The sequence below is a fragment of the Escherichia sp. WS3227_2 genome (assembly GCF_046486495.1).
GTDB lineage: Bacteria > Pseudomonadota > Gammaproteobacteria > Enterobacterales > Enterobacteriaceae > Escherichia > Escherichia coli.
In genome coordinates, this window is the sequence record NZ_JBJQLG010000007.1 from 1 (window position 1) to 115343 (window position 115343).

A 115343-nucleotide genomic window follows, 5' to 3' on the forward strand; every position below is an offset into this window, starting at 1 on the left:
GCAGGAACGGCTTGTCAATCGCACGCTCTGGTTCCGGAATGTAAGAATCCAGGAAGCCAGCCAGTTCCAGGATTTTCGCTTCCCACTCTGCGTCGCCTTCCAGCGCTTTCAGAGCAGAACCACGAACGATCGGAGTGTCGTCGCCCGGGAAGTCGTACTGAGACAGAAGTTCACGAACTTCCATTTCAACCAGTTCCAGCAGCTCTTCGTCATCAACCATGTCGCATTTGTTCAGGAACACGATGATGTACGGAACGCCTACCTGACGACCCAGCAGGATGTGCTCACGAGTCTGCGGCATCGGGCCGTCAGTCGCAGCAACTACCAGGATCGCGCCGTCCATCTGAGCAGCACCGGTGATCATGTTTTTAACATAGTCGGCGTGCCCCGGGCAGTCTACGTGTGCGTAGTGACGGGTCGGGGTGTCATATTCAACGTGAGAAGTGTTGATGGTGATACCACGAGCTTTTTCTTCCGGCGCGTTATCGATCTGGTCGAATGCACGAGCAGCACCGCCGTAGGTTTTAGCCAGTACGGTGGTGATTGCAGCGGTCAGAGTAGTTTTACCGTGGTCAACGTGGCCGATAGTACCAACGTTAACGTGCGGTTTTGTACGTTCAAATTTTTCTTTAGACACGGCTATATTCCTTACTATAGTGCTCTCCCCTTCAGGAGAGAGCACGGGACTTTGGTATTAACCCTTAGGCTTATTTACCACGGGCTTCAATTACGGCCTGAGCAACGTTACTCGGCGCTTCATCATACTTCAGGAATTCCATGGTGTATGATGCACGACCTTTGGTCAGAGAACGCAGCTGAGTTGCATATCCGAACATTTCAGACAGCGGTACTTCAGCGTGGATCTTAACGCCAGTAACTTCAGATTCCTGACCTTTGAGCATACCACGACGACGGCTCAAGTCACCGATAACGTCACCGGTGTTCTCTTCCGGAGTTTCTACTTCAACCTTCATGATCGGCTCAAGCAGAACTGGTTTCGCTTTCTTAAAGCCTTCTTTAAAGGCGATAGAAGCAGCCAGTTTAAACGCCAGTTCAGAGGAGTCAACGTCATGGTAAGAACCGAAGTGCAGACGAATACCCATGTCTACTACCGGGTAGCCTGCCAGCGGACCTGCTTTCAGCTGTTCCTGGATACCTTTATCAACGGCCGGGATGTATTCGCCAGGGATTACACCACCTTTAATGTCGTTGATGAACTCGTAGCCTTTCGGGTTTGAACCCGGCTCCAGCGGGTACATGTCGATAACAACATGACCATACTGACCACGACCACCAGACTGTTTCGCGTGTTTACCTTCAACATCGGTAACTTTCTGGCGGATAGTTTCACGGTAAGCAACCTGCGGTTTACCTACGTTCGCTTCAACGTTGAATTCACGCTTCATACGGTCAACGATGATGTCGAGGTGCAGTTCGCCCATACCCGCAATGATGGTCTGGTTAGATTCTTCGTCAGTCCATACACGGAAAGACGGGTCTTCTTTAGCCAGACGGCCCAGAGCCAGACCCATTTTTTCCTGGTCAGCTTTGGTTTTCGGTTCAACTGCGATGGAGATTACCGGCTCAGGGAATTCCATACGTTCCAGAATGATCGGCGCATCCGGGTCACACAGGGTGTCACCAGTGGTTACGTCTTTCAGACCGATAGCAGCAGCGATGTCGCCCGCGCGAACTTCTTTGATCTCTTCACGTTTGTTAGCGTGCATCTGAACGATACGACCGAAACGCTCACGTGCAGCTTTCACGGAGTTCAGTACGGTATCACCAGAGTTAACCACACCGGAGTAAACACGGAAGAAGGTCAGGTTACCAACAAACGGGTCGGTAGCGATTTTGAACGCCAGTGCAGAGAACGGCTCGTCATCACTTGCGTGACGTTCAGCCGGAGTGTCTTTACCGTCGTCCAGGATACCGTTGATCGCAGGTACGTCAACCGGGGATGGCAGGTAATCGATTACCGCATCCAGCATCGCCTGAACACCTTTGTTCTTGAACGCAGAACCACAGGTTACCAGGATGATTTCGTTGTTCAGAACGCGCTGACGCAGAGCACCTTTGATTTCTGCTTCAGTCAGTTCTTCACCACCCAAGTATTTTTCCATCAGCTCTTCAGAAGCTTCAGCTGCGGATTCGATCAGGTTCTGGTGCCATTCGTTAGCCAGTTCAACCATGTCTGCCGGGATATCTTCGTATTCGAAGGTTACGCCCTGGTCAGCGTCGTTCCAGTTGATAGCTTTCATTTTCACCAGGTCAACAACACCGGTGAAATGTTCTTCAGCACCAATCGCCAGCTGCAGCGGAACCGGGTTCGCGCCCAGACGGGTTTTGATCTGGTTAACAACTTTCAGGAAGTTCGCACCCATGCGGTCCATTTTGTTAACGAACGCAATGCGCGGAACTTTATATTTGTTTGCCTGACGCCATACGGTTTCAGACTGCGGCTGAACACCACCAACTGCGCAGTAAACCATTACCGCACCATCGAGAACACGCATGGAACGTTCTACTTCGATTGTGAAGTCAACGTGCCCCGGGGTGTCGATGATGTTGATGCGATGCGGCTCATACTGCTTAGCCATACCAGACCAGAATGCAGTAGTCGCAGCGGAAGTGATGGTAATACCACGTTCCTGCTCCTGCTCCATCCAGTCCATGGTTGCAGCGCCGTCATGAACTTCACCGATTTTATGGTTTACACCGGTGTAGAACAGAATACGTTCGGTAGTAGTGGTTTTACCGGCGTCGATGTGCGCACTGATACCGATGTTACGGTAGCGTGCGATGGGTGTTGTACGAGCCATTTGTTTCCTCGTTTATCTTTTAGGCGTTCAATTTAAGTAGCCCAAAGCGGGCTGCTTACTGGAAGCGCCCGCCTGGTGACTAAAACTCCGAAGGGATTACCAACGGTAGTGTGCGAACGCCTTGTTGGCTTCGGCCATACGGTGAACGTCTTCACGTTTCTTAACTGCAGTACCTTTGTTTTCTGCAGCATCAGAAAGTTCGTTCGCCAGGCGCAGAGCCATGGATTTATCACCGCGTTTACGAGCAGCTTCAACGATCCAACGCATTGCCAGAGCATTACGACGAACCGGACGGACTTCAACTGGTACCTGATAAGTAGAACCACCAACGCGGCGAGACTTAACTTCTACAGTCGGGCGCACGTTTTCGAGAGCTACTTCGAATGCTTCCAGTTCAGATTTACCAGAGCGCTGAGCCAGGGTCTCCAGCGCGCTGTATACGATAGATTCGGCAGTAGATTTTTTACCATCTACCATCAGGATATTTACAAATTTAGCCAGCAGTTCTGATCCGAACTTCGGATCCGGCAGAATTTTACGCTGACCAATGACGCGACGACGTGGCATGGAAATACTCCGTTGTTAATTCAGGATTGTCCAAAACTCTACGAGTTTAGTTTGACATTTAAGTTAAAACGTTTGGCCTTACTTAACGGAGAACCATTAAGCCTTAGGACGCTTCACGCCATACTTGGAACGAGCCTGCTTACGGTCTTTAACGCCGGAGCAGTCAAGCGCACCACGTACGGTGTGGTAACGAACACCCGGGAGGTCTTTAACACGACCGCCACGGATCAGGATCACGGAGTGCTCCTGCAGGTTGTGACCTTCACCACCGATGTAGGAAGTCACTTCGAAACCGTTAGTCAGACGAACACGGCATACTTTACGCAGCGCGGAGTTCGGTTTTTTAGGAGTGGTAGTATATACACGAGTACATACGCCACGTTTTTGCGGGCATGCTTCCAGCGCAGGCACGTTGCTTTTCGCAACTTTGCGAGCACGTGGTTTGCGTACCAGCTGGTTAACTGTTGCCATTAAATAGCTCCTGGTTTTAGCTTTTGCTTCGTAAACACGTAATAAAACGTCCTCACACAATATGAGGACGCCGAATTTTAGGGCGATGCCGAAAAGGTGTCAAGAAATATACAACGATCCCGCCATCACCAGGCCATCTGGCTGGAGTGCTTAACCGTAAGTCTGACGAAATCAGTATAGTCAATGGGAATGATGTCGTTCGAAATTTGACCAGTCAAACCGCGGGCAATAAGGTCTTCGTTCAGGGCATAGACCTTAATGGGGGCATTACGCAGACTTTCAAGGTAGCGGTTACCGTCAACTGCGGCAGTTACACCATCTTGCAATAATAGCAGTTCGTCGCCTTCACTGAGTAGACGCAACAGCGCAGCAAAATCCGTCAGCCAGGGTGAACGATGTAATGTGTGCAGCATAAACGCCTCAAAACCTCAAAATAACATCGTAGTTGGCGAGTTCGCGGCGTAAGGCATCTGCTTCGAGCGGCGTGGCTTCGACAACAAAGGGTGTCTGCGGATCTAACCCGCGTTCGCGCAGTGAAGCCGCACAAACCCAGCACTGTTCAATGTCGTACAGACCCAACAATTTAAAAGTGGCAATGTAATCACGCGCCAGCACTGCATCGGGCTTTTGTCCTGGCAGCAGCTGAAAAACGCCATCAGCAATAAAGAAGACGGCCAGATCGTCAGTTAATGCGGAAGTTGCCAGTAAAGCATCTAAACCTTCCCGACCAGCAGCTGTACCATGAGGTGCAGTAGAAAAAACAAACGCAATTCGTTTCATCAGAACTGTACCACCCTGTCACAGGTCAGCGAGGCTTCCGCCAGCGCGCCAAGTCCGCTTAAGGTAAATCCCGACTGAAGATTTGACGAAGCCAGCCCCAGCCTTCCTGCTTCAGTTTCATCGACGATACCGCGGCGTAACGCTGCCGCTACGCAGATATTCAGCGCCACACCATGTTGCGCATTCAACTGTTGCCAGCCGCGCACAAGGTCAAATTCGTCACTTGCCGGTGAGGTCAATTGGTTAGCGTTATAGACCCCTTCCCGATAGAAAAAGACGCTGCTTAACTCATGGCCTTCTACTATCAGCGCCTGCGCAAACTGAAAAGCACTACTCGCCTGTTGCGTACCGTATGCTGGCCCGGTCACCACGATGGCAAAACGCATTACTTATCTTGTCCCTGGAAATCACCGCTTTTGAACTGGCGGATGTAGAGATAGACAGTGTGTTTGGAGATGTTCAGGCGGTCAGCAACCTGGTTGATCGCATCTTTAATATCGAAGATCCCTTTCTCGTAGAGATTTAGCACGATCTGACGATTTTTGGCGTTATTAGAAACATTGCGATCGGCATTCACTTCTTCGATGGTGAACTCCAGCGTTTGGGTAACCAGATCTTCAACAGAAGAGGCAAAGTTGACGCTTGAACCGACATCCGGAGTTTCTGGCGGCACAAAGGTGCTCATAATCTGCGAGAAGGGAACATCAAGATTCATATTGATGCACAGCAGACCAATTACACGCTGTTCGCGGTTACGAATCGCGATAGTCAGGGACTTCATTAATACGCCGCTTTTGGCGCGAGTAAAGTAGCATTTAGAAACGCTGCTATCCGCTCCCGTCATATCGTGCAGCATACGTAGCGCCAGGTCGGTAATTGGCGAACCAATCTTCCGGCCTGTATGTTCACCGTTAGCAATGCGAATGGCTGAACATTTTAGATCCTGCAAAGAGTGCAAAACGATTTCACAGTGGGAGCCAATAAGCATCGCTAACCCGTCCACCACCGCTTCGTAGGATTTCAGAATATCAAAATCGGTCTGGTCGAAAGGACGTTGATCCAGTAAATCCAACTCACTGGTTTCGTTGGTTAAAAGCGACCTGGACATGAAAAAAAACACTCCTTTTCAGGAGCCTGTCGTTAACTTTTCAGGGCAGGCTCATTAATGATGCGGGTAACTAAATTAATACAGCGGAGGTTCCGCTTTCCAGCACTAATTATATCCGGCCTGTAATAAAAAAACCGCCGCCTGGTCAGGCGGCGGTTCTTAATGCTTATTTTTTAGCAGAATCTGCGGCTTTCGCATCAGCTTCCGGCTTTGCATCAGCCTTCGGCGCTGGTTTCACATCCAGCAGCTCTACGTCAAACACCAGGGTAGAATTCGGTGGGATCCCCGGAACACCCGCTTTGCCGTAAGCCAGTTCTGGTGGAATAACCAGTTTGATCTTACCGCCTTTCTTGATGTTCTTCAGACCTTCTGTCCAACCCGGAATAACACCGTCCAGACGGAAAGAGAGCGGTTCACCACGGGTGTAAGAGTTGTCGAACTCTTTACCGTCGATCAGCGTACCTTTGTAGTTCACGACAACAGTATCGCTGTCTTTCGGTGCTTCGCCTTTACCGGCTTCGACTACCTGATAAACCAGACCAGTTGAAGAGGTTTTCACACCTTTCTCTTTGGCAAATTTCTCGCGGTACTCTTTACCTTTCACTTCGTTATCTGCCGCGTCTTTTTCCATCTTCGCCTGAGCAGAAGACTTCACGCGAGCTTCGAATGCTTGCAGTGTCTGTTCGATCTCTTGGTCGGAGAGTTTGCTCTTATCAGCAAATGCATCCTGAACACCAGCGATCAGCTGATCTTTATCCAGTTTGATGCCCAGTTTTTCTTGTTCTTTAAGAGAATTTTCCATGTAACGACCCAGCGAAGCACCCAGTGCATAAGCTGATTTCTGATCGTCATTTTTGAACGCTGCTTTGCTGTCAGCAGTTGTAGCAGGTTTTGCAGCTTCAGCAGCAAAAGTGATCGGTGCATGCAGGGCAACGGCCATTGTGGTCGCCAGCAGCGTTACTTTAAACAGTGATTTCATCCATATCTCCAGGATCGGGGCATCTCACCCCAGGGTTAACTATTATCAGAAGGGTACTATAAAGCGTTGTCGAACAAATCTACATACAGACACGCCCTATTATCATCTATTTTCAGACTCTTTTTGTTTAAATTAGTTTCGATGACCGCGAAATGAGTGCTGTCTCGGGCAGCAAAGTTAAGTAGAATCCGCGGCGACCATTCGACAAAAGAGGTGAATCATGCAGGATTTATCATTTGAAGCACGCCTGGCAGAGCTGGAGAGCCGACTGGCTTTTCAGGAAATCACCATTGAAGAACTGAACGTCACGGTGACCGCTCATGAAATGGAGATGGCGAAACTGCGCGATCATCTGCGTCTGCTGACCGAGAAGCTAAAAGCCAGCCAGCCGTCGAACATCGCGTCGCAGGCTGAAGAAACGCCACCGCCACATTATTGAGGCGTAAAAAAAGCGGGGATTCCCCGCTTTTTTGTCACTTTTTCGGTATTAGTGGCAACCGCAACCGCCGTTACCTTTACCGCCGCAGCAGCCTTCGCCACCGTGTTCATGACCGTGATCGTGGCCATGACCACCGCAGCAACCGTCGTGGTCGTGATCGTGGTGATGATCGTGCGCACCGTGAACGTGGCCATGAGCCAGTTCTTCTTCAGTCGCTTCGCGAATCGCCACAACTTCAACGTTGAATTTCAGGTTCTGACCGGCCAGCATGTGGTTACCATCAACCACGACGTGATCGTCTTCAACCGCAGTGATTTCAACCGGTACCGGACCCTGGTCAGTTTCAGCCAGGAAACGCATACCTACCTGCAGTTCATCAACGCCCATAAATACGTCTTTAGGAACGCGTTGCACCAGGTTTTCGTCGTACTGACCGTAAGCGTCGTTCGCGCCAACAGCGACATCAAATTTGTCGCCAACTTCGTGACCTTCCAGCGCCGTTTCCAGGCCAGAGATCAGGGAACCGTGACCATGCAGGTAGTCCAGCGGCGCACTCACCGGAGACTCATCAACCAACACACCGTCTTCTGTACGTACCTGATAGGCCAGGCTGACCACCAGGTCTTTTGCTACTTTCATGATATCTCCTGAGCATGGGAAGAATAGTGGCGCAGATTGTAGCGGAATTCTGCAGCCGTGTACTCACTAGCTTAAAAAAACTCGGCGCATATCGCTAGTCCGGATGAAAAATCCCGATCACTTGCTCATCTTTGCGAACGTGATCGCGGGCTTCTTTGTCCGCTTCTCGCATCTGATGTCCGCACTTAACACATTCAACAATATCAATATTATTTTCGCGCCACATCGCCATTGAATCCTGCGCCTGACAGGCCGGGCATTTTGCCCCCGCAATAAAACGTTTTCGGATTGCCATCTTTACCCTCTACTCAAATTCATCCCAGCCGTCCAGCTGGCGTCGTTCTTGTTGCATTTCACGCTGGAAAATCTCTTCCAGTTCGCGTCGGGCTTCCCTGGCGCGAGAAATTTGTACGGTGTCGGCATGCATTGGGATGAGCTCCCGCAACATCCGCATATCCAGGCGGCGAAAATGCAGTTGCGCCCGCTGCGCCTGATGTGGATGCATGCCTAGCGTGACCAGCGTCTTGCGCCCCAGCTCTAACGCACTGGAGAATGTCTCACGAGAAAACTGCGTCACCCCTGCCTGTAATAACTCATGCGCCTCCACACGTCCGCGCGCTCGCGCAAGAATATGTAAATGCGGAAAGTGCTGCTGGCATATTTCCACCAGTTTCATGGTGTCTTCCGGCTCATTACAGGTAATGACGATAGACTCAGCGGCCTCTGCACCCGCAGAACGTAAAAGATCTACCTGCGTGGCGTCGCCGTAATAAACTTTGTAGCCATATTTGCGCATCAGGTTAACGGCACTGATATCCCGCTCCAGCACAGTAATGCGCATTTTATTTGCCATCAGCAAACGACCAATCACCTGACCAAAACGTCCAAAGCCCACGACAATGACCTGCGGTTTATCATCGTTGACCCACGGTTTTTCATCCTCTTCTTCCGGTCCGTTAAACTGGCGGGATAGCCATTTATCTACCAGCTTCATCAGCAGCGGCGTGGTCATCATGGAAAGCGTCACCGTCACCAGCAACAGCGCCATCTGGTCACCCTGGAATAAGCGTTGTGAAGAAGCGGTAGAAAAGAGCACAAAGGCAAACTCACCGCCCTGACTCAACACGCCAGCAAACTGCATCCGCTCTGAGCTACGCACGCCATACAGTCGCGCCAGCAGATACAGCACGAGAATTTTCACCGCCACCAGCACAACCACAGCTATCACTACCCACAACAGATGGGTATAAAGCACCCCGAGGTTGAGCGACATGCCGACAGAGATAAAGAACAAACCGAGCAGCAACCCCTTAAACGGATCGATAGCCGTTTCCAGTTCATGGCGATATTCACTTTCCGCCAGCAGCACGCCTGCAATAAACGTACCGAGCGCCATCGACAGCCCCAGCGCATCCATAAACAATGCGGAACCCAACACCAGCAGCAACGTCGCGGCGGTGAACACTTCCCGCACGCCAGAAGCTGCAATAAAGCGGAATACCGGACGCAGTAAATAGCGCCCGCCAATCAGCATGCCGACAAACGCCAGCACCTTCATGCCGATCTTCATCCAGTCGAAATGTTCGTCTGCCGAACCCGCCAACAACGGCACTAACGCCAGTGCCGGGATCACTGCCAGATCCTGAAACAGCAGAACCGAAAACCCGAGCTGCCCGGATTCGCTGCGATTCATCCCTTTATCACGCATCAGTTGCAACGCCATTGCGGTTGAGGACATCGCAAGGCCAATACCACCGACCACCGCCGCCTGCCAGGCGAAATCCGTCAGCATCAATAATCCCGCCAGCAACGCCGCGCTTAACAGCACCTGTGCCGCACCTACGCCAAAAATCGAACGCCGCAATTGCCAAAGCTTGGAGGGATTCAACTCCAGGCCGATGATAAACATCAGGAACACCACGCCGAGTTCCGAAAAGTGGAGGATCTCATCGACGTCGCTAATAAAACCCAGCCCCCACGGGCCAATTGCAATCCCTGCCAGCAAATATCCCAACACAGCGCCAATACCCAGCCGCGATGCCAGCGGCACCGCAGCCACCGCCGCGAAGAGAAACAACACTCCTGCGAGTAAAAAATCGGAACCTTCCATCAGCGGCCTCCTGGAGACAGCGGATTTGCCAGCCAGTCACCGTAGGCTCTGGCGTGACTCGCCAGCTCCTGTGCGCTTTGCCGTCTCGCCCAGTAAATAATGATGGGACTCAACCAATGCATCCGGCACATGCCCGCCGCTAGTTCAAAGGGGCGCAGAACATCGCTCATCGGGTAGCGATTCAAGGCGTCATAACGGTAAGCACTTTCCGGCTCGCCGGTGGTAATCACGCTACGCCAGTACTTTCCCGCCAGTTGGTTTCCTCCCGGCCCGCTGGCAAAACCACGGCTTAATACCCGGTCCAGCCACTCTTTCAGTAGCGCCGGGCAGCTATAGGTATAAAGAGGATGCTGAAAGACAATCACCTCGTGCTCGCGCAGTAATGCCTGCTCACGGGGGATATCAATAAAAAAATCGGGATAGTGCGCGTAAAGGTCGTGCACGGTAACATTGCTGAGCTGCGTGGCCGGTTTAAGCAGTACCCGGTTTGCCACCGAGTCCTGAGATTCCGGATGGGCATACAGCAGCAAAACTTTCGCTGGCTGAGACATCATCCCCCTCCCGGTATGGTTTTTGTGTATAGTCGCTGTTTTGGGCTACCATTGCGCCCGGTGCGGCAGCTCGCCCATACATTACATTATCATAATGATAAGTTAACATAGTCTGAACATACGGCACCTTATGATTGTTTTCTCCTCGTTACAAATTCGTCGCGGCGTGCGCGTCCTGCTGGATAATGCCACCGCCACCATCAACCCCGGGCAGAAAGTCGGCCTGGTGGGTAAAAACGGCTGTGGTAAATCTACCCTGCTGGCATTGCTGAAAAATGAACTCAGCGCCGACGGCGGCAGCTACACCTTTCCGGGAAGCTGGCAACTGGCGTGGGTGAATCAGGAAACGCCGGCGTTACCGCAAGCAGCGCTGGAATATGTCATTGACGGCGACCGTGAATATCGCCAACTGGAAGCGCAGCTACGCGACGCCAACGAACGTAACGACGGGCACGCCATTGCGACCATTCATGGCAAGCTGGATGCTATTGACGCATGGAGTATTCGCTCCCGCGCCGCAAGTCTGTTGCACGGCCTCGGTTTCAGCAATGAACAACTCGAGCGTCCGGTAAGTGATTTCTCCGGTGGCTGGCGTATGCGTCTTAACCTTGCCCAGGCGCTGATTTGCCGTTCAGACTTGCTGCTGCTCGACGAACCGACTAACCACCTCGATCTCGATGCCGTTATCTGGCTGGAAAAATGGCTGAAGAGCTATCAGGGCACGCTGATCCTGATCTCTCACGACCGCGATTTCCTCGATCCGATCGTCGATAAAATTATTCATATCGAACAACAAAGCATGTTCGAGTACACCGGCAACTACAGTTCGTTTGAAGTACAGCGCGCCACCCGTCTGGCGCAGCAACAAGCGATGTACGAAAGCCAGCAGGAACGCGTGGCGCATCTGCAAAGTTATATCGACCGTTTCCGTGCCAAAGCCACCAAAGCGAAGCAGGCCCAGAGCCGTATTAAGATGCTGGAGCGTATGGAGCTGATTGCCCCCGCGCACGTCGACAACCCGTTTCGTTTTAGCTTCCGCGCGCCGGAAAGCCTGCCTAATCCGTTATTAAAGATGGAAAAAGTCAGCGCAGGCTATGGTGATCGCATTATTCTCGACTCGATTAAACTGAATCTGGTGCCCGGCTCGCGCATTGGTCTGTTAGGCCGCAACGGCGCGGGTAAATCGACATTAATCAAACTGTTAGCTGGCGAACTTGCGCCAGTCAGCGGTGAAATTGGTCTGGCGAAAGGGATCAAGCTCGGCTACTTCGCCCAGCATCAACTGGAATACCTGCGCGCCGACGAATCGCCTATTCAACATCTGGCACGTTTAGCGCCGCAGGAACTGGAACAAAAACTGCGTGACTACCTCGGCGGCTTTGGTTTCCAGGGCGATAAAGTGACGGAAGAAACGCGCCGCTTTTCCGGTGGGGAAAAAGCCCGCCTGGTGCTGGCATTAATCGTCTGGCAGCGTCCGAATCTGCTGCTGCTCGACGAACCGACCAACCACCTTGACCTCGACATGCGTCAGGCACTCACCGAAGCATTAATCGAGTTCGAAGGCGCGCTGGTTGTCGTCTCGCACGACCGTCATTTGCTGCGTTCCACCACTGACGATCTCTACCTGGTTCACGATCGTAAAGTCGAACCGTTCGACGGCGATCTGGAAGATTATCAACAGTGGTTGAGCGACGTACAAAAGCAGGAAAACCAGACCGACGAAGCGCCAAAAGAGAACGCAAACAGCGCCCAGGCACGTAAAGATCAGAAGCGTCGGGAAGCGGAGCTGCGTGCGCAAACCCAACCGCTGCGTAAAGAGATCGCCCGTCTGGAAAAAGAGATGGAAAAGCTGAACGCACAGCTGGCGCAGGCGGAAGAGAAACTCGGCGACAGCGAACTGTACGATCAAAGCCGTAAAGCAGAACTGACCGCCTGCCTGCAACAGCAAGCCAGCGCCAAATCCGGCCTGGAAGAGTGCGAAATGGCGTGGCTGGAAGCCCAGGAGCAGCTTGAGCAGATGCTGCTGGAAGGCCAAAGCAACTGATGGCGCAGATAACGACGACCGATGCCAATGAATTCAGCAGCAGTGCTGAATTCACCCCTATGCGCGGCTTTAGCAATTGTCATCTACAAACCATGCTGCCGCGTCTGTTTCGTCGCAAGGTGAAATTCACCCCGCACTGGCAGCGACTGGAGTTGCCCGACGGCGATTTTGTCGATCTCGCGTGGAGTGAAGATCCTGCACAGGCGCGGCATAAACCGCGTTTAGTCGTGTTTCACGGGCTCGAAGGCAGTCTCAATAGCCCTTACGCCCACGGTCTGGTTGAGGCGGCGCAAAAGCGTGGCTGGCTGGGCGTGGTGATGCATTTTCGCGGATGCAGCGGTGAACCAAACCGTATGCACCGCATTTACCATTCGGGCGAAACCGAAGACGCCAGTTGGTTTTTACGCTGGCTGCAACGCGAATTTGGTCATGCGCCAACGGCTGCCGTCGGCTATTCGCTCGGCGGAAATATGCTGGCCTGTTTGCTGGCAAAAGAAGGTAATAACCTCCCGATTGATGCAGCGGTAATTGTCTCCGCGCCATTTATGCTGGAGGCCTGTAGTTACCATATGGAAAAGGGCTTTTCCCGCGTTTATCAGCGTTACTTGCTGAACCTGTTAAAAGCCAATGCCGCGCGCAAGCTGGCAGCCTACCCCGGAACGCTGCCGATTAATCTCGCGCAGTTAAAATCGGTACGTCGCATCCGTGAATTTGACGATCTCATCACCGCCAGAATTCACGGCTACGCTGACGCTATCGACTATTATCGTCAGTGTAGCGCCATGCCGATGCTCAATCGGATAGCCAAACCGACGCTGATTATTCACGCCAAAGACGATCCGTTTATGGATCATCAGGTGATCCCGAAACCGGAAAGTCTCCCCCCGCAGGTGGAGTATCAGCTGACTGAACATGGCGGTCATGTTGGCTTTATTGGCGGTACATTACTTCATCCACAAATGTGGCTGGAGTCACGCATTCCTGACTGGTTAACAACGTATCTGGAGGCGAAATCATGTTGATTCCGTGGCAAGACCTCTCCCCCGAAACGCTGGAAAATTTAATTGAAAGCTTTGTGTTACGTGAAGGCACCGATTATGGTGAACATGAGCGTACACTTGAACAGAAAGTCGCCGACGTCAAACGCCAGCTACAGTGCGGAGAAGCGGTGCTGGTATGGTCGGAGCTGCACGAAACGGTCAATATCATGCCGCGCAGTCAGTTTCGCGAATAACCTGCAACCGTCGGCGGACGAGATAATAATGATAGCTAAGTCATGGAGTTACTATGTCTGCCAAACATCCGGTCATTGCGGTAACAGGATCTAGCGGCGCGGGGACCACCACCACCAGCCTCGCGTTTCGTAAAATATTCGCGCAGTTAAATCTGCATGCAGCCGAGGTGGAAGGCGACAGTTTTCACCGTTACACCCGCCCGGAAATGGACATGGCGATCCGCAAAGCGCGCGACGCCGGGCGGCATATCAGCTACTTCGGCCCCGAAGCGAACGACTTTGGCCTGCTGGAACAAACCTTCATTGAATATGGTCAGAGCGGCAAAGGGAAATCTCGCAAATATCTGCATACCTACGATGAAGCCGTACCGTGGAATCAGGTACCGGGGACATTCACCCCCTGGCAACCTTTACCGGAACCCACTGATGTACTGTTTTATGAAGGTTTACACGGCGGCGTAGTCACGCCACAGCATAACGTTGCGCAGCATGTGGACTTACTGGTCGGCGTGGTGCCTATCGTTAACCTTGAGTGGATTCAAAAACTGATCCGCGACACCAGCGAGCGCGGGCACTCACGAGAAGCAGTGATGGACTCGGTAGTGCGCTCAATGGAAGACTATATCAACTACATCACACCGCAGTTTTCCCGCACCCATCTTAACTTCCAGCGCGTTCCCACCGTCGACACTTCAAACCCGTTCGCGGCAAAAGCTATCCCGTCGCTGGATGAAAGCTTTGTGGTGATCCATTTTCGTAATCTGGAAGGGATCGATTTCCCCTGGCTGCTGGCGATGTTGCAAGGCTCATTCATTTCCCACATCAATACGTTAGTGGTACCGGGCGGCAAAATGGGTCTGGCAATGGAATTAATTATGCTGCCGCTGGTGCAACGATTGATGGAAGGAAAGAAAATCGAGTAACTTTGCTATTACGCCGGATAAAATACTATCCGGCTTCACAATGGGATAGTTAAATCACGCGGCAACCACTTCATACGAGTGAGTAATATTCACCGCTTTTTCCAGCATCAACGCCACTGAACAATATTTCTCGGCAGAGAGATCTACCGCACGCGCAACCGCTGCGTCTTTCAGGTCGCGACCGGTGACGATAAAATGCAGATTAATGTGCGTAAACAGGCGTGGTGCCTCTTCGCGGCGTTCAGAGGTCAATTTTACTTCACAATCGACCACATCCTGACGCCCTTTTTGCAGAATAGAAACCACATCGATGGCACTGCAACCACCCGCCGCCATCAACACCATTTCCATCGGACTTGGTGCTTTATCACCAGAGTTACCGTCCATTAAAATCTGGTGACCAGAGGCGGATTCGCCCAGAAAAGTTAACCCTTCGACCCACTTCACTCGCGCTTGCATTTTTGCCACTCCACTGCATCAAATTTATTCACAGCGTACGCGTACTGAGCAAATCGCGCAACAGAAGGCGACCTGAGTCAAGCTGAAGCGAGACACCAGGAGACACACGGCGAAAGCTATGCTAAAACAGTCAAGATGCTACAGTAATACATTGATGTACTGCATGTGTGTAACGGACTTCACATAACAGATGCAGTACGTATTTGACAGCCTCTTCCCAGATAGCGGGAAGCACATTTCGGCAATCCAGAGACAGCGGCGTTTTCTGGCTCTGGAGAAAGCTTATAACAGAGGATAACCGCGCATGGTGCTTGGCAAACCGCAAACAGACCCGACTCTCGAATGGTTCTTGTCTCATTGCCACATTCATAAGTACCCATCCAAGAGCACGCTTATTCACCAGGGTGAAAAAGCGGAAACGCTGTACTACATCGTTAAAGGCTCTGTGGCAGTGCTGATCAAAGACGAAGAGGGTAAAGAAATGATCCTCTCCTATCTGAATCAGGGTGATTTTATTGGCGAACTGGGCCTGTTTGAAGAGGGCCAGGAACGTAGCGCATGGGTACGTGCGAAAACCGCCTGTGAAGTGGCTGAAATTTCGTACAAAAAATTTCGCCAATTGATTCAGGTAAACCCGGACATTCTGATGCGTCTGTCTGCACAGATGGCGCGTCGCCTGCAAGTCACTTCAGAGAAAGTGGGCAACCTGGCGTTCCTCGACGTGACGGGCCGCATTGCACAGACTCTGCTGAACCTGGCAAAACAACCGGATGCTATGACTCACCCGGACGGTATGCAAATCAAAATTACCCGTCAGGAAATCGGTCAGATTGTCGGCTGTTCTCGTGAAACCGTGGGACGCATTCTGAAGATGCTGGAAGATCAGAACCTGATCTCCGCACACGGTAAAACCATCGTCGTTTACGGCACTCGTTAATCCCGTCGGAGTGGCGCGTTACTGAGTAGCGCGCCATTTTGTTTCCCCAGATGTGGCGCAGGCTGATTTATCACCCCGATATCAACTATGCACTTCGACAAACGCTGGTGCTATGTTTGCCCGTGGCCGTTGGGTTAATGCTTGGCGAATTACGATTCGGTCTGCTCTTCTCCCTCGTTCCTGCCTGTTGCAATATTGCGGGCCTTGATACGCCTCATAAACGTTTTTTCAAACGCTTAATCATTGGTGCGTCGCTGTTTGCCACCTGTAGCTTGCTGACACAGCTGTTACTGGCAAAAGATGTTCCCCTGCCCTTTTTGCTGACCGGATTAACGCTGGTACTTGGCGTCACTGCTGAGCTGGGGCCATTGCACGCAAAATTGCTTCCCGCATCGCTGCTCGCCGCCATTTTTACCCTCAGTCTGGCGGGATACATGCCGGTCTGGGAACCGTTGCTCATCTATGCGTTGGGCACTCTCTGGTACGGATTGTTTAACTGGTTTTGGTTCTGGATCTGGCGCGAACAACCGCTGCGCGAGTCACTAAGTCTGCTGTACCGTGAACTGGCAGATTATTGTGAAGCCAAATACAGCCTGCTTACCCAGCACACCGACCCTGAAAAAGCGCTGCCGCCGCTGCTGGTGCGCCAGCAAAAAGCGGTCGATTTAATTACCCAGTGCTATCAGCAAATGCATATGCTTTCCGCGCAAAATAATACCGATTACAAGCGGATGCTGCGTATTTTCCAGGAGGCGCTGGATTTGCAGGAACATATTTCGGTCAGTTTGCATCAGCCGGAAGAGGTGCAAAAGCTGGTCGAGCGTAGCCATGCGGAGGAAGTTATTCGCTGGAATGCGCAAACCGTCGCCGCTCGCCTGCGCGTGCTGGCTGATGACATTCTTTACCATCGCCTGCCGACGCGTTTTACGATGGAAAAGCAAATTGGCGCACTGGAAAAAATCGCCCGCCAGCATCCGGATAATCCGGTTGGGCAATTCTGCTATTGGCATTTCAGCCGCATCGCCCGCGTGCTGCGCACCCAAAAACCGCTCTATGCCCGTGACTTACTGGCCGATAAACAGCGGCGAATGCCGTTACTTCCGGCGCTGAAAAGTTATCTGTCACTAAAGTCTCCGGCGCTACGCAATGCCGGACGACTCAGTGTGATGTTAAGCGTTGCCAGCCTGATGGGCACCGCGCTGCATCTGCCGAAGTCGTACTGGATCCTGATGACGGTATTGCTGGTGACGCAAAATGGCTATGGCGCAACCCGTCTGAGGATTGTGAATCGCTCCGTGGGAACCGTGGTCGGGTTAATCATTGCGGGCGTTGCCCTGCACTTTAAAATTCCCGAAGGTTACACCCTGACCTTGATGCTGATTACCACCCTCGCCAGCTACCTGATATTGCGCAAAAACTACGGCTGGGCGACGGTCGGCTTTACCATTACCGCAGTGTATACCCTGCAACTATTGTGGTTGAACGGCGAGCAATACATCCTTCCGCGTCTTATCGATACTATTATTGGTTGTTTAATTGCTTTCGGTGGTACCGTCTGGCTGTGGCCGCAGTGGCAGAGCGGGTTATTGCGTAAGAACGCCCATGACGCTTTAGAAGCCTATCAGGAAGCGATTCGTTTGATTCTGAGCGAGGATCCGCAACCTACGCCACTGGCCTGGCAGCGAATGCGGGTGAATCAGGCGCATAACACTCTGTATAACTCATTGAATCAGGCGATGCAGGAACCGGCATTCAACAGCCATTATCTGGCAGATATGAAACTGTGGGTAACGCACAGTCAGTTTATTGTTGAGCATATCAATGCCATGACCACGCTGGCACGGGAACACCGGGCATTGCCACCTGAACTGGCGCAAGAATATTTGCAGTCTTGTGAAATCGCCATTCAGCGTTGTCAGCAGCGGCTGGAGTATGACGAACCGGGTAGTTCCGGCGATGCCAATATCATGGATGCGCCGGAGATGCAGCCGCACGAAGGCGCGGCAGGTACGCTGGAGCAGCATTTACAGCGGGTTATTGGTCATCTGAACACCATGCACACCATTTCGTCGATGGCATGGCGTCAGCGACCGCATCACGGGATTTGGCTGAGTCGCAAGTTGCGGGATTCGAAGGCGTAATACAGGCTACCTTCGGATACAGCGTTCACGCCGCATCCGACATCTTTTGCCTGATGCGTCTTATTTACGCCCCAACCACCTTCGCCACCGCGTGGGCGAAACGTTGCATCCCTTCATCGATATCCGCATCTTCCACCACCAGCGACGGCGCAAAACGCATCACATCCGGTCCGGCGTTCAGCACCATTACGCCTTCCTCTGCACCCGCATACAGGAAATCACGCGCCCGACCTTTGTACTGTGGTTTCAGCTCCGCACCAATCAACAGCCCCATACCGCGAATATCGCTAAACACATCGTACTGCTGATCGATCTTCTGCAAATGGCCAACAAAACGCTGGCGTTTCGCCTGAATGCCTTCCAGCACTTCAGGGGTATTGATGATATCAAACGCCGCCCCCGCTACTGCACAGGCCAGAGGATTACCGCCGTAGGTGGAACCGTGAGAACCAGGATGAAATGCAGAAGCTATTTCTGCCGTGGTCAGCATGGCGCTAACCGGGAAGCCGCCGCCTAGCGCTTTCGCAGAGGTCAGAATATCCGGCGTCACGCCGTAGTGCATGTAAGCAAACAGATCGCCGATCCGCCCCATCCCGCACTGCACTTCATCAAACACCAATAATGCCTGATGTTGATCGCACAGCTCGCGCAAGCCCTGCAAAAACTCTGGCGTCGCTGCCGTCACGCCGCCCTCACCCTGGATCGGCTCAACCACCACCGCACAGGTGTGATCATCCATCACCGCTTTCACTGCGTGGAGATCGTTAAAGGGAACGTGGATGATGTCTGCCGGTTTTGGCCCAAAGCCATCGGAATATTTTGGTTGCCCGCCCACCGAGACGGTAAACAGCGAGCGACCATGAAAAGCGTTATGGAAGGCGATAATTTTGGTTTTGAACGGGCTATGACGCACACAGGCGTAATGGCGTGCCAGTTTAAAGGCTGTTTCGTTAGCTTCCGTGCCGGAGTTCATAAACACCACGCGTTCGGCAAACGTTGCCTCAATCAGTTTACGACCAAGACGCAGCGCCGGTTCATTGGTGAAAACGTTACTGATATGCCACAGAGTTTCGCCCTGGGTTTTTAACGCGTTCACCAGCGCAGGATGGCAATGGCCCAACGCCGTAACTGCAATGCCACCCGCAAAATCGACATACTCCTTGCCTTGCTGATCCCAGATTCGGCTCCCCTGACCTTTTACCGGAATAAACTCTGCCGGAGCATAAATCGGCAGGATCACTTCATCGAAAGTCGCGCGTGTAATTGCTGTTTGTTCAATTGCCATCTCATGATCACCCTGTTACGCATAAACCAATGTGAAATTATAATCACAAAATATGCATAAAAAATCACTGAATGGCAATCAGAAATCAGCGATGCAGGAAATTAGCCAGCAGTTGATGTCCTTGTTCGCTGAGAATACTTTCCGGGTGGAACTGCACACCTTCCAGATCCCACTGGCGATGGCGAATCCCCATAATCTCGCGGGTTTCGCTCCAGGCCGTCACTTCAAAGCACGCTGGTAATGAGTCAGGTTCCACCACCAGCGAATGGTAGCGTGTCACGGTAAGTGGATTTGCCAGCCCCCGAAATACGCCCTCACCGCTATGTGTAATCGGCGAGGTTTTGCCGTGCATGACCTTTGCGGCGCGCACAACTTTGCCGCCAAATGCCTGTGCCATTGCCTGATGACCGAGGCAGACACCAAGAATCGGCAAGCGTCCGGCATAGTGGCGAATAACGTCAAGGGAGATCCCGGCTTCATCTGGCGTACAGGGGCCGGGTGAGATGACAATTTTTTGTGGTTTAAGGGCGTCGATATCCGCCAACGTCAACGCATCGTTGCGCTTAACCAGCACATCCGCCCCCAGTTCACAAAAGTACTGGTAGAGGTTCCAGGTAAAAGAATCGTAGTTATCAATAAGCAGGATCATGGCGGCTCCGGTACGAAAGAACCGCGCTATTTTACTCAGATTCCCCGGCTTCGCTTACCACTTTGCTAAATATCATCTGCAGCGCGGTGAGATCCCCCATTGCCCCACTCTGATTTGCCTGATTCCAGGCCTCTTTTTCGATACCCTGCCAGCTCAGTTGGTAGCCCGCATGAATCGCCAGTTGCTCGAAGAAGATCCGCTGTGCCAGACCACTTCCCACCCGAAAGGGATGCAGCACGTTGATTTCACAATAGTAATGTGCCAGCCGCTCGACGAACTTCCCTTTCTCCAGGCCAACCAGATAACCTTCTTCCTCCAGATCCTGCATCAGGGCATTGCCCTCTTTTTCGATATAGGCAAAGTGGCAGAACGGCGTATCGCCCTGATAAATATCAACTTCACGCAGTTGCCCCGCCCAGTCGAAAATATCCTGATACAGCTGGCGATGGATAGTGCGCAAATGCGGTAAACCGCGCACCAGCGGACCAAGCTCAATGGTCGCAGCACGCAGCGCCGTCATTTCGTAAGCGGCCTGTTCCAGCCGCTGCTGCTGGTGGATGTTCAGCCGGTTACGCATGATATCAAGGCCAGGATAAAGATACGGATCGCGCCCTTCGCCGAATTTATCGCTCATAGTGCCTCCTCAGCTCTTCAAGGCGCGCTAAAGCCTCTGCGGCAGTAAGAGTGACTAAAGGCATCTCGACGCCTTCAAGACGGCGACTGGCCTGGAAATTACGATTACGCTGAAGCTCCCAGAGACGGGACTTTTGCTTATCGGTGAGTTTCTTCACTTGATGCCTCCCTGAACGTGTCCATTTGCCACAAGTATAAGCGGCAAATCCGGGTTACGCCGGGAGAGCAGAAGCGCGGGCAAGATTGCCCGCGCGAGAAATCATTACGGCAGGACTTTAGCGGAGAGGATAACTACCGGTTTTGACGGCACATTCTGGTACGGACCAACGTCATGAGTCGGCACCTGGGAAATCTTATCGGCAACGTCCATGCCTTTCACCACTTTACCAAATACCGCGTAACCGAAATCACGCTGACCATGGTCAAGGAAGGCGTTATCGGCAACGTTGATAAAGAACTGGCTGGTGGCGCTGTCTTTGTCAGCGGTACGCGCCATCGCGATGGTGCCACGCGTGTTGCGCAGGCCGTTATCGGCTTCATTTTTGATTGGCGGGTTTGGTTTTTTCTGCTGCATCTGCTCGGTGAAACCGCCGCCCTGAATCATAAAGCCAGGAATGACGCGGTGAAAGGTAGTGTTGTTATAAAAACCGCTGTTCACATAATCGACAAAGTTTTGCACAGATACTGGCGCTTTTTGTTTATCCAGCTCCAGTTCGATGTTACCAGCTGAGGTTGTCAACAATACGTGCGGGTCCCCTTTCGCTGCCATTGCTGCGGGAGAAAGAGCAGAAAGAGCGAAAACAGCAGCCATCGCCGCCAGGGTCGATTTGAACATGAGATTTCCTTAACAAACAGAGCAGAAAAAAAGCAAGTGAAGAGATTCTAAATAGCCTTCAAGAACAAGGCCATCCCTTTACCTAATTTTACGTATCTGAAATATATGTAACCTGACGATCACTTTTTATTCTGTGATCAAAATCACCTCTTAAAATGCAATTTAGCAACCGATTGCAATAAAACATTTAATCAGATCACAAAATCACCTAAAATCGCCCGCTCGCGGCATAGCCCGCTATGCCATTTTATTTTTGAACGCAGGCCAATCATGACTAACAGCAATCGCATCAAGCTCACATGGATTAGCTTTCTCTCCTACGCACTGACCGGTGCGTTGGTTATTGTCACCGGGATGGTGATGGGAAATATCGCCGATTATTTCAATCTGCCTGTTTCCAGTATGAGTAACACCTTCACCTTCCTCAACGCCGGCATTTTAATCTCTATCTTCCTCAACGCCTGGCTGATGGAAATCGTCCCGTTGAAAACGCAGTTACGTTTTGGCTTTCTCCTGATGGTGCTGGCGGTTGCCGGTTTGATGTTCAGCCACAGCCTGGCGCTGTTCTCGGCGGCGATGTTCATTCTCGGGGTGGTCAGCGGCATCACCATGTCGATTGGTACATTCCTGATAACACAAATGTATGAAGGGCGTCAGCGCGGTTCCCGCCTGTTATTTACCGACTCCTTCTTCAGTATGGCCGGGATGATTTTCCCAATGATCGCCGCGTTTCTACTGGCGCGCAGCATTGAGTGGTACTGGGTTTATGCCTGCATCGGGCTGGTGTATGTCGCTATTTTTATTCTGACCTTCGGTTGTGAGTTCCCGGCACTGGGCAAACATGCACCAAAAACGGATGCTCCGGTAGTGAAAGAAAAATGGGGGATCGGCGTGCTGTTTCTCTCTGTTGCGGCGCTGTGCTACATCCTCGGTCAGTTAGGTTTTATCTCCTGGGTGCCGGAGTATGCCAAAGGCCTGGGCATGAGCCTGAACGACGCTGGCACGCTGGTGAGTAACTTCTGGATGTCATATATGGTCGGCATGTGGGCGTTCAGCTTTATTCTTCGCTTCTTTGATTTGCAACGTATCCTGACCGTACTGGCGGGTCTGGCTGCGATTCTGATGTACGTCTTTAACACCGGAACACCGGCACATATGGCGTGGTCAATTCTCGCCCTGGGCTTCTTCTCCAGCGCGATCTATACCACCATCATCACCCTGGGTTCACAGCAGACCAAAGTACCGTCACCAAAACTGGTTAACTTTGTCCTGACCTGCGGGACCATCGGTACTATGTTGACCTTTGTGGTTACCGGCCCGATTGTTGAACATAGCGGTCCGCAGGCGGCACTGCTTACAGCAAACGGTCTGTACGCTGTCGTCTTTGTGATGTGCTTCCTGTTAGGTTTCGTCAGCCGTCAGCCGTCACCGTCAGCATAACACCCTGACCTCTCATTAATTGCTCATGCCGGGCGGCGCTATCGTCGTCCGGCCTTTTCCTCTCTTACCCTGCTACGTACATCTATTTCTATAAACCCGTTCATTTTGTCTGTTTTTTGCACAAACATGAAATGTCAGACAATTCCGTGACTTAAGAAAATTTATACAAATCAGCAATATACCCCTTAAGGAGTATATAAAGGTGAATTTGATTTACATCAATAAGCGGGGTTGCTGAATCGTTAAGGTAGGCGGTAATAGAAAAGAAATCGAGGCAAAAATGAGCAAAGTCAGACTCGCAATTATCGGTAACGGTATGGTCGGCCATCGCTTTATCGAAGATCTTCTTGATAAATCTGATGCGGCCAACTTTGATATTACCGTTTTCTGTGAAGAACCGCGCATCGCTTATGACCGCGTACACCTCTCGTCTTACTTCTCTCACCACACCGCCGAAGAGCTGTCGCTGGTGCGCGAAGGCTTCTACGAGAAACACGGCATCAAAGTTCTGGTCGGCGAACGCGCTATCACCATCAACCGTCAGGAGAAGGTGATTCACTCCAGCGCCGGGCGCACCGTTTTTTATGACAAGCTGATCATGGCGACCGGTTCCTACCCGTGGATCCCGCCAATCAAAGGTTCTGATACCCAGGACTGCTTTGTCTATCGCACCATTGAAGACCTCAACGCCATTGAATCCTGCGCCCGTCGCAGCAAACGCGGTGCCGTTGTTGGCGGCGGCCTGTTAGGTCTGGAAGCCGCTGGCGCGCTGAAAAACTTAGGTATTGAAACCCACGTTATCGAATTTGCCCCTATGCTGATGGCGGAACAGCTTGATCAGATGGGCGGCGAGCAGCTGCGTCGCAAAATCGAAAGTATGGGCGTGCGCGTTCACACCAGCAAAAACACCCTTGAGATTGTGCAGGAAGGTGTTGAAGCGCGTAAAACCATGCGTTTTGCCGACGGCAGCGAACTGGAAGTCGACTTTATCGTCTTCTCTACCGGTATCCGTCCGCGCGATAAGCTGGCAACCCAGTGTGGTCTGGACGTTGCTCCGCGTGGGGGTATCGTCATAAATGATTCCTGCCAGACTTCCGATCCGGATATCTACGCCATCGGTGAATGCGCAAGCTGGAACAACCGTGTATTTGGTCTGGTAGCACCTGGCTACAAAATGGCGCAGGTCGCCGTTGACCATATTCTTGGTAGCGAAAACGCCTTTGAAGGTGCTGACCTTAGCGCCAAGTTGAAACTGCTGGGCGTAGACGTAGGCGGTATTGGTGATGCGCACGGTCGCACGCCTGGCGCACGTAGCTACGTTTACCTCGACGAAAGCAAAGAGATCTACAAACGCCTGATTGTCAGCGAAGACAACAAAACCCTGCTCGGTGCGGTACTGGTGGGCGATACCAGCGACTACGGTAACCTGCTGCAACTGGTGCTGAACGCGATCGAGCTGCCGGAAAACCCGGATTCTCTGATTCTGCCGGCGCACTCTGGTAGCGGTAAGCCGTCTATCGGTGTTGATAAACTGCCGGACAGCGCGCAAATCTGCTCCTGCTTCGACGTCACCAAAGGCGATCTGATTGCTGCCATCAACAAAGGCTGCCACACCGTTGCGGCGCTGAAAGCTGAAACCAAAGCGGGTACTGGCTGCGGTGGCTGTATCCCGCTGGTCACTCAGGTACTGAACGCAGAACTGGCGAAACAGGGCATCGAAGTTAACAACAACCTGTGCGAACACTTTGCTTATTCGCGTCAGGAACTGTTCCATTTAATCCGCGTTGAAGGCATTAAAACCTTCGAAGAACTGCTGGCGAAACACGGCAAAGGCTACGGTTGTGAAGTTTGTAAACCGACCGTAGGTTCGCTGCTGGCCTCCTGCTGGAACGAATACATTCTGAAGCCGGAACATACTCCGCTGCAGGATTCAAACGACAACTTCCTCGCTAACATCCAGAAAGACGGCACCTACTCGGTGATCCCGCGTTCTCCGGGCGGTGAAATCACCCCGGAAGGGCTGATGGCAGTAGGTCGTATCGCGCGTGAATTTAATCTCTACACCAAAATCACCGGCTCCCAGCGCCTGGCGATGTTTGGCGCACAGAAAGACGATCTGCCGGAGATCTGGCGTCAGCTGATTGAAGCCGGCTTCGAAACCGGTCATGCCTATGCGAAAGCACTGCGTATGGCGAAAACCTGCGTGGGTAGCACCTGGTGCCGCTACGGTGTTGGCGACAGCGTCGGCCTCGGCGTGGAACTGGAAAACCGCTACAAAGGCATCCGTACGCCGCACAAAATGAAGTTCGGTGTCTCCGGCTGTACCCGTGAATGTTCAGAAGCTCAGGGTAAAGACGTGGGTATTATCGCCACTGAAAAAGGCTGGAACCTGTATGTTTGCGGTAACGGCGGCATGAAACCGCGTCATGCGGATCTGCTGGCAGCGGATATCGATCGCGAAACGCTGATCAAATATCTCGACCGCTTCATGATGTTCTACATCCGTACCGCCGACAAACTGACGCGTACCGCGCCGTGGTTAGAAAACCTTGAAGGCGGCATCGATTACCTGAAAGCGGTGATCATTGACGACAAACTGGGGCTGAACGCACATCTGGAAGAAGAGATGGCGCGCCTGCGTGAAGCGGTAGTATGTGAGTGGACTGAAACGGTCAATACGCCGTCTGCGCAGACTCGCTTCAAACACTTCATCAACAGCGACAAGCGTGACCCGAACGTGCAGATGGTGCCAGAGCGCGAACAGCACCGTCCGGCAACGCCGTATGAACGTATCCCGGTAACTCTGGTGGAGGACAACGCATGAGCCAGTGGAAAGACATCTGCAAAATCGATGACATCCTGCCTGAAACCGGCGTCTGCGCGCTGTTAGGTGACGAGCAGGTAGCAATTTTCCGCCCGTATCACAGCGACCAGGTGTTTGCGATCAGCAACATCGACCCGTTCTTCGAGTCCAGCGTGCTGTCACGCGGGCTGATTGCGGAACATCAGGGCGAGCTGTGGGTCGCCAGCCCGCTGAAAAAACAACGTTTTCGCTTAAGCGACGGCTTGTGCATGGAAGACGAACAGTTTTCCGTCAAGCACTACGAAGCACGTGTGAAAGACGGCGTGGTACAGCTGCGCGGTTAATATTTTAACGGGAGGCGCAATGCCTCCCCTTTTTGCATGGTCCTGTAATAACCTTCGGTATATTGCAGGACATTTTTTAAACTTTTTGTTTTATTTTTTGTTTTTATTTTTTAAAGGATAATCAAATGTTTACAGACACTATTAATAAGTGTGCGGCTAACGCTGCGCGCATTGCACGCCTGTCGGCAAATAACCCGCTCGGCTTCTGGGTCAGCTCCGCAATGGCGGGCGCGTATGTGGGTCTTGGGATCATCCTGATTTTCACGCTCGGTAATTTGCTCGATCCGTCCATACGTCCGCTGGTGATGGGCGCGACCTTTGGTATCGCCTTAACGCTGGTGATTATCGCCGGTTCTGAACTGTTCACCGGACACACCATGTTCCTCACCTTTGGGGTGAAAGCGGGCACTATCAGCCACGGGCAAATGTGGGCAATCCTGCCGCAAACCTGGCTGGGTAACCTGGTCGGTTCCGTCTTCGTTGCCATGCTCTATAGCTGGGGCGGCGGTAGCCTGCTGCCGGTAGATACCAGCATCGTTCACTCCGTCGCGCTGGCAAAAACCACTGCACCGGCAATGGTACTGTTCTTCAAAGGTGCATTGTGTAACTGGCTGGTTTGCCTGGCAATCTGGATGGCGCTGCGCACTGAAGGGGCGGCGAAATTTATCGCTATCTGGTGGTGTCTGCTGGCATTTATCGCGTCCGGCTACGAGCACTCCATCGCTAACATGACGCTGTTCGCCCTCTCCTGGTTTGGCAACCACAGCGAAGCCTACACGCTGGCGGGTATTGGTCATAACCTGCTGTGGGTGACGCTGGGTAATACTTTATCAGGTGCCGTATTCATGGGATTGGGTTATTGGTATGCTACGCCGAAAGCGAATCGTCCGGTTGCGGACAAATTTAATCAAACTGAAACAGCTGCCGGTTAATTACTAAGGGGTTTTTACGTGGATCATTTGCCTATATTTTGCCAATTACGCGATCGCGACTGTCTGATTGTCGGCGGTGGTGATGTCGCGGAACGCAAAGCAAGGTTGCTGTTAGACGCAGGCGCTCGCTTAACGGTGAATGCATTAGCGTTTATTCCACAGTTCACCGCATGGGCAGATGCAGGCATGTTAACCCTCGTCGAAGGGCCATTTGATGAAAGCCTTCTCGACACCTGCTGGCTGGCGATTGCTGCGACGGATGATGACGCGCTTAACCAGCGCGTCAGTGAAGCCGCTGAAGCTCGTCGCATCTTCTGTAACGTGGTCGATGCGCCGAAAGCCGCCAGCTTTATTATGCCGTCAATTATTGACCGCTCACCGCTAATGGTAGCGGTCTCCTCTGGCGGCACCTCACCGGTTCTGGCGCGCCTGTTGCGCGAAAAACTCGAATCACTGCTGCCGCTGCATCTGGGTCAGGTGGCGAAATATGCCGGGCAGTTACGTAGTCGGGTAAAACAGCAGTTCGCTACAATGGGTGAACGTCGCCGTTTCTGGGAAAAACTGTTCGTTAATGACCGTCTGGCGCAGTCGCTGGCAAACAACGATCAGAAAGCCATTACCGAAACGACCGAACAGTTAATCAATGAACCGCTCGATCATCGCGGTGAAGTGGTACTGGTTGGTGCAGGTCCAGGCGATGCAGGACTACTGACGCTGAAAGGTCTGCAACAAATTCAGCAGGCAGATGTGGTGGTCTACGACCGTCTGGTTTCTGACGATATTATGAATCTGGTACGCCGCGATGCGGATCGCGTTTTCGTCGGCAAACGCGCGGGATACCACTGCGTACCGCAAGAAGAGATTAACCAGATCCTGCTGCGGGAAGCGCAAAAAGGCAAACGCGTGGTGCGGCTGAAAGGCGGCGATCCGTTTATTTTTGGTCGTGGTGGCGAAGAGCTGGAAACACTGTGCAATGCAGGCATTCCGTTCTCGGTGGTTCCGGGTATTACCGCAGCTTCTGGCTGCTCTGCCTATTCGGGTATTCCGCTCACGCATCGCGATTATGCCCAGAGCGTACGCTTAATTACCGGACACTTAAAAACCGGTGGCGAACTGGACTGGGAAAACCTGGCGGCAGAAAAACAGACGCTGGTGTTCTATATGGGGTTGAATCAGGCCGCGACTATTCAGCAAAAGCTGATTGAACACGGTATGCCTGGCGAAATGCCGGTGGCAATTGTCGAAAACGGAACGGCAGTCACGCAGCGCGTGATTGACGGTACACTCTCGCAGCTGGGCGAACTGGCGCAGCAAATGAACAGCCCATCATTAATTATTATTGGTCGGGTCGTTGGCCTGCGCGATAAATTGAACTGGTTCTCCAACCATTAATTTAACCAGGGCCAGAGAATTCTGGCCTTTTTGTTTACAAGTCTCTTTATATATTCAGCAGATAAAAATATAACTCATTAACAAACATCATTTGTTTTTGACTCGTTATATTCAACGTTACAGCGACTTACAAAATTAAGTCATTCACTCACTGACGCCGATTAAATATTCCTATATCGTTCTTAATGAGCAGTCTGCTTATATTCATATAATCAATGAATATTAATCAATATATAATACATAGGGAATGTAAATGAACAAATTTATTAAAGTTGCACTGGTAGGTGCAGTACTGGCTACGTTAACTGCATGTACTGGTCATATTGAAAACCGTGATAAGAACTGCTCTTACGACTACCTGCTGCACCCGGCAATTTCTATTTCTAAAATCATTGGCGGTTGCGGTCCTACTGCACAGTAAGTCTCTGACAGAAATCGGCTAACGCCGGTTTAATTGCCCGACGCCCTCTGGATTTTCCGAGGGCGTATTTGTTTCTACGTCCTTCTTGCTCCCACCCGTAAAAATATTTTCACTTTAATTTCAATTGGATAACTACACCCATTAGCCACAGCGCGATCCTGTGCGAAATTTTGTGATCTTCCTCCACATTACATAACATCATATGTTGTTATATTCATCATGCATTGTCATGTTACCTTTTAAATGACTGCAAACTCTCCCCTACAACGTGTTGGACAAGAAAAAGGTATCGCTATGGGAAGCCAGGAACTCCAACGCAAGCTCGGATTTTGGGCCGTTCTTGCAATCGCCGTCGGGACAACCGTCGGCTCCGGTATTTTTGTATCTGTGGGTGAAGTGGCAAAAGCGGCGGGCACGCCGTGGCTGACGGTGCTCGCGTTTGTCATCGGCGGATTAATTGTGATCCCGCAAATGTGCGTCTATGCGGAGCTATCAACCGCTTATCCGGAAAATGGCGCAGATTATGTTTATCTGAAAAATGCCGGAAGCCGACCGCTGGCTTTCCTCTCCGGCTGGGCCAGCTTCTGGGCCAACGATGCGCCTTCGCTGTCAATTATGGCGCTGGCGATTGTCAGCAATCTTGGCTTTTTAACGCCTATCGATCCTCTGCTCGGTAAATTTATCGCCGCCGGATTAATTATCGCCTTTATGCTGCTGCACCTGCGCTCCGTCGAAGGCGGCGCAGCGTTTCAGACGCTGATCACCATCGCCAAAATTATCCCGTTCACTATCGTCATTGGCCTTGGGATCTTCTGGTTTAAAGCGGAGAATTTTGCCGCGCCTACCACCACTGCGATTGGCGCAACGGGCAGCTTTATGGCGCTGCTGGCGGGGATCTCTGCCACCAGTTGGTCGTATACCGGCATGGCCTCCATCTGTTATATGACCGGCGAAATCAAAAACCCCGGCAAAACCATGCCGCGAGCGCTGATTGGTTCCTGTCTGCTGGTTCTGGTGCTCTACACCCTGCTGGCGCTGGTAATTTCCGGCCTGATGCCCTTCGACAAACTCGCCAACTCTGAAACGCCGATTTCCGACGCCCTGACCTGGATCCCCGCACTCGGCAGCACCGCCGGGATCTTCGTGGCTATCACGGCGATGATCGTCATTCTTGGCTCACTTTCCAGCTGCGTGATGTACCAGCCGCGGCTGGAATATGCGATGGCAAAAGACAATCTGTTCTTCAAATGCTTCGGCCATGTGCACCCGAAATACAACACGCCGGATGTCTCCATCATCCTGCAAGGGGCGCTGGGGATCTTCTTCATCTTCGTTTCCGATCTCACCAGCCTGCTGGGTTATTTCACCCTGGTGATGTGTTTCAAAAATACCCTCACCTTCGGCTCCATCATCTGGTGTCGTAAACGCGACGATTACAAACCGCTGTGGCGGACTCCGGCTTTCGGGCTGATGACCACCCTCGCCATTGCATCAAGCCTCATTCTGGTCGCCTCGACCTTTGTCTGGGCACCGATTCCCGGCCTTATCTGCGCCGTCATCGTTATTGCCACTGGTCTGCCTGCTTACGCCTTCTGGGCGAAGCGTAGCCGCCAGCTCAACGCTTTGTCGTAATGTTATCTGGAGAAAATAAAATGTTGGATATTGATAAAAGCACCGTGGACTTTCTGGTCACCGAAAATATGGTTCAGGAAGTGGAAAAAGTTCTCAGCCATGACGTTCCGCTGGTGCATGCCATCGTGGAAGAGATGGTGAAGCGCGACATTGATCGTATTTATTTCGTTGCCTGCGGATCGCCACTCAACGCGGCGCAAACGGCGAAACATCTGGCGGATCGCTTTTCCGATCTTCAGGTCTACGCCATTTCCGGCTGGGAGTTCTGCGATAACACCCCGTATCGCCTCGACGATCGTTGCGCAGTAATTGGCGTTTCTGACTACGGTAAAACAGAAGAGGTAATCAAAGCGCTGGAGCTGGGCCGGGCCTGCGGCGCGCTCACTGCGGCATTCACCAAACGCGCGGACAGCCCGATTACCTCGGCGGCGGAATTTAGCATTGATTATCAGGCCGACTGTATCTGGGAAATTCATCTGCTGCTCTGCTACAGCGTGGTGCTGGAGATGATCACCCGCCTCGCGCCGAACGCGGAAATCGGCAAGATCAAAAACGATCTCAAACAGCTGCCGAATGCGCTCGGCCATCTGGTACGCACCTGGGAAGAAAAAGGCCGCCAGCTTGGTGAACAGGCCAGCCAGTGGCCGATGATTTATACGGTTGCTGCAGGTCCGCTGCGCCCGCTGGGTTACAAAGAAGGCATTGTAACGCTAATGGAATTTACCTGGACGCACGGCTGCGTGATCGAAAGCGGAGAGTTCCGCCACGGCCCACTGGAAATTGTCGAGCCGGGCGTTCCGTTCCTGTTCCTGCTCGGCATTGACGAAAGTCGCCACACCACCGAACGCGCCATTAACTTTGTTAAACAGCGTACTGACAACGTAATCGTCATTGATTACGCCGAAATTTCGCAAGGGCTGCACCCGTGGCTGGCACCGTTCCTGATGTTTGTGCCGATGGAGTGGCTCTGCTACTACCTGTCTATTTACAAAGATCACAACCCGGATGAACGCCGCTATTACGGTGGTCTGGTGGAATATTAATCCCTCTCCCGGCCCGGCAACGGGCCGGATTTACGCAAGGAGTTACCCGATGAAAACAGGTATGTTTACCTGCGGCCACCAGCGGCTGCCTATTGAACACGCATTTCGTGATGCAAGCGAGCTGGGTTACGACGGCATCGAAATTTGGGGCGGTCGCCCGCACGCGTTCGCGCCGGACTTAAAAGCGGGCGGTATCAAACACATTAAGGCGCTGGCGCAGACGTATCAGATGCCGATTATCGGCTATACGCCAGAAACCAACGGCTATCCGTATAACATGATGCTGGGCGATGAACATATGCGTCGCGAAAGCCTGGACATGATCAAGCTGGCGATGGATATGGCAAAAGAGATGAACGCGGGTTATACGCTGATTTCCGCGGCCCACGCGGGTTATCTCACGCCGCCTAACGTTATCTGGGGGCGGCTGGCAGAGAACCTAAGCGAACTGTGTGAGTACGCGGAAAACATCGGCATGGATCTGATCCTCGAACCGTTAACGCCGTATGAATCGAACGTCGTGTGTAATGCCAATGATGTGCTCCATGCGCTGGCGCTGGTGCCTTCGCCGCGTCTGTTCAGCATGGTCGACATTTGTGCGCCGTATGTCCAGGCAGAGCCGGTGATGAGTTATTTCGACAAACTGGGCGATAAATTGCGTCATTTGCATATTGTCGACAGCGACGGGGCCAGCGACACACATTACATTCCCGGCGAAGGCAAAATGCCGCTGCGGGAGTTGATGCGCGATATTATCGACCGGGGTTATGAGGGGTACTGCACAGTGGAACTGGTAACGATGTATATGAACGAACCCAGACTCTACGCTCGCCAGGCGCTGGAACGCTTTCGCGCGCTGCTGCCGGAGGATGCGAGATGAAAACCCTGGCGACAATCGGCGATAACTGCGTCGATATCTACCCGCAACTGAATAAAGCGTTTTCTGGCGGTAATGCGGTGAACGTGGCGGTGTACTGCACTCGCTACGGCATAAAGCCGGGATGCATTACCTGGGTGGGAGATGATGACTACGGCACAAAGCTGAAGCAGGATCTTGCCCGCATGGACGTCGATATCAGCCATGTCCATACGAAACACGGCGTTACCGCACAAACTCAGGTGGAACTGCACGACAATGATCGCGTTTTTGGCGACTACACCGAAGGCGTGATGGCCGACTTTGCCCTGAGCGAAGAGGATTACGCCTGGCTGGCGCAGTATGACATTGTGCACGCGGCAATCTGGGGACATGCGGAGGACGCATTCCCGCACCTGCACGCAGCGGGCAAACTTACCGCTTTCGACTTCTCCGACAAGTGGGACAGCCCGCTCTGGCAGACACTGGTGCCGCATCTCGATTTTGCCTTTGCCTCCGCGTCGCAAGAAGACGAAGCTCTACGTCTGAAGATGAAGGCGATTGTTGCCCGTGGCGCGGGCGTGGTGATTGTCACGCTGGGTGAAAACGGCAGTATTGCCTGGGATGGCGCGCAGTTCTGGCGTCAGGCTCCTGAACCGGTGACGGTTATCGACACCATGGGTGCCGGAGATTCGTTCATTGCCGGATTCCTTTGCGGCTGGTCTGCGGGGATGACATTACCGCAGGCGATGGCGCAGGGAACGGCGTGCGCGGCACAAACTATTCAGTACCACGGTGCCTGGTAGGCATAACGTTGGCGTGAGCATCTTCACGCCAACCTGCTGTTACTTGCCGGAAAACGACCCTATAATCCGTGTAATTCATTCTTTATTTCAGGGTCGATTATGTCAGCTACGGACCGCTACTCTCATCAACTCCTCTACGCTACCGTCCGCCAGCGGTTGCTGGATGATATCGCGCAGGGGGTTTACCAGGCCGGGCAACAGATCCCTACCGAAAACGAGCTTTGTACGCAATATAACGTCAGCCGCATTACCATTCGCAAAGCCATCAGCGACTTAGTGGCAGACGGCGTACTGATCCGCTGGCAGGGCAAAGGCACCTTTGTACAAAGCCAGAAAGTTGAAAACGCCCTGCTTACTGTCAGTGGTTTTACCGATTTTGGCGTCTCACAAGGCAAGGCGACGAAAGAGAAAGTGATCGAACAGGAACGGGTCAGCGCCGCGCCGTTTTGCGAAAAGCTGAACATCCCCGGTAACAGCGAAGTGTTCCATCTTTGCCGGGTGATGTATCTCGATAAAGAGCCGCTGTTTATTGATAGTTCATGGATCCCGCTGTCGCGTTATCCTGACTTTGATGAGATTTACGTCGAAGGAAGCTCCACCTATCAGTTATTTCAGGAGCGTTTTGACACGCGAGTGGTCAGCGATAAAAAGACTATCGATATTTTTGCCGCCACCCGCCCGCAGGCAAAATGGCTGAAATGCGAACTGGGCGAACCGCTGTTTCGCATCAGCAAAATCGCCTTTGATCAGAATGACAAACCGGTGCACGTATCCGAACTCTTCTGCCGCGCCAACCGCATCACCTTAACGATTGATAATAAAAGACATTAACCGTAGGCCGGATAAGATGCGCCAGCATCGCATCCGGCGATGCTGGCGCGTTGAGGGGACCGTCCGGCGCTGAATTTAGCTTGATTGCCGAACGGGGCTATCCAGCATTAAACGCTGGCAATACTCTCACACAAAATCCGCAGCACCGTCTCTTCACCGCTGCGATTTGGGTTAATGCGAATCGCGCAATGTTCGAGTTGCGGATTCGCCTGGCGAAACGTTCCGGAAAGACGGTAAAAGAGCGGCGGGATCTCATATTTCGACTCTGCACCGACCGGGTAAGGCAAGGCACCGCGCTTTTGCGCCTCTTCCAGCACTCTGGCGGCAATCGGCTGATGAAACTCGACAATCAACACCTTCGACTGTGCATTGGCAATCACCGCGCTTTTCACTTCCGCCACTGCACCACCGTTAAGTAAAGCCAGCAACCGTTCAGATACCCCCGCCTGCACCGCGTGCATCACTGGCGCAAACACCAGACCACGCAATACTTCCAGCGCCTGTGAGCCCTGGATCTGGCTGCCGCCGGAGTAAAGCGTGGCGCGAATACGATTGATAACATCAGCATCGCCTACCACCGCGCCAACACCCTCTGGCCCAAATAGCTTGAAGCAGGAAAATGTCGAGACATTCGCCCCGCATTCGCAGCCGATTCGCGCTACCTTCATCACCGCATAGTTGTCATCGGTTAAGGCTGGAACACCTGCCGCGCGCAACGTTGCCAGCACATCTGCCAGTACATAGCTGTCCTGCGGCTGCTGGCGCGTATGCTGCACCAGCGCGGCATCTGGTTGTTGCTCGTCGACAACCTGCTTCAGTGCCGACAGGTCATTGAAATCAGCAGTAATAAGCGTCAGCCCCATCTGTTCAATGATGACGCGTGTCGTCGGATAAACGGGCGCGTCATGCACCAGAAGACGCTGCCCCGGTTTGAGCAAAGCCGCCAACGCCGCACGAATCGCGCCAGTACCCGCGCCCTGCACCAGCGCCGCCGCTGGCGCATGAAACGCATCAGCCAGCACCTGCTCCACACGCTGAGTAATGCGCGGTTGATTCAGTCCCGGCGTTAAGCCCAAATCACCGCTGGTAAGAAACTCCGCGCCGGGAAAGTGACGGCAAATGCTATCCACCAGCGTAAACTGCTTTTGCTGCGCCTCAATAATCGTCAGGCTTTGCAGAGGAAACGTCTTCATAGGTGCCTTCCTTAAGCCGGAACGAACAGGCCAAGCCAGTAAAGAACATTCAGCAGAATACCGGTGATCATTACGGCTACGACCGGTGCCGCCATTTTCTGTACCGGACGGCCCAGGGATTCGTTGAGGAAGTAAATGGCAACCGCGATAGAGAATCCGGTATAACCCGCCATTTTAATTGCTGCGAAAATCGAACCGACCAGCAACGCCACTTCCATCAGCATATTCATGGCGTTACGGATGTTATCCGACGCATTACGCACCGACGGGTAGCGCCCCAGCCATTTGCCGATCGAACGAAGCAGCAAGACTTCCGCCGAAATAACCACTGCACCTAATACCGCTGCAACCATCGGATTCGGCGAGAGATAGCCCACCGCATAAACAAAGGTAAAGCCCGCAACTGCATACACACCAGTGGCTAACGCGGTGGTGGCAATCAACGGTACAAAACCCAGCCCGCGCATAAATTCCGCCAGAGCTGCCTGGTTGATTAGTGTTTGTGATTGTTCCGGCGTTACGCCTGCGGAATATGCTTTCTCCAGTGTGAAGATCGACACTTCACTGCCAGCAAAGATCTTCATGCTGGCAACGGCGGCAATCAGCGCCCCGACAATAGCGATATACGGTAAGTTTTTGATAATCCGCGACGTGCGTTCTTCAAACACCGAAAGCCCGCTGGCATCAATATCATTTTCATCACGATGACGCAGGTCGTGAGTTATCGCGATCCCCAGCAGCATCACCATGCCAATAAAGATTTCGATGGATTCCGGATTGAGATGCGGGAAATAGCGCACGACCACCACACGGGTCATCAGAACAACCACGGCGGCGACCAGACTTTGCTTCCAGCCAAACTGGTAGAAAATCGCCACCAGCGGGAACAGTGCAAAAGCAGAAACCACCGGCGAGCTTAATTCCCCGAGGCTACCTAATACATCCACCGGCAGCGCGGTCAGCAGCTGGTTTACTGGCAACAGACAGGTGAGGATCAACACGCCCCAGATAGCGCCAAGACCAAACGCCATCAGGCTGTTTATCGCCAGTACGCCGAGGATATCGGTAGGAAGAAAGAGTAGCCATGCGTTGAGCAGCCCGGTTTTCAGGGTAAAAGAGATCCCCACCGAGGCCACAAAACCAATGCTCAGACCAAAAGCGATACTCCCCGCCTCGCGACGGTTCATATAACCTTCAATCAGTTGTGGCAGGATCGGGCGGATACCGTCATGAAAAACGGCCGCCGAGCGATGCGCCAAAAGCGATGTCATACCCGTCAGGCACGCCACCACGATAATCTGAATATACAGATCCATAGTCGTGCCTTTTATTTCAGATGGTTAATCAGCATCGGAATCGCGTGTTCGACATGCTCAACGGAAAGCCCAAACGCCACTTTCCCTTCGGCGATCATTTTGGCGATATGTTCGTCTTTCGCTTTAATGCCTGGTTTGGCAATGGTGCAACTTTTGTTATAGCCAATCACCGCGATGGCAATCGACAATGCCGCGCCCGCACCGGTATTACACGCGCCGATGTAGTAATCCAGTTGCCCGGATTTCACTTTCATTGCCGCTTCCATGTCGTTGTGAATGAAAACTTCAAAACAGCCAGGAGCCGTCGCTTCAATGGTTTTTTTAATCTGCTCACGCTGTAAGCCTGCAACACCAATCTTTTTCATGAGTCTGTCCTTATTGGAAAAATTGAGAGGGAGTTTCACGTAACATCACATCCACATCGGCCTGACTGAATCCTGACTGGCGCAATTGCGGAATAAAGGTGGTCAATAAATAGTCATAGCCATAACCACCGTTGGCTTTTAAATGGGAGCGGCGCGTAATATCCATCGACAGCATGACGCGGTTCAGCAAACCACGGTCACGTAGCGCGTGGAGCATCGCAATGCGCTTTTCGTCCGGGTAGTAACTGTTCTTGCCGATGGTGTCGAACTGCACATACGCGCCGAGATCGATCATCTTCAAAATGTTGTCGAGGTTGTCTTTCAGATCGCAGTGGCCAACGGTGACGCGCGAAAGATCAACTCCGTGGGCTTGCAGTAGCGCCAGTTGTTCCACCCCCATGGTGCTGAACGACGTATGCGTGGAGATCGGGCGTCCGGTCTGGTTATGTGCCAGCGCGGCGGCAATAAACACCTTCTCTTCCAGCGGCGTAATCTTCCCTTCGCTGGAGCCGATCTCCGCGATGATCCCGGCTTTCAGCTCCGTGCCATCGATACCCTGCTCAATTTCATCGACCATCTCCTGCGCCAGTTCCTGCACACTGCGGGTCGCCACATGTTGCGGGAAAAACGCGTCCTGGTAATAACCGGTGCAGGCCACCACGTTGATCCCGGTTTCGCGCATTACATCGAGCATAAATTGCGCATTGCGCCCCATGTAACGGTTGGTCATCTCAATCACATTACGCACGCCCTGGGCCATCAGGTCGTTCATCTCCTGGCAAATGAACGCATACTGATCAAGGCGGCAGTCCACGTTGTTTTTAAAGCCGGAGAGATCAATATGCAGATGCTCATGGGCGAGGGTGTAACCCGTCGGATCAATACTCATAGGGTGTCTCCTGCAAACCGGAGGGAGGAAAGAAAAGAGCGACCATTTTGTGGCGGTGGCGCACGGAAAAATTCACACACGGTAGCACCCACATCAGAAAGCGTGGTGCGCACACCGAGCTGCGTAGCGACCATCCCTTGCTGATAAACCAGCACTGGCACCACTTCGCGGGTATGGTGGCTGTGACCAATGGTCGGATCGTTACCGTGATCCGCCATCACGACCAGGCAATCATCTGGCTGCACCGCCTCAACAAGCCGGGCAAGGTTACGGTCAACGACCTGCAAACGTTCGGCATAACGTGCGACGTCTTCCGCGTGACCAGCGAGGTCGGTTTCCTGGATATTGGTGCAAATAAACGCCGTCGGATGCGTGTTAAATTCGTCGAGGGTGATATCCATAATCCGCTGGCTATCCACCAGGTTTTGCCAGCTCACGCCATAAGGATTACTGGCAATATCCGCCACTTTCCCCACCAGCACGGTTGGTACGCCCACTTCATACAGTTTTTGTGGCACCTGCACTTTTTCATCGACACCGTAGCCCATATGCACGACCTGGAAGCCGTTGTCATAAGCGCCTGAACGCGGCGCATTGATACCAATAAAGCGCCCTTCTTTGCTTTCTGCGGCATCGAGAATGCGTTGACTGTCGGGTAACAGGCCGCCAAATGTAATGACCCGACCGACCTGTACCTGCTCACGCACAATACGACCAATTTTGATTGCGTCGTCAAAAGAGATCACAGAGAGATTGGCAGTGATGTTATAGACCTGGCCTAAATCCGCCTCGAGATTATCGCCAATCGCAACCGCCTGATTGACCCACAGAAATTGCAGATCATCGCCACGGCGCTCCACCTGCCAGCCAGCGGAAACTAATGCCTGCTCAACACGGTCAATCACATCGCGAAAGGGCATCCGCAGCGGCGGTAACGGGCGCGTGCCTAAAATTTCCTGATGTCCCATAAAGGTATCGCCACCTTCATGTTGCAGCTCTGCCACCCCCCAGGTTGCGGACTCTGACGGTTGCATATCACCTGGTGCATAACCCAATGCGTTGATTAGCCCCATTTTCTCCAGCGTTGGTAGCTGCAAATGCGGCAGCTGGCTCAGGATGTGACCACAGGTATTCGCCCCGGCATCTTGCGGGCGCACCAGCGTGACATCTTTCATTGCCCCTACGCCAAAGCTATCAATCACTAACACCACAAATCGCGCCATTACGCCCCCAGAGAGTTTCCAAGACTGTCATAACGACCGACGATTTCTGGTTCGCCACGCTGAATACCGGACAGCAACACCACATCGCTACGGGTGACAAAAATCTGCGTGCGAAAACAGAGCACTACTGCACTGCTTACCGGAAACTCGCCTGCCAGCGGCAGGGTGTAGTCGATACTGCTGTCATCCACGGCTTTGAGATATGTTTCAGTAATGTTTTGATTCTCTGGCGTAAACACCAGCGCATGTTGCGCATGACCACGACGGTAGTAACCGCCGCCGTAGCAGTAGCTGTCGCCACGAAAATGATGGGAGATTTCACTTAACCAGAGCATCGCGATACGTTCAGGCTGGTCGCCCTGCTGGTTTGCCGGAATCGTCCCCGTCAGCGCATGACCGGGTTCGGCATGAGTCACACCGTATTCCGCCAGCAATGGCAGCGAAGTGCAGCTGGTCGCTGAAGGCGCGTTCAGTTGCTCAATCGCAATACCAGATTTCGCCAGTTGATCCCGTGCTTGTACCAGCGTGTGAAGATTCGGTGTCGGCAAAACTTTCCCGGCAGCCTCATCCCAAAGCAGGCAAGGGAAATGGGTTAATCCGGCTAAATGCAGCCCCGGCAGTTTCTTAATTTCAGCAACCACCTCGTGCAGCGAATGCTGTACAAAACCGCTCTCCTGCCCCGGATAAAGAAAATCATCGTCGCTATAAACTTTGAGCAGCACAGACTGGACCCGCCCCGCTTTCACCGCTGCCGCAGACACTTCCCGCGCTTTGGCAAGGGTAAACACGGTGATGACGTCGGTTCCCTGTGCAACGGCGTCAGCAACCTGATGACAAGGGATTTGTACCAGATGCCCCTGATGCGCCACCGGCAAACCGGCGCGGCGCATGACTCGCGCCTCTTTGTAATCCACCGCCACAATGCCGCTGTAGCCTAATGCCAGCAATTTTTCCGCCAGCCACGGATTACGACCAAACTGCTTGGTCATCAGATACAGTTCAATGCCGTAAAGCCGCGCCGTCTCAATCAGCCGCTTACCGTTTTCCAGTATCTGATCCACGTCGATCACCCAGCTGTCCGGGGCGATCTTGCCCTTTTGCCACAGGTTTAGTGCGGCGGAAATCAGCGCCGGGTTCTGGCGTTTCAATGCTTCTACAAACATCTTGTTGCCTCGTTTCTGTTCCTTGAATTAAATATTCATTTTTCTGAATATTTAGATTATGCGACGTGGATTTGTCGGGAGCTTCAAACCTCTTCGTTAGCAGCCATCCATAATCCATAAAGGTTGGCCAGCAAATAGCCTTCTTCACACGGGTTAACTTCCAGTGTAAATTCCTTCAACAACACCTGATGCAATTGCACAACGGCTTGCCAGTGGCTGGATTGCGCCAGTTCTGCCAGCAATTCGGCGTCCAGCGGCTCTATTTCTTCACCACGGCGACTGCGCATCAGTGCGCTCGCCATATGTGTCATCGCCATCATTCCTTGCTCGCTGCGCACCGGTAGATGACACTCTGTTTCCAGTACGTTGACGACCTGCATCATGCCTTTGCAGATGTCCTTATCAATAACGCCTGCATCGCAAAGCAGGTTGAGTCTGGTTTCCATTTCAGATGCCTTTCGTTTAATAACTGGGTTCCTGTTCCCCACTGACCACTCGTTGTTGATGGGCAAGCAGGGCCTGTTTATCAACAACTGCACGCAGCAATTGTTGCATCGGGTAATCATCGACTCGCGTCAAAACCACGGCTTCGGTGGCCTGTAAAAATCGCGGATCGTCTGTGAGCGGCGTCGCTTCTAATCCCAGCATGGTCAGTTCGTTTTCCGCCACCACGTTCCAGATCACCGCATCGACATCGCCTTTAACAATGCGTTGTAAACTCTCGTGATAAGAGAGATCGACACGTTCCACATCACTATCGCCAAAAAAGACATCGGTCATGATTTTCTGATCCGCCGAACGGTTATCCAGCCCCACGCGCTTCACGTTTGCGGACTCGCCTTTACGGCAAATCAACTGGTGCTCGCCAACGTAGGTGTGCGGCCCCAACTCCAGCGCGAGGCATAAGCCTTTTTGCGTGAGATAACTTTCCGCCGCCAGTCGGGAAACAACCGCCATGTCATACACGCCGTTAAGTAAACACTCCACGCGAATATCCGCGCCGCGCATATGCGCATAGTAAAAAGGAATACCATCAAACTGGGCTTTCAATCCGCTCGCCAGGCCTTCGTACAAACGGGTATAGGGCAAGGGCATCGCACATACCACGTTGTTGATATCCACATGAGTCAGCAATGCTTTGTTATCCATCTCGACCAGATAACTGCCATTGCGCCCACGGCGTTCTATCCGTATCGCTCCGCTTGATTCCAGCGTTTTCAACGCGGCCTGCGTCAGGCCAACGGATGAACGGCATTCAGTTGCCAGCTCATCTATGGTTTTCAGTCGATTACCGCACTTTTCACCCAACAAATAACGGGCCAGTGTCGTGATGACGACGCCTTCTTTTTTGATAAACGTTCGACGCATAGTAAATTTTCAATAAAGTGAATATTTATATCTTCATAAAAATGAAGATAAGTGGCAACTGCGAGATATGGAAACGGCGAGGCGCTTCACATTTTTTCGGATTATTGCAAAAAGAGGATAAAAAAAACCGGGTTTCCCCGGTTTTTGGCATTAATGTTAAATTACGGCTTCGCCACAAAACCAATCGCTTCGTACACCGCTTTCAGCGTACGGGAAGCGTGTGCGCTGGCTTTTTCTGCGCCATCTTTCATCACCTGTTGCAGGAAGGCTTCGTCATTGCGGAAACGGTGATAACGTTCCTGCAATTCAGTCAGCATACCGGAAACGGCATCAGCCACTTCGCCTTTGAGATGACCATACATCTTGCCTTCGAACTGTTTTTCCAGTTCCGGGATGCTCTGGCCCGTTACCGCAGAAAGGATATCCAGCAGGTTGGAAACGCCCGCTTTGTTCTGCACATCGTAGCGAACTACCGGCGGCTCGTCGGAGTCGGTGACCGCGCGTTTGATTTTCTTCACTACCGATTTCGGATCTTCCAGCAGGCCGATAACGTTATTGCGGTTATCGTCAGACTTGGACATCTTTTTGGTCGGCTCCAGCAGCGACATTACGCGCGCGCCAGATTTCGGAATAAACGGCTCCGGCACTTTAAAGATCTCGCCATACAGCGCGTTGAAACGCTGGGCGATATCGCGGCTCAGTTCCAGGTGCTGTTTCTGGTCTTCCCCCACCGGCACCAGGTTGGTTTGATACAGCAGAATGTCTGCTGCCATCAGCACTGGATAGTCAAACAGACCAGCATTGATGTTCTCGGCATAACGCGCAGATTTATCTTTAAACTGCGTCATGCGGCTCAGTTCGCCGAAGTAGGTATAGCAGTTCAGTGCCCAGCCTAACTGCGCATGTTCCGGCACGTGGGACTGAACAAAAATGGTGCTTTTCTCAGGATCGATACCACAAGCCAGATACAAGGCCAGCGTATCCAGCGTCGCTTTACGCAGCTTCTGTGCATCCTGGCGCACGGTGATCGCGTGTTGGTCAACGATACAGTAAATGCAATGGTAGTCATCCTGCATGTTTACCCACTGACGCAGCGCACCCATGTAGTTACCAATGGTCAATTCACCTGAGGGCTGTGCGCCACTAAAAACGATGGGCTTAGTCATTTTTCGATTCCTGATTTTCGCTATGCGGAAGCCCTAATGCGGGCAGAAGGTCATTTATAGACTGATAAATTACATCAGGCTGGCTGAGATCGATAGCCTCGCCGTAGTTATATCCGTAGGTTAAGCCAACTGATGGGCAACCTGCCGCTTTTGCTGCCTGAATATCATTGCGTGAGTCGCCAACAAACAGCATCTGTTGTGGAACAATTCCCATCCGCTCAGCCACCAGTAACAGCGGATCCGGATGCGGTTTTTTGTTTTGCACATCATCACCACCAATCACCACGCTGAAGTATTTGGCGATATCTAAGGCTTCGAGCAGCGGCGCGACGAACGGCGTCGGTTTGTTGGTGACCAGACCTAGCGGCAGGCCTTTAGCCTGCAATGCGCCCAGCGTATCGGCAACGTGCGGGAACAAAAACGTCCCCTCTTCGGCAACCTCGCCATAGTAGCGATCGAACAGTTTACGCAGAATACGTACCTGTTCTTCTGCCGGAATGTCGTCATCAACGGGCGGTTTCCCCATTGTTTTACGCAGAGTCGCACGTTCCTGACGCGCCCAGGTCAATGCGCGCTCCATCAGAACATCTGCGCCGTTACCAATCCAGGTTATAACGCGTTCTTCACCTGCGACGGGCAACTCCAGCGCATACAGCGCCATATCTACTGCGGTAGCCAAGCCAGGAGCACTGTCCACCAGCGTACCATCGAGATCAAAAGCGACGCCGCGAATATCTTCAAACTTATTCATGACTTACCTTTGCCAGTTCACTGCGCATTTCATCAATGACTTTTTTGTAGTCTGGCTGGTCGAAGATTGCCGAACCGGCGACGAACATATCCGCACCCGCCGCAGCGATTTCGCCAATGTTGTTCACCTTCACGCCACCGTCAACTTCCAGTCGAATGTCAAAGCCAGACTCGTCGATACGACGACGTACTTCGCGCAGTTTATCCAGTGTTTGCGGAATGAAAGACTGACCGCCGAAACCAGGGTTGACGGACATCAGCAGGATCACATCCAGCTTATCCATCACGTAATCCAGATAGCTCAGCGGTGTCGCCGGGTTAAATACCAGACCCGCTTTACAGCCATTTTCTTTAATCAGTTGCAGCGTGCGGTCAACATGCTCGGAGGCTTCTGGATGAAAGGTAATGATGCTGGCACCAGCGGCAGCGAAATCAGGCACAATGCGATCGACGGGTTTCACCATCAGGTGTACGTCGATAGGGGCGGTAATGCCGTAGTTACGCAAGGATTTCAGCACCATTGGCCCAATCGTCAGATTGGGAACATAGTGGTTATCCATGACGTCAAAATGCACGACATCAGCGCCAGCTGCCAGGGCTTTTGCGGTATCTTCACCCAGGCGGGCAAAATCAGCCGACAGAATTGAGGGGGCAATCAAATACTGTTTCATCCGCTTCTCCTTGAGAATTATTTTTTCGCGGGTGAAACGACTCCTGGTTTGTACAAAGCCAGCAGTTCGTCCACCTTTTTACGTGTGCCGCCGTTGCTGCTTATACTGCGTCGAACTTTGACGACATGCAATTTTGCGCGCTGATACCACTCACGCGTTAACATCGTATCGTGATTGGAGATCAGCACTGGAATATGGCGATCAACCAGACCTTCGGCGATCTCCGCCAGATGCGCTTGTTGTTCAAGCGTAAAACTGTTTGTGTGATACGCCGTAAAGTTGGCGGTCGCAGACAGCGGCGCATAAGGCGGATCGCAATAGACGACGGATGCATCATCTGCACGCGCCATGCTATCGGCGTAAGACTCACAGTAGAAAAAGGCATTCTGCGCTTTTTCAGCGAAGTGATACAACTCTGCTTCCGGGAAATAGGGTTTTTTGTAGCGGCCAAACGGCACGTTAAACTCACCGCGCAGATTGTAACGACACAGGCCGTTGTAACCGTAGCGGTTCAAATATAAAAACAGTACCGCCCGACGGAACGGATCCTGGCTTTTATTGAACTCTTCGCGGAACTGATAGTAAACCTCGGCGCAATTTGTTTCGGGAACAAACAGCTCGCGTGCGGCCTGTACGTACTCATCAGTACGCATTTTCACAATGTTATAGAGACTGATCAGGTCGCTATTGATATCGGCAAGGATATAACGAGAAAAGTCGGTGTTGAGAAACACCGACCCGGCACCTACAAAAGGCTCAACCAGACATTCGCCCTTGGGCAAATGCCGTTTAATATCATCAAGCAGGGGATACTTGCCCCCTGCCCACTTCAAAAAAGCGCGATTTTTCTTCATGCTGACTAACTAATTACACCTTCTCCGGCTGTGGAGAAAGCTCCGACAGCATCCAGCGCTTCAGGCAACTCCCGCAACGATAAACCATTGCGGGAGATAACCTTGATTACTTCAGATCGGCCTGTACCTGACGCAGCGGTTTCGCCCACGGGTTTTTGGCCTGGACATCTGCTGGCAATGTAGATACCGCTTTTTTCGCCTCTTCTTTCGAAGCGTACACGCCAGAAACCAGGACATACCACGGCTGACCATTACGCGTCGTTTCATAGACAACGTAGTTTTTCAGATTCTCTTTCTTCGCCCAACCGTTCAGGTTGTCGTAGTTAGAGGAACTGCTCAGCTGCAGAGTGTAATGGCTGGACGGTGCCGATTTCAACGAACCAACATTACCTGCGGTCTTCCCTCCAGCGGCTGGTGTTGCCGTGGTTTGCGCCGGGGATGCCGTCTGTACTGGAGCCGTAGTTGCGGTCTCTTTTGGTGCTGGCGTAGAGGTCGCAGCCGGTGCCTTCGTGCTCGCCACAGGAGCAGCTGGTTCAGTACGCTTCGGCGTCTGTGCTACCGGCTTCGGTTCCGTTTTCACGGTTGCTTGCGGTTTTTTCGGTTCAATCACCGCCTGCTGACGAGCTGGACGCGTGGTGGCCGGACGTTCAGCGGTTTGCGTTTTCGCCGTGTCACGCGATGCATTGCCATTGCGAACAGGCGCGACCGTCGCGGGTTCAGTCGGCAATGTAGAATTGACCGCCACATTGTTCAACTGTTGCTGATTTTGTGGCTGAGTCAGCGCATTGTTCAGGTCACCCTGCACTTCAACACGTTGTTGACCATCCGTTGCCGCCGGGGTTTGCCCTTGAGTCGGCGTAGAAGAGATCGGCGGCAGAGAAACATCCTGCTGAGTATTTTCCGCAGACGTGGTTCCCGGCGCTGGCTGCACGCCATTCGCCTGATCGGTCGCATTGCCAGCAAGATCAATACTCTTCTCGCCAGACGCGGTTTGATCGCTGGAAGAGGTCGAGGGGGCTTTTAGCGCAGAACCGATACCGATGATCAACAGCAGGAGAACCAGAATGCCGACGCCCATCATCATATACTGACGAGAAGCGGGTTTACTGGCTGCTTTTTTGCGCTTACGCGGACGACGCTCTACGCGCTCTTCATCCACGGTTTCATCTTCGGATTCGTCAATTTCTTCTTCGATTTCCGGTTCCTCATTGCGCTCTTTTTGCGCACGAGTCGGACGGCGATCGTCAGTGTCATCAAGTTCAATATCATCAAAATTGATCTGCGGTTCGCCACGTTCAGTACGCTCAGAACGTTCAGAAGATTGACGAGAACGACCAGTACGACGATCGCTGGGATCGGGTTTCAGCTCGTCTTCTGGTTTGAATTCATCCATTTAACACCCCACTAAAAGGTTAATGCTTACCACGTTGCAATTAACCTGAAGCTAATAGACCGCTTGATAAGCGGCCTGACCTTTCTTGTTGTTACGCTGATTGACAATCGGCAATGGCGTTAAGAACAAGCTCGTGCGAAACGCCGCTGCGAACTTCACTCTTACCAATTGCCAACGGAAGAATTAAGCGCATCTCTCCCGCAAGGACTTTCTTGTCACGCAGCATATGCGGTAAATACGCCTGCGCAGACATTTCGCGCGGCCCATTGACCGGTAACCCAGCTCGCGTGAGCAGGGTTATAATACGCTGCGTTTCGGCAGAACTAAACTGCCCGAGACGTTCCGACGTCCGCGCCGCCATCACCATACCCGCAGCGACCGCTTCACCGTGTAACCAATTGCCATACCCCATTTCAGCTTCAATGGCATGACCAAAGGTGTGTCCCAGATTCAGTAAAGCACGTAACCCGGTTTCGCGCTCGTCGGCGGCGACAACTTCTGCCTTCAGTTCACAACAACGGCGAATACAGTACGCCATTGCCGGACCGTCCAGACGCAACAACGCATCCAGATTCTCTTCCAGCCAGTTGAAAAACGCACCGTCAAGAATAATGCCGTATTTGATGACTTCTGCCAGCCCCGACGCTAACTCACGCGGGGGAAGCGTTTTCAGACAGTCGAGATCCACCACCACTGAAGCAGGCTGGTAGAACGCGCCAATCATGTTTTTACCGAAGGGATGGTTGACCGCAGTTTTGCCGCCAACGGAGGAATCGACCTGCGACAGTAACGTCGTCGGGACTTGAATGAAACGTACACCGCGCTGATAACTCGCCGCCGCAAAGCCGGTCAGATCGCCCACTACGCCGCCGCCAAGCGCCACCAGCGTAGTATCGCGACCATGCGGCTTTTGTAACAACGCCGTAAAGACGGTATCGAGTACAGCCAGGCTTTTATACTGCTCGCCGTCAGGGAGGATAACGCTATCGACGTTAACACCCGCCTGTTCAAGTACGCCGCGGACCTTATCGAGATACAGAGGAGCCAGGGTTTCGTTGGTGACCAACATGACCTGCTCGCCCGATTTCAGCGGTAAGAATGAAGCTGGTTCATTAAACAAACCAGATGCGATGGTAATTGGGTAACTACGTTCCCCGAGAGTAACGACAATCCTCTCCATAACGCGACATCCACCTTAATTACTGTACCCGCAGACGAGTGTATATAAAGCCAGAATTAGTTGCTTTCCAGCATGTGAATAATCTGGTTTGCGACCACTTTAGCGCTTTGATCATCAGTACGAATGGTCACGTCGGCAATCTCTTCATACAGCGGATTGCGTTCATTGGCCAACGCTTCCAGAACTTCACGCGGCGGTGTTTCAACGTGCAGCAACGGGCGTTTTTTATCACGCTGCGTGCGTGCAAGTTGCTTTTCGATGGTCGTTTCAAGATAAACGACAACGCCACGTGCGGAAAGACGGTTACGTGTTTCGCGGGATTTCACAGAGCCGCCGCCAGTAGCCAGCACAATACCCTGTTTCTCGGTCAACTCATTGATGACCTTTTCTTCGCGATCGCGGAAGCCTTCTTCGCCTTCTAAATCGAAAACCCAGCCCACATCAGCTCCGGTTCGTTTCTCAATCTCTTGATCGGAATCGTAAAATTCCATATTGAGTTGTTGAGCTAACTGGCGCCCAATAGTGCTTTTTCCGGCACCCATAGGCCCAACCAGAAAGATATTGCGTTTCTCTGCCATTTTTTCGGTACTACTAAGACTATTCGTTAATGATAAACCCGCTTCGCTCAGAGAGCGCCGCAGGACATGAACTGAAACCTCATAAGATATTGCGAGAGTCAGACTGAAAATTATCTCAATACTCCAGCGGGTTTGGCAACTGAATAAATCACCCATCCCTCTGCATATCTGGTCGCTGCAAGCGCGCTGCCTTGCTACCACCGCTCTGGCGATAAATCACCGGGTAAGATTAGCGTAAAAAAGACAGCAAAATGCCGCCTGAATGATAAATCATCATCATGGAACGCAGGCAGCGAAGAGCACCAACTCTCAAATCGGTACTCCTTGTATGCTAAATACCTGCGCGCGTCAAATAGATGAAACACGTTCAGCGTAAAAACATTACCGCTTTTACGGCTGTTTACTCACTGGAAACCAGTCGTGGCGTGATAAACACCACTAACTCGCGTCGTTCATCTTCTTTTCCGTCATGACGAAATAATTGTCCGAACCAGGGAATGTCGCCAAGCAACGGTACGCTATCCTGACCCGATTTATTTTTACGGGTAAAAATGCCACCCAGCGCCAACGTTTCTCCGCTTTTGACCTCGACCTGCGTTTCGATCTCCTGCTTATCAATCGCCAGCACTTCGCCATCGGCCTGCTGTAGCACCTGCCCCGGAACGTTCTGGCTGATGTGTAATTTCAGCCGGATGCGACCTTTTTGTAACACCGTGGGCGTAACTTCCATCCCCAGGACGGCCTCTTTAAATTCCACCGACGTCGCGCCACTTTCCCCGCTGGAAACCTGATATGGAATTTCGCTCCCCTGTTTAATGCTGGCGGGCTGAAGATGTGAGGCCAGCAGACGCGGACTGGCGATAATATCCAGCTGCTGTTTTTGTTCGAGCGCGGAAAGCTCAAGATCCAGTAAACGTCCGTTGATGCGTCCAATGTTAAAACCGACATGCGTTGTCGCCGTCGCTACGGAGAGGTCGCTGCCAAGCGTGGTGACTTGCCCAACGCCACCAGCGTGTTGCGCATCAGCCAACGTCCATTTCACGCCTAACTCACGCAAACTTTTTTCATTAATGGTGACAATATGCGCCGACAGCTCAACCTGCCCGACCGGCAGATCCATTTGCGCTACCCACTGTTCAAGCGCGCTTAACGCCGTTTTGTTATCTCGCAGCAAAAGGCGATTAGTGCGTTTATCGACGGTCATACTCCCTTTGGCACTCAGTAGCTTCTCCCCCGCTTTCGCCAGTTCTCCCGCGTCGGCGTATTGCAGGGTTATACTGCGATTTTCCAGCGGCAGATTTGCCTGCGCCCGCGCCTGCTCCGCCTCCTGACGGGCGATATTGTCATTCTGCCAGGCAACGGAATGCACCGAGAGAATGTTGCCCTCCTGACGCGTTATCAGTCCGGCGCTTTTCACTACAGTTTGTAGTGCTTGCTTCCAGGGAACATCTGTTAGATGTAACGACACCGTACCGCTGACGTCTGGCGACACCACCAGGTTCAACTTCTCCTGTTCAGCCAGCGCCTGCAACACCTGAGCTACCGGAACGTCATCCACCATCAGTGTCACTTTTTGCGGCTTTGCCGCCTGTACGCCGGGTATCAGCATCAACAGTAGTGCGGCTATCCATTGCTTCATTTGTATCTCCTTGCCGTTGCCACAACCATTGTGGCGGTTCGCAGTTTGTCCCGGTTCCCAGCGTTAGTGCGTCTGGCGTTAGCTGTAAGATCGTCCAGCCGTTTTCCAGCACATCGTTTTGCTGCACCCGTCGCCATTTTTTTTGCCCATCTTTTATTACACCGATGATGCGCTCGCCTCGCCCTACCATCCCCTGATAGCGCCACTGGCTAAGTTCGCTAATCCGGCATAGATCTTCCGGCGGTTTAAAAGGGTCACGCATGCCGGTTAAAAGGCACAATGCAATACCTGCCAACAACCAGCGTTTAACCCTCATGCGGCGTCTCCAGTTGTAGCGTGAACAAAAGGTCATCACCTTCCACGCTTAACGAAAAACGGCTCACGCTGACGTTGCGCTCTGCCAGCCGTGTAAATGCCGACGGCACTGCTTCCCACAGCGTTTTCAACACCAACTCACCTCCCTGCGCGGATGGATGCCAGTAAACCAGTTGCGCGCCGGATAACTGAAAATCCAGTGGCGAAAAGGGCAGCGTTTTTTCCTCGCTGAAGGGAGTGGTGTCTACCAGGCGATACAGTGCGGCCCACTGCTGGTGATGACTCGCCCGTAGTCGAATTAATGCGTCGCTCTCTTCCTGGTGTGTCGATGACAGAAAAATGAGCGTAACTAACATCATCAACCAGAATGCCCAGCAAAGCTGGCGGAGGCGGGGTGATGTGGCGAACCACCAGTCAAAGAGCATGTCCATCGCTAACCTTCCTTGTTAACTGATACTCAAATTGCCAGCGTCCCTGCGCATCCTGCTGCGTGGCTCCCCGCTGATTGAGATGAAAAGACGCATCCTGGCGGAGTGACGTTTCTAGTGCGTTTAACGCGGTAATGCTTGTTGTCAGCCCCTTGATCTCCAGCGTTCCCTGCTGCCAGCTTATCGTTGTCAGCCAGGCATGTTCGGGTAAAAGCGCCGCCAGTGCTTCCAGCGCAGATTGCCAGTCACGGGTAAATTGTCGCTGGCGCTGCCTTTGCAAACGCTGTTCGCGTAACTGCTGGCGTTCCAGCAAACGTGGTTTCGTTATCTGTAAGCTGCGGGCGAGTTGTTGTTCCGCCTGAAGCAAAACGGTGTCTACGCGTGCTTCGGCGTTGCTTGTCAGACGCAGTATTAGCGTTATCCCGACGGCCAGCAGCAGAGGCGCAACGAACATCAGTAACCAGAAACGAAGAAAAGCGGTCCGGCGTTGCTGTCGCCAGGGCAAAAAATTAATTGGCGGGTTCATCAGTACACCTTCCCAAGCGCCAGCCCCAGCGCGATGGCAAAGTCTCCACCAGGCGGCGGTAGCGGCGGCTGACGAACAGAAACGGCCTCCCAGGGGTCAAATCCGCCTTCGCCACATAGCGCGACGCTTTCGGGATCAACGCATAACGCTGCCGCCAGCTCCTTCGCGCTAGTCATCCCCACCGCCAGTTTGCGCCCCCAGCTATAGCGCGTCGCCCACAGCCACTGTTCGTTATCACGCCAGGCCAGACATTGCTGATGAGAAGGTAAAAAAGGCAGGAATCGCTGTAATGCACTGGCATCCGGGGTGATCGCGCTAACATGAACACGCAACCTTTCTGCCAGAGTAAGCAGCGTTGCCAGCTCTTTGCTTTGCGCGGCAGTCACGTTATAGGCGGGACTGAGTGAGTCTTCGCTGTAATCGAAGCGCAGGGAGTCCGGATCCATATCCAGCTCGCGGGCCATCGTCCCGGACAGCCAGGCCGTTTGCTCCCGCTCACCAAGGGACATCGACGGGCGTGGAAATGACCGCTGTAATGTGCGACTGGCGGGAAATGCCAACATGATGTGATGACGCTGCGGCAGTTCGCGACTCCACGGTAACAACGTGTTAGCCAGCCGCTGCGCATCAACAATCCGCCCATCTTTGATAATGTCGTGCGCCAGCGGCAACCGCCACCAGCGTTGCAAAAAGCATTCTTTTGCGCCCCGCACGATAGCAACCGCTACCGCTTCTTGCTGTTGTAAATGCAAACCTATTTGCCAGCTCTTAAATGCCATTGTGATGATCTCCTTATCACCCGTCACTCTGACGGGTATATCAATGCGTCTGGCTTGCCTTTATACTACCGCGCGTTTGTTTATAAACTGCCCAAATGAAACTAAATGGGAAATTTCCAGTGAAGTTCGTAAAGTATTTTTTGATCCTTGCAGTCTGTTGCATTCTGCTGGGAGCAGGCTCGATTTATGGCCTATACCGCTACATCGAGCCACAACTGCCGGATGTGGCGACATTAAAAGATGTTCGCCTGCAAATTCCGATGCAGATTTACAGCGCCGATGGCGAGCTGATTGCTCAATACGGTGAGAAACGTCGTATTCCGGTTACGTTGGATCAAATCCCGCCGGAGATGGTGAAAGCCTTTATCGCGACGGAAGACAGCCGCTTCTACGAGCATCACGGCGTTGACCCGGTGGGGATCTTCCGTGCGGCAAGTGTGGCGCTGTTCTCCGGCCACGCGTCACAAGGGGCGAGTACCATTACCCAGCAGCTGGCGAGAAACTTCTTCCTCAGTCCAGAACGCACGCTGATGCGTAAGATTAAGGAAGTCTTCCTCGCGATTCGCATTGAACAGTTGCTGACGAAAGACGAGATCCTCGAGCTTTATCTGAACAAGATTTACCTCGGTTACCGCGCCTATGGTGTCGGTGCTGCGGCACAAGTCTATTTCGGTAAAACGGTCGACCAACTGACGCTGAACGAAATGGCGGTGATAGCCGGGCTGCCGAAAGCGCCTTCCACCTTCAACCCGCTCTACTCGATGGATCGTGCCGTCGCGCGGCGTAACGTCGTACTGTCGCGGATGCTGGATGAAGGGTATATCACCCAACAACAGTTCGATCAGACACGCACTGAGGCGATTAACGCTAACTATCACGCGCCGGAGATTGCTTTCTCTGCGCCGTACCTGAGCGAAATGGTGCGCCAGGAGATGTATAACCGTTATGGCGAAAGTGCCTATGAAGACGGTTATCGCATTTACACCACCATCACCCGCAAAGTACAGCAGGCCGCACAGCAGGCAGTACGTAATAACGTGCTGGACTACGACATGCGCCACGGCTATCGCGGCCCGGCAAATGTGCTGTGGAAAGTGGGCGAATCGGCGTGGGATAACAACAAGATTACCGATACGCTGAAGGCGCTGCCGACCTATGGTCCGCTGCTGCCTGCCGCAGTCACCAGCGCCAATCCTCAGGAAGCGACGGCGATGCTGGCGGACGGGTCGACCGTCGCATTGAGTATGGAAGGCGTTCGCTGGGCGCGTCCTTACCGTTCGGATACTCAGCAGGGACCGACGCCGCGTAAAGTGACCGATGTTCTGCAAACGGGTCAGCAAATCTGGGTTCGTCAGGTTGGCGATGCATGGTGGCTGGCGCAAGTGCCGGAAGTGAACTCGGCGCTGGTGTCGATCAATCCGCAAAACGGTGCCGTTATGGCGCTGGTCGGTGGCTTTGATTTCAATCAGAGCAAGTTTAACCGCGCCACCCAGGCACTGCGTCAGGTAGGTTCCAACATCAAACCGTTCCTCTACACCGCGGCGATGGATAAAGGTCTGACGCTGGCAAGTATGTTGAACGATGTGCCAATTTCCCGCTGGGATGCAGGTGCCGGTTCTGACTGGCAGCCGAAGAACTCACCACCGCAGTATGCCGGTCCAATTCGCTTACGTCAGGGACTGGGCCAGTCGAAAAACGTGGTGATGGTACGCGCAATGCGGGCGATGGGCGTCGACTACGCTGCAGAATATCTGCAACGCTTCGGCTTCCCGGCGCAAAACATTGTCCACACCGAATCGCTGGCGCTGGGTTCAGCGTCCTTCACCCCAATGCAGGTGGCGCGTGGCTACGCGGTCATGGCGAACGGCGGCTTCCTGGTGGACCCGTGGTTTATCAGCAAAATTGAAAACGATCAGGGCGGCGTGATTTTCGAAGCGAAACCGAAAGTAGCCTGCCCGGAATGCGATATTCCGGTGATTTACGGTGATACGCAGAAATCGAACGTGCTGGAAAATAACGATGTTGAAGATGTCGCTATCTCCCGCGAGCAGCAGAATGTTTCTGTGCCAATGCCGCAGCTGGAGCAGGCAAATCAGGCGTTAGTCGCGAAGACTGGCGCGCAGGAGTACGCACCGCACGTCATCAACACTCCGCTGGCATTCCTGATTAAGAGTGCTTTGAACACCAATATCTTTGGTGAGCCAGGCTGGCAGGGTACCGGCTGGCGTGCAGGTCGTGATTTGCAGCGTCGCGATATCGGCGGGAAAACCGGTACCACTAACAGTTCGAAAGATGCGTGGTTTTCGGGTTACGGTCCGGGCGTTGTGACCTCGGTCTGGATTGGCTTTGATGATCACCGTCGTAATCTCGGTCATACAACGGCTTCCGGAGCGATTAAAGATCAGATCTCAGGTTACGAAGGCGGTGCCAAGAGTGCCCAGCCTGCATGGGACGCTTATATGAAAGCCGTTCTTGAAGGTGTGCCGGAGCAGCCGCTGACGCCGCCGCCGGGTATTGTGACGGTGAATATCGATCGCAGCACCGGGCAGTTAGCTAATGGTGGCAACAGCCGCGAAGAGTATTTCATCGAAGGTACGCAGCCGACACAACAGGCGGTGCACGAGGTGGGAACGACCATTATCGATAATGGCGAGGCACAGGAATTGTTCTGATTAAAAAGGCGCTTCAGCGCCTTTTTCAGTTTGCTGACAAAGTGCACTTTGTTTATACCGGATACGGCGTGAACACTTTACCCGTCTAGCAACATCTAGAAAAATCAATATATTGCAGGAGCCACACAGGCCTGATAAGCGTTGTGCATCAGGCAAACTTCACGCATTTACAACCGCCCCTGCCCCTTCAACCATTCGCGCACGAGGAACAGCGCGCTGACATTACGCGCTTCGTTGAAGTCAGGGTCTTCCAGCAAATCCATCATATGCGCCAGCGGCCAGCGCACCTGTGGTAGTGGCTCTGGCTCATCGCCTTCCAGCGATTCCGGGTAGAGATCTTGCGCTACCACGATATTCATTTTGCTGGAAAAGTAAGACGGTGCCATGCTGAGCTTCTTCAAAAAAGTCAGATCGTTCGCACCAAATCCCACCTCTTCTTTTAGCTCGCGGTTAGCGGCTTCGTAGACGCTTTCACCTGGATCAATTAATCCTTTCGAAAAACCTAATTCGTAGGATTCAGTTCCCACTGCGTATTCGCGGATCAGGATCAGGTGATCGTCCACAATCGGCACAATCATCACTGCTTCCCGGTTAGTTGGACGCATTCGTTCATAAACACGCCGCACGCCATTGCTGAACTCCAGATCCACGCTTTCGACGGTAAACAGTCGGGAACGGGCTACAGTTTCAACATTCAGAATGGTGGGTTTTTGTAATGATTTACTCATCGTGGGATCTATGCTGTGAAATCAGCGGTTATTGTGCGATATAGGACACGCTTTCGGCAATGTGAATTGCATGTTATTTACATTTATGTAACTTAATAAATAATCGTCCTCAAATCAAATTAAAAGTCAATAGGTTGAAATAACTCCAGGAATTTGCTGATATTCCGCCTTCAGAGGGTTTGCTATGATCAGCGGTTACTGTGATGTGCTTAATGATGCTCAAGTTAAACTCCACGCTTGCCGATAGCCAACCGCAGAATCATGTATTGTGTCCGGTGCGACTGACCACGCCTGACAGACTAAGTAAGATGGGGAAAGCATGAGCACCATTGTGATTTTTTTAGCTGCTTTGCTGGCCTGCTCACTACTTGCGGGATGGCTGATAAAAGTGCGATCCAGACGGCGTCAGCTGCCCTGGACCAACGCCTTCGCGGATGCGCAAACGCGTAAACTCACACCTGAAGAACGTAGCGCCGTTGAAAATTATCTTGAGAGCCTGACGCAGGTATTACAGGTGCCTGGCCCAACGGGAGCCAGCGCGGCACCGATCTCTCTGACGCTGAATGCCGAAAGCAACAACGTCATGATGCTGACACACGCTATCACGCGTTACGGCATCTCTACCGACGATCCGAATAAATGGCGTTACTACCTCGATTCGGTAGAAGTCCACCTGCCCCCTTTCTGGGAGCAGTACATCAACGATGAGAATACCGTTGAACTGATTCATACCGATTCGCTGCCGCTGGTTATTTCACTCAACGGTCATACGCTGCAGGAGTACATGCAGGAAACTCGCGGCTATGCCTTGCAACCTGTTCCGTCAACGCAGGCGTCGATTCGCGGGGAAGAGAGTGAGCAAATCGAGCTACTCAATATTCGCAAAGAAACGCACGAAGAGTATGCGCTAAGTCGTCCGCGCGGGCTGCGTGAAGCGTTGCTGATTGTCGCCTCATTCCTGATGTTCTTTTTCTGCCTGATTACCCCGGATGTATTTGTTCCGTGGCTGGCAGGCGGCGCGTTACTGCTGCTGGGCGCAGGTCTGTGGGGGCTATTCGCGCCCCCGGCAAAATCCTCCCTGCGGGAAATTCATTGTCTGCGCGGTACACCCCGTCGTTGGGGATTGTTTGGCGAAAACGATCAGGAACAGATCAACAATATTTCACTCGGTATTATCGACCTGGTCTACCCCGCACACTGGCAGCCATACATTGCTCAGGATCTCGGTCAACAAACCGATATCGATATCTATCTCGACCGCCACGTAGTGCGTCAGGGGCGATATCTTTCGCTGCATGATGAAGTAAAAAACTTTCCGTTACAGCACTGGCTGCGCAGTACGATTATCGCTGCGGGCTCGCTACTGGTGCTGTTTATGCTGTTATTCTGGATCCCGCTGGATATGCCGCTGAAATTCACCCTCTCGTGGATGAAAGGCGCGCAGACCATTGAAGCCACCAGCGTGAAACAACTGGCTGACGCTGGCGTGCGGGTTGGCGATACATTGCGTATTAGCGGTACGGGAATGTGTAATATTCGCACTTCCGGTACCTGGAGCGCGAAAACCAACTCACCTTTTTTACCGTTTGACTGCTCGCAGATCATCTGGAATGACGCCCGCTCATTGCCATTACCAGAATCTGAACTGGTCAACAAAGCGACGGCATTGACCGAAGCAGTTAATCGCCAGCTGCACCCTAAACCGGAAGATGAATCTCGCGTCAGCGCCTCATTACGTTCAGCAATTCAAAAATCCGGCATGGTATTGCTTGATGATTTTGGCGACATAGTACTGAAGACAGCGGATCTGTGTTCTGCCAAAGATGACTGTGTGCGACTGAAAAATGCGCTGGTCAATCTCGGCAACAGTAAAGACTGGGACGCGCTGGTAAAACGCGCCAACGCTGGGAAACTCGATGGCGTGAATGTGTTATTACGCCCGGTGAGTGCGGAATCACTGGATAACCTGGTGGCAACCTCCACCGCGCCGTTTATCACGCATGAAACGGCGCGAGCGGCACAATCACTAAACAGTCCGGCTCCCGGTGGATTCCTGATTGTCAGCGACGAAGGCAGCGATTTTGTTGATCAGCCCTGGCCTTCGGCATCACTTTACGACTACCCGCCGCAAGAACAGTGGAACGCTTTCCAGAAACTGGCACAAATGCTGATGCATACACCGTTTAACGCCGAAGGTATCGTCACAAAAATCTTCACTGACGCCAATGGTACGCAGCATATAGGCCTTCATCCGATCCCGGATCGTTCCGGCCTGTGGCGCTATCTCAGCACCACACTGCTGCTACTGACGATGCTGGGTAGCGCCATTTATAATGGCGTACAGGCCTGGCGTCGTTACCAGCGTCATCGTACTCGCATGATGAAGATTCAGGCCTATTATGAAAGCTGCCTGAACCCACAACTGATCACCCCTTCAGAAAGCCTTATCGAATAACACGTTTGCGCGGCAGGTTATGCTACCCTGTCGCGCAAATTGCTTCACTCTGGAGATTTCCCTCATGCATATCAACATTGCCTGGCAGGACGTAGATACCGTTCTGCTGGATATGGACGGCACGTTGCTCGACCTCGCCTTCGATAATTATTTCTGGCAAAAGCTGGTGCCTGAAACATGGGGCGCGAAAAACGGGGTTACGCCACAGGAAGCGATGGAATATATGCGCCAGCAATATCACGACGTACAGCATACGCTAAACTGGTACTGTCTTGATTACTGGAGTGAGCAACTGGGTCTGGATATCTGTGCGATGACCACCGAGATGGGACCGCGTGCCGTACTGCGTGAAGATACCATTCCGTTTCTTGAGGCACTGAAAGCCAGCGGTAAGCAGCGAATTTTGCTCACCAATGCTCATCCGCACAACCTGGCGGTAAAACTTGAGCATACCGGTCTGGACGCACACCTTGATTTATTACTTTCCACCCACACATTTGGTTATCCGAAAGAGGATCAGCGGTTATGGCATGCGGTGGCCGAAGCTACGGGACTGAAAGCTGAAAGAACGCTGTTTATTGATGACAGCGAAGCGATTCTCGATGCTGCCGCGCAATTTGGTATTCGTTACTGCCTCGGCGTGACTAATCCTGACTCCGGGATTGCCGAGAAACAGTATCAACGCCATCCGTCACTGAATGACTACCGCCGCCTGATCCCCTCGCTAATGTGAAGGAGACGCCATGAAAGAAAAACCTGCTGTTGAGGTTCGACTGGATAAATGGCTATGGGCCGCCCGTTTTTATAAAACCCGCGCGCTGGCCCGTGAAATGATTGAAGGCGGTAAGGTGCATTACAACGGGCAGCGCAGCAAGCCGAGCAAAATCGTCGAGCTGAATGCCACGCTCACTCTGCGCCAGGGAAATGACGAACGCACGGTGATTGTAAAGGCGATTACTGAACAGCGTCGCCCCGCCAGCGAGGCAGCCTTGCTGTATGAAGAGACTGCGGAAAGTGTAGAGAAACGCGAAAAAATGGCGCTGGCACGTAAACTTAATGCCTTAACCATGCCGCACCCGGACCGACGCCCGGACAAAAAAGAGCGCCGCGACCTGTTACGATTTAAACACGGCGACAGTGAATAACTGTCACCTGCAAGAGAGATGATTATGCCGCAACATGACCAATTACATCGCTATCTGTTTGAAAACTTTGCCGTGCGCGGCGAACTGGTAACCGTTTCGGAAACCCTGCAACAGATCCTTGAGAATCACGATTATCCGCAGCCCGTTAAAAACGTACTGGCAGAACTGCTGGTTGCGACCAGCCTGTTAACCGCTACGCTGAAATTTGATGGTGATATCACCGTACAGCTGCAAGGCGACGGCCCGATGAATCTGGCAGTCATCAACGGTAACAACAACCAGCAGATGCGCGGTGTGGCGCGCGTGCAGGGCGAAATTCCAGAAAATGCCGACCTGAAAACGCTGGTCGGCAATGGTTACGTGGTGATCACCATCACCCCGAGCGAAGGTGAACGCTATCAGGGCGTGGTGGGTCTGGAAGGTGATACCCTGGCGGCCTGCCTGGAAGATTACTTTATGCGTTCTGAACAGCTGCCGACGCGCCTGTTTATTCGCACCGGCGACGTAGACGGCAAACCGGCTGCAGGCGGTATGTTGTTGCAGGTAATGCCTGCGCAAAATGCCCAGCAGGACGACTTTGACCACCTGGCGACGCTAACCGAAACCATCAAAACCGAAGAACTGCTGACCTTACCGGCAAACGAAGTGTTGTGGCGTTTGTATCACGAAGAAGAGGTGACGGTTTACGATCCGCAGGATGTGGAGTTCAAATGCACCTGTTCGCGTGAACGTTGCGCCGACGCGCTAAAAACGCTGCCGGATGAAGAAGTCGATAGTATCCTGGCGGAAGATGGCGAAATTGACATGCATTGCGATTACTGCGGTAACCACTATCTGTTCAATGCGATGGATATTGCTGAAATCCGCAATAACGCCTCTCCGGCAGATCCGCAAGTTCATTAATGAGTATATCCGGCAGAGAGGGCTCTGCCGGATTTTACGACTAATACACCTGATGCGCTTTGTCACTCATTCAGATTCACATCCAGCCTTTCACCATCCACTACAAGATCGCGCCACGCTTTAGGCTTCGTTCCCAGTTTTCCATCCTTCACAGCTGTGAGTAATTTTTCTTTCGTTATATCACGCGGAAGTAAACTCATCGTAAGCTCTTGCCATTCTTTCTTGTCAGGATCAAAGCCATAGACAATGTATCTTTCATCATCAAAGGCAAAGAGGATCCGCTCTGCCCTGCCATCACTATTCAGATCTTGCTCGACCAGTACGCAGGCGTCTTTTTCAATACAGGTCATCACGTTATAGCGATCCTGGATTAAGGCCGACCAGAATGCCGTATCCGGTTTGCCAGAGCCTGGGGCAATTAACACATTTTCGGCTAATACTTTTTCCGATACCTGTTCATGAAGATGTTGCTCTCCATCTAGCGCCATCAGCAGATCCCGCGCACGTTTCGGGTCTTTCATATACTCGGCATCGCTTTTCAGCGACTCAAGCGCCGCACGTCCATAGCGACCGCTCTGTTCGAGCATATAGAGACTTACCTGGTCTGGCGTGTTTTTGCCGCTCTGATAACGCGCCATATGACTGTTCACGCTAATACGCATACTGTCCAGCACCGGCGAATTAAGAAGCACCAGTATCACCAACACCAATAACGAAACCGCAAGGTTCACTTTGCCCTGAAGAACAAGGGGATTTTGCCCATTACGCCAGACGATGCTGACAAAATACCCCAGCGACCACACCAGTAACACCAGCACCGCCAGCGCGCCCTGCAAGCGGTCGACAGTCCAGCCGTACTGAGCGACCCGCAGCCATAACGCCCAGGCGGCGACGAACACATACAGCGGAGCAACCAGCAAAGCGGTTTTAATCAGGCAACGCAACGGCCCTGTCCAGGGAAGTGACGCTTTTTGGGGATCGCGGACAATAGCCATTAAGATCAATTGCAAAAATGCCAGCGTCAACAGCAACCCGGCGGCGGAGATGTGGCGAGAAATCGCGCTCAGGCCCGTAAACGGCAGGGTGATAATAAACATCAGGGTTAGCAATGATACTAACGGCAGCAACCCCGTGGCGATTAACGTGAACAACTTTTGAATAGAGTCGATTAAACGTGACTGTGTACGCGCGAGGATCACCGCCAGTGCGGTAACCAGACCTAACGTGAGATAAATAAACCAGTCGGTTGCAAAAAAGAGCGTTTTGAAAAACGTGATGCCAACAAGTTTAAACAACTCGCCCCACAGTAAAAGTACCAGCCATGTCAAGCCATTGGCAAGAAAAATCACCAGTAATATAAGTACGTTATGCCATACTGACTGGTAAAAATAGCGATAGCGGCTACTGTCATTGCGGATGCGAAGGCTTTGTTGTATCCACGGTAGCAACAACATTGCCATCAGCAGCAGATAGCAGCCAAAATCCCAAAGCGCCTTTTCTGCTCTCCAGTGGTTCATGCCATCAATTTGCCACTTTAGCCAACCGCTCATCCCTAGCGTGGCAATAAACACCAGCGCCAGCCATCCCCAAAGGCGCTGCTGTTTAAAGGAGATCACGGAGAAGAGTAAAACGGATGAAAACGCGACGGTCGCAGGCACGCCATAAACAATCCAACTGTGATTTTTTCCGGCAAGCCAGGCGATCAGCAGGTAGCAAACCAGACCCTGAAGTAATCCGGTAGCAATCATCCCCCAGCGTGTTGCGGGTGAAAGCTCAACGTTATCCATGTTAGTTATCCAGAATCAAAAAGTGGGTTAATTATCGCATCCGGGCCGTAGTATTTTGCTTTTTTCAGAAAATAATCAAAAAAAGTTAGCGTGGTGAATCGATACTTTACCGATTGAATTTGCATCAATTTCATTCAGGAATGCGATTCCACTCACAATATTCCCGCCATATAAACCAAGATTTAACCTTTTGAGAACATTTTCCACACCTAAAATGCTATTTCTGCGATAATAGCAACCGTTTCGTGACAGGAATCACGGAGTTTTTTGTCAAATATGAATTTCTCCAGATACGTAAATCTATGAGCCTTGTCGCGGTTAACACCCCCAAAAAGACTTTACTATTCAGGCAATACATATTGGCTAAGGAGCAGTGAAATGCGCGTTAACAATGGTTTGACCCCGCAAGAACTCGAGGCTTATGGTATCAGTGACGTACATGATATCGTTTACAACCCAAGCTACGACCTGCTGTATCAGGAAGAGCTCGATCCGAGCCTGACAGGTTATGAGCGCGGGGTGTTAACTAATCTGGGTGCCGTTGCCGTCGATACCGGGATCTTCACCGGTCGTTCACCAAAAGATAAGTATATCGTCCGTGACGATACCACTCGCGATACTTTCTGGTGGGCAGACAAAGGCAAAGGTAAGAACGACAACAAACCTCTCTCTCCGGAAACCTGGCAGCATCTGAAAGGCCTGGTGACCAAACAGCTTTCCGGCAAACGTCTGTTCGTTGTCGACGCCTTCTGTGGTGCGAACCCGGATACTCGTCTTTCCGTCCGTTTCATCACCGAAGTGGCCTGGCAGGCGCATTTTGTCAAAAACATGTTTATTCGCCCGAGCGATGAAGAGCTGGCAGGTTTCAAACCAGACTTTATCGTTATGAACGGCGCGAAGTGCACTAACCCGCAGTGGAAAGAACAGGGTCTGAACTCCGAAAACTTCGTGGCGTTTAACCTGACCGAGCGCATGCAGCTGATTGGCGGCACCTGGTACGGCGGCGAAATGAAGAAAGGGATGTTCTCAATGATGAACTACCTGCTGCCGCTGAAAGGTATCGCTTCTATGCACTGCTCCGCCAACGTTGGCGAGAAAGGCGATGTTGCGGTGTTCTTCGGCCTTTCCGGCACCGGTAAAACCACCCTTTCCACCGACCCGAAACGTCGCCTGATTGGCGATGACGAGCACGGCTGGGACGATGACGGCGTATTTAACTTCGAAGGCGGCTGCTACGCAAAAACTATCAAGCTGTCGAAAGAAGCGGAACCTGAAATCTACAACGCTATCCGTCGTGATGCGCTGCTGGAAAACGTCACCGTGCGTGAAGATGGCACTATCGACTTTGATGATGGTTCAAAAACCGAGAACACCCGCGTTTCTTATCCGATCTATCACATCGAAAACATCGTTAAGCCGGTGTCCAAAGCGGGCCACGCAACTAAAGTTATCTTCCTGACCGCAGATGCTTTCGGCGTATTGCCGCCGGTTTCTCGTCTGACTGCCGATCAAACCCAGTACCACTTCCTCTCTGGCTTCACCGCCAAACTGGCCGGTACAGAGCGCGGCATCACCGAACCGACGCCAACCTTCTCCGCTTGCTTCGGCGCGGCATTCCTGTCGCTGCACCCGACCCAATACGCAGAAGTGCTGGTGAAACGTATGCAGGCGGCAGGCGCGCAGGCGTATCTGGTTAACACCGGCTGGAACGGCACTGGCAAACGTATCTCCATTAAAGATACCCGCGCCATTATCGACGCCATCCTCAACGGTTCGCTGGATAACGCAGAAACCTTCACTCTGCCGATGTTTAACCTGGCGATCCCAACCGAACTGCCGGGCGTAGACACGAAGATTCTCGATCCGCGTAACACCTACGCTTCTCCGGAACAGTGGCAGGAAAAAGCTGAAACGCTGGCGAAACTGTTTATCGACAACTTCGATAAATACACCGACACCCCAGCGGGTGCCGCGCTGGTAGCGGCTGGTCCGAAGCTGTAATGATTTGAAGCTGGAGAATATCTATCCAGTATCTTATAGAAAGCAAAACGGGAGGCACCTTCGCCTCCCGTTTTATTTACCCTTCTTTTGTCGCACCCTGCGCCCGCGTTACCGGCACAGGCAGCCAGGCGCGAATGGAAAGCCCGCCCCGCTCGCTGGTGCCAAGCTCCAGCATGCCGTTATGGTTATCCACGATACGCTGCACAATTGCCAGCCCTAATCCCGTGCCGCTAATGGTGCGCGCACTGTCGCCGCGAACAAACGGCTGGAACAGGTGCTTACGTTGTTCCGGCGCAATTCCCGGACCGTCATCTTCCACCTGGAACCAGGCGCGATTCGGCTCCGTTCCGCTGCTGACTTTGATCCAGCCATTGCCGTAACGGGCGGCGTTCACCACCATATTCGCCACCGCACGTTTGATCGACAGCGGGTGCATTTTCACTTCAATGCTGCCGGGGTAAAGCGCGGTTTCAATTTCCCGCTCATAGCCACTTTCGGCGGCAATCACCTCACCGAGCACTGCGTTGAGATCCGCCATTTCCATCGGCATCTCCTGCCCGGTGCGCAGGTAGTCGATAAACTGCTCAATGATGGCGTTGCACTCTTCGATATCTTTATTGATCGATTCGGCCAGGTAGCCATCCTGCTCGCTCATCATCTCGGTTGCCAGGCGAATGCGCGTCAGCGGCGTACGTAGATCATGACTTACCCCCGCCATCAGCAGCGTGCGATCATCCGCCAGTTGCTTAACACCAGCCGCCATATGGTTAAAGGCGCGGGTAACCGAACGCACCTCGGACGCGCCATATTCACGCAGCGGCGGCGGAATAATCCCTTTACCGACCTGCAGAGCAGCATGTTCGAGATCGACCAACGGTCGGTTCTGGATACGGATAAACAGCCACGCCCCGCCTATCGCCAATAGCATAATCGCCAGCGTATAGCGGAACAGCGGAGAAAAATCACCCTGATGAATTTCGGTCAGCGGCACGCGCACCCAGATATTGGGCGACAGCCAGGTTTTCAGCCAGACGACAGGAGAACTTTTGTTGACCTCAACGCGCACTTCCGTCGGGCCGCCCAGTTGCTGCGCCATCTGATGGCTTAAGAATTCATAGTGTTGTGCCCAACGCAGACCGGCCTCTTCGGCAGCTTCGTTGGAATAGAGAGAGATCCCCAGCTCCCGGTAGATCTCCCGACGGAAAGCGGGAGGCACAACCAACTGCGTGCCGTCCTCCAGTTGCAGTTTGTCGGTCATCAACATACGCACTTCGTACGCGAGGACTTTATTAAACTGCTGGAGGCTCGGCAAAATCGCGAAGTTCAGCACCACCAGATAAGTCGTCACCAGGCTGACGAACAGCAAGGTGACGATGAGCAATAACGTACGGGCAAATGAACTTCGTGGCGAGAAGCGCAATCGCCTCATGCTTTAGAACCGTCCGGTACAAAGACGTAGCCCAGACCCCAGACGGTCTGAATGTAACGCGGATGCGCCGGATCTTCTTCCACCATGCGGCGTAGACGCGAAATCTGCACGTCGATGGAGCGTTCCATTGCGGAGTATTCACGGCCACGGGCAAGGTTCATCAGCTTATCGCGGGAGAGCGGCTCACGCGGATGGCTGACCAGTGCCTTCAGTACCGCAAACTCACCGCTGGTGAGCGGCATCGGCTCGTCTTCGCGGAACATTTCGCGCGTACCGAGGTTAAGTTTGAACTTACCGAAAGCAATTACCGCCTCTTCCTGTGACGGCGCGCCCGGCAGTTCGTTCGCCTGACGACGCAGCACCGCACGAATGCGGGCCAGCAGTTCACGCGGGTTAAACGGTTTTGGAATGTAGTCGTCAGCGCCAATCTCCAGGCCAACGATACGGTCCACTTCTTCCCCTTTCGCCGTCACCATAATGATCGGCATCGGGTTGCTCTGGCTACGAAGACGTCGGCAAATCGACAAGCCATCTTCACCAGGTAACATCAAATCCAGTACCATAAGATGGAAAGATTCACGAGTCAGCAGGCGATCCATCTGTTCTGCATTAGCGACGCTTCGAACCTGGAAGCCTTGTTCGGTGAGATAACGTTCCAGCAGCGCGCGCAGGCGCATGTCGTCATCGACCACCAGAATCTTGTAGTTCTCTTGCATTGTTTGTACTCCCAAAGGTTCGCAACAATTTGTAAGCGTGTATTCTTAAAAAAGCTCACGTTCGTCACCAGCTAAATCTGGTATGAATTTCAGCCTAAATTGTTACAAAGCATATTAAACAGCAGCTTAAGTATACAATTTATTCGGCGAAACATTATTGATTCTGTTGATATGATCACGTTATACCCAATGTGCGCATTATCAAACAGACAAAGGGAATCAACGAGATGAAAACGCCCCTGGTTACCCGGGAAGGGTATGAAAAACTCAAACAAGAGCTTAATTATCTCTGGCGTGAAGAACGCCCGGAGGTCACAAAAAAGGTGACCTGGGCCGCAAGTCTGGGCGACCGCAGCGAAAATGCTGACTATCAGTATAATAAAAAGCGCCTGCGTGAAATCGACCGTCGCGTGCGCTATCTCACTAAATGCATGGAAAATCTCAAAATCGTCGATTACTCCCCGCAGCAGGAAGGCAAAGTCTTTTTTGGCGCGTGGGTGGAGATTGAAAACGACGATGGCGTGACTCACCGTTTCCGTATTGTCGGCTACGATGAAATTTTTGGCCGTAAAGATTACATCTCTATCGATTCCCCGATGGCTCGCGCATTGCTGAAAAAAGAGGTGGGCGACCTGGCGGTGGTCAATACCCCTGCCGGGGAAGCGAGCTGGTATGTTAATGCTATCGAGTACGTGAAACCGTAAGGAAGAGTCTTAACCTCCTGCCGATGGCTGGCATTTTTGCCAGCCAGTCCGTATAACTATCCCTTGATTTTTGATCCAAAAAGATGAACTCAAACCATGATGAATGATTCGTTCTGCCGCATTATTGCGGGTGAAATTCAGGCGCGCCCGGAACAGGTTGACGCTGCCGTTCGCCTGCTTGACGAAGGGAATACCGTGCCGTTTATCGCACGTTATCGTAAGGAAATTACCGGCGGTCTGGATGACACGCAGCTGCGTAATCTGGAAACGCGTCTGAGCTATCTGCGCGAGCTGGAAGAGAGACGTCAGGCGATCCTCAAGTCCATTTCCGAGCAAGGCAAACTCACTGACGAGCTGGCGAATGCCATCAACGCCACACTAAGCAAAACCGAACTCGAAGACCTCTACCTGCCCTACAAACCTAAACGCCGCACCCGCGGGCAAATCGCCATTGAAGCAGGGCTTGAGCCGTTGGCTGACCTGCTGTGGAGCTCTCCATCACACACGCCAGAAGTCGCCGCTGCACAATATGTTGATGCCGATAAAGGCGTGGCAGATACCAAAGCCGCGCTGGACGGCGCGCGCTATATCCTGATGGAACGGTTTGCCGAAGATGCCGCGCTGCTGGCGAAAGTGCGTGATTATCTGTGGAAGAACGCGCATTTAGTTTCTACGGTGGTGAGTGGTAAAGAAGAGGAAGGGGCGAAATTCCGCGACTATTTCGATCATCACGAACCGCTGTCAACGGTGCCTTCTCACCGCGCGCTGGCGATGTTCCGTGGTCGTAACGAAGGCGTACTTCAGCTTTCGCTGAATGCCGATCCGCAGTTCGATGAGCCGCCAAAAGAGAGCTATTGCGAGCAAATCATTATGGATCATCTCGGCCTGCGCCTGAACAATGCCCCGGCGGATAGCTGGCGCAAAGGCGTGGTGAGCTGGACGTGGCGCATCAAGGTGCTGATGCATCTGGAAACCGAACTGATGGGCACCGTGCGCGAACGCGCGGAAGATGAAGCAATCAACGTCTTTGCCCGTAACCTGCACGATCTGCTGATGGCGGCCCCAGCCGGACTGCGTGCAACGATGGGCCTCGATCCGGGTCTGCGTACCGGGGTAAAAGTAGCGGTGGTCGATGCAACTGGCAAACTGGTGGCGACCGATACCATTTACCCGCACACCGGACAAGCCGCAAAAGCAGCGATGACCGTTGCTGCCCTGTGTGAAAAGCATAATGTTGAACTGGTGGCGATCGGCAACGGTACAGCTTCCCGCGAAACTGAGCGTTTCTATCTCGACGTGCAGAAGCAGTTCCCGAAAGTGACCGCGCAGAAAGTGATCGTCAGCGAAGCAGGCGCGTCGGTTTACTCGGCTTCCGAGCTGGCAGCGCAGGAGTTCCCGGATCTCGACGTTTCGCTGCGTGGCGCGGTATCTATCGCCCGTCGTTTGCAAGATCCGCTGGCGGAGCTGGTGAAAATCGATCCGAAATCTATCGGCGTAGGTCAGTATCAGCATGACGTCAGCCAGACGCAGCTGGCACGCAAACTGGATGCAGTAGTAGAAGACTGCGTAAACGCTGTTGGTGTTGATCTCAACACCGCTTCTGTTCCGCTGTTAACTCGCGTGGCGGGCCTGACGCGCATGATGGCGCAAAACATCGTTGCCTGGCGCGATGAGAACGGTCAGTTCCAGAACCGTCAGCAACTGCTGAAAGTGAGCCGTCTGGGGCCGAAAGCCTTCGAGCAGTGCGCGGGCTTCTTGCGCATTAACCATGGTGATAACCCGCTGGACGCGTCTACCGTCCACCCGGAAGCCTATCCGGTGGTGGAACGCATTCTGGCAGCAACACAGCAGGCACTGAAAGATCTGATGGGTAACAGCAGCGAGCTGCGTAACCTGAAAGCGTCTGACTTTACTGATGAAAAATTCGGTGTACCGACGGTAACTGACATCATCAAAGAGCTGGAAAAACCGGGTCGCGATCCGCGTCCGGAATTTAAAACCGCTCAGTTTGCCGATGGCGTCGAGACAATGAACGACCTGCAACCGGGGATGATCCTCGAAGGCGCAGTGACCAACGTCACCAACTTTGGCGCGTTTGTCGATATCGGCGTGCATCAGGACGGCCTGGTTCACATCTCTTCATTGTCGAATAAGTTTGTGGAAGATCCGCATACCGTGGTGAAAGCGGGCGATATTGTGAAGGTGAAAGTGCTGGAAGTGGATCTTCAGCGCAAACGTATCGCCCTGACTATGCGTCTGGACGAGCAGCCTGGCGAAACCAACGCGCGTCGCGGCGGCGGGAATGAACGCCCGCAAAACAACCGCCCGGCAGCCAAACCGCGTGGGCGTGAAGCGCAGCCTGCCGGTAACAGCGCGATGATGGATGCGCTGGCGGCGGCAATGGGCAAAAAACGTTAAACGCCCTGATAGACAAACGTAAACCTGCCAGATAAAGCGTTCACGCCGCATCTGGCAACGAACGCCTTGCCTGACATAAAAGTGCCGGAGAATATCTCCGGCCTTTTTATTCCACAGCCAAACTCACAATATATTCCGTTAATATTTATCACTTCATTAACAAATGAAACCTTAATTAAACATTAACCAGTCCTGGTAATTCGCTATTCGAATTATATTTTCGCTGCGATATAACCTTGAGCCACATCAACATTGAGTCAGATTATTATTCAAACCAACATTCGCACACATTTTAAGTATTGCTGATAGAAACCATTCTCATTATCATTGTATTGTTGATTATTTAATCTCTCCTTCGTTGGCAAATCATCTGGTCTCATGTCGCTGTCAAACGCCCCATGAGGTAGTTATCCAGTTAATGAGAAACAAGTAGGCACCTATGCAATACACTCCAGATACTGCGTGGAAAATCACTGGCTTTTCCCGTGAAATCAGCCCGGCATATCGCCAAAAACTGCTTTCTCTAGGCATGTTACCAGGCTCCTCTTTTAATGTGGTGCGCGTCGCTCCACTCGGCGACCCCATTCATATCGAAACCCGTCGTGTGAGCCTGGTATTACGCAAAAAAGATCTGGCCTTATTAGAAGTGGAAGCGGTTTCCTGTTAATACGGTGATAACAACAATGAAAAAATTAACCATTGGCTTAATTGGTAATCCAAATTCTGGCAAGACAACCTTATTTAACCAGCTCACTGGTGCACGTCAGCGTGTAGGTAACTGGGCTGGCGTTACCGTCGAACGTAAAGAAGGGCAATTCTCCACCACCGATCATCAGGTCACGCTGGTGGACCTGCCCGGCACCTATTCTCTGACCACCATCTCATCGCAGACCTCGCTCGATGAGCAAATCGCCTGTCACTATATTCTGAGTGGCGACGCCGACCTGCTGATTAACGTGGTGGATGCGTCTAACCTTGAGCGTAACCTGTACCTGACGCTGCAACTGCTGGAACTCGGCATTCCCTGCATCGTGGCACTGAACATGCTCGACATTGCCGAGAAGCAAAATATTCGTATTGAAATTGATGCTCTGTCGGCGCGTCTTGGCTGCCCGGTGATCCCGCTGGTTTCAACCCGTGGTCGCGGTATTGAAGCGCTCAAGCTGGCGATTGATCGCTATAAAGCTAACGAGAATGTGGAACTGGTGCATTACGCACAGCCGCTACTCAACGAAGCAGATTCACTGGCAAAAGTGATGCCTTCCGACATCCCGCTGAAACAACGTCGCTGGCTGGGCCTGCAAATGCTGGAAGGCGATATCTACAGCCGCGCCTACGCCGGTGAAGCGTCGCAGCATCTGGATGCCGCCCTCGCCCGTCTGCGTAATGAGATGGACGATCCGGCGCTGCACATTGCCGATGCGCGTTACCAGTGCATTGCTGCCATCTGTGATGTGGTAAGCAACACCCTGACGGCAGAACCCAGCCGTTTCACCACTGCGGTAGATAAAATCGTGCTCAACCGTTTCCTCGGTCTGCCGATTTTCCTCTTTGTGATGTACCTGATGTTCCTGCTGGCTATCAACATCGGCGGGGCGTTACAGCCGCTGTTTGATGTCGGTTCCGTGGCGCTGTTTGTGCATGGTATTCAGTGGATTGGCTACACGCTCCACTTCCCGGACTGGCTGACTATCTTCCTCGCCCAGGGCCTGGGCGGCGGTATTAACACCGTGCTGCCACTGGTGCCGCAGATCGGCATGATGTACCTGTTCCTCTCCTTCCTTGAGGACTCCGGCTATATGGCGCGTGCGGCGTTTGTGATGGACCGTCTGATGCAGGCGCTGGGCTTGCCGGGGAAATCCTTTGTACCGCTGATCGTTGGTTTCGGTTGTAACGTACCGTCGGTAATGGGCGCACGTACGCTTGATGCACCGCGTGAACGTCTGATGACCATCATGATGGCACCGTTTATGTCCTGCGGCGCGCGTCTGGCTATCTTCGCAGTATTTGCGGCTGCTTTCTTCGGGCAGAACGGTGCGCTGGCGGTCTTCTCGCTGTATATGCTCGGTATTGTGATGGCGGTGCTGACTGGCCTGATGCTCAAGTACACCATCATGCGCGGTGAAGCGACGCCGTTTGTCATGGAGCTGCCGGTCTACCATGTACCACACGTTAAAAGCCTGATTATCCAGACCTGGCAGCGTCTGAAAGGCTTCGTTCTGCGTGCTGGTAAAGTGATTATCATCGTCAGCATTTTCCTGAGTGCTTTCAACAGCTTCTCTCTGAGCGGGAAAATCGTCGATAACATCAACGACTCGGCGCTGGCTTCCGTCAGCCGGGTGATCACCCCAGTCTTCAAGCCGATTGGCGTGCATGAAGATAACTGGCAGGCAACGGTTGGCCTGTTTACAGGCGCAATGGCGAAAGAAGTGGTGGTGGGTACGCTCAACACCCTCTACACCGCAGAAAATATTCAGGACGAAGAGTTCAATCCGGCGGAATTTAACCTCGGTGAAGAGCTGTTCAGTGCGGTAGATGAAACCTGGCAGAGCCTGAAAGACACCTTCAGCCTTAGCGTACTGATGAACCCGATTGAAGCGAGCAAAGGCGACGGCGAAATGGGTACCGGGGCGATGGGTGTGATGGATCAGAAATTCGGTAGCGCAGCTGCCGCATACAGCTACCTGATTTTCGTCCTGCTGTACGTACCGTGCATCTCGGTGATGGGTGCTATCGCCCGTGAATCAAGCCGTGGCTGGATGGGCTTCTCCATCTTGTGGGGGCTGAATATCGCTTACTCGCTGGCAACATTGTTCTATCAAGTCGCCAGCTACAGCCAGCATCCAACTTACAGCCTGGTGTGCATTCTGGCGGTTATCCTGTTTAACATCGTGGTTATCGGTCTGCTGCGCCGCGCGCGTAGCCGGGTGAATATCGAACTGCTGGCAACGCGCAAATCGGTAAGCAGTTGCTGCGCAGCCAGCACCACCGGTGATTGCCATTAATGGCTTCACTTATTCAGGTACGTGATTTGCTGGCGTTACGGGGCCGTATGGAAGCGGCCCAGATAAGCCAGACATTGAACACGCCGCAGCCAATGATTAACGCCATGCTGCAACAGCTGGAAAGCATGGGCAAAGCCGTGCGGATTCAGGAAGAACCTGACGGCTGCCTCTCTGGCAGTTGTAAAAGCTGCCCGGAAGGCAAAGTCTGTCTGCGCGAGTGGTGGGCGCTGCGTTAACCATACTCCATCGCCTGTTTTGAAAAGCCCGGTATGCGTTTGCATCCGGGCTTTTTTGCGTGCGGCTTTCCATAAAAATGCAATTCTTGCAGCGCGACGTAAGTTCCTCTGAAAGCGTCTCGCAGGGATGAAAACTGGCTAATGCACAGGTGTGGAGTGGCGCGTAGAGTCGCGGCATTCAAATAACAGGTGAAGGAACGCCATGAGCAAAAAGCAGAGTTCCACCCCACACGATGCGCTGTTCAAACTCTTTTTACGCCAACCGGAGACGGCATGCGATTTTCTTGCGTTTCATTTACCGGCACCCATTCACGCGCTCTGTGATATGAAAACCCTCAAGCTGGAGTCGAGCAGCTTTATTGATGACGATCTGCGTGAAAGCTATTCCGACGTGCTGTGGTCGGTGAAAACGGAACAAGGACCAGGATACATCTATTGTCTGATTGAACATCAAAGCACCTCAAACAAACTGATCGCATTTCGCATGATGCGTTACGCTATTGCCGCAATGCAAAATCACCTTGATGCCGGATACAAAACGTTGCCGATGGTGGTGCCATTGTTGTTTTACCACGGTATTGAAAGCCCCTATCCCTATTCGCTGTGTTGGCTGGATTGTTTCGCCGATCCCAAACTGGCAAGGCAGCTTTATGCCTCCGCATTTCCGCTGATTGATGTCACCGTCATGCCTGATGATGAAATCATGCAGCACCGACGCATGGCGCTGCTGGAGTTAATTCAAAAACATATCCGTCAACGCGATCTGATGGGGCTGGTAGAGCAAATGGCCTGCTTATTAAGTAGTGGATACGCTAATGACAGACAAATCAAAGGGCTGTTTAATTACATCTTGCAAACCGGCGATGCGGTACGTTTTAACGATTTTATCGACGGCGTTGCCGAACATTCACCGAAACACAAGGAGAGCTTAATGACTATTGCGGAAAGATTGCGGCAGGAAGGGTTTCAGAAAGGTATACGTACCAACGCCCTAAATATTGCCAAAACCATGCTGGACGCCGGAGTTTCTCTTGAGGACGTTCTGCGATTTACCAGCCTGACGGTTGAAGACCTTGCTGAAATAAATCATCAATAACGTAAAGGATGGTTTTAATGACAGATGCAGAAAGAGAATATCTTATTAGTTACCTGATTGGTTATTTATTGGGTCGACGCCTGGAAGCCCTGGATATCGCCAAAAGAATGCTGTAATCCTGAGTCCCTCTTGCGGACATCATGCGTTTTACCGGGGTGTCAGAAGAAGAGTTGGCTGCGGCGAGTCAGTAAAGTTCTGTCTCGCCATTTCAAAAGCCACCTACACCCTCTGCTTCAACGCCACCAGCACGTGACGAAACTCGACCGGATGCGAAATAAACGGCGCATGGGCCGCTTTGGCGAAAATGTACGACTCGCTGTGCGGCCAGAGTTTATCCAGCATCGGCACCACTTTGCGCGGCACCAGACCATCGAGATAACCATACAATCGCAAAAACGGCATGGACACGTTTTGCAGCGGCTGACGGAGATCGACCGTTTTGAGGATTTCCAGCCCACCATTGAGCACGTCAACCTCCGGCATCGGTAACGCCAGAACGGTTTTCTTCAGCGCCCGCGCATCCTGGCGCGCCGTTTCAGTACCCATGGTTTGTAACGCCAGGAACCGCTCCACCGTACGCTGAAAATCTTCACTGAGTTGCTGCTGAAATCCCGCCAGCACGTCCGGTTTTATCCCCGACCACTCGTCACGAGCACTAAAACAAGGCGACGACGCCACGGTGACCAGCGCCTGAACACGCTCGGGATGGGTTAACGCAATCTGGCTTGCCACCAGCCCGCCCAGACTCCAGCCTAACCAAATGGCTTTATCAGGTGCCTGTCGCAGCACGGCTTCGGCCATATCAGCAAGTGACATCGCACCAAATCCCCGGCTGCGCCCGAAACCGGGCAGATCAACAAGGTGCAGCGTAAAATGCGAGCTAAGTTCCTCGTCAATGCAACGCCACACTTCGGCATTCAGTCCCCATCCGTGCAACAGCACAAGATGAACATTCCCCTGACCTTTGGTCTGCCACCAGATGTTATTCATCCGCTATTGTTCTCTTTTGACTTACAAGGATGAACATATGCTAACAGTACCGGGATTATGCTGGCTATGCCGAATGCCGCTGGCGTTAGGTCATTGGGGGATTTGTTCAGTCTGCTCACGCGCCTCCCGTAGCGATAAAACGTTATGCCCACAATGTGGATTACCCGCCACACACGCCCATCTTCCCTGCGGTCGCTGCCTGCAAAAACCGCCGCCCTGGCAAAGACTGGTCACGGTTGCCGACTATGCGCCGCCGTTAAGCCCGCTAATCCACCAGCTTAAGTTTTCCCGGCGCAGCGAAATCGCCAGCGCCCTGGCACGTCTGTTACTATTGGAAGTCTTACACGCTCGTCGCACCACCGGCTTGCAACTGCCGGATCGCATCATCAGCGTTCCGTTATGGCAGCGACGTCACTGGCGTCGGGGATTTAATCAGAGCGATTTGCTGTGTCAGCCGTTATCCCGCTGGTTGCACTGCCAATGGGATAGCGAAGCCGTCACACGTACCAGGGCCACTGCGACCCAGCATTTTCTCAGTGCCCGGCTGCGCAAGCGCAACCTGAAAAATGCCTTTCGCCTTGAATTGCCTGTGCAAGGTCGCCATATGGTGATTGTGGATGATGTCGTCACCACCGGAAGTACCGTCGCAGAGATTGCGCAGTTGCTTTTACGCAATGGTGCGGCGACTGTCCAGGTCTGGTGCCTTTGTCGAACCTTGTAGAGCCTCGATGATGGGCGTATTATAACCAACTAAAATAGTCAACTATTAGGCCATTACTATGATCCGTATTTCCGATGCTGCACAAGCGCACTTTGCCAAACTGCTGGCAAATCAGGAAGAAGGGACACAAATCCGCGTATTTGTGATTAACCCTGGCACGCCTAACGCTGAATGTGGCGTTTCTTATTGTCCGCCGGACGCTGTAGAAGCCACCGACACTGCCCTGAAATTTGACCTGCTGACCGCGTATGTTGATGAGTTAAGCGCTCCTTACCTGGAAGATGCAGAGATCGATTTTGTTACCGACCAGTTGGGTTCTCAGCTAACACTGAAAGCGCCTAACGCCAAAATGCGTAAAGTCGCAGACGATGCACCGCTGATGGAGCGCGTTGAGTATATGCTGCAGTCGCAGATCAACCCGCAACTGGCTGGTCACGGTGGTCGCGTTTCGCTGATGGAAATCACCGAAGACGGTTACGCTATTCTGCAATTTGGCGGCGGCTGTAACGGTTGTTCCATGGTCGATGTAACGCTGAAAGAAGGGATCGAGAAGCAGCTGCTGAACGAATTCCCGGAGCTGAAAGGTGTGCGCGATCTCACCGAACACCAGCGCGGCGAGCACTCCTACTACTAAGTTATCCCCTCTTTTGTAGATTGCCCGATGCGACGCTAAAGCGTCATTTCGGGCCTATGTTGAACATGTGCCAGACGTTGGCGCAGCATTGCTTTGGCAACCCCCTCCCTTCGTTTCCCCGCGATAATATGACCAACCTCTCATAATTTAAATTTACCCCGCTCTGGTGATTCTCAAACGCCGGATGTTACCCGTATCATTCACATGGGTACCAAACATACTCCTGACATCTGACTACAATAATTAGTTTTAGTGGGTATCAGTCGTGGTGCCGCAATATCTCTGTTCCCGATTGGGATAATTAGAGTTTGTCGTCAGAAAATTGACGTTACCCATAACAAATGAAAGGCCAGGTAAATCATGCCATTAGTCATTGTTGCTATCGGTGTAATCTTGTTGTTGCTCCTGATGATCCGTTTCAAAATGAACGGCTTCATCGCTCTCGTCCTCGTGGCGCTTGCTGTTGGATTAATGCAAGGAATGCCGCTGGATAAAGTTATTGGCTCTATCAAAGCCGGTGTCGGCGGAACGCTCGGTAGCCTTGCCCTGATCATGGGTTTTGGCGCAATGCTGGGCAAAATGCTGGCAGACTGCGGTGGCGCACAACGTATCGCCACCACGCTGATTGCTAAATTTGGTAAAAAACACATCCAGTGGGCGGTGGTACTGACCGGTTTTACCGTTGGTTTTGCCCTGTTCTATGAAGTGGGTTTCGTGCTGATGCTGCCGCTGGTGTTTACCATCGCGGCTTCCGCGAATATTCCACTGCTGTATGTTGGTGTACCAATGGCGGCTGCACTGTCTGTGACCCACGGCTTCCTGCCACCGCATCCGGGTCCGACTGCGATTGCCACCATTTTCAATGCCGATATGGGTAAAACCCTGCTGTACGGTACTATTCTGGCAATCCCGACCGTGATTCTCGCCGGTCCGGTTTACGCTCGCGTGCTGAAAGGTATCGATAAGCCGATCCCGGAAGGTCTGTACAGCGCGAAAACCTTCAGCGAAGAAGAGATGCCGAGCTTTGGCGTCAGCGTCTGGACCTCTCTGGTGCCGGTTGTACTGATGGCGATGCGTGCGATTGCCGAAATGATCCTGCCGAAAGGTCACGCTTTCCTGCCGGTAGCGGAGTTCCTCGGTGACCCGGTAATGGCTACGCTGATTGCCGTACTGATTGCGATGTTCACCTTTGGTCTGAACCGTGGTCGTTCAATGGATCAGATTAACGACACGCTGGTTTCTTCCATCAAAATCATTGCGATGATGCTGTTGATTATCGGTGGTGGCGGTGCGTTCAAGCAGGTGCTGGTAGACAGCGGCGTGGACAAATACATTGCTTCCATGATGCACGAAACCAACATTTCTCCGCTGCTGATGGCCTGGTCGATTGCTGCCGTACTGCGTATCGCGCTGGGTTCCGCAACCGTTGCGGCAATCACTGCGGGTGGTATCGCGGCACCGCTGATTGCAACGACGGGTGTTAGCCCGGAGCTGATGGTTATTGCGGTTGGTTCCGGTAGTGTGATTTTCTCTCACGTGAACGATCCGGGCTTCTGGCTGTTCAAAGAGTACTTTAACCTGACTATCGGCGAGACCATCAAATCCTGGTCGATGCTGGAAACCATTATCTCGGTGTGCGGTCTGGTAGGCTGTCTGCTGCTGAATATGGTGATTTGATAACACTGACTGCCGGATGCATCGCATCCGGCATCAACCGCACCCTACTACTTCTTCGCTGCCGCTCTGCGCCGTCTGTCCAAATCCTTCAGCAACTTGTTCACGCCATCATCGGCAAACATCGCCTCAAGCGTTGCGGAGAGCTTGCGCCGCCAGTTTTTATACTGGTAACTGGTGCCGGGAATATTCACCGGTTCAGCCATATCCAGCCAGTCTTCCGGCTGTAGTCCTAACAGAGCACTGTTACTGTCGGCAATGTAGCGCTGCAAACCACGATTAAGCGTCGGCGTCATCGACATCAACGATGCCTTATGCCCGGCACGTTTTGGCAGACAACCATATTTATGCAGTGCATCCAGCAGCCCTTGCTTCGCCAGTTCGCGATCCTGATACAGACCGCGCAGTACCACTTCATCCGGATACAGGCCCAGAGTTTTGCCCAGCGTTAGATCCCCGCTCTCCCAGTAGCCGCGTAGCGTAGGCAGGTCGTGTGTCGCCGCAACCGCCATCGACTGCTCTGGGTACGCTTTCGGTGAGCGGAATGTCTTCTCGTGGTCGTTTTCGAAATAGAGCACTTTGTAGGAGTACACACCGCTGCTGCGCAGCTTACCAACAATCTCTACCGGTACGGTACCGAGATCTTCACCAATCACCATACAGCGATGACGCTTACTTTCGAGTGCCAGAATCGAGAGCAGATCATCCACCGGATAGTGAACATATGCCCCCTGATCTGCCGTCTCGCCATACGGTATCCACCACAAACGCAGCATCGACATCACATGGTCAATTCGTAATGCGCCGCAATTTTGCATATTGGCGCGCAACAGCTCGATAAACGGTTCATAGGCACGCGCGGTGATGATATGCGGGTCCATTGGCGGCAATCCCCAGTTCTGCCCCAACGGGCCGAGGATATCCGGCGGTGCGCCAACCGACGCTTTCAGACAATACAACTCCCGGTCGCACCAGGTTTCTGCTCCACCCTCTGCTACACCAACGGCCAGGTCACGATACAAGCCAATCGGCATTTCATAGCCCTGGCTTATCTCCCAGCAGTCGGCAAACTGGCTGTAAGCCAGCCACTGCAACCAGAGATAAAAATCGACGTCATCACGATGTTCTTCGCAGAACTGGCGCACTTCTGGTGAATCCACGTTCTGATACATCTCTGGCCATGCAGGCCAGCCCCAGCGCATTTCGTCCTCTTTCACTTGCTGGGCATGTAGTGCGTCAAACGCCGCCTGCCAGAACAGGCTGTCGCCTTGCTCTGCAACAAACTGGCGAAACGCGGCCATCTGTTCATCATCACGTTGCGCGAAACCTTTCCACGCCATTCGTAATGCTGTCATTTTTAGGGCGGTAACCGTGGAGTAATCGACCCAGTCGGCATCCCGCGCCTGTTGCAGCGTCTGTTGCGTGGTCGGCAACTTCCACCAGGCCTGAGCCTCTTCGCTAAGATGGAAATCTTCAACGGCGTTAACGTCGATATAAATCACATTCAGCCAACGGCGAGAAGACGGGCTATACGGGCTGGCACTTTCCGGATTTGCCGGATAGAGCGCATGAATCGGGTTCAGACCGATGAACGACCCGCCACGTTTTGCCACATCCACCAGCATCGCTTTGAGATCGCCAAAATCCCCAATACCCCAGTTTTTTTCCGATCGCAGCGTATAAAGCTGAACGCAGGCACCCCACAGCTTTTGTTTGTTCAGCAACGCCTGCGGTTCGTAACAGCGTTTCGGGGCGACAATCACCCGGCAATGCGCGCGCTGGTCGTCCTGGGTGAGTGTCAGCGTGTGATAACCTTCCGGCAGCTTCGTCGGTAGATTGAACGCTTTGCCCCCCGTTACATGGCCTTTGTACTGCGTTCCTTCTTCGGTGGTCAGCAGCCAGCTATATTCGCCGCTGCCCTCCACCACCATCGGCATTTTTTTGCCGCTGGTATAAACCATGACATTCGGGACTGGCGTTACCGCCACTTTCGTGGCGGTACGTTGATGCATCGCGTCAAGCAAACGCCGTTTGGTTTCGGCGCTAATCGACTGCGGTTTACCGTGGGCATTGATGTAATTGGGGCTAATCCCCGCCGCCAGCGCGGCATTATCCAGACGTTTGCTTTCCATCGAGCTTCCTTAGCGTTTTGCCTGCCAGATACGAGCCTGATAATCGCGAATAGAGCGATCCGAGCTAAACATACCGCAGCGGGCGGTATTGAGGATCGCCGCGCGAGTCCAGGCCTCCTGGTCGCGGTACAGCACATCCACCTGCTTTTGTGCCTCTACATAGGCTGCGAAATCCGCCATCACCAGATACGGATCGCCGCCCTGTTTGCCGATACTGTGCAGCATCTGGTCGAAGGCATGCTTATCGCCGTCGCTGTATTTGCCGCTTTCCAGCTCTTTCAATACTGCGTCCAGCACCTTATCTTTCTTCCGCCATTTCACCGGGTCGTAGCCTTTGGCCAGAATTGCCTTCACTTGTTCCACGGTATGACCAAAAATAAAGATATTTTCTTCACCAACTTTCTCGGCGATTTCAACGTTCGCACCATCCAGCGTACCGACAGTAAGCGCACCATTGAGCGCCAGTTTCATATTGCCGGTACCGGAAGCTTCTTTACCTGCCGTCGAAATTTGTTCGGAGATATCCGCCGCCGGGATCAGTTTTTCCGCCGCCGAAACGCAATAATCCGGCAGGAACACCACCTTCAATTTGTCGCCAACCAGCGGATCGTTGTTGATCACGTCAGCCACTTTGTTGATCGCAAAGATAATATTCTTCGCCAGGTAGTAGCCCGGTGCCGCTTTCGCGCCGAAGAGGAAGACGCGCGGTACGCGATCAGCCTGCGGGTTTTCACGAATTTCTTTGTACAACGCCAGAATATGCAGCAGATTCAGGTGCTGGCGTTTGTACTCATGCAGACGTTTGATCTGAATATCGAAAATCGCCTGTGGATTGATCTCAATACCGGTACGAACTTTCACAAACTCTGCCAGACGGACTTTATTCGCCTGCTTGATCTCGCGATATTGCTGACGGAATTTCGCATCATCAGCGAATTTTTCCAGATTGATCAGTTGATCGAGATCGTTAGCCCACTCTTTTTTCAGTGATTTATCCAACAGAGCCGCCAGTGCCGGGTTGCACTGTTTGATCCAGCGACGTGGGGTAATACCGTTGGTGACGTTATGGAATTTGTTCGGCCATAGCTGGTGATATTCCGGGAACAGATCTTTCACCACCAGATCCGAGTGCAGCGCCGCAACACCGTTCACCGCGAAACCGCCAACCACACACAGGTTCGCCATATGCACTTGTTTGTCGTGCACCACCGCCAGTTTGGCCCACACTTTTTCATCGCCCGGCCAGGTTTTCTCCACCAGCGTTTTAAAGCGAGTATTAATTTCGTTAATAATCTGCATGTGGCGCGGCAGTAAGCCTTTCACCAGTTTCACATCCCAGCGTTCCAGCGCTTCTGGCATCAGGGTATGGTTGGTGTAAGCGAAAGTTTTGCTGGTAATGGCCCAGGCGTCATCCCAGCTCATCTGGTGCTCATCGATCAGCACGCGCAGCAGTTCTGGAATCGCGATAGTTGGGTGGGTATCGTTCAGCTGAATAACTTCGTACTCCGCCAGCTCGTGCAGTTTACGCCCCGCCAGATGATGGCGACGCAAAATATCCGCTACCGAGCAGGCACACTGGAAGTATTGCTGCATCAGGCGCAGCTTTTTACCGGCAGTATGGTTGTCGTTTGGATAGAGAACTTTGGTCAGTTTTTCCGCGTTGATGCCCTGCTGTTCGGCACGCAGGAAATAACCGTCGTTAAATTTAGTCAGATCAAACGGATGCGCGTGCGTCGCCTGCCACAGACGCAGAGGCTGCGCCACGCCATTACGATAGCCGACAACGGGGAGATCCCACGCTTGACCAGTAATGGTAAATTCCGGCTCCCAGCGTCCATCTTTCGTCACTTTACCGCCAATTCCAACCTGCACATCCAGTGCTTCATTGTGGCGGAACCACGGATAGTTACCACGATGCCAGTCATCCGGCGCTTCAACCTGTTTGCCATCGACAAATGACTGGCGGAACAAGCCATATTGATAATTAAGGCCGTAGCCAGTAGCTGACTGCCCGACGGTCGCCATTGAGTCGAGGAAGCATGCCGCCAGACGTCCCAGACCACCGTTACCCAGCGCCGGGTCGATCTCTTCTTCCAGCAAGTCAGTCAGGTTGATGTCATAAGCCTTCAACGAATCCTGTACATCCTGATACCAGCCGAGATTCAACAGGTTGTTGCCCGTCAGGCGACCAATCAAAAACTCCATTGAGATGTAGTTAACATGCCGCTGATTCGCCACCGGTTTGGCAAATGGCTGAGCACGCAGCATTTCGGCCAGTGCTTCGCTCACTGCCAGCCACCACTGACGAGGGGTCATTTCAGCCGCAGAATTTAAGCCATAACGCTGCCACTGACGTGAAAGCGCTTCCTGAAATTGCTTATCGTTAAAAATAGGTTGTGACATAGGAGTTCCACTTTTCTTAGATTTTCAACACAACGTTATCGCTAGTTTGCCAGGCTCGATGTTGACCTTCCTCATCCTGCGGGGGATTAGGCAGGGAGGAGTTGCGGGGATGAGCAAGGAAATGTGATCTCAACCACTTAAAGCTAGTGCAAACCACAGGATTAGCAGCAAATCAATGCCATACAGCGCAGAAAATCTGTATCTAAGTGCAAAAAATGGCCGTTGCGTATTTTCAAAAAGCGGAAGGTAACTCTATAAATTAAGTAAAGGAGTGAAACAGTTTCATAAGTAAAATATCCAGTGTGCTCCATCTCATTCTTAATAGATTTATTAAGATCATCTTTTTAGATAGCACTTTCATCAGGAATGAAGAAGAAACCCTTGCTTAAATGAATCTGATGAACATAAGGGAAATACCGTACAACCCAGCATTCACGCTGTATCAGCGTCGTTTTAGGTGAGTCATTAATAAAGATTTGGAATTGTGACAGAGTGCAAATTCAGACACATAAAAAAACGTCATCGCTTGCATTAGAAAGGTTTCTGGCCGACCTTATAACCATTAATTACGAAGCGCAAAAAAAATAATATTTCCTCATTTTCCACAGTGAAGTGATTAACTATGCTGATTCCGTCAAAATTAAGTCGTCCGGTTCGACTCGACCATACCGTGGTTCGTGAGCGCCTGCTGGCTAAACTTTCCGGCGCGAACAACTTCCGGCTGGCGCTGATCACAAGTCCTGCGGGCTACGGAAAGACCACGCTCATTTCCCAGTGGGCGGCAGGCAAAAACGATATCGGCTGGTACTCGCTGGACGAAGGTGATAACCAGCAAGAGCGTTTCGCCAGCTATCTCATTGCCGCCGTGCAGCAGGCAACCAACGGTCACTGTGCGATATGTGAGACGATGGCGCAAAAACGGCAATATGCCAGTCTGACGTCACTCTTCGCCCAGCTTTTCATTGAGCTGGCGGAATGGCATAGCCCACTTTATCTGGTCATCGATGACTATCATCTGATCACTAATCCAGTGATCCACGAGTCAATGCGCTTCTTTATTCGCCATCAACCAGAAAATCTCACCCTGGTGGTGTTGTCACGCAACCTTCCGCAACTGGGCATTGCCAATCTGCGTGTTCGTGACCAACTGCTGGAAATTGGCAGTCAGCAACTGGCATTTACCCATCAGGAAGCGAAGCAGTTTTTTGATTGCCGTCTGTCATCGCCGATTGAAGCCGCAGAAAGCAGTCGGATTTGCGATGACGTTTCCGGTTGGGCGACGGCACTACAGCTAATCGCCCTCTCCGCCCGGCAGAATACCCACTCAGCCCATAAGTCGGCACGCCGCCTGGCGGGAATCAATGCCAGCCATCTTTCGGATTATCTGGTCGATGAGGTTTTGGATAACGTCGATCTCGCAACGCGCCATTTTCTGTTGAAAAGCGCCATTTTGCGCTCAATGAACGATGCACTCATCACCCGTGTGACCGGCGAAGAAAACGGGCAAATGCGCCTCGAAGAGATTGAGCGCCAGGGGCTGTTTTTACAGCGGATGGATGATACCGGCGAGTGGTTCTGCTATCACCCGCTGTTTGGTAACTTCCTGCGTCAGCGCTGCCAGTGGGAACTGGCGGCGGAGCTGCCGGAAATTCACCGTGCCGCCGCAGAAAGCTGGATGGCCCAGGGATTCCCCAGCGAAGCGATTCATCATGCGCTGGCGGCAGGCGATGCGCTGATGCTGCGCGATATTCTGCTTAATCACGCCTGGAGTCTGTTCAACCATAGCGAACTGTCGCTACTGGAAGAGTCGCTTAAGGCCCTGCCGTGGGACAGTTTGCTGGAAAATCCGCAGTTGGTGTTATTGCAGGCGTGGCTGATGCAAAGCCAACATCGCTACGGCGAAGTTAACACCCTGCTGGCCCGTGCTGAACATGAAATCAAGGACATCAGAGAAGGCACCATGCACGCAGAATTTAACGCTCTGCGCGCCCAGGTAGCGATTAACGATGGTAATCCGGATGAAGCGGAACGGCTGGCGAAACTGGCACTGGAAGAACTGCCTCCGGGCTGGTTCTATAGCCGCATTGTGGCAACCTCGGTGCTGGGTGAAGTGTTGCACTGCAAAGGCGAATTGACCCGCTCACTGGCGCTAATGCAGCAAACCGAACAGATGGCGCGCCAGCACGATGTCTGGCACTACGCCTTATGGAGTTTAATCCAGCAAAGTGAAATTCTGTTTGCCCAAGGGTTCCTGCAAACCGCGTGGGAAACGCAGGAAAAAGCGTTCCAGCTGATCAACGAGCAGCATCTGGAACAGCTGCCAATGCATGAGTTTCTGGTGCGCATTCGTGCACAGCTGTTATGGGCCTGGGCACGGCTGGATGAAGCCGAAGCGTCGGCGCGCAGCGGGATTGAAGTCTTGTCGTCTTATCAGCCACAGCAACAGCTTCAGTGCCTGGCAATGTTGATTCAATGCTCGCTGGCCCGTGGTGATTTAGATAACGCCCGTAGCCAGCTGAACCGTCTGGAAAACCTGCTGGGGAATGGCAAATATCACAGCGACTGGATCTCTAACGCCAACAAAGTCCGGGTGATTTACTGGCAAATGACCGGCGATAAAGCCGCCGCTGCCAACTGGTTGCGTCATACGGCTAAACCAGAGTTTGCGAACAACCACTTCCTGCAAGGTCAATGGCGCAACATTGCCCGTGCACAAATCTTGCTGGGCGAGTTTGAACCGGCAGAAATTGTTCTCGAAGAACTCAATGAAAACGCCCGCAGTCTGCGGTTGATGAGCGATCTCAACCGTAACCTGTTGCTGCTTAATCAACTGTACTGGCAGGCCGGACGTAAAAGTGACGCCCAGCGCGTGTTGCTGGACGCATTAAAACTGGCGAATCGCACAGGATTTATCAGCCATTTTGTGATTGAAGGCGAAGCGATGGCGCAACAACTGCGCCAGCTGATTCAACTCAATACGCTGCCGGAACTGGAACAGCATCGTGCGCAGCGTATTCTGCGAGAAATCAATCAACATCATCGGCATAAATTCGCCCATTTCGATGAGAATTTCGTTGAACGTCTGCTAAATCATCCGGAAGTGCCAGAGCTGATTCGCACTAGCCCGCTCACGCAACGTGAATGGCAGGTACTGGGGCTGATTTACTCCGGTTATAGCAACGAACAAATAGCGGGTGAACTGGAAGTGGCGGCAACCACCATCAAGACGCATATCCGCAATCTGTACCAAAAACTCGGCGTCGCCCACCGTCAGGCCGCGGTACAACACGCGCAGAAACTGCTGAAGATGATGGGATATGGGGTGTGAGTTTAGCCGGATAATACGTCGGATCCGGCTTACATCTTTATATCATTCAATGCTCACCCGCGTTACGCCATCCGCCTCCACCAGACTAAACCGCACTGGCAAGAAACGCTCCACCACCGCAATATTGGTCAGCAGATGGCATGAGGGATGGGCGACCGTAAATTCTCCCGCGCCCGCCAGCGCCATCGGTAGCACCAGCTGGTCGGCGAGATATTCCCCCACCGCCGCCGGGCTTGCCAGGTAGCGTTTCACCTCTTTCACTAACTGTGCCGCGACCACCTCGGCACTGACGCGCTTTTCACCGACGACAAAAAAGCGTTCAGTGATATTTTCACTTTCGACTTCCAGCGAAACGGTATTACCCGGCCCCTGGTCGCGCGGCAGGCTATGAATATTCTGTTCATGCAGGGAAAAACTACCCGCCAGTGTAGCGATTTCACGCTCAGCAACATGGCGCGGCACGCCAGCTAATAGCACCTCTCCACGCATCTGCACAATGTTCCCGCGCTCGCCAAGTTGCAAGGTGTTAAACAATGCCACGGGCGAGACTTCCGTTGCCACCACCCCGCCTCCAGCAGGATAAAAACCGTGGCGTAATAATGTGGTTTGCTGATGAATGCCCATTTTCGCCAGCAGCGGCTCCAGCACCCGGCGGATAAAATCCGCAGGCGGTGCCGACGGGTTATCGGTGCCGCCGCTCACTTCAACACGCGAAGGTCCATCGGCAAACCACAGCGCGGGCAGCACCGTTTGCAGCACCAGCGTGCTACTTCCGGCACTACCGATAGCAAAGCGGTAATCGCCGCCGCGCACGGTGCCAGGCCGGAAGACCAGACGCTGCGACCCCAGCTCCGCGCCTTCCACCGTTGCTCGGCAAATTTCCGTCGCCGCCTTAACCGCGGTCAGATGCTGGCGCAACAGCCCCGGTTTCGCCCGCCCGGCACGAATGCCAGTGATGGTAAATGGCTGGCCGGTTATCATCGACAGGCTCAGCGCCGAGCGCAGGATCTGCCCGCCGCCTTCGCCCTGTGCGCCATCCAGCGCAATCATCCTTTTCATCATTTATCCTTTTACGCACACCACCTGACGCAGGGTATAGATAACTTCCACCAGATCGCTTTGTGCCGCCATCACCGCATCAATATCTTTATACGCCATCGGGATTTCGTCGATCACTTCGGCATCTTTACGGCATTCCACATGTGCGGTGGCACGAATTTGATCTTCCACGCTGAACAGTTTTTTCGCTTTAGTACGGCTCATTACCCGCCCGGCACCGTGGCTGCACGAACAGAACGACTCTTCATTTCCCAGCCCACGGACGATAAAGCTTTTCGCTCCCATCGACCCTGGAATAATTCCATATTGACCAGCACGCGCAGACACCGCGCCTTTACGCGTCACGTAGATCTCTTCACCAAAGTGCTGTTCTTTTTGCACATAGTTGTGGTGACAGTTGATCTCTTCCATCGCCAGCGTTTGTGGCTGTCTGACCGTTTTCTGCGTAATGCTCTGCAACGCCGTTACCACGTTTTCCATCATCGCATCGCGGTTAAGGCTGGCAAAAAGCTGCGCCCAGGCCACGGCTTTCAGGTAATCATCAAAGTATTCCGTACCTTCCATAAAGTACGCCAGATCACGCGACGGCAATGTTTCAAGCGTTTCCTGCATCTCTTTTTGCGCCAGATCGATAAAGTAAGTCCCGATGGCGTTACCAATTCCGCGTGAACCGGAGTGCAGCATAATCCACACCTGGTCCGACTCATCAAGGCAGATTTCAATAAAGTGGTTACCCGTTCCCAGCGTTCCCAGGTGTTTATAGTTGTTAGTGTTAAGGAAACGGGGATATTTTTGCGTTAACCACTGATAACCGACTTCCAGCTCAGTCCATTTCGCATCGACGTTAACAGGCGGGTTTTCCCATGCGCCTTTATCACGTTTACAACGGCCAGTGGTACGTCCGTGCGGCACGGCCGTTTCAATCGCCTGACGCAGCTCCGCCAAGTTTTCAGGCAGGTCTGCCGCCGTTAACGCGGTGCGCAGCGCGTTCATTCCACAACCGATATCCACGCCCACCGCCGCCGGAATAATCGCCCCTTTGGTCGGGATCACGCTACCTATGGTGGAACCTTTACCCAGGTGTACATCAGGCATTACCGCAATATGTTTGAAAATAAACGGCATCTTCGCCGTATTAATAAGTTGCTGACGCGCATCGGCTTCTACCGGCACGCCTTTGGTCCACATTTTTACCGGGGCATTTTCAGTGGTCAGTAATTCGTAATTCATTGTGTTTTTCTCTTTTCGTTGGTATGTCCTGATAATTGCAACCGTCGTGCCAGAAAATTAAATAAGCAGATTAATTTTTTAATTTATTGTTTCTAAAAAGATTATATCTTTACGTCCGTAAACGGAGATTTCCCGCAAAGCCGATTTACCGATAATGAAATATCGTCTTTTATAAGGATATCTAAGATGCGTAAAACAGTGGCTTTTGGCTTTGTCGGTACCGTGCTGGATTATGCCGGGCGCGGCAGTCAGCGCTGGTCAAAATGGCGTCCGACACTCTGTCTATGCCAGCAAGAATCGTTAGTTATCGATCGGCTGGAATTATTGCACGACGCCCGCTCGCGCTCGCTATTCGAAACGCTTAAACGCGATATCGCCAGCGTTTCGCCAGAAACAGAAGTGGTGGGCGTTGAGATAGAACTGCATAACCCGTGGGATTTCGAAGAGGTTTACGCCTGCCTGCATGATTTCGCCCGTGGTTACGCGTTCCAGCCAGAAAATGAAGATTATTTAATTCACATCACCACCGGCACCCACGTCGCGCAGATTTGCTGGTTTCTGCTGGCAGAAGCGCGTTACTTGCCCGCCCGGTTGATACAATCTTCACCACCGCGCAAAAAAGAACAACCGCGCGGCGCAGGTGAAGTGACGATTATCGATCTCGATTTAAGCCGTTATAACGCCATCGCCAGCCGCTTTGCCGAGGAATGCCAGCAAACCCTCGACTTCCTCAAATCCGGCATTGCCACGCGTAACCCCCACTTCAACCGCATGATTGAGCAGATCGAAAAAGTGGCGATTAAATCCCGCGCACCGATCCTGCTCAACGGCCCGACCGGGGCGGGTAAGTCATTTCTGGCGCGACGCATCTTTGAATTAAAACAGGCACGGCATCAGTTTAGCGGCGCATTTGTAGAAGTGAACTGCGCCACCCTGCGCGGCGATACCGCCATGTCGACGCTGTTTGGTCATGTGAAAGGCGCGTTCACCGGGGCGCGGGAATCTCGTGAAGGATTATTACGCAGCGCCAACGGTGGCATGTTGTTTCTTGATGAGATTGGCGAACTGGGCGCAGACGAACAGGCAATGCTGCTGAAAGCCATTGAAGAGAAAACCTTTTACCCATTTGGCAGCGATCGCCAGGTGAGCAGTGATTTTCAGCTGATCGCCGGAACGGTGCGCGATTTGCGCCAGCTGGTTGCTGAAGGCAAATTTCGCGAAGATCTGTACGCGCGGATCAATCTCTGGACCTTCACCCTGCCGGGACTGCGCCAGCGCCAGGAAGATATTGAACCTAACCTGGATTATGAAGTGGAGCGCCACGCCTCACTCACCGGCGACAGCGTGCGTTTTAACACCGAAGCACGGCGCGCCTGGCTGGCTTTTGCGACATCTCCCCAGGCAACATGGCGCGGTAACTTTCGCGAACTTTCTGCCAGCGTCACGCGGATGGCCACCTTTGCCACTAGCGGACGCATCACTCTGGACGTGGTTGAAGATGAGATAAACCGTCTGCGCTATAACTGGCAGGAGAGTCGCCCCTCCGCGATTACGCAACTGCTGGGCGCTGAGGCAGAAAACATCGACCTCTTTGATCGGCTGCAACTGGAACACGTAATAGCCATCTGCCGCCAGGCAAAATCGCTTTCTGCTGCCGGTCGCCAGCTTTTTGATGTTTCGCGCCAGGGCAAAGCCAGCGTCAACGACGCAGATCGGCTACGCAAATACCTGGCGCGTTTTGGTCTGACGTGGGAAGCCGTGCAGGATCAGCACAGCTCCAGTTGAATATGATGGTCCGTCAGCACCTGCATGACGCTTACTGGCGGCGGGGCGTCGGTGTAGACAGCATCAACCATGCTGATGCTCCCCATATTGACCATCGCATTACGGCCAAATTTCGAGTGATCGACAACCAGCATAACGTGGCGCGAGTTCTCAATAATAGCGCGTTTGGTGCGAACTTCGTGGTAATCGAATTCCAGCAACGAGCCGTCGCTATCGATGCCGCTGATCCCCAGAATGCCGAAATCAAGGCGGAACTGGGAGATAAAATCGAGTGTCGCTTCGCCAATGATCCCGCCATCGCGGCTGCGTAATTCGCCACCGGCGAGAATAATACGGAAATCCTCTTTTACCATCAGCGTGTTAGCGACGTTGAGATTGTTAGTCACAATGCGCAAATTGCTGTGATTGAGCAGCGCGTGCGCCACCGCTTCCGGCGTGGTGCCAATATCGATAAACAGCGTTGAGCCATTGGGGATTTGCTCCGCCACTTTGCGGGCAATCCGCTCTTTTTCTTCGGTCTGGGTGGCTTTACGATCGTGCCAAGGCGTGTTAACCGAACTGGAAGGCAGCGCCGCACCGCCATGATGCCGCAGGATCAGGTTTTGCTCTGCCAGCTCGTTGAGGTCGCGACGAATAGTCTGCGGGCTGACGGAGAAGTGCTCCACCAGTTCCTCGGTACTGACATAACCCTGCTGTTTAACCAGTTCGATAATACCGTTGTGACGTTGTGTTTGTTTCATTTATAAATCCCTGGAATTATTTTCGTTTTCGCGCATTGAGCGAATCAACAAAAGCCATCGCTAAACCCACGGCTAACCCGGCGATGTGTGCTCCGTTCGCCATCGACATCCCAAACAAATCAAACCATCCGGCGACAATCCAGATCAGCGCAAAGATAATTAACCCACGTTGCAGGTAAATGCCACTTTGCGGATCGCGTTCGCCACGTAGCCAGACGTAGCCCATCAGCGCATACACCACGCCAGAAAGCCCGCCAAACCACGGCCCGCTGAACTTTTGCTGCACATAGCCGCTTAACAGGGCGCTAATGAGAGTAATGACAATTAGCTTACCGCTACCGAGGCGTTTTTCCACCGCACCGCCGAGATACCACCACCAGAGCAGGTTAAAGAGGATATGCATCAGCGAGAAGTGCATTAACGCGTGGGTGAAGTAACGCCAGAACTCAAATTTCAGTGTTGGATCGAATGGCCAGGCCAGCCATAACATCACTTCCTGATCGCCGAGAATTTGCATGGCAATAAACACCACCACGCAGGCGATCATCATCACCCAGGTTACCGGGCCTGCGCGTTCACGCAAGGCAGCAAAGAAAGGATAACGGCGATAATGCAGGCCACTGCCGGTATGGCCCGCCTGCCAGCTGGCCGCCAGATAACGCGGATCTGCCGGGTTTTCGAGAAAACGCGCCAGCTCCGCCCGCACGTGCTCGGCCTGGGACTCATCCGCCAGCCAGACATCGCTTTGGTTATGTTGTTGAATCGTGAGGATAACACCCTGCGTCGCCATGTAATCAACAAACGCCTGCGCCACGCGGGGGTTAGCAAAAGAGGTAATCATCAACATCGTTGCTGTCGCTTATTCCACACAAAAGGGGACAGTATAAAGCGTTACGCGCCGTACGCCACCTCTGCAGGAAACTGACGCTGCCAGGCTTCAAAGCCGCCGTCAATGCTATAGACCACATCGTAGCCCTGTTGCAGCAGATACTGCGCCGCGCCTTTGCTGCTATTGCCGTGGTAACACATCACCATCACCGGAGTGTCAAAGTCGTTATCACGCATAAACGCGCCCAGTGTGTCGTTGGTTAAATGGAAAGCCTGCACCGCATGCCCCATTGCGAAACTCTGTGGATCGCGAATATCGACCAGCACCGCCTCTTTTTCCTGCAACTTCTGGTGCGCGTCGGCAACGTTAATACATTCGAACTGATCCATGCGTCTCTCTTTATTTACAAACAAGTGGGCAAATTTACCGCACAGTTTACGTCGAAGCGGAAGATAAACGCCATAATGTTATACATATCACTCTAAAATGTTTTTTCAATGTTACCTAAAGCGCGATTCTTTGCTAATATGTTCGATAACGAACATTTGTGAGCTTTAACGAAAGTGAATGAGGGCAGCATGGAAACCAAAGATCTGATTGTGATAGGTGGCGGCATCAATGGTGCTGGTATCGCGGCAGACGCCGCTGGACGCGGTTTATCCGTGCTGATGCTGGAGGCGCAGGATCTCGCTTGCGCGACCTCTTCCGCCAGTTCAAAACTCATTCACGGTGGCCTGCGCTACCTTGAGCACTATGAATTCCGCCTGGTCAGCGAGGCGCTGGCTGAACGTGAAGTGCTACTGAAAATGGCCCCGCATATCGCCTTCCCGATGCGTTTTCGCCTGCCGCATCGTCCGCATCTGCGCCCGGCGTGGATGATTCGGATTGGTCTGTTTATGTACGATCATCTGGGTAAACGCACCAGCCTACCGGGATCAACCGGTTTGCGTTTTGGCGCAAATTCAGTGTTAAAACCGGAAATTAAGCGCGGATTCGAATATTCCGACTGTTGGGTAGACGACGCCCGTCTGGTACTCGCCAACGCCCAGATGGTGGTGCGTAAAGGCGGTGAAGTGCTTACCCGTACTCGTGCCACTTCTGCTCGCCGCGAAAACGGCCTGTGGATTGTGGAAGCGGAAGATATCGATACCGGCAAAAAATATAGCTGGCAAGCGCGCGGCCTCGTGAACGCCACCGGCCCGTGGGTGAAGCAGTTCTTCGACGACGGGATGCATCTACCCTCACCTTATGGCATTCGCCTGATCAAAGGCAGCCATATTGTGGTGCCGCGTGTGCATACACAAAAGCAGGCCTACATTCTGCAAAACGAAGATAAACGTATTGTCTTCGTGATCCCGTGGATGGACGAGTTTTCCATCATCGGCACCACCGATGTGGAATACAAAGGTGATCCAAAAGCAGTGAAGATTGAAGAGAGTGAAATCAATTACCTGCTGAAAGTGTATAACACGCACTTTAAAAAGCAGTTAAGCCGGGACGATATCGTCTGGACATACTCCGGCGTGCGTCCGCTATGTGATGATGAGTCCGATTCGCCGCAGGCTATCACTCGTGATTACACCCTTGATATCCATGATGAAAACGGCAAAGCGCCGCTGCTGTCGGTATTCGGCGGTAAGCTGACCACCTACCGCAAACTGGCGGAGCACGCGCTGGAAAAACTGACGCCATATTATCAGGGCATTGGTCCGGCGTGGACGAAAGAGAGCGTGCTACCGGGCGGAGCCATTGAAGGCGACCGTGACGATTACGCCGCGCGTCTGCGCCGCCGTTACCCATTCCTGACCGAATCGCTGGCACGTCATTACGCACGCACTTACGGCAGCAACAGCGAACTGCTGCTCGGCAATGCGGGGGCGATAGGCGATCTCGGGGAAGATTTCGGTCATGAGTTCTACGAAGCGGAGCTGAAATATCTGGTGGATCACGAATGGGTCCGTCGCGCCGACGATGCCCTGTGGCGTCGCACAAAACAAGGCATGTGGCTGAATGCGGATCAACAATCTCGTGTGAGTCAGTGGCTGGTGGAGTATACGCAGCAGAAGTTGTCGCTGGCTTCGTGATTTAACGTAAGGTGGTCAGGTCAGATTTCGATCTGGTCTGAGACTGATGACAAATACAAAATTGCCTGATGCGCTACGCTTATCAGGCCTACGTGGCTTATGCAATGTATTGAATTTGCATGATTTTGTAGGCCAATAAGACGTTCACGTCGCATCCGGCATGAACAAAGCGCACTTTGTCAAAAATCTAACCTACTTTTTAATTCAGGGAATTACCGCAAAGCCCACGCCATTATTCCCAACGTAACAAAACTCAGACACATTACCCACTCGCCCAGAGAAAAATAGCAGTAATGCGCCCAGCGTCAGCATAAAGACGTTGAGTAGAAGATAAATTGTTGGCGTAAAGAGTAAATTGCAAAACTCAAGAATAGCGGCAAGCCCGGCCCCCAGCATGGCAATAACCGCCGCCAAAAACTGCGCCAGAATGGGGATGCCGAAAAAAGTCATTACCAGCGAGGTCAAAATCCATTTTCTGTTTTGCATTATTCTTTCCATTCTTTCTGAATGGCAAAATTATACTCCCCGAGTCCCCTTGCCCCTTCTGGACACTTTTCCGAAATGATGGCGAAAAAAACGGGACCCTTTGGCCCCGTTCTATTTATTAGTGAAATTACAATCTCACCGGATCGATATGCCAGATATGATCGGCGTACTCTTTGATAGTACGGTCAGAAGAGAAGTAGCCCATATTGGCAATGTTCAGCATCGCTTTTGCGGTCCACTCTTCCTGAAGCTCGTAGAGTTCGTCGACTTTATCCTGACAATCGACATAGCTGCGATAATCCGCCAGTACCTGGTAGTGATCGCCGAAGTTGATCAGCGAATCAACCAGATCGCGATAGCGACCCGGATCTTCCGGACTGAATACACCGCTGCCGATTTGCGTCAGCACCTGATGCAGCTCCTCATCTTTCTCGTAGTATTCACGCGGTTTGTAGCCCTGACGACGCAGTTCTTCCACTTCTTCCGCTGTGTTACCAAAAATAAAGATATTGTCAGCACCGACATGATCCAGCATCTCGACATTCGCACCGTCCAGCGTACCGATGGTCAGCGCGCCGTTAAGCGCAAACTTCATGTTACTGGTGCCGGAAGCTTCCGTCCCCGCCAGCGAAATCTGTTCAGACAGATCGGCCGCCGGAATGATCAACTGCGCCAGGCTAACGCTGTAGTTCGGGATGAACACGACTTTCAGCTTGTCGCCAATCTGCGGATCGTTGTTGATCACTTTCGCTACGTCATTGATCAAATGAATAATGTGCTTCGCCATGTAATAGGCCGAAGCCGCCTTACCGCCAAAAATATTCACGCGCGGTACCCATTTCGCATCCGGGTCGGCCTTGATGCGGTTATAGCGGGTAATCACATGCAACACATTCATCAATTGACGTTTGTATTCGTGAATACGTTTAATTTGCACATCGAACAGCGCTTTCGGATTTACCACCACATTCAGCTGCTGGGCGATATACTCCGCCAGACGCTTTTTGTTCTCCAGCTTCGCCTGATGCACAGCGTGATTAACCATTGGGAAATCACAGTGTTGTTGCAGCTCATTAAGCAGGCTAAGGTCGGTGCGCCAGTTACGGCCCAGGTGTTCGTCCAGCACGGCTGAAAGCGATGGGTTCGCAACCGCCAGCCAGCGACGCGGCGTCACACCGTTGGTGACGTTGGTGAAACGACCCGGGAAGATTTTCGCAAAGTCGGCAAACAACGATTGCACCATCAGGTTAGAGTGCAGTTCCGATACACCGTTAACTTTGTGGCTCACCACAACCGCCAGCCAGGCCATACGCACACGACGACCGTTGGATTCATCAATGATCGACGCCCGTCCCAGCAGATCGGTATCGTTCGGATACTGTTCCTGCAAGGTTTTAAGGAAATAGTCGTTGATTTCAAAGATGATCTGCAAGTGACGCGGCAGAATTTTACCCAGCATATCGACCGGCCAGGTTTCCAACGCCTCGCTCATCAGCGTGTGGTTGGTGTAAGAGAAAACCTCGCAACAGACCCCAAACGCGTCGTCCCAACTAAATTGGTGCTCATCAATCAGCAGACGCATCAACTCAGGAATCGACAGCACCGGATGGGTATCGTTGAGATGAATCGCGATTTTATCCGCCAGGTTATCGTAGGTTTTATGCAACTGATAATGGCGGCTTAAAATGTCCTGAATGGTCGAGGAAACCAGGAAGTATTCCTGACGCAGGCGCAGCTCACGCCCGGAGTAGGTGGAGTCGTCCGGATACAGTACGCGAGATACGTTCTCGGAGTGGTTTTTATCTTCCACTGCCGCGAAGTAGTCACCCTGGTTGAATTTACCGAGGTTAATTTCGCTACTGGCTTGCGCACTCCACAAACGCAGCGTGTTGGTCGCGTCGGTGTCGTAACCAGGGATTATCTGATCGTAAGCCACTCCCAGAATCTCTTCGGTTTCAATCCAGCGCGTTTTTTTACCTTCCTGCTGAATACGACCACCAAAACGGACTTTATAGCGCGTATTGTGGCGTTTGAATTCCCACGGGTTACCGTATTCCAGCCAGTAGTCAGGTGACTCTTTCTGGCTACCGTTAACGATGTTCTGCTTGAACATACCGTAGTCATAGCGGATGCCGTAACCGCGCCCCGGCAACCCTAACGTCGCCAGAGAATCAAGGAAGCAAGCCGCCAGACGTCCCAGGCCACCGTTACCGAGGCCCGGGTCATTTTCTTCATCAATCAGCTCTTCGAGATTTAACCCCATCGCTTCCAGTGCGCCCTGTACATCTTCGTAAATTCCTAGCGACAACATGGCATTGGAAAGCGTACGGCCAATCAAAAACTCCATCGACAGGTAGTAAACCTGACGAGTTTCTTGCGACAACTGGGCACGGTTTGAACGTAACCAGCGCTCCACGAGACGATCGCGCACAGCAAATAACGTTGCGTTCAGCCATTCATGTTTATTGGCGACGACCGGGTCCTTTCCAATCGTAAACATCAGCTTGTAAGCGATAGAGTGCTTAAGAGCTTCTACGCTAAGCGTGGGCGATGAATATGTAAACGGAGCATTCATATAGGCGTTTCCTGAAAACTATTTCAAGCGATAGTAAAGCTCACGGTACGACTTCGCCGCGACCTGCCAGCTAAAATCCATTGCCATAGCCTGACGTTGCACAAACCGCCACAGTGAAGGACGGGACCACAGTACAAAAGCACGTCGAATAGCCCGTAACAGCGACCAGGCATTACTATCTTCAAAGACAAACCCACTGGCGACGCCATCTGCAAGGTTCTCAAGAGAACAATCAGAAACCGTATCAGCAAGCCCACCGGTGCGCCGCACTAACGGCAGCGTACCGTACTTCAATCCATAAAGTTGCGTTAAGCCGCACGGTTCAAAACGACTGGGCACCAGAATGACGTCCGCGCCGCCCATAATGCGATGCGAAAATGCTTCGTGATAGCCAATCTGAACGCCCACCTGGCCGGGGTATTCCGCTGCCGCCGCAAGGAAACCTTCCTGCAGCACCGGATCGCCCGCGCCGAGTAGCGCCAGTTGCCCGCCCTGCTCCAGAAGACCCGGTAAGGCCTCCAGCACCAGGTCGAGACCTTTCTGGCTGGTCAGACGGCTCACCACTGCAAAAAGCGGCACTTTATCGTCAACCTTAAGCCCCATTGCGATTTGTAACTGGCGCTTATTTTCCGCTTTATCTTCCAACGTATCGCGGGTGTAACGCGAGGCCAACAGTAAGTCCGTCTCTGGACTCCAGATTTTCTCGTCCACGCCGTTCAGTACGCCGGAAAGACGCCCTTCACGGTGACGCTGTTGCAACAGACCTTCCATACCGTAGGCAAACTGCGGTTCGGTGATCTCGCGAGCGTAGGTCGGACTGACCGCCGTAATGTGATCGGCATAGTACAGACCGGCCTTCAGAAAAGAGATTTGTCCGTTGAATTCCAGCCCATGAATATTAAAGAATGACCATGGCAATTGGATGTCATTCATGTGATGTGCATAAAACATGCCTTGATAGGCCAGGTTGTGCACAGTAAACACCGACTTCGCCGGACGCCCGCGCGCCGCCAGATACGCAGGCGCAAGGCCTGCATGCCAGTCGTGCGCATGCACCACATCAGGACGCCAGAATGGGTCAAGCCCGCTGGCCATTTCTGCCCCAACCCACCCCAGCAGCGCAAAACGCAATACGTTGTCGGTATAGGCAAATAAGTTGGTATCGTGATACGGGCTTCCCGGACGATCATAGAGATGCGGCGCGTCAATCAGGTAAATGCCAACCCCGTTGTAATGACCGAACAACAGCGTGATATGTCCGGCGAAGGTATCACGACGGGATACTACCTGCGCATCGGTCACGCCACGGCGAATATCGGGAAATGCAGGCAACAGTACGCGAGCGTCAACGCCGTCTGCGATTTGTGCTGCGGGTAATGCCCCAATAACATCAGCCAGACCGCCGGTTTTAAGCAGCGGGAACATCTCTGAACATACATGTAAAACCTGCATTATCGCTCCTGTTTATGCCCTAACTTCCGTAGCATTTCGCGCGTTACCAGCACGATGCCTTCTTCTGAACGATAGAAACGACGTGCATCTTCCTCTGCGTTTTCACCAATCACCATGCCTTCCGGAATAACACAAGCACGATCGATGACGCAGCGGCGCAGACGGCACGAGCGACCTACCCATACTTCCGGTAACAATACGGCGGAATCAATGTTGCAGAATGAATTCACGCGAACGCGCGAGAACAGAACGGACTGCACCACCACCGAACCGGAGATCACACAACCGCCGGATACCAGTGAGTTAAGGGTCATCCCGTGGCTACCGGAGCGATCCTGCACGAATTTCGCTGGCGGTAATGATTCATTGTAGGTGCGAATTGGCCAATTGCGATCGTACATATCCAGTTCCGGCACCACAGAGGCCAGATCGAGGTTCGCTTTCCAGTAAGCTTCCAGCGTACCCACATCGCGCCAGTACGGTTCGGCATCCGGGTCGGATTGTACGCAAGAGAGCGGGAACGGGTGCGCATAGGCCAGACCGGCTTCGGTGATCTTGGGAATCAAATCTTTGCCAAAGTCGTGGCTGGAGTTCTCATCGCGATCGTCTTCTTCCAGCAGTTCATACAGATAGTCGGCGTCAAAGACGTAAATACCCATACTCGCCAGAGATTTGCTCGGATCGTTCGGCATTGACGGCGGGTTAGCTGGTTTTTCAACGAATTCGATAATTTTATCGTTCTCATCAACCGCCATAACGCCAAACGCGGAGGCTTCTTCAATCGGTACTGGCATACAAGCAACGGTGCAACGTGCGCCTTTTTCGACGTGGTCGATAAGCATACGCGAGTAGTCTTGCTTGTAGATATGGTCGCCCGCCAGGATCACCACGTATTCCGCTTTATAACGGCGGATAATGTCGAGGTTTTGGGTGACCGCATCTGCGGTGCCGCGATACCAGTTTTCCCCTTTCATTCTCTGCTGTGCTGGCAGCAGATCGACAAACTCGTTCATTTCTTCATTGAAGAATGACCAGCCGCGCTGGATGTGCTGCACCAGAGTGTGGGACTGGTACTGGGTGATCACGCCCATACGACGGATCCCGGAGTTGATGCAGTTAGACAGCGCAAAGTCGATAATGCGGAACTTACCGCCGAAGTGTACGGCCGGTTTTGCTCGCTTATTGGTTAAATCCTTCAGGCGGGTACCACGTCCTCCCGCCAGTATCAGGGCAACAGATTTCAATGGCAGCTGGCGCGCCAACATTAAGTGATCGTTCTTCTCTAAACTAACCATGACTAACTCCTTTTTTATCATCTCTGGAACACACACAATCCGTGTGCAGGTCCCTGCCAGACAGCCGTAATCACTGGGTTATCCTCTCCAGCGAATGGGGGAATGGCGTGCCACTCCCCAGCAGGTAAAACAATCTCTGTTACCTCAAGCGTGGCGTTAATTGCGATCAAAAAGCGATCCGAGAGCAGAATTTGCAGCTGTTTCGGCCCGTTTTGCCACTCATCCGTGCTTAAAGGTTGAGCATATCGATTTAGCCAACGGACATTGCCGTCGCCTTCTTCCCACCAGCGATTCTCCACCAAAGCGGGAATGCGCTTGCGCAGATGGATTAACGCGGCGGTAAATGCGGTTAAACCACTGCTTGCCTGCGACCAGTCCAACCAGGTTAATTGGTTATCCTGACAGTAGGCATTGTTATTGCCATGCTGGCTGTGACCATGTTCGTCACCGGCCAGTAACATCGGCGTACCCTGGGAGAGTAACAACGTTGTTAACAGGGCGTGAATGCTGTCGCGACGCCGTTCAACCAGGTCAAGAGTACCGCCTAACCCTTCTTTACCATGATTGTTACTGTAATTGTTGTTGGTCCCGTCGCGATTTTCTTCTCCGTTTGCTTCATTATGTTTATGGTTGAAGCAAACGCAGTCGCGAAGCGTAAAACCGTCATGCGCGGTGACGAGATTAATCGCGGCACTCGGCAGACGACCATTACGTTTAAAAACATCGCTGGAGGCAGCAAAACGCCCGGCAAACGCCCCCAGAGGCAAATCATAATGAAGCCAGAAACGACGGGCAGCATCGCGGAAATGATCGTTCCACTCGGCAAACAGCGGCGGGAAATTTCCCACCTGATAACCACCAGGAGCAATATCCCACGGTTCAGCAATTAACTTCACCTGCGAGAGCACCGGGCAGTTCTGGATAGCGGTAAACAACGGCGCATCCTGACGAAACTCTGGCGTACGGCCCATGACTGCCGCCAGATCAAAGCGGAAACCATCGATGTGGCAGGTTTCTACCCAATAACGCAGACAGGCGCTGGCATAATCCACCACCGCCGGATGACTCAAATTGAGCGTGTTGCCACAACCGGTCCAGTTGTGATAATCGCCGTCTTCTCTTATCCAATAATAGCTACGGTTGTCGATCCCACGCAGAGAGAATAACGGGCCGTCGAGGTCCAGTTCCGCACTATGGTTGAGCACGATATCAAGAATGACTTCGATACCCGCTTTATGCAGTGCTTTGATTGCATCGCGAAACTCATCCAGCGCCGTTTCTGGGGAGCAGGCATACGCCGGATGCAGCGCAAACATCGCCACCGGGTTATAACCCCAGTAGTTACTTAGACCCATACGTTGCAGGCGTGGTTCGCTGGCAAACTGCGCCACCGGCAGCAGTTCCAGCGCGGTAATGCCCAACTGTTTCAAATAGTTGATCATCACCGGATGCCCCAGGGCTTTATAAGTGCCACGGATCTCGACCGGGATCTCCGGGTGCAGGTACGTTAATCCTTTGACATGGGCTTCATAAATGATGGTACTGCCCCACGGCGTGCGCGGCGGAGCATCATCCTCCCAGTCATAGTGATCAACCACCACTACGCATTTCGGCGCAATGGCGGCGTTGTCGCGATAGTCAGGTTCATTATGACCGGCGTGCAGCAGCGGGTTATCTTTAAATTCCCCGTCAATTTGCCGCGCGCAAGGATCAATCAACAACTTCGCCGGGTTAAAGCGATGCCCCTCGGCGGGTTGCCAGGGGCCATGAACGCGATAACCATAACGCAAACCCGGGCGCGCATCCGGCAGATAACCGTGCCAAATGTCGCCACTGTGCCCTGGCAAGTCATAGCGATGTTCCTGGCCATTGGCGTCAAAGACACACAGTTCTACCCGCTCGGCATGAGCGGAGAAAAGTGTGAAGTTGACGCCCTGACCGTCGTAATGCGCGCCGAGGGGTGCGGGTTTGCCAATGGCGAGTTGTGTCATTCTGCCTCCCGAACCAGCCAGATAGTGGCCAGCGGTGGTAGTGTCAGGCTTAATGAATGCTGACGACCGTGGCTGGCAATCTCATCGCTGTGTACCTTGCCGCCATTGCCGACATTACTGCCGTGATAGTGCATGGAATCGGTATTGAGGATTTCACGCCATTTGCCCGGCTGGTTAATGCCGAAGCGATAATCATGACGCGGCACCGGAGTAAAGTTACTGGCAACGATGATTTCGTTACCCTCTTTATCGCGACGCACAAAGATCAGCACCGAGCGTTCTTTGTCATCCACCACCAGCCATTCAAAACCGTACGGGTCAAAATCCAGTTCATGCATCGCTTTATGGTGGCGGTAGGTGAGGTTCAGATCGCGCACCAGACGCTGGACACCGTGGTGCCAGTTATCGCCGCCTTCCAACAGATGCCAGTCGAGGCTGGCGTCATGGTTCCACTCGCGGCCCTGGGCAAATTCGTTCCCCATGAACAGCAGTTTCTTGCCCGGGAATGCCCACATCCAGCCGTAGTAGGCGCGCAGGTTAGCGAATTTCTGCCATGCGTCGCCCGGCATCCGGTCGAGAATCGATTTTTTACCGTGGACCACTTCATCATGCGACAACGGCAGGACGAAGTTTTCAGTGTAGTTGTAGAGCATCCCGAAGGTCAGTTTATCGTGATGATACTGACGATAAACCGGGTCGAGCTTCATGTAGTCCAGGGTGTCATGCATCCAGCCGAGGTTCCACTTGTACCAGAAGCCCAGACCGCCCATGTCCTGCGGACGAGAAACGCCAGGGAAATCGGTAGACTCCTCCGCCATTGTCACCGCACCGGAAACCTGCTCACCAAGAATACGGTTGGTATTACGCAAGAATTCAATCGCTTCAAGATTCTCGCGCCCGCCAAATTCGTTCGGGATCCACTCCCCCTCTTTACGGCTGTAGTCACGATAAATCATTGACGCCACCGCATCGACGCGCAGCGCATCAATACCAAAACGTTCGATCCAGTAAAGCGCGTTACCGACAAGGAAGTTACTGACTTCACGGCGACCATAGTTGTAGATCAGCGTATTCCAGTCCTGATGATAGCCTTCGCGCGGATCGCTGTGTTCATATAAGTTCGTGCCATCAAATTCGGCAAGCGCAAAGTCATCGGTCGGGAAGTGGCCTGGCACCCAGTCGAGAATCACGTTCAGACCAGCTGCGTGTGCGGCATCAATGAAATAACGGAAGTCGTCGCGGGTACCAAAACGGCGGGTCGGTGCATACAGGCCGGTTGGCTGATAACCCCAACTGCCATCGAACGGATGCTCGTTAATGGGCAGTAGCTCGAGATGGGTAAAGCCCATCCATTTAGCATAAGGCACAAGTTGATCGGCCAGCTCGCGGTAGCTTAACCAGAAATTGTTGTCGGTGTGGCGACGCCAGGAGCCCAGGTGAACTTCATAAATAGAGATTGGCGCATCAAACTGATTCGCTTTTTTGCGCTCTTCAGTCTGCACAACCTTTTCCGGCAGCCCGCAAATAAGAGACGCGGTTTCCGGGCGCATTTGCGCTTCGAAGGCATAAGGGTCGGACTTCAGACGCAAGTTGCCATTGGCATCAATCATCTCGTATTTATAGAGCTGACCGTTATGCGCCCCAGGGATAAACAGTTCCCAGATGCCGCTCTCTTTACGCAGGCGCATCGGATGACGGCGACCGTCCCAGTAGTTGAATTGCCCAACCACCGAGACCCGACGGGCGTTTGGAGCCCAGACAGAAAAACGCGTACCTGTGACGCCATCCATAGTATCTGCATGCGCGCCTAAGGTTTCATACGGGCGCAGGTGAGTACCTTCAGATAATAGCCAGGCATCCATTTCCTGGATTAGCGGACCAAAACGGTAAGGATCATCTATCAGGTTTTGCTGACCATGCCAGACAACAGCCAGTTGATAGCGGAAAAAATTCTTACGTCGCGGAATGACACCGCTAAAGAATCCACGGGAGTCGAGACACTCCAGTTTTGCGAGTTTGCGCCCGGTTTTCGGTTCAATCACCCACACATCGGTAGCGTCGGGTAAAAGGGCACGGACTTCCAGTCCCGCGGTGGTTTTATGCATTCCCAGTACGGAAAAAGGATCCGCAAAATGGCCTGCAATTAGCGCGTTAATCACGTCTCTATCGATACGATCGGACATGCTTGTCTTCCTGTTTTATTGTGTCACCCCATCCAACTGGATTTTTGACTTCTGGTTGTGACATTTTTTTGACCTGAACGGCGCAGCACTCTGTGCATCCTCTCTGCGTCGTCCTCACTTCAGGTAAGGCTGTGAATACTCATGTATTCAGCCACCCTTAAAGAATAGCCAATGCTCTATTTAACTCCCGGTAAATCATGAAACATCTGCGCTTACTCCTGTATTACGCACTAACAGGGGCGGCATCGCGCCCCAGATTTAATGAATAAAGATTACGCCAGTTGACGAAGCATCCGACGTAGCGGCTCCGCGGCCCCCCACAGCAGCTGGTCGCCCACGGTAAAGGCTGACAGGAACTCCGGTCCCATATTCAGCTTACGCAGACGGCCTACCGGCGTGGTCAGCGTGCCGGTAACGGCAGCTGGGGTTAGCTCACGCATAGTGATTTCCCGATCGTTCGGAACGACTTTCGCCCACGGATTGTGCGCAGCCAGCAGTTCTTCCACGGTCGGAATAGACACATCTTTTTTCAATTTAATAGTGAATGCCTGGCTATGGCAGCGCAATGCCCCGACACGCACACATAAACCATCTACCGGAATTACGGAAGATGTGTTGAGGATCTTGTTGGTTTCCGCCTGCCCTTTCCACTCTTCGCGGCTCTGACCGTTATCGAGCTGTTTGTCGATCCACGGAATCAGGCTACCCGCCAGCGGCACGCCAAAGTTATCCACCGGCAGCTCACCGCTACGGGTTAAGGTTGTGACTTTGCGTTCGATATCGAGAATAGCAGAGGATGGGGTCGCGAGTTCATCTGCCACATGGCCATACAGATGGCCCATCTGGGTTAATAACTCACGCATATGTCGCGCACCACCGCCGGAAGCGGCCTGGTAGGTTGCAACGGACACCCAATCAACAAGATCATTGACGAATAAACCACCCAACGACATCAACATCAGGCTTACGGTACAGTTACCGCCAACAAAAGTCCTGATGCCATTATTTAATCCGTCGGTAATGACGTCCTGATTGACGGGGTCAAGAATGATGATGGCGTCATCTTTCATGCGCAGAGATGATGCTGCGTCAATCCAGTAACCTTGCCATCCGCTTTCACGAAGCTTTGGATAGATTTCGTTGGTATAATCGCCGCCCTGACAGGTCACAATGATATCGAGGGCCTTTAGCGCCTCCAGATCAAAGGCATCCTGAAGTGTGCCAGTGGTTCCGCCAAAAGACGGCGCAGCCTGACCAAGCTGAGAAGTAGAAAAGAAGACAGGGCGAATGGCGTCGAAGTCGCGCTCTTCAACCATGCGTTGCATGAGAACGGAGCCGACCATACCGCGCCAGCCGATAAAACCAACATTTTTCATAAGCGTTTTTTCCTGCAAAGATGTGTGCTGTATAAATGTGCCGGTCTCCTCTTGGCACATCTTTCACCATACAAAAAGCAGCCAAAGTCGCAAGTGAAATTAATCAATGATAGCGAAGCCATCAGTAATGCGACTTATCCTGCTTTGTTAGCACGCAGAAAGTCCGCGGCAATTATCAGGGAATTTGAGTTATGAATGAAATCATTTCTGCAGCAGTTTTATTGATCCTGATTATGGATCCGCTCGGAAACCTACCTATTTTCATGTCCGTACTGAAACATACTGAACCGAAAAGACGGCGGGCAATCATGGTGCGAGAGTTGCTTATTGCTCTCCTGGTGATGCTGGTGTTCCTGTTTGCGGGTGAGAAAATTCTGGCATTTCTTAGCCTGCGGGCAGAAACCGTCTCCATTTCTGGCGGCATCATTCTGTTTCTGATCGCCATTAAGATGATTTTCCCCAGTGCTTCAGGAAATAGCAGCGGGCTTCCGGCAGGTGAAGAGCCGTTTATCGTGCCGTTGGCAATTCCGTTAGTCGCCGGGCCGACTATTCTCGCCACGCTGATGTTGTTGTCTCATCAGTACCCGAATCAGATGGGACATCTGGTAATTGCTCTGCTGCTGGCCTGGGGTGGCACCTTTGTCATCCTGCTACAGTCTTCGCTATTTTTACGTCTGCTGGGCGAGAAAGGGGTGAATGCACTTGAACGCCTGATGGGATTGATTCTGGTGATGATGGCAACCCAGATGTTCCTCGACGGCATTCGAATGTGGATGAAGGGGTAACGAGGAGAGTTTTTCGAAAAGAGCCCGGTAGCGTCACAACTACCGGGCGAACAAACTTAACTCAACAGCTGGAACGCAATCATCCCAACGATGGCACCGACAGTGCCGAGGATGGTTTCCATCATGGTCCAGGTTTTCAGCGTTTCGGCTTCGGTCGCGCCGGTAAATTTACCGAACAACCAGAAACCGGCGTCGTTAACGTGGCTGACAACAATCGAACCACCGGCGATACAAATCGACAGCGCCGCCATTTGCGCTCCGGAATAGTTCAGTTGTTCAATAACCGGCATCACCAGTCCCACCGCCGTTAAACAGGCAACGGTGGCAGAACCCTGAATGATGCGCACTGCAGCTGCCAGCACGAAGCAGGTGATGGCAATCGGCAGGCCCATGCCGGTTAACGCTTCGCCCAGTGCCGGACCTACGCCAGAGTCAACCAGCACCTGTTTGAACACGCCGCCTGCACCAATCACCAGCAGAATGATCCCCGCCGGTTGCAGCGCGTGACCGCAAATCTCCATCACTTTGTCTTTTGGCATGCCCTGACGCATTGCCAGGCCATAAATCGCTACCAGACAAGCAACCAGAATCGCGGTAAACGGATGACCAATAAACTCGAACCATTCGTAAGCGGTAGAGCCTTCTGGCACAAAACGCGCGGCAATGGTTTTCAGCCCTACCAGCACCAGCGGCAACAGGATCAGCGACAGGCTGAATCCGAAAGATGGCATTTTGCCTTCGCCGAGATGCGGTTCGCTGATGTCGTCAGGAATATGCAACTCCACGTAGCGGCTGATGAAATTACCCCACAGCGGCCCGGCAATAATCATTCCCGGAATTGCCGCACACAGGCCAATCAGGATCATCCAGCCAAAGTCGGCGTTCATCTGCGATGCCAGCAGCATTGGCGCTGGTCCAGGCACCAGGAATGCCGCCGCTGCCGCCACGCCTGCGAATAATGGGATTACAAGCTTCACCAGGTTCGTACCGGTGTGGCGCGCCATTGAGAAAGCAACGCTAATCAGCAGAACAATCGCCACTTCAAAGAACAGCGGTAGTGCACAAACCAGCCCCGCAAGGCCGATGGCATAATGTGCGCGGCTGTGACCGAAGGATTTGAGCATTTTGACGGCAATCTGATCGACTGCGCCGGTTTCATGTAAGATCTTGCCAAACATAGCTCCCAGGGCGACAACCACCGCCAGGAAGCCGAGGGTGCCTCCCATCCCTTTTTCCATCGTCGCTGCGATTTTATCGAGCGGCATACCGGAAAAAAGGCCAGCCCCCATGGACACCACCATCAAAGCCAGGAAAGCGTGCATACGCGCCTTCATGACTAAAAACAGCAGCAGTAAAACAGACCCTACTGCTGTTAAAACAAGCGTTAATGTAGTCACTACTTATTTGCCTTTTTTAATAACCTCAATGGTGCTTGCCACAACACCTTCCAGCGGTTGATCGATATCTACCACCAGCACATCGGTTTCGTCCGCACCCGGCTCCTGCAGCGTTTCAAACTGCGTCACCAACATTTGGGTTTTAAAGAAATGGCCTTTGCGCGCTTTCAGGCGGTTTTCAATCACATCAAAATCGCCTTTCAGGTAGATGAAAGAGAGATTCGGATTACCCGCGCGTAGCAGGTCGCGATAGTGTTTTTTCAGTGCAGAACAGACAATCAGCGACACTTTATTAGTGCGCTGCATAGCAAACGCGGCGTCGTTCAGCGCCTGCAACCACGGTTTGCGATCGTCGTCATTCAGCGGTTCGCCAGACGCCATTTTTTCGATATTGCAGCGCGGATGGAGGAAATCGCCATCAAGAAACGCGGCATGAAGTTGATGCGCCACTTCACTGGCGACCGCAGATTTGCCGCTGCCCGATACGCCCATCAAGACGTAAATGTGGTGATCATGGTTAGTCGTGCTCAAAGTGGTGCCCCCACAATACAATAATTAAAAATGTTACGGGTAACTGTTATCGGTAACATTGTCCGGCCGGACAATATCAGAAGCAATATCCATCCGTGCCTTAAGTGTATAAGTGTGAGCTACTTCAAATTTGTGGGCTTAAATAGATCCGCCCGGTGACAAGGTGAAACCTAAATCTAACATTTTCGGTGTCACAGATTCGCCACGAATACGCGCCAGCAGGCGTTCAGCGCCAATACTGCCCATCCGCTCACGCGGCGTCAGTACGCTCGCCAACCGTGGTTCCATCACCTGACCAATGTCATGACCATGGAAACCGGCAATCGCCATATCGTCAGGAACTTTCAACCCCAGACGCTGGCATTCAAACGCCGCGCCGACCGCCAGGTCATCATTAGTACAGAACACGCCATCCAGCTGCGGATATTCCCGCCTCGCCTGGCGAATCAGTTCAATACCGGAAGAGTAAGAAGAAGATTGCTCAACCATCACGCTATATGGCACCAGGCCTGCATCCAGCATCGCCTGTTCGTATCCCTTCTGTTTGATGATAGTACGTTCATCGAGACGTGCGCCGAGATAGGCAATGTGGCGATGCCCGCGAGCAATAATGGCAGTGGTCATCTGGCGTGCCGCTTCAAAGTTATCAAAACCGACGGCGATATCGAGGCATGGCGACTTGCTGTCCATCAGTTCCACCACTGGAATCCCCGCCACTTCAATCATCTTTAAGGTGCGCGGCGTGTGCGTACGTTCAGTGAGGATCAGGCCGTCGATATTCCAGGAGAGCATGGATTCGAGGCGTTCTTGCTCCATTTCCGGTTTATAACCGTAGTGGGCCAGCATGGTCTGATAACCGTGCGCGTCGGTGACGCTTTCGATTCCACGTAATACTTCCGCAAAAACCTGGTTGGTGAGAGAAGGTAACAGGACGCCAATCGCCCGGCTGGTGGCGTTAGAGAGGATATCGGGTGCGCGATTGGGAATATAACCCAGTTCATCAAGAGCGGCGGCAATCTTGCCGCGTAGAGCGACGGAAACCTGCTCCGGGTTACGCAAAAAGCGGCTGACCGTCATTTTGGTCACGCCTACACGGTCAGCCACATCCTGAAGTACGGGTCTTTTCTTTTTCATCGTCCTGAAGGTACAAAAGAGATAGATTCTCTTAGTTTAACACGGACGCATCAGAACCTTCCCGGGGAAAACAGTGCTTGTTTACAATTATTAGATATACACTAAATCAATTGCATCGCATTGTGCTAACGACACGGCAAAACCCCGGAAGCGTACATCAGCACGCGACCGGAGCGAGCGAGGAAGCCTGCAAAAAGGCAGGCTTCAAAGATGCCGTTGAGTTTTAAACCGGCGGCAGATCGAACAGTAACACTTCGCTGTCGCTATCCGCATGGATGGAGATTGCCTGCTCATCCCAGATTGCCAGACCATCGCTGGTCGAGGCTTTCACGCCGTTAATGGTGACATTGCCTTTCACCACCTGGATCCAGACGCGGCGTTCAGCGGCAATCTGATGCACCGACTGCTCATCTTTCAGCAATGCCCAACGATACAGTTCCATATCCTGATGCACTTTCAGCGAACCATCTCGCGCATCCGGCGAGAGCACCAGCTGTTTGCCCTGTACGGCATCGAAGCGACGCTGTTCATAACGCGGCGTAATACCGTTTTCTTCAGGCATGATCCAGATCTGATACAGATGCAGACGCTCGGTGCTGCTTGGGTTGTACTCTGAGTGACGAATACCCGTACCCGCACTCATAATCTGGAACTCACCCGCCGGAACCTGCTCTTTATTGCCCATGCTGTCCTGATGCTCAACAGTACCTTCCAGCACGTAGGTCAAAATTTCCATATCTTTATGCGGGTGAGTGCCGAAGCCCTGCCCTGCTTCAATCACGTCGTCGTTAATCACGCGCAGCGCGGAGAAGCCCATAAAGTTCGGATCGTAATAGTTGGCAAAAGAGAAAGTATGCCAGGAGTCCAGCCAGCCATGATTTGCATGACCACGTTCATTTGCTTTGCGTAAGTAGATCATTTTTATTCGCCCCCTGAATGATTTCGATGGGCTTAGTGTGGACCCGATCCGCCTGGGATGATAGAGGGTGAAAATTGACCCCTCTGTTCAAAAAAATTGAACTATTCGAGGGGCCATCAAACTTACTTCGCGAGAGTCACTGTGGAGGGAGAAGCTTGCTCAAAACCGCGTTCAAGGATTTCCAGATTGGTAAGAACTTCAGATTCCTTGACGTAATTTGGCGCACCGTTGGTGATGGTTTGGTACAACGCATCATAAACGCGCCCATAATCGCCCATTTCTGGCTTCATCTCTTCTCTGACCGTCACGCCCTCGTCATTGACATACTCCAGCACACCGACCGAATCATCCGCCGCGAATCCCGGTTCGCCCGGCATAATATTAGCCTTGAGGCTGGTTTCCTGCTGGTCGATACCGTATTTAATAAACGAACCTTTCTTACCGTGAACGATAAATTTCGGATAATCGATTTTCACCAGATGGCTGGTTTTGACGATGGCTTTCAGGTCGCCATAAAACAGCTGCGCTTCAAAGGTGTCGTCAGGATTGGCTTTATTACGCAGGCTGCGGATGTCATAAGCGACGTGATCCGGGCGACCGAACAGAGAAATAATCTGGTCCATCGTATGCACACCAAGGCCATAAAACGCGCCATCCTGCGGCAGTCCAGGTTTGGTTTCTGCCACCGGGCGGTAATAGTCAAAATGGCTTTCCACTTCGACAATCTCTCCCAACTTGCCGCTTTCAATCGCTTTTTTCGCTGTCAGGAAGCAGGAATCAAAGCGACGATTCTGATACGGCGTGACGGTCAGCCCTTTGCTTTTCGCCAGTGCAAAAAGCTCTTTCGCCTGCGCAATTGTCGGAGTGAACGGTTTTTCGACCAGCACATTTTTCCCGGCTTCCAGCGCGCGCTTCGCGTACTCGAAGTGGCTGTCCGCGTGGGTGCAGACAACAACCAGCTTAACATCGGGATCGTTTAGCACTTCGTCGAGATCGCTGGTGAAATGGATATGGGAATAAATGGGAGCCTGTTCTTCCGGCTTCGCATGGCGACGAAAAATATGCGCGACATGCCAGCTATCCTTGCGGTTAAGTACATACGGCAGATGGTAACGGGTGGTGCTTTTGCCGAAGCCAATAAAGGCGCAGTTGATGACCATGATTTCGTCCTTTTTAAGGTGATTATTTACACCTTAGCGCAAAGCGGACGTGGTTCCTACTGGAGTGCGCATAACGAACACAAGCACTTCCCGTGGATAAATTGAAAACGAAAGATCAAAAAAAAAGCCAGCACCCGGCTGGCTAAGTAATACTGGAAGCAATGTGAGCAATGTCGTGCTTTCAGGTTCTCCGCGAGGGTCTTCCTGATCGCAAGACAATAATAATCATTCTCATTCGCACTTGTCCAACACTTTTTGCAAAAAAAATGCATTTGACTCGCATTTGAAAGTCAATGATGTTGAAAGGGACATTTACCCCAAAGAGGACAAAGGAATGAGTGAGATAGTGATACGCCATGCTGAAACGCGCGATTACGAGGCCATCAGGCAGATTCACGCCCAGCCGGAGGTGTATTGCAACACACTACAACTACCTCATCCTTCGGAAGGCTGGTGGCCAGAAAGATTGAAAGATCGCCAGGGGTTTAAACAACTGGTTGCCTGCATTGATGGCATCGTGGTGGGTCATCTTTTCATTGAGGCTTATCAAGGCCCACGCCGCAGTCATGTTGCAACTTTTGGTATCTGTGTTGACTCCCGCTGGCACAACCGCGGCGTCGCCAGCGCCCTGATCCGCGAATTGATTGAAATGTGCGATAACTGGCTACGGATAGATCGTATTGAGTTGACGGTGTTTGCGGATAACGCCCCGGCAATCGCCGTCTATAAAAAATTCGGATTTCACATAGAAGGCACCGGCAAAAATTACGCTTTTCGTAATGGTGAATATGTCGATGCGTATTATATGGCGCGGGTGAAATAGAGAATTTGTAATCTCAGTTTGTCATTTAAGCCCTCGCCTATCGGGAGAGGGCTTAAGATATTAATACCCCGCCGTTAAATCATCCACCGAGCGCGGATCGGATGCACCGTACAGCTCACCGTCCGGCCCAACCATAATGCTTTGTGTGCTGCCCATCGCCTCTTTCAGCGCCACTTTCTGACCTTTTTCTTCCAGCAGCTTGAGCGTATCCGGGCTAAACCCTTTTTCGACACGCAGCTCGTCCGGCAACCACTGATGGTGGAAACGCGGCGCATTGGTCGCTTCGGCGACGTTCATGCCATAATCGATACTATTCACTACCATTTGCAGCACGGTGGTGATAATCCGGCTCCCGCCAGGGCTACCGGTAACCAGCCAGGTTTTACCGTCTTTCACCACAATGGTTGGTGACATCGACGACAGCGGGCGTTTGTTCGGCCCGACCGCGTTGGCATCACCGCCCACCAGCCCGTAAACGTTCGGTACGCCCGGTTTGGCGGAGAAATCATCCATCTGGTTATTAAGCAGAATACCGCTCTCGCCCGCGACAATGCCCGTCCCGAAGGTGGTGTTCAGCGTATAGGTCACCGCCACCGCGTTGCCGTCTTTATCCACCACTGAGTAATGGGTAGTTTGATTACTCTCATAAGGCGCAAGCTTGCCAGGACGAATTTCGCTGGATGGCTTCGCTTTATTGATATCTATTTGATCGGCAATAGATTTGGCATAGGCTTTATTGGTCAACGCCTGCCACGGAACTTTGACAAAATCCGGGTCGCCAAGATATTCCGAGCGGTCGGCGTAGGCATATTTCTCCGCTTCTGCCATGATTTGCATCGCATCGGCGCTGCCAAAGCCGTATTTCTGCATATCGAAGTTTTCCAGGATATTGAGGATCTGCACGATATGAATCCCACCGGAAGATGGCGGTGGCATCGAGTAAACCTGATACCCGCGATATTCGCCGCTAATCGGTGTACGTTCGACCGCTTTATACGCCGCTAAATCTTCTTTAGTGATCAAGCCACCGTTTTTCTGCATCTCCTGAGCGATCTGCTCCGCTATTGTGCCTTTGTAGAATTCGTCCGGGCCGTTTTCGGCAATCATCTCCAGGCTCTTTGCCAGGTTCGCCTGCACCAGCTTGTCGCCCTTTTTCAGCGGCGCGCCCTCTTTCCAGAAGATAGCCTTGCTGTTTTCGTGATTCGGCAACACTTCGCTACCGTAGGTTTTGAGATCGTCAGCCAACGCGTCGTTAACGATAAAACCATCGCGTGCCAGTTTAAACGCCGGTTGCACCACTTTGTTCAACGGCATGGTGCCGTATTTATCCAACGCCAGCGAGAAACCTGCTACCGTACCGGGCGTACCAGAAGCCAGATGCGAAGTGAGTGATTTTTTGCTGTCCGGGTTACCCTGATCATCAAGGAACATATCGCGGGTCGCTTTGGCGGGTGCCATTTCGCGGAAATCGATAGCGGTGGTATTGCCATTTTTCGAGCGGATCAGCATAAAACCACCACCGCCCAGATTCCCTGCCTGCGGATGCGTTACCGCCAGCGCGTAGCCCACAGCCACGGCGGCATCAACGGCATTCCCGCCCTCCTTGAGGATATCCACCCCCACCTGAGTGGCAGTAGCATCTACAGACGCCACCATCCCCTGTTTCGCGCGTACCGGATGAAAGACATCTTCCTCCACGCCATAAGAAACAGGTGGCGGAGGAGGCGCGGCGGCGGCGCTAAAACAACTTCCTGAGAGCAGAGCAGCAATGGCCACCCGGCGTAAAAACGTCGGTTTTATCATCGTTATTCTCCAGAGATTAAGGGGCAACCCCAGCTAAGCCTGGTATATAACTCTGAATTAATCATCGTTTTGCCGGGAAGCGAGTAAACTTAAAGGATATCTTCAGAGGAGGATACGCGATGAAACGACTTCTGATTCTTACGGCACTCCTGCCGTTTGTCGGCTTTGCACAGCCCATTAATACTCTGAACAACCCCAACCAGCCGGGATATCAGATCCCCAGCCAGCAGCGGATGCAAACCCAAATGCAAACGCAGCAAATCCAGCAAAAAGGGATGCTGAATCAGCAACTGAAAACGCAAACTCAGTTGCAACAACAGCATTTAGAAAACCAGATAAACAATAATTCTCAGCGGGTGTTGCAGTCACAGCCGGGGGAGCGAAATCCCGCCCGGCAGCAAATGCTGCCCAATACCAACGGCGGGATGTTAAACAGCAACCGTAATCCGGATAGTTCGTTGAATCAGCAGCATATGTTGCCGGAGAGGAGAAACGGCGACATGCTGAATCAGCCCAGCACGCCGCAGCCTGATATACCGTTGAAAACTATTGGGCCGTAAAGTTCGGACCAATCACATCAATCGCATCGGTACAGATGCAATCCACGCCCCAGCGCAGCAACTCTGCCGCGCGCTGGGGTTTATTGACGGTATAAACCAGAATCCGTAATCCGGCGTCTTTCAACTGCATCACTCGCGCTTTATCGAGCAACTTATGATTGAGATGAATAGAGACGCAGCCCAGCCGCGCGGTCAGTTCTCGCCAGTCGTCGCGCCACTCATCAAGCAATAAACCGCGCGGCAGTTCTGGTACTGCTTGTTGCGCGGCTTCTAAAGCATCAATCTCAAACGATGACAGCAGCGGCGACGTCATACCAGCCCACAGTTCGCGTGCAGCCAGCGCCACCATTTTGCCCGTTAATGGCCCGGTGCCAGTGGTGGGCTTGATTTCGATATTCGCCATCATCCCGTGTTCACGACAGCGTTCCGCCACCTGCGAAAGCAACGGCAGCGGCTCACCTTTAAACGCTTTGCTGTACCAACTGCCCGCATCCACGCGCAGTAAATCCTGCCAGTTCAGTTCACCCGCGACGCCCCAGCCGTTGCTGGTGCGTTCGAGATTGTCGTCATGGAGCAAGAAGATCTCGCCATCCTTCGATAACTTCGCGTCAAATTCGATCATCTTATGACCGTATTTTGCCCCGACGTCGATTGCTGCCAGGGTGTTCTCCGGGGCCAGTTTACCGCCGCCACGATGGGCGACGATGCGGGGATAAGGCCAGTTACTCATACTCGTTGTCCTGTTTCACCATCAAAAAGATGTAGCTGATTTTCCGGCAGATGCAGCCACAGCGTGCTGCCTGCCGTCGGGCGCTCCTGATGCGCCAGTCGCACCACCAGCTTCTGTTCGCCCCAGCGTCCGTGCGCCAGGTTATCTGCGCCGAGGATCTCCAGCGTGTCCATCACCAGCGGCACGCCACCTTCAGCCTGCGAACGTAGCGTAATATGTTCCGGGCGAATGCCGAGAGTCATTTTACGTCCAGCATACTGACGGTAGCCACCGTTTAGCGGCAGCGCGATACCGCCATCCAGTTCGAAATGCGTGCCTTCGTTATTCACACGCCCTGCCAGCAGATTCATCGCCGGACTGCCGATAAAACTCGCCACAAACAGGCTGGCGGGCTTTTCGTACACTTCAACTGGCGTGCCAATCTGTTCGGCAACGCCGCCGTTCATCACCATTACTCGCTGGGCGAGCGTCATCGCCTCAACCTGATCGTGGGTAACGTAGAGTGAAGTCGTTTTCAGGCGACGGTGCAGCTGTTGCAGTTCAAGACGCATCTGCACACGCAACTTGGCATCGAGGTTAGAGAGCGGCTCATCAAACAGGAACACTGCCGGCTCACGCACAATCGCACGCCCCATCGCCACACGCTGACGCTGACCGCCAGATAGCTCACGCGGGCGGCGCTTAAGCAGGCCGTCCAGCTCCAGAATGCGCGCCGCTTCTTTAACACGTTCGGCAATTTGTTGCTTGCCCATGCCGCGAATTTTCAGCCCCCACGCCATGTTCTCCTCTACGCTCATATGCGGATAGAGCGCGTAGTTCTGGAACACCATCGCAATCCCGCGATCTTTCGGCTCCATTTCGGTGACACGCTTGCGGTCGATCCAGATATCGCCCGTCGTTACCCGCTCCAGTCCGGCCACCATTCGCAATAACGTCGATTTCCCGCAGCCAGACGGCCCGACCATCACGATAAATTCGCCATCCGCCACATCAAGGGTCAGCGGTTTAATGACCTGGGTTTTGCCATCCCAGCTTTTGGTTACTGCCTGTAATTTCAGTCCTGCCATCTTATTTCTCACTATCGACCAGGCCGCGCACGAAGGCACGCTGCATCACTAAAACAATCACTACTGGTGGGATCAGGGTTAACAACATCGCCGCCATCACCGAGTTCCATTCCGTGGTGCCTTCGCCTGTGGCGATCATCCCTTTAATCCCTGCCACGGTGGTGCCTAGATCCACGTCGGTAATAATCAACAACGGCCACAAATACTGGTTCCAGCCGTAGATAAAGGTGATCACAAACAGCGCCGCCAGATTGGTTTTGGACAGCGGAA

Annotated in this window: 104 protein-coding genes and 2 pseudogenes (1 of these 106 running past the window's edge); 39 read left to right on the forward strand and 67 right to left on the reverse strand. The window is 52.6% G+C overall.

The window, feature by feature from the left end:
* From ACJHXB_RS11265 to fkpA, 9 genes are all read right to left on the reverse strand, one after another.
* Positions 1–637: GTP-binding protein (locus ACJHXB_RS11265; RefSeq protein WP_073972214.1), on the reverse strand; the 637-nt coding region annotated here is incomplete at its 3' end.
* A gap of 70 nt (positions 638–707) precedes the next feature.
* Complete coding sequence (gene fusA, locus ACJHXB_RS11270) at positions 708–2822, reverse strand: elongation factor G (RefSeq protein WP_000124700.1); 2115 nt, start codon at positions 2820–2822, stop codon at positions 708–710.
* Between the two features lie 96 nt (positions 2823–2918).
* Positions 2919–3389 carry a 30S ribosomal protein S7 gene (rpsG, locus tag ACJHXB_RS11275; RefSeq protein ID WP_001138043.1) on the reverse strand — a complete coding sequence of 157 codons (471 nt, stop codon included), beginning with the start codon at positions 3387–3389 and terminating at the stop codon, positions 2919–2921.
* 96 nt (positions 3390–3485) lie between these two features.
* On the reverse strand, positions 3486–3860 hold the full coding sequence (rpsL, locus tag ACJHXB_RS11280) for a 30S ribosomal protein S12 (RefSeq protein ID WP_000246815.1): 375 nt from the start codon (positions 3858–3860) through the stop codon (positions 3486–3488).
* A 125-nt stretch (positions 3861–3985) separates the two neighbouring features.
* Positions 3986–4273, reverse strand: a complete 288-nt coding sequence (gene tusB / locus ACJHXB_RS11285; RefSeq protein WP_000903377.1) for a sulfurtransferase complex subunit TusB — start codon at positions 4271–4273, stop codon at positions 3986–3988.
* Between the two features lie 7 nt (positions 4274–4280).
* Complete coding sequence (tusC, locus tag ACJHXB_RS11290; protein ID WP_000820714.1) at positions 4281–4640, reverse strand: sulfurtransferase complex subunit TusC; 360 nt, start codon at positions 4638–4640, stop codon at positions 4281–4283.
* Positions 4640–5026, reverse strand: a complete 387-nt coding sequence (tusD, locus tag ACJHXB_RS11295; protein WP_001209712.1) for a sulfurtransferase complex subunit TusD — start codon at positions 5024–5026, stop codon at positions 4640–4642. Before tusD ends, tusC begins: the two co-directional genes overlap by 1 nt.
* Positions 5026–5748: a transcriptional regulator gene (locus tag ACJHXB_RS11300; RefSeq protein WP_000091466.1), complete on the reverse strand. Its 723-nt coding sequence runs from the start codon at positions 5746–5748 to the stop codon at positions 5026–5028. The genes tusD and ACJHXB_RS11300 overlap by 1 nt, the downstream gene beginning before the upstream one ends.
* Before the next feature lie 166 nt (positions 5749–5914).
* Positions 5915–6727 (reverse strand): FKBP-type peptidyl-prolyl cis-trans isomerase, encoded by an 813-nt coding sequence (gene fkpA / locus ACJHXB_RS11305; RefSeq protein WP_000838269.1) that lies wholly within the window; start codon positions 6725–6727, stop codon positions 5915–5917.
* A gap of 220 nt (positions 6728–6947) precedes the next feature.
* On the opposite strand from fkpA, the gene ACJHXB_RS11310 reads away from it, so the two are divergent.
* Positions 6948–7166, forward strand: coding sequence for a protein SlyX (locus ACJHXB_RS11310; RefSeq protein WP_001153537.1), 219 nt, complete (start codon positions 6948–6950; stop codon positions 7164–7166).
* Positions 7167–7214: 48 nt separating this feature from the next.
* Here the strand turns inward: ACJHXB_RS11310 and slyD are convergent, their stop codons facing one another.
* The 4 genes from slyD to kefG form a co-directional block, all read right to left on the reverse strand.
* A complete protein-coding gene (gene slyD, locus ACJHXB_RS11315; RefSeq protein ID WP_000861334.1) occupies positions 7215–7805 on the reverse strand; it encodes a peptidylprolyl isomerase in 591 nt (196 codons plus the stop codon).
* Positions 7806–7899: 94 nt separating this feature from the next.
* Entirely contained in the window at positions 7900–8100 is a 201-nt protein-coding gene (locus ACJHXB_RS11320) for a YheV family putative zinc ribbon protein (protein ID WP_001007730.1), read from the reverse strand.
* Between the two features lie 9 nt (positions 8101–8109).
* On the reverse strand, positions 8110–9915 hold the full coding sequence (gene kefB, locus ACJHXB_RS11325; protein ID WP_000399099.1) for a glutathione-regulated potassium-efflux system protein KefB: 1806 nt from the start codon (positions 9913–9915) through the stop codon (positions 8110–8112).
* Complete coding sequence (gene kefG, locus ACJHXB_RS11330; protein WP_001297514.1) at positions 9915–10466, reverse strand: glutathione-regulated potassium-efflux system ancillary protein KefG; 552 nt, start codon at positions 10464–10466, stop codon at positions 9915–9917. Before kefG ends, kefB begins: the two co-directional genes overlap by 1 nt.
* Positions 10467–10596: 130 nt before the next feature.
* Between kefG and ACJHXB_RS11335 the strand changes: the two genes are divergently transcribed.
* The 4 genes from ACJHXB_RS11335 to ACJHXB_RS11350 are packed head-to-tail and all read left to right on the forward strand — an operon-like array spanning position 10597 to position 14667.
* Positions 10597–12510 (forward strand): ABC transporter ATP-binding protein, encoded by a 1914-nt coding sequence (locus ACJHXB_RS11335; RefSeq protein WP_000634840.1) that lies wholly within the window; start codon positions 10597–10599, stop codon positions 12508–12510.
* Complete coding sequence (locus ACJHXB_RS11340) at positions 12510–13532, forward strand: hydrolase (protein ID WP_000057375.1); 1023 nt, start codon at positions 12510–12512, stop codon at positions 13530–13532. Before ACJHXB_RS11335 ends, ACJHXB_RS11340 begins: the two co-directional genes overlap by 1 nt.
* The gene (locus tag ACJHXB_RS11345) at positions 13526–13744 is read left to right on the forward strand and encodes a YheU family protein (RefSeq protein ID WP_000907085.1); all 219 of its coding nucleotides are present in this window, start codon (positions 13526–13528) and stop codon (positions 13742–13744) included. The genes ACJHXB_RS11340 and ACJHXB_RS11345 overlap by 7 nt, the downstream gene beginning before the upstream one ends.
* A gap of 53 nt (positions 13745–13797) precedes the next feature.
* Entirely contained in the window at positions 13798–14667 is an 870-nt protein-coding gene (locus ACJHXB_RS11350) for a phosphoribulokinase (protein ID WP_001274675.1), read from the forward strand.
* A gap of 54 nt (positions 14668–14721) precedes the next feature.
* Here ACJHXB_RS11350 and ACJHXB_RS11355 read toward each other — a convergent pair whose 3' ends face one another.
* On the reverse strand, positions 14722–15126 hold the full coding sequence (locus ACJHXB_RS11355) for an OsmC family protein (protein ID WP_001148908.1): 405 nt from the start codon (positions 15124–15126) through the stop codon (positions 14722–14724).
* 304 nt (positions 15127–15430) lie between these two features.
* On the opposite strand from ACJHXB_RS11355, the gene crp reads away from it, so the two are divergent.
* Together crp and ACJHXB_RS11365 are read left to right on the forward strand one after the other, a co-directional pair.
* Positions 15431–16063, forward strand: coding sequence for a cAMP-activated global transcriptional regulator CRP (gene crp, locus ACJHXB_RS11360; protein ID WP_000242755.1), 633 nt, complete (start codon positions 15431–15433; stop codon positions 16061–16063).
* A 50-nt stretch (positions 16064–16113) separates the two neighbouring features.
* The gene (locus ACJHXB_RS11365) at positions 16114–18204 is read left to right on the forward strand and encodes a YccS/YhfK family putative transporter (protein ID WP_001295162.1); all 2091 of its coding nucleotides are present in this window, start codon (positions 16114–16116) and stop codon (positions 18202–18204) included.
* 64 nt (positions 18205–18268) lie between these two features.
* Here the strand turns inward: ACJHXB_RS11365 and argD are convergent, their stop codons facing one another.
* From argD to ppiA, 5 genes are all read right to left on the reverse strand, one after another.
* Positions 18269–19489: a bifunctional acetylornithine/succinyldiaminopimelate transaminase gene (argD, locus tag ACJHXB_RS11370; protein WP_000963781.1), complete on the reverse strand. Its 1221-nt coding sequence runs from the start codon at positions 19487–19489 to the stop codon at positions 18269–18271.
* Positions 19490–19574: 85 nt separating this feature from the next.
* Positions 19575–20138 carry an aminodeoxychorismate synthase component 2 gene (gene pabA, locus ACJHXB_RS11375; RefSeq protein WP_000601857.1) on the reverse strand — a complete coding sequence of 188 codons (564 nt, stop codon included), beginning with the start codon at positions 20136–20138 and terminating at the stop codon, positions 19575–19577.
* Positions 20139–20169: 31 nt separating this feature from the next.
* Positions 20170–20772 carry a putative adenosine monophosphate-protein transferase Fic gene (locus ACJHXB_RS11380; protein WP_001280628.1) on the reverse strand — a complete coding sequence of 201 codons (603 nt, stop codon included), beginning with the start codon at positions 20770–20772 and terminating at the stop codon, positions 20170–20172.
* A complete protein-coding gene (locus tag ACJHXB_RS11385) occupies positions 20762–20929 on the reverse strand; it encodes a YhfG family protein (RefSeq protein WP_000736860.1) in 168 nt (55 codons plus the stop codon). Before ACJHXB_RS11385 ends, ACJHXB_RS11380 begins: the two co-directional genes overlap by 11 nt.
* 104 nt (positions 20930–21033) lie before the next feature.
* Complete coding sequence (ppiA, locus tag ACJHXB_RS11390) at positions 21034–21606, reverse strand: peptidylprolyl isomerase A (protein WP_000477225.1); 573 nt, start codon at positions 21604–21606, stop codon at positions 21034–21036.
* Positions 21607–21876: 270 nt separating this feature from the next.
* On the opposite strand from ppiA, the pseudogene tsgA reads away from it, so the two are divergent.
* From tsgA to frlR, 11 genes and pseudogenes are all read left to right on the forward strand, one after another.
* A pseudogene (tsgA, locus tag ACJHXB_RS11395) lies at positions 21877–23065 on the forward strand (MFS transporter TsgA).
* 261 nt (positions 23066–23326) lie between these two features.
* Positions 23327–25870, forward strand: coding sequence for an NADPH-nitrite reductase large subunit (nirB, locus tag ACJHXB_RS11400; RefSeq protein WP_000049213.1), 2544 nt, complete (start codon positions 23327–23329; stop codon positions 25868–25870).
* Positions 25867–26193, forward strand: coding sequence for a nitrite reductase small subunit NirD (gene nirD, locus ACJHXB_RS11405; RefSeq protein ID WP_000084764.1), 327 nt, complete (start codon positions 25867–25869; stop codon positions 26191–26193). Before nirB ends, nirD begins: the two co-directional genes overlap by 4 nt.
* Before the next feature lie 125 nt (positions 26194–26318).
* The gene (gene nirC, locus ACJHXB_RS11410; RefSeq protein ID WP_000493550.1) at positions 26319–27125 is read left to right on the forward strand and encodes a nitrite transporter NirC; all 807 of its coding nucleotides are present in this window, start codon (positions 26319–26321) and stop codon (positions 27123–27125) included.
* Positions 27126–27143: 18 nt separating this feature from the next.
* Positions 27144–28517, forward strand: coding sequence for a siroheme synthase CysG (cysG, locus tag ACJHXB_RS11415; protein ID WP_000349865.1), 1374 nt, complete (start codon positions 27144–27146; stop codon positions 28515–28517).
* A 253-nt stretch (positions 28518–28770) separates the two neighbouring features.
* Positions 28771–28938, forward strand: coding sequence for a YhfL family protein (locus ACJHXB_RS11420; protein ID WP_001031834.1), 168 nt, complete (start codon positions 28771–28773; stop codon positions 28936–28938).
* A 294-nt stretch (positions 28939–29232) separates the two neighbouring features.
* Entirely contained in the window at positions 29233–30570 is a 1338-nt protein-coding gene (frlA, locus tag ACJHXB_RS11425; RefSeq protein ID WP_000535505.1) for a fructoselysine/psicoselysine transporter, read from the forward strand.
* A 20-nt stretch (positions 30571–30590) separates the two neighbouring features.
* Positions 30591–31613, forward strand: coding sequence for a fructoselysine 6-phosphate deglycase (gene frlB / locus ACJHXB_RS11430; RefSeq protein WP_001306312.1), 1023 nt, complete (start codon positions 30591–30593; stop codon positions 31611–31613).
* A gap of 49 nt (positions 31614–31662) precedes the next feature.
* Positions 31663–32493 (forward strand): fructoselysine 3-epimerase, encoded by an 831-nt coding sequence (gene frlC, locus ACJHXB_RS11435; RefSeq protein WP_000847814.1) that lies wholly within the window; start codon positions 31663–31665, stop codon positions 32491–32493.
* Positions 32490–33275 (forward strand): fructoselysine 6-kinase, encoded by a 786-nt coding sequence (gene frlD, locus ACJHXB_RS11440; RefSeq protein WP_000853335.1) that lies wholly within the window; start codon positions 32490–32492, stop codon positions 33273–33275. Before frlC ends, frlD begins: the two co-directional genes overlap by 4 nt.
* Positions 33276–33374: 99 nt before the next feature.
* Entirely contained in the window at positions 33375–34106 is a 732-nt protein-coding gene (gene frlR / locus ACJHXB_RS11445; protein ID WP_001276847.1) for a DNA-binding transcriptional regulator FrlR, read from the forward strand.
* Positions 34107–34213: 107 nt separating this feature from the next.
* Here frlR and ACJHXB_RS11450 read toward each other — a convergent pair whose 3' ends face one another.
* The 20 genes from ACJHXB_RS11450 to hofM form a co-directional block, all read right to left on the reverse strand.
* Positions 34214–35299 carry an aminotransferase class I/II-fold pyridoxal phosphate-dependent enzyme gene (locus tag ACJHXB_RS11450; RefSeq protein WP_000847153.1) on the reverse strand — a complete coding sequence of 362 codons (1086 nt, stop codon included), beginning with the start codon at positions 35297–35299 and terminating at the stop codon, positions 34214–34216.
* 11 nt (positions 35300–35310) lie between these two features.
* Entirely contained in the window at positions 35311–36615 is a 1305-nt protein-coding gene (locus tag ACJHXB_RS11455; protein ID WP_000366877.1) for a YhfT family protein, read from the reverse strand.
* 11 nt (positions 36616–36626) lie between these two features.
* Positions 36627–36980 (reverse strand): DUF2620 domain-containing protein, encoded by a 354-nt coding sequence (locus tag ACJHXB_RS11460; protein WP_000719728.1) that lies wholly within the window; start codon positions 36978–36980, stop codon positions 36627–36629.
* A gap of 10 nt (positions 36981–36990) precedes the next feature.
* Positions 36991–37869, reverse strand: coding sequence for a phosphotriesterase-related protein (locus ACJHXB_RS11465; RefSeq protein WP_000020841.1), 879 nt, complete (start codon positions 37867–37869; stop codon positions 36991–36993).
* A complete protein-coding gene (locus tag ACJHXB_RS11470; RefSeq protein ID WP_000090642.1) occupies positions 37866–39092 on the reverse strand; it encodes a phosphopentomutase in 1227 nt (408 codons plus the stop codon). The genes ACJHXB_RS11465 and ACJHXB_RS11470 overlap by 4 nt, the downstream gene beginning before the upstream one ends.
* Positions 39092–40255 (reverse strand): YhfX family PLP-dependent enzyme, encoded by a 1164-nt coding sequence (locus ACJHXB_RS11475; RefSeq protein WP_000497310.1) that lies wholly within the window; start codon positions 40253–40255, stop codon positions 39092–39094. Before ACJHXB_RS11475 ends, ACJHXB_RS11470 begins: the two co-directional genes overlap by 1 nt.
* A gap of 83 nt (positions 40256–40338) precedes the next feature.
* A complete protein-coding gene (locus ACJHXB_RS11480) occupies positions 40339–40701 on the reverse strand; it encodes a hypothetical protein (RefSeq protein ID WP_001469389.1) in 363 nt (120 codons plus the stop codon).
* A 16-nt stretch (positions 40702–40717) separates the two neighbouring features.
* Positions 40718–41623 (reverse strand): GntR family transcriptional regulator YhfZ, encoded by a 906-nt coding sequence (gene yhfZ, locus ACJHXB_RS11485; RefSeq protein WP_001254832.1) that lies wholly within the window; start codon positions 41621–41623, stop codon positions 40718–40720.
* Between the two features lie 161 nt (positions 41624–41784).
* Positions 41785–42789 (reverse strand): tryptophan--tRNA ligase, encoded by a 1005-nt coding sequence (gene trpS, locus ACJHXB_RS11490; RefSeq protein WP_000165552.1) that lies wholly within the window; start codon positions 42787–42789, stop codon positions 41785–41787.
* Positions 42782–43540 carry a phosphoglycolate phosphatase gene (gph, locus tag ACJHXB_RS11495; RefSeq protein WP_001031736.1) on the reverse strand — a complete coding sequence of 253 codons (759 nt, stop codon included), beginning with the start codon at positions 43538–43540 and terminating at the stop codon, positions 42782–42784. Before gph ends, trpS begins: the two co-directional genes overlap by 8 nt.
* Positions 43533–44210 (reverse strand): ribulose-phosphate 3-epimerase, encoded by a 678-nt coding sequence (rpe, locus tag ACJHXB_RS11500; RefSeq protein WP_000816280.1) that lies wholly within the window; start codon positions 44208–44210, stop codon positions 43533–43535. The genes gph and rpe overlap by 8 nt, the downstream gene beginning before the upstream one ends.
* A gap of 17 nt (positions 44211–44227) precedes the next feature.
* Positions 44228–45064, reverse strand: a complete 837-nt coding sequence (gene dam / locus ACJHXB_RS11505) for an adenine-specific DNA-methyltransferase (RefSeq protein WP_000742141.1) — start codon at positions 45062–45064, stop codon at positions 44228–44230.
* Between the two features lie 106 nt (positions 45065–45170).
* Positions 45171–46457, reverse strand: coding sequence for a cell division protein DamX (gene damX, locus ACJHXB_RS11510; RefSeq protein WP_000343195.1), 1287 nt, complete (start codon positions 46455–46457; stop codon positions 45171–45173).
* A 91-nt stretch (positions 46458–46548) separates the two neighbouring features.
* Positions 46549–47637, reverse strand: coding sequence for a 3-dehydroquinate synthase (aroB, locus tag ACJHXB_RS11515; protein ID WP_000439839.1), 1089 nt, complete (start codon positions 47635–47637; stop codon positions 46549–46551).
* Positions 47638–47693: 56 nt separating this feature from the next.
* A complete protein-coding gene (aroK, locus tag ACJHXB_RS11520; protein ID WP_000818618.1) occupies positions 47694–48215 on the reverse strand; it encodes a shikimate kinase AroK in 522 nt (173 codons plus the stop codon).
* Positions 48216–48615: 400 nt separating this feature from the next.
* Entirely contained in the window at positions 48616–49854 is a 1239-nt protein-coding gene (gene hofQ / locus ACJHXB_RS11525) for a DNA uptake porin HofQ (protein ID WP_000816000.1), read from the reverse strand.
* Positions 49766–50170: a DNA utilization protein HofP gene (hofP, locus tag ACJHXB_RS11530; RefSeq protein ID WP_001604912.1), complete on the reverse strand. Its 405-nt coding sequence runs from the start codon at positions 50168–50170 to the stop codon at positions 49766–49768. The genes hofQ and hofP overlap by 89 nt, the downstream gene beginning before the upstream one ends.
* Positions 50160–50600, reverse strand: a complete 441-nt coding sequence (gene hofO / locus ACJHXB_RS11535; protein WP_000367368.1) for a DNA utilization protein HofO — start codon at positions 50598–50600, stop codon at positions 50160–50162. The genes hofP and hofO overlap by 11 nt, the downstream gene beginning before the upstream one ends.
* Positions 50584–51123 (reverse strand): DNA utilization protein HofN, encoded by a 540-nt coding sequence (hofN, locus tag ACJHXB_RS11540; RefSeq protein ID WP_001069324.1) that lies wholly within the window; start codon positions 51121–51123, stop codon positions 50584–50586. Before hofN ends, hofO begins: the two co-directional genes overlap by 17 nt.
* Positions 51123–51902 (reverse strand): DNA utilization protein HofM, encoded by a 780-nt coding sequence (hofM, locus tag ACJHXB_RS11545; RefSeq protein WP_001469392.1) that lies wholly within the window; start codon positions 51900–51902, stop codon positions 51123–51125. Before hofM ends, hofN begins: the two co-directional genes overlap by 1 nt.
* Positions 51903–52021: 119 nt before the next feature.
* On the opposite strand from hofM, the gene mrcA reads away from it, so the two are divergent.
* On the forward strand, positions 52022–54574 hold the full coding sequence (mrcA, locus tag ACJHXB_RS11550) for a peptidoglycan glycosyltransferase/peptidoglycan DD-transpeptidase MrcA (protein WP_001301905.1): 2553 nt from the start codon (positions 52022–52024) through the stop codon (positions 54572–54574).
* Positions 54575–54741: 167 nt separating this feature from the next.
* Here the strand turns inward: mrcA and nudE are convergent, their stop codons facing one another.
* A complete protein-coding gene (nudE, locus tag ACJHXB_RS11555) occupies positions 54742–55302 on the reverse strand; it encodes an ADP compounds hydrolase NudE (RefSeq protein ID WP_000045743.1) in 561 nt (186 codons plus the stop codon).
* 319 nt (positions 55303–55621) lie between these two features.
* On the opposite strand from nudE, the gene igaA reads away from it, so the two are divergent.
* The 4 genes from igaA (at position 55622) to hslO (ending at position 59805) form a co-directional block, all read left to right on the forward strand.
* Positions 55622–57757, forward strand: coding sequence for an intracellular growth attenuator protein IgaA (gene igaA, locus ACJHXB_RS11560; protein WP_000104561.1), 2136 nt, complete (start codon positions 55622–55624; stop codon positions 57755–57757).
* 64 nt (positions 57758–57821) lie between these two features.
* A complete protein-coding gene (gene yrfG / locus ACJHXB_RS11565; RefSeq protein WP_001295168.1) occupies positions 57822–58490 on the forward strand; it encodes a GMP/IMP nucleotidase in 669 nt (222 codons plus the stop codon).
* A 10-nt stretch (positions 58491–58500) separates the two neighbouring features.
* Positions 58501–58902 (forward strand): ribosome-associated heat shock protein Hsp15, encoded by a 402-nt coding sequence (gene hslR, locus ACJHXB_RS11570; RefSeq protein WP_000660483.1) that lies wholly within the window; start codon positions 58501–58503, stop codon positions 58900–58902.
* A 24-nt stretch (positions 58903–58926) separates the two neighbouring features.
* A complete protein-coding gene (hslO, locus tag ACJHXB_RS11575) occupies positions 58927–59805 on the forward strand; it encodes an Hsp33 family molecular chaperone HslO (protein ID WP_001135574.1) in 879 nt (292 codons plus the stop codon).
* 62 nt (positions 59806–59867) lie between these two features.
* On the opposite strand, the gene ACJHXB_RS11580 is transcribed toward hslO, so the two are convergent.
* Complete coding sequence (locus tag ACJHXB_RS11580) at positions 59868–61592, reverse strand: DUF4153 domain-containing protein (protein ID WP_000370843.1); 1725 nt, start codon at positions 61590–61592, stop codon at positions 59868–59870.
* A gap of 378 nt (positions 61593–61970) precedes the next feature.
* Here ACJHXB_RS11580 and pckA point away from each other — a divergent pair, with 378 nt between their 5' ends.
* The gene (gene pckA / locus ACJHXB_RS11585; RefSeq protein ID WP_001309803.1) at positions 61971–63593 is read left to right on the forward strand and encodes a phosphoenolpyruvate carboxykinase (ATP); all 1623 of its coding nucleotides are present in this window, start codon (positions 61971–61973) and stop codon (positions 63591–63593) included.
* 76 nt (positions 63594–63669) lie between these two features.
* Here the strand turns inward: pckA and envZ are convergent, their stop codons facing one another.
* Positions 63670–65022: a two-component system sensor histidine kinase EnvZ gene (gene envZ, locus ACJHXB_RS11590; RefSeq protein ID WP_001253707.1), complete on the reverse strand. Its 1353-nt coding sequence runs from the start codon at positions 65020–65022 to the stop codon at positions 63670–63672.
* Positions 65019–65738, reverse strand: a complete 720-nt coding sequence (gene ompR, locus ACJHXB_RS11595; RefSeq protein WP_001157751.1) for a two-component system response regulator OmpR — start codon at positions 65736–65738, stop codon at positions 65019–65021. The genes envZ and ompR overlap by 4 nt, the downstream gene beginning before the upstream one ends.
* 227 nt (positions 65739–65965) lie before the next feature.
* Here ompR and greB point away from each other — a divergent pair, with 227 nt between their 5' ends.
* From greB to rpnA, 6 genes are all read left to right on the forward strand, one after another.
* Positions 65966–66442, forward strand: coding sequence for a transcription elongation factor GreB (greB, locus tag ACJHXB_RS11600; RefSeq protein ID WP_000856744.1), 477 nt, complete (start codon positions 65966–65968; stop codon positions 66440–66442).
* Between the two features lie 96 nt (positions 66443–66538).
* Positions 66539–68860: a Tex family protein gene (locus ACJHXB_RS11605; RefSeq protein ID WP_000980764.1), complete on the forward strand. Its 2322-nt coding sequence runs from the start codon at positions 66539–66541 to the stop codon at positions 68858–68860.
* A 439-nt stretch (positions 68861–69299) separates the two neighbouring features.
* On the forward strand, positions 69300–69527 hold the full coding sequence (feoA, locus tag ACJHXB_RS11610; RefSeq protein WP_001200455.1) for a ferrous iron transporter A: 228 nt from the start codon (positions 69300–69302) through the stop codon (positions 69525–69527).
* A gap of 16 nt (positions 69528–69543) precedes the next feature.
* Positions 69544–71865 (forward strand): Fe(2+) transporter permease subunit FeoB, encoded by a 2322-nt coding sequence (gene feoB, locus ACJHXB_RS11615; RefSeq protein ID WP_000737015.1) that lies wholly within the window; start codon positions 69544–69546, stop codon positions 71863–71865.
* On the forward strand, positions 71865–72101 hold the full coding sequence (feoC, locus tag ACJHXB_RS11620) for a [Fe-S]-dependent transcriptional repressor FeoC (RefSeq protein ID WP_001315049.1): 237 nt from the start codon (positions 71865–71867) through the stop codon (positions 72099–72101). The genes feoB and feoC overlap by 1 nt, the downstream gene beginning before the upstream one ends.
* Before the next feature lie 202 nt (positions 72102–72303).
* Positions 72304–73197: a recombination-promoting nuclease RpnA gene (gene rpnA / locus ACJHXB_RS11625; protein WP_000039076.1), complete on the forward strand. Its 894-nt coding sequence runs from the start codon at positions 72304–72306 to the stop codon at positions 73195–73197.
* Positions 73198–73416: 219 nt separating this feature from the next.
* On the opposite strand, the gene bioH is transcribed toward rpnA, so the two are convergent.
* Complete coding sequence (gene bioH / locus ACJHXB_RS11630; protein ID WP_001060102.1) at positions 73417–74187, reverse strand: pimeloyl-ACP methyl ester esterase BioH; 771 nt, start codon at positions 74185–74187, stop codon at positions 73417–73419.
* Positions 74188–74224: 37 nt separating this feature from the next.
* On the opposite strand from bioH, the gene gntX reads away from it, so the two are divergent.
* The 3 genes from gntX to gntT all read left to right on the forward strand — a co-directional run bounded on the left by gntX (position 74225) and on the right by gntT (position 77219).
* Positions 74225–74908 carry a DNA utilization protein GntX gene (gene gntX / locus ACJHXB_RS11635; protein WP_001469395.1) on the forward strand — a complete coding sequence of 228 codons (684 nt, stop codon included), beginning with the start codon at positions 74225–74227 and terminating at the stop codon, positions 74906–74908.
* A gap of 58 nt (positions 74909–74966) precedes the next feature.
* Positions 74967–75542 (forward strand): Fe-S biogenesis protein NfuA, encoded by a 576-nt coding sequence (nfuA, locus tag ACJHXB_RS11640; RefSeq protein ID WP_000619389.1) that lies wholly within the window; start codon positions 74967–74969, stop codon positions 75540–75542.
* 360 nt (positions 75543–75902) lie between these two features.
* Complete coding sequence (gntT, locus tag ACJHXB_RS11645) at positions 75903–77219, forward strand: gluconate transporter (protein WP_001131758.1); 1317 nt, start codon at positions 75903–75905, stop codon at positions 77217–77219.
* Between the two features lie 47 nt (positions 77220–77266).
* Here gntT and malQ read toward each other — a convergent pair whose 3' ends face one another.
* Positions 77267–79348 (reverse strand): 4-alpha-glucanotransferase, encoded by a 2082-nt coding sequence (malQ, locus tag ACJHXB_RS11650; RefSeq protein ID WP_000444339.1) that lies wholly within the window; start codon positions 79346–79348, stop codon positions 77267–77269.
* Positions 79349–79357: 9 nt separating this feature from the next.
* The gene (malP, locus tag ACJHXB_RS11655) at positions 79358–81751 is read right to left on the reverse strand and encodes a maltodextrin phosphorylase (RefSeq protein WP_000081890.1); all 2394 of its coding nucleotides are present in this window, start codon (positions 81749–81751) and stop codon (positions 79358–79360) included.
* A gap of 622 nt (positions 81752–82373) precedes the next feature.
* On the opposite strand from malP, the gene malT reads away from it, so the two are divergent.
* Complete coding sequence (malT, locus tag ACJHXB_RS11660) at positions 82374–85079, forward strand: HTH-type transcriptional regulator MalT (protein ID WP_000906970.1); 2706 nt, start codon at positions 82374–82376, stop codon at positions 85077–85079.
* Positions 85080–85121: 42 nt separating this feature from the next.
* Here malT and rtcA read toward each other — a convergent pair whose 3' ends face one another.
* On the reverse strand, positions 85122–86138 hold the full coding sequence (gene rtcA / locus ACJHXB_RS11665; protein WP_001604915.1) for an RNA 3'-terminal phosphate cyclase: 1017 nt from the start codon (positions 86136–86138) through the stop codon (positions 85122–85124).
* Positions 86139–86141: 3 nt separating this feature from the next.
* Positions 86142–87368, reverse strand: coding sequence for an RNA-splicing ligase RtcB (rtcB, locus tag ACJHXB_RS11670; RefSeq protein WP_001105489.1), 1227 nt, complete (start codon positions 87366–87368; stop codon positions 86142–86144).
* Between the two features lie 186 nt (positions 87369–87554).
* Between rtcB and rtcR the strand changes: the two genes are divergently transcribed.
* Positions 87555–89153: a DNA-binding transcriptional regulator RtcR gene (gene rtcR / locus ACJHXB_RS11675; RefSeq protein WP_001232927.1), complete on the forward strand. Its 1599-nt coding sequence runs from the start codon at positions 87555–87557 to the stop codon at positions 89151–89153.
* On the opposite strand, the gene ACJHXB_RS11680 is transcribed toward rtcR, so the two are convergent.
* The 3 genes from ACJHXB_RS11680 to glpE are packed head-to-tail and all read right to left on the reverse strand — an operon-like array spanning position 89135 to position 91111.
* Complete coding sequence (locus tag ACJHXB_RS11680; protein WP_000815099.1) at positions 89135–89893, reverse strand: DeoR/GlpR family transcriptional regulator; 759 nt, start codon at positions 89891–89893, stop codon at positions 89135–89137. The two genes, rtcR and ACJHXB_RS11680, sit on opposite strands and share 19 nt — an antisense overlap.
* A 16-nt stretch (positions 89894–89909) precedes the next feature.
* Entirely contained in the window at positions 89910–90740 is an 831-nt protein-coding gene (glpG, locus tag ACJHXB_RS11685; RefSeq protein WP_000928712.1) for a rhomboid family intramembrane serine protease GlpG, read from the reverse strand.
* 44 nt (positions 90741–90784) lie between these two features.
* The gene (gene glpE / locus ACJHXB_RS11690) at positions 90785–91111 is read right to left on the reverse strand and encodes a thiosulfate sulfurtransferase GlpE (protein WP_000371928.1); all 327 of its coding nucleotides are present in this window, start codon (positions 91109–91111) and stop codon (positions 90785–90787) included.
* A 189-nt stretch (positions 91112–91300) separates the two neighbouring features.
* On the opposite strand from glpE, the gene glpD reads away from it, so the two are divergent.
* Positions 91301–92806, forward strand: a complete 1506-nt coding sequence (gene glpD / locus ACJHXB_RS11695) for a glycerol-3-phosphate dehydrogenase (protein ID WP_000448123.1) — start codon at positions 91301–91303, stop codon at positions 92804–92806.
* A gap of 267 nt (positions 92807–93073) precedes the next feature.
* Here the strand turns inward: glpD and ACJHXB_RS11700 are convergent.
* The 7 genes and pseudogenes from ACJHXB_RS11700 to asd all read right to left on the reverse strand — a co-directional run.
* A pseudogene (locus ACJHXB_RS11700) lies at positions 93074–93295 on the reverse strand (phosphate ABC transporter substrate-binding protein); the annotation flags it as partial.
* A 124-nt stretch (positions 93296–93419) separates the two neighbouring features.
* The gene (glgP, locus tag ACJHXB_RS11705; protein ID WP_000993440.1) at positions 93420–95867 is read right to left on the reverse strand and encodes a glycogen phosphorylase; all 2448 of its coding nucleotides are present in this window, start codon (positions 95865–95867) and stop codon (positions 93420–93422) included.
* An 18-nt stretch (positions 95868–95885) separates the two neighbouring features.
* A complete protein-coding gene (gene glgA, locus ACJHXB_RS11710) occupies positions 95886–97319 on the reverse strand; it encodes a glycogen synthase GlgA (RefSeq protein ID WP_001197646.1) in 1434 nt (477 codons plus the stop codon).
* Positions 97319–98614: a glucose-1-phosphate adenylyltransferase gene (glgC, locus tag ACJHXB_RS11715; RefSeq protein ID WP_000253975.1), complete on the reverse strand. Its 1296-nt coding sequence runs from the start codon at positions 98612–98614 to the stop codon at positions 97319–97321. Before glgC ends, glgA begins: the two co-directional genes overlap by 1 nt.
* A 17-nt stretch (positions 98615–98631) precedes the next feature.
* On the reverse strand, positions 98632–100605 hold the full coding sequence (glgX, locus tag ACJHXB_RS11720) for a glycogen debranching protein GlgX (RefSeq protein WP_000192520.1): 1974 nt from the start codon (positions 100603–100605) through the stop codon (positions 98632–98634).
* Complete coding sequence (gene glgB / locus ACJHXB_RS11725) at positions 100602–102788, reverse strand: 1,4-alpha-glucan branching enzyme (protein ID WP_410233498.1); 2187 nt, start codon at positions 102786–102788, stop codon at positions 100602–100604. The genes glgX and glgB overlap by 4 nt, the downstream gene beginning before the upstream one ends.
* Positions 102789–103060: 272 nt before the next feature.
* Positions 103061–104164 carry an aspartate-semialdehyde dehydrogenase gene (asd, locus tag ACJHXB_RS11730; protein ID WP_000799962.1) on the reverse strand — a complete coding sequence of 368 codons (1104 nt, stop codon included), beginning with the start codon at positions 104162–104164 and terminating at the stop codon, positions 103061–103063.
* A gap of 191 nt (positions 104165–104355) precedes the next feature.
* On the opposite strand from asd, the gene yhgN reads away from it, so the two are divergent.
* The gene (gene yhgN / locus ACJHXB_RS11735) at positions 104356–104949 is read left to right on the forward strand and encodes an NAAT family transporter YhgN (protein WP_001002544.1); all 594 of its coding nucleotides are present in this window, start codon (positions 104356–104358) and stop codon (positions 104947–104949) included.
* A 56-nt stretch (positions 104950–105005) separates the two neighbouring features.
* On the opposite strand, the gene gntU is transcribed toward yhgN, so the two are convergent.
* From gntU to ACJHXB_RS11760, 5 genes are all read right to left on the reverse strand, one after another.
* The gene (gene gntU, locus ACJHXB_RS11740) at positions 105006–106346 is read right to left on the reverse strand and encodes a gluconate transporter (RefSeq protein ID WP_000210111.1); all 1341 of its coding nucleotides are present in this window, start codon (positions 106344–106346) and stop codon (positions 105006–105008) included.
* Positions 106347–106349: 3 nt separating this feature from the next.
* Positions 106350–106877: a gluconokinase gene (gntK, locus tag ACJHXB_RS11745; protein ID WP_000108318.1), complete on the reverse strand. Its 528-nt coding sequence runs from the start codon at positions 106875–106877 to the stop codon at positions 106350–106352.
* Positions 106878–107015: 138 nt separating this feature from the next.
* Positions 107016–108011, reverse strand: a complete 996-nt coding sequence (gntR, locus tag ACJHXB_RS11750; protein ID WP_000730252.1) for a gluconate operon transcriptional repressor GntR — start codon at positions 108009–108011, stop codon at positions 107016–107018.
* A gap of 223 nt (positions 108012–108234) precedes the next feature.
* On the reverse strand, positions 108235–108930 hold the full coding sequence (gene yhhW, locus ACJHXB_RS11755) for a quercetin 2,3-dioxygenase (protein ID WP_000639811.1): 696 nt from the start codon (positions 108928–108930) through the stop codon (positions 108235–108237).
* 122 nt (positions 108931–109052) lie between these two features.
* A complete protein-coding gene (locus ACJHXB_RS11760; RefSeq protein WP_000236280.1) occupies positions 109053–110090 on the reverse strand; it encodes an oxidoreductase in 1038 nt (345 codons plus the stop codon).
* Between the two features lie 334 nt (positions 110091–110424).
* On the opposite strand from ACJHXB_RS11760, the gene yhhY reads away from it, so the two are divergent.
* The gene (gene yhhY, locus ACJHXB_RS11765) at positions 110425–110913 is read left to right on the forward strand and encodes an N-acetyltransferase (protein WP_001469402.1); all 489 of its coding nucleotides are present in this window, start codon (positions 110425–110427) and stop codon (positions 110911–110913) included.
* Positions 110914–110973: 60 nt separating this feature from the next.
* Here the strand turns inward: yhhY and ggt are convergent, their stop codons facing one another.
* Entirely contained in the window at positions 110974–112716 is a 1743-nt protein-coding gene (gene ggt, locus ACJHXB_RS11770; protein WP_000595104.1) for a gamma-glutamyltransferase, read from the reverse strand.
* Between the two features lie 119 nt (positions 112717–112835).
* On the opposite strand from ggt, the gene ACJHXB_RS11775 reads away from it, so the two are divergent.
* On the forward strand, positions 112836–113276 hold the full coding sequence (locus tag ACJHXB_RS11775) for a DUF2756 family protein (protein WP_000825996.1): 441 nt from the start codon (positions 112836–112838) through the stop codon (positions 113274–113276).
* On the opposite strand, the gene ugpQ is transcribed toward ACJHXB_RS11775, so the two are convergent.
* The 3 genes in view from ugpQ to ugpE are tightly spaced (at most 1 nt apart) and all read right to left on the reverse strand, a layout consistent with a single transcriptional unit that may run on beyond the window.
* The gene (gene ugpQ / locus ACJHXB_RS11780; RefSeq protein ID WP_000073586.1) at positions 113263–114006 is read right to left on the reverse strand and encodes a glycerophosphodiester phosphodiesterase; all 744 of its coding nucleotides are present in this window, start codon (positions 114004–114006) and stop codon (positions 113263–113265) included. The two genes, ACJHXB_RS11775 and ugpQ, sit on opposite strands and share 14 nt — an antisense overlap.
* Entirely contained in the window at positions 114003–115073 is a 1071-nt protein-coding gene (gene ugpC, locus ACJHXB_RS11785; RefSeq protein ID WP_000907822.1) for a sn-glycerol 3-phosphate ABC transporter ATP binding protein UgpC, read from the reverse strand. Before ugpC ends, ugpQ begins: the two co-directional genes overlap by 4 nt.
* A 1-nt stretch (position 115074) precedes the next feature.
* Positions 115075–115343, reverse strand: partial view of a sn-glycerol-3-phosphate ABC transporter permease UgpE gene (gene ugpE / locus ACJHXB_RS11790; protein WP_000572164.1) — the end only. 577 nt of this gene lie beyond the right edge of the window; only the last 269 of its 846 coding nucleotides appear in the window; its start codon lies off the right edge, out of view; it ends in the stop codon at positions 115075–115077.

Coding starts and splice junctions, on each gene's coding strand:
- yhhY (WP_001469402.1), top strand. CDS start 110,425: ATGAGTGAGATAGTGATACGCCATGCTGAAACGCGCGATTACGAGGCC.
- frlB (WP_001306312.1), top strand. CDS start 30,591: ATGTTGGATATTGATAAAAGCACCGTGGACTTTCTGGTCACCGAAAAT.
- ACJHXB_RS11475 (WP_000497310.1), bottom strand. CDS start 40,255: ATGTTTGTAGAAGCATTGAAACGCCAGAACCCGGCGCTGATTTCCGCC.
- frlA (WP_000535505.1), top strand. CDS start 29,233: ATGGGAAGCCAGGAACTCCAACGCAAGCTCGGATTTTGGGCCGTTCTT.
- ACJHXB_RS11580 (WP_000370843.1), bottom strand. CDS start 61,592: ATGGATAACGTTGAGCTTTCACCCGCAACACGCTGGGGGATGATTGCT.
- malQ (WP_000444339.1), bottom strand. CDS start 79,348: ATGGAAAGCAAACGTCTGGATAATGCCGCGCTGGCGGCGGGGATTAGC.
- slyD (WP_000861334.1), bottom strand. CDS start 7,805: ATGAAAGTAGCAAAAGACCTGGTGGTCAGCCTGGCCTATCAGGTACGT.
- hofP (WP_001604912.1), bottom strand. CDS start 50,170: ATGAGGGTTAAACGCTGGTTGTTGGCAGGTATTGCATTGTGCCTTTTA.
- ACJHXB_RS11350 (WP_001274675.1), top strand. CDS start 13,798: ATGTCTGCCAAACATCCGGTCATTGCGGTAACAGGATCTAGCGGCGCG.
- greB (WP_000856744.1), top strand. CDS start 65,966: ATGAAAACGCCCCTGGTTACCCGGGAAGGGTATGAAAAACTCAAACAA.
- ACJHXB_RS11340 (WP_000057375.1), top strand. CDS start 12,510: ATGGCGCAGATAACGACGACCGATGCCAATGAATTCAGCAGCAGTGCT.
- ggt (WP_000595104.1), bottom strand. CDS start 112,716: ATGATAAAACCGACGTTTTTACGCCGGGTGGCCATTGCTGCTCTGCTC.
- asd (WP_000799962.1), bottom strand. CDS start 104,164: ATGAAAAATGTTGGTTTTATCGGCTGGCGCGGTATGGTCGGCTCCGTT.
- fkpA (WP_000838269.1), bottom strand. CDS start 6,727: ATGAAATCACTGTTTAAAGTAACGCTGCTGGCGACCACAATGGCCGTT.
- ACJHXB_RS11320 (WP_001007730.1), bottom strand. CDS start 8,100: ATGGCAATCCGAAAACGTTTTATTGCGGGGGCAAAATGCCCGGCCTGT.
- rpe (WP_000816280.1), bottom strand. CDS start 44,210: ATGAAACAGTATTTGATTGCCCCCTCAATTCTGTCGGCTGATTTTGCC.
- frlC (WP_000847814.1), top strand. CDS start 31,663: ATGAAAACAGGTATGTTTACCTGCGGCCACCAGCGGCTGCCTATTGAA.
- ACJHXB_RS11380 (WP_001280628.1), bottom strand. CDS start 20,772: ATGAGCGATAAATTCGGCGAAGGGCGCGATCCGTATCTTTATCCTGGC.
- nirC (WP_000493550.1), top strand. CDS start 26,319: ATGTTTACAGACACTATTAATAAGTGTGCGGCTAACGCTGCGCGCATT.
- fusA (WP_000124700.1), bottom strand. CDS start 2,822: ATGGCTCGTACAACACCCATCGCACGCTACCGTAACATCGGTATCAGT.
- rtcB (WP_001105489.1), bottom strand. CDS start 87,368: ATGAATTACGAATTACTGACCACTGAAAATGCCCCGGTAAAAATGTGG.
- ppiA (WP_000477225.1), bottom strand. CDS start 21,606: ATGTTCAAATCGACCCTGGCGGCGATGGCTGCTGTTTTCGCTCTTTCT.
- glpD (WP_000448123.1), top strand. CDS start 91,301: ATGGAAACCAAAGATCTGATTGTGATAGGTGGCGGCATCAATGGTGCT.
- glgC (WP_000253975.1), bottom strand. CDS start 98,614: ATGGTTAGTTTAGAGAAGAACGATCACTTAATGTTGGCGCGCCAGCTG.
- gph (WP_001031736.1), bottom strand. CDS start 43,540: ATGAATAAGTTTGAAGATATTCGCGGCGTCGCTTTTGATCTCGATGGT.
- ACJHXB_RS11775 (WP_000825996.1), top strand. CDS start 112,836: ATGAAACGACTTCTGATTCTTACGGCACTCCTGCCGTTTGTCGGCTTT.
- kefG (WP_001297514.1), bottom strand. CDS start 10,466: ATGTCTCAGCCAGCGAAAGTTTTGCTGCTGTATGCCCATCCGGAATCT.
- hofO (WP_000367368.1), bottom strand. CDS start 50,600: ATGGACATGCTCTTTGACTGGTGGTTCGCCACATCACCCCGCCTCCGC.
- gntT (WP_001131758.1), top strand. CDS start 75,903: ATGCCATTAGTCATTGTTGCTATCGGTGTAATCTTGTTGTTGCTCCTG.
- crp (WP_000242755.1), top strand. CDS start 15,431: ATGGTGCTTGGCAAACCGCAAACAGACCCGACTCTCGAATGGTTCTTG.
- frlD (WP_000853335.1), top strand. CDS start 32,490: ATGAAAACCCTGGCGACAATCGGCGATAACTGCGTCGATATCTACCCG.
- glpE (WP_000371928.1), bottom strand. CDS start 91,111: ATGGATCAGTTCGAATGTATTAACGTTGCCGACGCGCACCAGAAGTTG.
- rpnA (WP_000039076.1), top strand. CDS start 72,304: ATGAGCAAAAAGCAGAGTTCCACCCCACACGATGCGCTGTTCAAACTC.
- envZ (WP_001253707.1), bottom strand. CDS start 65,022: ATGAGGCGATTGCGCTTCTCGCCACGAAGTTCATTTGCCCGTACGTTA.
- glpG (WP_000928712.1), bottom strand. CDS start 90,740: ATGTTGATGATTACCTCTTTTGCTAACCCCCGCGTGGCGCAGGCGTTT.
- yhgN (WP_001002544.1), top strand. CDS start 104,356: ATGAATGAAATCATTTCTGCAGCAGTTTTATTGATCCTGATTATGGAT.
- ACJHXB_RS11310 (WP_001153537.1), top strand. CDS start 6,948: ATGCAGGATTTATCATTTGAAGCACGCCTGGCAGAGCTGGAGAGCCGA.
- gntX (WP_001469395.1), top strand. CDS start 74,225: ATGCTAACAGTACCGGGATTATGCTGGCTATGCCGAATGCCGCTGGCG.
- malT (WP_000906970.1), top strand. CDS start 82,374: ATGCTGATTCCGTCAAAATTAAGTCGTCCGGTTCGACTCGACCATACC.
- ompR (WP_001157751.1), bottom strand. CDS start 65,738: ATGCAAGAGAACTACAAGATTCTGGTGGTCGATGACGACATGCGCCTG.
- aroK (WP_000818618.1), bottom strand. CDS start 48,215: ATGGCAGAGAAACGCAATATCTTTCTGGTTGGGCCTATGGGTGCCGGA.
- ACJHXB_RS11335 (WP_000634840.1), top strand. CDS start 10,597: ATGATTGTTTTCTCCTCGTTACAAATTCGTCGCGGCGTGCGCGTCCTG.
- ACJHXB_RS11345 (WP_000907085.1), top strand. CDS start 13,526: ATGTTGATTCCGTGGCAAGACCTCTCCCCCGAAACGCTGGAAAATTTA.
- kefB (WP_000399099.1), bottom strand. CDS start 9,915: ATGGAAGGTTCCGATTTTTTACTCGCAGGAGTGTTGTTTCTCTTCGCG.
- nfuA (WP_000619389.1), top strand. CDS start 74,967: ATGATCCGTATTTCCGATGCTGCACAAGCGCACTTTGCCAAACTGCTG.
- malP (WP_000081890.1), bottom strand. CDS start 81,751: ATGTCACAACCTATTTTTAACGATAAGCAATTTCAGGAAGCGCTTTCA.
- glgX (WP_000192520.1), bottom strand. CDS start 100,605: ATGACACAACTCGCCATTGGCAAACCCGCACCCCTCGGCGCGCATTAC.
- pabA (WP_000601857.1), bottom strand. CDS start 20,138: ATGATCCTGCTTATTGATAACTACGATTCTTTTACCTGGAACCTCTAC.
- ACJHXB_RS11470 (WP_000090642.1), bottom strand. CDS start 39,092: ATGGCGCGATTTGTGGTGTTAGTGATTGATAGCTTTGGCGTAGGGGCA.
- ACJHXB_RS11455 (WP_000366877.1), bottom strand. CDS start 36,615: ATGGATCTGTATATTCAGATTATCGTGGTGGCGTGCCTGACGGGTATG.
- ACJHXB_RS11365 (WP_001295162.1), top strand. CDS start 16,114: ATGTGGCGCAGGCTGATTTATCACCCCGATATCAACTATGCACTTCGA.
- feoC (WP_001315049.1), top strand. CDS start 71,865: ATGGCTTCACTTATTCAGGTACGTGATTTGCTGGCGTTACGGGGCCGT.
- ACJHXB_RS11300 (WP_000091466.1), bottom strand. CDS start 5,748: ATGTCCAGGTCGCTTTTAACCAACGAAACCAGTGAGTTGGATTTACTG.
- ACJHXB_RS11680 (WP_000815099.1), bottom strand. CDS start 89,893: ATGAAACAAACACAACGTCACAACGGTATTATCGAACTGGTTAAACAG.
- glgA (WP_001197646.1), bottom strand. CDS start 97,319: ATGCAGGTTTTACATGTATGTTCAGAGATGTTCCCGCTGCTTAAAACC.
- bioH (WP_001060102.1), bottom strand. CDS start 74,187: ATGAATAACATCTGGTGGCAGACCAAAGGTCAGGGGAATGTTCATCTT.
- ACJHXB_RS11420 (WP_001031834.1), top strand. CDS start 28,771: ATGAACAAATTTATTAAAGTTGCACTGGTAGGTGCAGTACTGGCTACG.
- yrfG (WP_001295168.1), top strand. CDS start 57,822: ATGCATATCAACATTGCCTGGCAGGACGTAGATACCGTTCTGCTGGAT.
- glgP (WP_000993440.1), bottom strand. CDS start 95,867: ATGAATGCTCCGTTTACATATTCATCGCCCACGCTTAGCGTAGAAGCT.
- ACJHXB_RS11460 (WP_000719728.1), bottom strand. CDS start 36,980: ATGAAAAAGATTGGTGTTGCAGGCTTACAGCGTGAGCAGATTAAAAAA.
- pckA (WP_001309803.1), top strand. CDS start 61,971: ATGCGCGTTAACAATGGTTTGACCCCGCAAGAACTCGAGGCTTATGGT.
- igaA (WP_000104561.1), top strand. CDS start 55,622: ATGAGCACCATTGTGATTTTTTTAGCTGCTTTGCTGGCCTGCTCACTA.
- hslO (WP_001135574.1), top strand. CDS start 58,927: ATGCCGCAACATGACCAATTACATCGCTATCTGTTTGAAAACTTTGCC.
- rtcR (WP_001232927.1), top strand. CDS start 87,555: ATGCGTAAAACAGTGGCTTTTGGCTTTGTCGGTACCGTGCTGGATTAT.
- hofN (WP_001069324.1), bottom strand. CDS start 51,123: ATGAACCCGCCAATTAATTTTTTGCCCTGGCGACAGCAACGCCGGACC.
- ACJHXB_RS11605 (WP_000980764.1), top strand. CDS start 66,539: ATGATGAATGATTCGTTCTGCCGCATTATTGCGGGTGAAATTCAGGCG.
- tusD (WP_001209712.1), bottom strand. CDS start 5,026: ATGCGTTTTGCCATCGTGGTGACCGGGCCAGCATACGGTACGCAACAG.
- tusB (WP_000903377.1), bottom strand. CDS start 4,273: ATGCTGCACACATTACATCGTTCACCCTGGCTGACGGATTTTGCTGCG.
- gntR (WP_000730252.1), bottom strand. CDS start 108,011: ATGAAAAAGAAAAGACCCGTACTTCAGGATGTGGCTGACCGTGTAGGC.
- trpS (WP_000165552.1), bottom strand. CDS start 42,789: ATGACTAAGCCCATCGTTTTTAGTGGCGCACAGCCCTCAGGTGAATTG.
- ACJHXB_RS11760 (WP_000236280.1), bottom strand. CDS start 110,090: ATGGTCATCAACTGCGCCTTTATTGGCTTCGGCAAAAGCACCACCCGT.
- ACJHXB_RS11450 (WP_000847153.1), bottom strand. CDS start 35,299: ATGAAGACGTTTCCTCTGCAAAGCCTGACGATTATTGAGGCGCAGCAA.
- rpsG (WP_001138043.1), bottom strand. CDS start 3,389: ATGCCACGTCGTCGCGTCATTGGTCAGCGTAAAATTCTGCCGGATCCG.
- ACJHXB_RS11480 (WP_001469389.1), bottom strand. CDS start 40,701: ATGGAAACCAGACTCAACCTGCTTTGCGATGCAGGCGTTATTGATAAG.
- dam (WP_000742141.1), bottom strand. CDS start 45,064: ATGAAGAAAAATCGCGCTTTTTTGAAGTGGGCAGGGGGCAAGTATCCC.
- rtcA (WP_001604915.1), bottom strand. CDS start 86,138: ATGAAAAGGATGATTGCGCTGGATGGCGCACAGGGCGAAGGCGGCGGG.
- ACJHXB_RS11465 (WP_000020841.1), bottom strand. CDS start 37,869: ATGAGTATTGATCCGACGGGTTACACCCTCGCCCATGAGCATCTGCAT.
- argD (WP_000963781.1), bottom strand. CDS start 19,489: ATGGCAATTGAACAAACAGCAATTACACGCGCGACTTTCGATGAAGTG.
- hofQ (WP_000816000.1), bottom strand. CDS start 49,854: ATGAAGCAATGGATAGCCGCACTACTGTTGATGCTGATACCCGGCGTA.
- aroB (WP_000439839.1), bottom strand. CDS start 47,637: ATGGAGAGGATTGTCGTTACTCTCGGGGAACGTAGTTACCCAATTACC.
- glgB (WP_410233498.1), bottom strand. CDS start 102,788: ATGTCCGATCGTATCGATAGAGACGTGATTAACGCGCTAATTGCAGGC.
- yhhW (WP_000639811.1), bottom strand. CDS start 108,930: ATGATCTACTTACGCAAAGCAAATGAACGTGGTCATGCAAATCATGGC.
- feoA (WP_001200455.1), top strand. CDS start 69,300: ATGCAATACACTCCAGATACTGCGTGGAAAATCACTGGCTTTTCCCGT.
- ugpQ (WP_000073586.1), bottom strand. CDS start 114,006: ATGAGTAACTGGCCTTATCCCCGCATCGTCGCCCATCGTGGCGGCGGT.
- hslR (WP_000660483.1), top strand. CDS start 58,501: ATGAAAGAAAAACCTGCTGTTGAGGTTCGACTGGATAAATGGCTATGG.
- ugpC (WP_000907822.1), bottom strand. CDS start 115,073: ATGGCAGGACTGAAATTACAGGCAGTAACCAAAAGCTGGGATGGCAAA.
- tusC (WP_000820714.1), bottom strand. CDS start 4,640: ATGAAACGAATTGCGTTTGTTTTTTCTACTGCACCTCATGGTACAGCT.
- yhfZ (WP_001254832.1), bottom strand. CDS start 41,623: ATGCGTCGAACGTTTATCAAAAAAGAAGGCGTCGTCATCACGACACTG.
- hofM (WP_001469392.1), bottom strand. CDS start 51,902: ATGGCATTTAAGAGCTGGCAAATAGGTTTGCATTTACAACAGCAAGAA.
- feoB (WP_000737015.1), top strand. CDS start 69,544: ATGAAAAAATTAACCATTGGCTTAATTGGTAATCCAAATTCTGGCAAG.
- ACJHXB_RS11355 (WP_001148908.1), bottom strand. CDS start 15,126: ATGCAAGCGCGAGTGAAGTGGGTCGAAGGGTTAACTTTTCTGGGCGAA.
- nirB (WP_000049213.1), top strand. CDS start 23,327: ATGAGCAAAGTCAGACTCGCAATTATCGGTAACGGTATGGTCGGCCAT.
- frlR (WP_001276847.1), top strand. CDS start 33,375: ATGTCAGCTACGGACCGCTACTCTCATCAACTCCTCTACGCTACCGTC.
- rpsL (WP_000246815.1), bottom strand. CDS start 3,860: ATGGCAACAGTTAACCAGCTGGTACGCAAACCACGTGCTCGCAAAGTT.
- damX (WP_000343195.1), bottom strand. CDS start 46,457: ATGGATGAATTCAAACCAGAAGACGAGCTGAAACCCGATCCCAGCGAT.
- nudE (WP_000045743.1), bottom strand. CDS start 55,302: ATGAGTAAATCATTACAAAAACCCACCATTCTGAATGTTGAAACTGTA.
- nirD (WP_000084764.1), top strand. CDS start 25,867: ATGAGCCAGTGGAAAGACATCTGCAAAATCGATGACATCCTGCCTGAA.